This window comes from Bradyrhizobium sp. CCBAU 45394 (assembly GCF_028128655.1).
Lineage (GTDB): Bacteria > Pseudomonadota > Alphaproteobacteria > Rhizobiales > Xanthobacteraceae > Bradyrhizobium > Bradyrhizobium diazoefficiens.
Genome location: NZ_LBIX01000166.1, coordinates 1 through 111415, shown reverse-complemented (window position 1 = coordinate 111415; position 111415 = coordinate 1). Strand labels below are relative to the sequence as shown.

Sequence of the window (111415 nt, the reverse complement as noted above, 5' to 3'; positions counted from 1 at the left end):
TAGGGGATTTCGAGCTCCTCGCACAGCCAGACGATGCGCTCGGACTGCGACTTGCCGAGATGATGGACGGTGAGCATGGCGCCTCCTGCGGCCGTGGGATGGATCGTGATGCCGCGTTATAGCATCGCCGTCACCCTTCGAGGCTCCGCTTTGCGATGCGTGCGCATCGCAAGCCTCGCGCCTCCAGCGACAACCGCTTCGCGGTTGCGCGGGGATGACGGGATTGCGAGCAACGCGTTTGGGAAAGCCCTACCCCGCCTCGTCCGCCACCATCCGCGTCACGACACGGTCGCCGCGGATGAAGTGGTGCCAGAGAGCGGCGACGACGTGAACCGCGATCAGGGCGAGCAGCACATAGGCAAAGAGGATGTGGCGGTCCTCATAGGCGTTCGCCGCCGCACGGTCGGGAGAAGTGAATTGCGGCACGTGAAACAGGCCGAAGAAGTCCGAACAATCGGGCGCGTGCGCGCCGGAATGCGCCCAGCCGAGCATGATGACCGCGATCACGGCGAGATACAGCGCGCCATGGCTGATGCGGGCGGCCAGCCTCTGCCAGGGCTGGCTGTCGGCCGGCAACGCCGGCGTCGGGTTGACGACGCGCCAGACCAGGCGCAGCCCCGTGAGCAGCAGGATCACATAGCCGATATCGGCATGGATCGAGCGGTAGAAGAAACGGTCGGGCCGCGCCGGGATGTGGTTCATCCACCAGCCGAAGCCGATCATACCGATGATCGTCAGCGCCAAAATCCAGTGCAGCCAGCGGGAAACGCTGCCCCAGCCGTTACTGGTGTTTCTGATCATGTCGGCTCCCCGGAATTCTGCGGATATGTCCCCGTCCGCAGTGCAACACCCGTGCTGATAGCGGGAACATGCGGCAATCGCGAAATTGAATCGTTCAAAATTGGCCCCAGGTGCCACCGCCGCAAAACCGCCCCAAAAACCGAATGGTAACCAAGACGCTTTAAGGTAACGACGTGACCAATTCCCCGACGATCCTGGTGTTCGATTCCGGCCTTGGCGGGCTCACGGTGCTCCGTGAGGTCGTGGCCGCGCGCCCGGACGCGCATTACGTCTACGTCGCCGACGACGCCTTCTTCCCCTACGGCCACCACAGCGAGGACGAGATCATCGCCCGCGTCGTGCCGCTGATGGGGGAGCTGATCGGCACCCATGATCCGGACCTCGTCGTCATCGCCTGCAACACGGCGTCCACCCTGGTCCTATCGCACCTGCGCGCCGCTTATTCCCTGCCCTTCGTCGGCACGGTGCCGGCGATCAAGCCGGCCTGTGCGCAGTCGAAGAGCCGGCGGGTCTCGGTGCTCGGCACCAAGGGCACGGTGAAGCGCGAATACACCAAGGCGCTGATCCGCGACTTCGCGCAGGGATGCGAGGTGACGCTGGTCGGCTCGCCCGAACTCGCCTCGCTCGCCGAGCGCGCACTCGGCGGCCATCCGATCAGCGACGACGACATCCTCGCCGAGCTCACCCCCTGCTTCGTCGGCGATGCCGCCGACGCAGGCGCGCGTACCGACACGGTGGTGCTGGCCTGCACGCATTATCCGCTCCTGCTCGACCGGCTGACCAGGCTCGCGCCCTGGCCGGTGGACTGGATCGACCCGGCACCCGCCATCGCCCGCCGCGTATCGGATCTGCTCGGCCCGGCTATCGGCATCATGCAGTCCGGCGCCGAGATGATCTTCACCTCGAACCGTGTGCATGACCTTTCGGCCACGCTGACGCCGTTCTTCGGCGGCCGCGCGCTGGCCTGACTTTCCGCGCCAACGACGCGCTGCTAGGCTTCGCCGTCGTCATCTCCGCGCAGGTTTTCTCATGTCGGTCCAGACCACGCCGCTCAACCGTCTCCGCCAATTGTGGCGCGAGGGCCGCCCCGCCTTCGGCGCCATCGCGACCATCCCGAGCGTGCAGACCGTGCAGATCATGGCGCGCTCGCTCGACTGGATCATCGTCGATCTCGAGCACGGGCCGATCGGCCTCACCGAAGCGCATGCGATGATCGCCGCCACGACCGGCACGCCGTGCACGCCGCTGGTGCGGATCGCGGCGAACGAACCGTGGCTTGCGAAAGCGCCGATGGACATCGGCGCCTTCGGCATCAATTTTCCGATGATCACGAACCGCAGCGAGGCGGAGAAAGCGGTGCGCAGCGTGCGCTATCCGCCGCGCGGCGATCGTCTCTGGGGTCCCTTCCACGCGCCATTCCGCTGGGGACAGTCGATGCCGGACTACATGGCCGGCGCCGACGACGAGATGATCTGCATGATCACCATCGAGCATGTCGACGCCGTCGACCGCATCGACGAGATCATGGCCACGCCTGGCATCGACGTCGCGGTGATCGGCCCCGGCGATCTCGCCACCTCCATCAACAAGCGCGGCCAGATGGACGATCCGGAGCTCTTGGAGCTGGTCGCGCGCGCCGAGGCCGGCATCCTCAGAAGCGGCGTGCCGATCGGCGGCGTCGCCCGCACCGCCGACCAGGCCAACGCCCTGGTCGACCGTGGCTACCGCGCCATCGCGCTCGGCTTCGACTGGTCGCTGTTCCAGCGCGGCATCATGGCGGCGTTCGAGGGCATCAGGCGCTGAACAGGCCGATTGCCACCTTGCCGGGAACTGCCGCGCTGCTAGGGTCGGCCCTTCCAGGGAGGAAATAATGCTCAAAAAGACTTTGCTCGCTCTGTCCTTCGCAGGCCTTGCCTTTGCGGCCTTCGCCCAGCAGCCCGCCATCAAGCGCACCCCACTCCAGAAGACCGATTTCCCGGACGGCTACACGACCCTGACCGCCATCGCCGAAGTGCCGCCCGGCGGCGCCGCTGGCCGTCACACCCATCCCGGGATCGAGACCGGCTATGTGCTGGAAGGCGAGGCCGATCTCCTCGTCGAAGGCCAGCCTGACAAGCACCTGAAGGTCGGCGATTCCTATCTGATCCCGGCCGGCGTCGTCCACGACGCCAAGACCCACGGCGATAAATCATTGAAAATCATTGGTATTTACGTCTACGACAAGACCAAGCCGCTGGCGACGCCAGCCCCCTGATGCGGCGAACCGACCGACCCTAAGCGGGTTGGTTCGTGCTAGAGCACGCGGCGAGCGGGCGACCCGCTCGCTGCACATATTTTAGTCCGCAGGAACCGAAAGACCCATGCGCGGGACACCCAAGACCATTTCGCTGCCGCGCCGCCTGATCTGCGACCTGATGCGCGCGTCGATGGACGTGCCCTTCGTCTCGCTGTCCCGTTCGCTCAATATCCGCCCCCTGCTGGAGGCGCGCTCGGGCGCGATGGCGCCCGCCGGCTGGGCGGCGATGTTCGTCAAGGCCTTCGCCCTGGTCGCCAGGGACGAGCCGATTCTGCGCACGGTCTACGCCAAATGGCCTTGGCCGATGCTCTACGAGCTGCCGAAGAGCGTCGCGCTGGTCGCCATCGCGCGGGTCGAGGACGGCGAGGAATGCGTGCTGCCGCAGCGAATCGCAGCCCCGGAGGCTCTTTCCCTAGCCGCGGTCGATGCCGAGATCCGGCGCGGCAAGACGGCGCCGATCAACGACGTTCCCATGTTCCGCAAGATCATGCGGGCGACCCGCCTGCCGCTGCCGCTGCGGCGGCTGTCCTGGGCCATCGGGCTCAATTTCGGCCGGCAGCGGGGCAACTGGTTCGGCAGCTTCGCGGTGAGCTCGGTGGCCGCCTATGGCGGCGGCGAGCTGCATCCCGTCACGCCCGGCCCCTTCATCGTCAGCTATGGGGCGGTCGAGCCCGACCAGACCATCCATGTCGTGATCCGCTGGGACCACCGGGTCACCGACGCCGCCCCCATCGCCCGGGTCCTGACCCGGCTGGAACAGGTCCTTAACACTGAAATCGCTGCCGAATTGCGGGCGGCCGGCCCGAAGCCGATCCGGGTGGTCGGGACGTGACCGCGCAGCGGTCATCCCGGGGCGGTGCGATAGCACCGAGCCCGGGATCATGAGATTCCGGTTCGCTCTTTGAGCGCCCCGGAATGACGGCTAAAGAATTGACAGCGAACCCCAAACTCCCCTAAAAGCCGCCTGCTCGCGGGCCGATTTCGGCCCGCGAAGCGTTTCGCGACCCGTGGTCCTATCCCTTAAGCTTTGGGGATCGGACCTGTCGGTGCCGGGCTTTGGCCTGTCACACAGGAGGGCGCGTTTCCTCAAACCATGCAACCGAAGAGGACGCGATGACTAAGCGCAGTGAGGCGAAGTACAAGATCGATCGCCGTATGGGCCAGAACATCTGGGGCCGCCCGAAGAGCCCCGTGAACCGCCGCGAGTACGGCCCCGGCCAGCACGGCCAGCGCCGCAAGGGCAAGCTCTCCGACTTCGGCGTGCAGCTGCGCGCCAAGCAGAAGCTGAAGGGCTATTACGCCAACATTTCCGAGCGCCAGTTCCACGGCATCTATGTCGAGGCGAGCCGCCTCAAGGGTGACACCGGCGAGAACCTGATCGGCCTCCTGGAGCGTCGTCTCGACGCGGTCGTGTACCGCGCCAAGTTCGTCTCGACGATCTTCGCCGCGCGCCAGTTCATCAACCACGGCCACATCAAGGTGAACGGCCGCAAGGTCAACATCTCGAGCTACCAGCTCAAGGTCGGCGACGTGGTCGAGGTCAAGGAAGCCTCCAAGCAGCTCGCCCACGTGCTCGAAGCCAGCCAGCTCCCCGAGCGCGACACCCCCGACTATCTCGACGTCGACCACGGCAAGATGACCGCGAAGTACATTCGCATCCCCGGCCTCTCCGACGTGCCGTTCCCGGTGCAGATGGAGCCGCATCTGGTCGTCGAATTCTATTCGCGCTGATAACTCGGCACACCAACGTTCAAAGGCCCCGGTTTTCCGGGGCCTTTTTGTTTGGTAGCATGCCATCGATGTCTCGGATGGCCGGCCAGTTCGCCAACATTATGCCTTCGGCAATGCTGACTGAAGCGGCGATTCGAGCGTGGGCGGCCCTCTCCCGCGACCAGCAGGTCTGCCGATATCGGGGGCTGTTCGCTCATCCCGATTGCAATATGTTCACAGCGGACACGCCAGACGACATCCTTCTTGCCGCGCGACACCGCGTCGCTCAACGTTCCCGTGGCTGAGAAACGATGCACGCAGTACGTCGCAATTGTTCGACTAGATGAAATGACGAGACCAGCCATGCTCTACACCCCGCCCCCGATCGATCCCAAGGCGCCGCCGGTGCGCATCAATCTGCTGTCGGACACCCAGACCAAGCCGACGGCTGCGATGCGCGAGGCGATGGCGCGCGCCGAGGTCGGCGACGAGCAGGTCGGCGACGATCCGACCGTGAACGCGCTGTGCGAGCGCGTTGCGGATCTGCTCGGCAAGGAGGCCGCCGTGTACATGCCCTCGGGCACGATGTGCAACGTCACCGCGACGCTGGTGCATTGCCGGCCCGGCGACGAGATTCTCGCGCACGAGACCGCGCACATCATCGCCCGTGAGGGCGGCGCGCATGCCGCGATCGGCGGCTTCCAGGTTACGCAGCTCAAGGGCGCCGACGGCCAGTTCACGCCGGAGACGTTCCGGAAAGCTCTGCACCCGCGCACGCGCTACCAGCCGCCGCAGACCGTCGTCAGCGTCGAGCAGACCGCCAATATCGGCGGCGGCACGATCTGGAAGAAGGCCGCACTCGACGAGATCGTCGAGATCGCCAGGCAGCACGGCCTCGTCACCCACATGGACGGCGCGCGGCTGCTCAACGCCACGGTGGCGAGCGGCATTTCTCCGCGCGACATGACCGCTGGCTGGGATTCGGCCTGGATCGACTTCTCCAAGGGCCTAGGCGCGCCGATCGGCGGTGTGCTCGCGGGCTCGCGCGCCTTCATCGACGCGGTCTGGCAGTGGAAGCAGCGCCTCGGCGGCTCGATGCGGCAGGCCGGAATCTGCGCCGCCGCCTGCATCTACGCGCTAGACCACCACGTCGATCGCCTTGCCGACGATCATGCCAATGCGCGCGCACTCGCCCGCGGACTGTCGCAGATCGCAGGCATCGAGGTGCAGGAGCCCGAGACCAACCTCGTGTTCTTCAAGCCCGATGGCGCCGGCGTCCCCGGCGACAAGATGGTCGCCGCACTGCGCCAGCGCGGCGTGACGCTCGCGATGATGGACGGCCGCATCCGCGCCTGCACGCATCTCGACGTCAATGCGAGCCAGATCGAGGAAACGATCGGATACGTGCGCGAGATCGTGCGCGGGGCGTAAGTCCCGTAGCCCGCGATCAGCGCCCCATCGCCTGATAGATCAGCGTCTTCAGCGCCAGCTGGATCCGGCCGCGCTGCGACGGGGTCTGCACCATGAATATCCCGAACAGATCGTCTTCGGGATCGATGAAGAAGAAGGTGCCGCCGACGCCGTCCCAGCGATATTCGCCGAGTGGCCATGACGTACCCGCCGGCACGGACGTGCGCACCGCAAAGCCGAGGCCGTAGCCGGAGGACGCGCCCGGATAATAGTTCTGGTCGCGCGCGATTCTGGTCTCCGGTCCGATATGGTCCGACGCCATCAGCGCAATGGTCTCGGGCTTGAGATAGCGCCGGCCGTCATAGGTGCCGCCGTTCAGCAGCATCTGCGCGAAACGGGCGTAGTCGCCGACGGTGCCAACCATCCCGCCACCGCCCGACTCCCAGGTCGCCGGCCGCCTGATATCGCGGACCTGCGTCGTCGGATTGATGTTGCGGTCCTCCGGCATCGGCTCGGCAATGCGGGGAAACTTGGCGGGATCGGCGACGAAGAATGCCGTCTCGGTCATGCCGAGCGGACCCAGCAGCCGCTCCCTCTCGAACTGGAGCAGCGTCTTTCCCGAGATCACCTCGACGACGCGTCCGAGCACGTCGGTGGAAAAGCCGTAATCCCACACCGTGCCCGGCTGCTCGACCAGCGGCAGCGTGGCGATCTTCGCGGCGAAGTCGGCATTGCTGAGATTGCGGTTGAAGAGCTTCGCCTCGGCATAGAGCTCGCGCACCGCGCCGCCGCCGTAATAGCCATAAGGCAGTCCGGAGGTGTGACGCATCAGATCCTTGATCGTCACCGGACGATCGAGCGGCTCCAGCGCCAGCCCGACCTTGCCGTCCTCGGCTTTCTTTTCGACGCCGACCTTCATGCCGGCAAAGGCCGGAATGTATTTTGAAACGGGATCGTCGAGCGCGAGCTTGCCCTCCTCGACCAGCATCATCGCCATCACGGAGGTGATCGGCTTCGACATCGAATAGAGGCGGAAGATCGTGTCCGCGCTCATCGAGATCTCGGTCGCGACGTCGCGGACGCCAAAATTCTCGTAATAGACCGGCTTGCCATGCTGCTGGAGCAGCAGGATCGCGCCGGGTATCTTGCCGGTCGCGACCTCGTTGCGGATGTAGTCGGAGACTTTTGCCAAGCCTTCAGGCGAGAGGCTGTGCGCGGGGCGCCCCTCGTAGCCTGCTCTCGCGCCGACCACACCGACCAGAACGACGAGCGCCGCGATCAGCGCGCGGCGCCCGGTCATGTCACTTCTCCATGGCTTCATAAACCAACTGCTTCAGTGTCCGCTGCACGCGCTGGCGCTCGGTCGGGGTCTGCTCCAGCAGCACGAAGAACATGTCCTGCTTGGGGTCGACCACGAAATAGCAGCCCGAGGCGCCGTCCCACTTCAATTCCCCGAGATCGCCGGGCGGCGGCGGCTTGGCATTGCCGGGGTCGGTGCGGACCGCAAGGCCGAGGCCGAAGCCAAAACCGTCGCCGGGGAAGTAGAAATAGTCGCGGTCCACTCCGGAGCCCGGGCCGACCTGATCGGTCGTCATCAGCTTGAACGTCTCGGGCTTGAGAATGGTCTTGCCGTCGAGGCTGCCGCCATTGAGCAGCATCTGCGCAAAGCGCTCGTAATCGGCCATGGTCGTCACCATGCCGCCGCTGGCGAACTGGATCTTCATGACCACCGTCGGATCGTTGATGCGGCCGACCCGGAAATCGGCATCGTTCGGCACCGGCTGCGCCAGAAGCTTCTGCTTCTCGGGGGCCGTGACGAAGAAGCCGGTATCGACCATGCCGAGCGGATCGAGCAGTTTCTCCCGCTCGATCTCGATGAGCGGCTTGCCGGCCGCGATCTCCATCACGCGCGCCAGGATGTCGGTGGAGTGGCCGTATTGCCAGAGCGCGCCCGGCTGGTTGTGCAGCGGCAGTTTCGCGATGCGCTCGGCGAACTCGGCGAGGTCGAAATCGCCGGCATAGATGTTGGCGTCGCGATAGGCCTTGCGGACCAGGCTGTCGCCATAGAAGCCATAGGTGATGCCGGAGGTATGGCGCATCAAATCGAGCACCGTGATCGGCCGCGTGGGCGGCACCAGCTCAAGCGACTTGGTGCCGTCGTCGGCCTTCTTCTCGACGCCGACCTTCACATTGGCGAAGGACGGGATGTATTTCGAGACAGGATCGTCGAGCTTGATCTTGCCGTCCTCGATCAGTCGCACCGCGACGACGGACGTGATCGCCTTGCTCATCGAGAACAGGCGGAAAATCGTCTTGTCGGTGATCGGCGCCTTGCTGACCACGTCCTGCACGCCGAAGGCTTCGTGATAGACCGGCTTGCCGTGCTGCTGGATCAGCACGGTTGCGCCGGCGATCTTGCCGGTCGCGACCTCGTTCTTGAAGAACTCGCCGATCTTCGCGAGCTTGTCCTGGTTGAAATGCGCGCCGGCCGGAATCTCGTAGGTGCCTTCTGCCCGTGCGAACGACATCGCGCCAAGCGACATCAGCGCGCCGCAGGCGAGCGCACGCAGTCCAGACTGTGAAATCATATCCCCTCCCCGGAACATGGCTGGACGGAGTGTACTGACGGCGTCGTCAGGCACAAGGGCTGCTGTGTCGTGCTAGCGCCTCGGCATGGAGCCTGGCGCTCGGCTCGGCGAAGCAGCAGAACACCACGCGCGCAACGGATGGCGCGGCAGGGAGCGCCTCGATCGTCGTGCGCACGGCGATCTCCGCCGCCCGGTCGGCGGGAAAGCGGAAAATGCCGGTCGAAATCGCGGGAAATGCCACCGAGGTCAGCTTGTGCTTCCCGCACAGCTCCATCGAACGGCGATAGCAGGAGGCGAGCAGACCGTCTTCGTCCAGCGTGCCGCCATTCCAAACCGGACCAACGGTATGGATCACGTGCGCGGCCTTGAGCCGATAGCCCATGGTGATCTTGGCGTTGCCCGTCTTGCAGCCGTGGAGCATCCGGCATTCGGCGACCAGATCGGGCCCGGCGGCCCGATGGATCGCCCCATCGACGCCGCCCCCGCCAAGGAGCGACGTGTTGGCGGCGTTGACGATGGCGTCAACGCTCAGTGTGGTGATGTCAGCGACAATGACCTCGAACTCCGCGCCACCAATCCGGCGCGTCAGCTGGGTCACGTATTAGGCCGCAACCGCGACGCCCTTCTCGGAGAGGAGCTGCTGCAATTCGCCGGCCTGGAACATCTCGCGGACAATGTCGCAGCCGCCGACGAATTCGCCCTTCACATAGAGCTGTGGAATGGTCGGCCAGTTCGAGAAGGTCTTGATGCCGTTACGCAGTTCTGCGGATTCGAGGACGTTGAGGCCCTTATAGCCAACGCCGAGGTGGTCGAGGATCTGCACGACCTGGCCGGAGAAACCGCACTGCGGAAATTGCGGCGTGCCCTTCATGAACAGAACCACGTCGTTCGACTTCACTTCGTTGGCGATGAATTCCTCGATGCTCATATCCATGTCCTTCTGGGGCGGAGCCCTCAACAACCACTCCGGGCCGGCTCAGCCGATTTAACCCGATACCTTCCTATATATGTAGCCCAAACCGTTGTGCATCCAAAGTAAAATGGGGGGAAAAGGCCCTGGGCGAGCGGCCTGGGCAGGCCCGAAGCCATTGCATGATGACACGAATATCATCACCGGGGAGGACTTTCATACCGTAACGGAGCCCCTATCTAGGACGAACCTTGGTTTTGGAACCGGGCAACGCCAACAACGTTCTCTTGTCCTGTCTGGAGAAAAACGTGACGAAACAAGCTTCCGCTACGGCCCCCGCCCCGCTTTCGTCACCGTCCTCCGCCCCAGGCAAGCTCGCCCAGCGGCTTCAGGACGCCTTTCTCGCCGTCCGCAACGAGACCGAGCGCCGGGCCGCGCCGCTGTCGCCCGAGGACCAGCAGATCCAGTCCATGCCGGATGCGAGCCCCGCGAAATGGCACCGGGCCCACACCACCTGGTTCTGGGAGCAGTTTTTGCTCGGCGAGCATTGCCAGGGCTATCAGCCCTTCCACCCCGATTTCGCCTTCCTGTTCAATTCCTATTACGTCAGCGCCGGCCCCCGTCATGCCCGGAATCACCGCGGAGACATCACCCGGCCCGGTGCCAGCGAGGTCGGCGCCTATCGCAGATACGTTGATGCGGCGGTCGTCAAATTCTTCCGCGAGGCCGGTGAGGACAAGCTCCGTGCCATCGCGCCACTGGTCGAGGTCGGGCTCAATCACGAGCAGCAGCATCAGGAATTGATGTTCACCGACATCCTGCACGCCTTTGCGCAGAATCCGGTCTATCCGGCCTACGATCCGGACTGGCGCTTTCCATCCGCGACGCGCACCGGCGATGACTGGTTGATCCTCAACGAAGGCATCCACACCGTCGGCCATGTCGACGACAGTTTTCATTTCGACAATGAGAAGCCGGCGCATCGCGCCCTCGTCGGTCCGGTCAAGATCGCACGCAATCTCGTCACCAATGGCGAATGGCTCGCCTTCATGCGCGACGGTGGCTACGCGAACGCAACGCTCTGGCTGATGGACGGCTTTGCTGTGGTCAGCAAGGAAGACTGGCAGGCGCCGGGCCATTGGCGCGAGGTCGATGGCGCCTGGCAGGCGATGACGCTCGCCGGCCTCAAGCCGGTCGATCCCGACGCGCCGGTCTGCCACGTCAGCTACTACGAGGCCGACGCGTTCGCGCGCTGGGCCGGAAAACATCTGCCGACCGAGATGGAGTGGGAGGTCGCTGCGCGCGCCGGCCAACTCAACGATGCCTTCGGCATCGTCTGGCAGTGGACACGGTCGTCCTACTCGCCCTACCCCGGCTACCGCGCCATCGAAGGCGCGCTCGGCGAATACAACGGCAAGTTCATGGTCAACCAGCTGGTGCTGCGCGGGTCCTCGCTTGCAACCCCGGAGGGGCATAGCCGTATTACTTATCGCAACTTCTTCTATCCGCACCACCGCTGGCAATTCACGGGACTGCGGCTCGCCGATTACAACTAGTTCTCATCCGACGATCAATGCGCGCCGGACAGCGCGTTCAGGAGAGTATCATGAATGTGCACGCCAGCGCTTTGGCCGAAGCCCATCTTCCCGACGAGCAGACCACCGCTTTCGCCCGCGAGGCCATCCAGGACCTCTCGCAGCAGCCGAAAAAGCTGTCGCCGAAATACTTCTACGACGCGACCGGCTCGGAGCTGTTCGAGGCGATCACGCGTCTGCCGGAATATTATCCGACGCGCACCGAGCTATCGATCCTGAAGGAGCGCGGCAGCGAGATCGCGAAGATCATTCCGGAGCATGCGGCGCTGGTCGAGTTCGGCGCCGGCGCGACCACGAAGGTCCGCCTGCTGCTGAACCACTGCCAATTCGCCGCCTATGTCCCCGTCGATATCTCCGGCGACTTCTTGAACGCGCAGGCGAACGGCCTGAAGCGGGACTTCCCCTCGCTCGGCATCTATCCGGTGGCGGCCGACTTCACCACGCCGTTCGAGCTGCCAAAGGCGGTCGCATCGATGCCCAAGGTCGGCTTCTTCCCGGGCTCGACCATCGGCAATTTCGAGCCGCATGAGGCGCAGGCTTTTCTGAAGAGCGCGCGCCAGATCCTGGGCAAGGGCGCGCAGATGATCATCGGCGCCGACCTCGAGAAGGACGAGCGCGTGCTCCACGACGCCTACAACGATGCGGCCGGCGTCACCGCGCGCTTCAACCTCAATGTGCTGGTGCGGATCAACCGCGAGCTCGGCGGCAATTTCGACCTCTCCGCCTTCACCCATCGCGCCATCTACAATCGCGAGCGGCACCGCATCGAGATGCACCTGATCAGCAAGAAGAACCAGACCGTGCGCCTGCTCGGCACCAGCTTCTCGTTCCGCCCCGGTGAGAGCATCCACACCGAAAACAGCTACAAATACAGCCTCGAGCGCTTCGCTGCGCTGGCCCACGGCGCCGGCTGGCGGGTGCGCGAGAGCTGGACGGATGCGGCGAAGATGTTCTCGGTGCATGCGCTGCAGGTTGCGGATTAAACGCTCTCACCGCTTCCCCCGGACAGCCGGCCTGAGGGCCTATTCAATATAAGCGGTTTCCCTGCGGCGCATCCTTCGAGACGCCCGCCTTCGGGCGGGCTCCTCAGGATGAGGACCGAGTGCGCGGCAGCAGTTTCAAGGAGCACCGAGGCCGATTAGCCTCATCCTGAGGAGATCGCGGAGCGGTCGTCTCGAAGGACGAGGCGCGCGCTCGGACCGCTCCACGAGGCCACGTACGACGCCCTCCGGCCTGCCGTGCTTCAGTGCTCCTCGGCCTCTTCGGGCTTCGATCCCAGCGACACCGATTCCCACACCGCGACCACAATCATGATCACCGTGGTCGCGACCGACAGCCATAGCGGCGAGAGCTCCGCCGCGAACCACCACAGCGCCGCGAGCAGGATGATGCCGATGCCGTGCGAGAGCTGGAGGAAGCCGCGGATCGCGTGCTTGAACAGGATGGTACCGACCAGGAACACCAGCGGGCCGCCGATCGTGCTCACGATGGTGCGGACGTCGGAATGGCCGGTCGGATGCTTCAGCACCAGTTCGTCCGACACCGCGGTCAGGATTATGCCGGCGACGATCGGCATGTGCAGATAGGTGTAGGCGAGCCGCGCCAGCCGGCCGGATTCTGCGGATTTCGAGATGCGCTCGGAGCCGGCCTCCGCGCCCTTGTGGAAATAGATCCACCACATCGCGATGGCGCCGGTGAGCGCCGAGACGAAGGCCAGGATGTTGTCCGCGGTCCACTCCAACTCGGCAAAGGTCGCGCCGTTGACGACGACGGCCTCGCCGAGCGCGATGATGATGAAGCCGGCGCAGCGCTCGGCCATGTGGCCGCCCTCGACGGCCCAGGCTTCGACCGAGGAGAATCCCAGCTTCGGCACCCAGAATCGCACGGCGGGCGAGACGTATTCGATCGAGAGCGCCACGATCCAGAACCATAGCCTCTCCTCCCCGTGCGCGAGGCCGCCGAGAATCCAGAAGATCGCGGAGCCGGAGAGCCAGACCAGGATGCGGATCGCGTTGTGCCGCACTTCCGTGCGGTGGCGCGGGGTTGCGAACAGCCAGAACGCGGTGCGTCCGACCTGCATGGTTGCGTAGGCGATCGCGAACCAGAGACCGCGGCCATCGAAGGCGGTCGGGATCGTCGTCGACAGCACGAGGCCGCCCAGCATCATCAGGAAGATCAGGATTCGGACCGGCGTCAGATCGGGATTGAGCCAGTTGGTGACCCAGGCGGTGTAGACCCACACCCACCACACCGCCAGGAACAGCAGCGTGACCTCGACGGCGCCGAGCGGCGTGAAATGGTGCAGCAGCGTGTGCGACACCTGCGTGACGGCAAAGACGAAGACGAGATCGAAGAACAGCTCGGCATTGGTGACGCGGCTGGGCTGGTTCGGCAGGATGACGCGAAACATCGCGCCGCGCGGATTGTCCGCAGCCATCATCGGTTCCCGCTGCGATCAGGTCAGGTGCCGGGTACCCCGGTTTGCAGCGCCAGCGCATGCAGTACGCCGCCCATCTGGCCGCGCAGGGACTGATAGACGATCTGGTGCTGCTGGACGCGGGACTTGCCGCGGAAGGATTCCGAGATCACGGTCGCGGCATAGTGGTCGCCATCGCCGGCGAGGTCACGGATCGTCACCTCGGCATCGGGGATCGCTGCCTTGATCATCGCCTCGATATCGTGGGCGTCCATGGGCATTCGGGTCTTGCTCCTTATCTCGGCTGAGATCAGCCTCGTCGTCGAATCGCTGCCGGGGTCCCCGGACCGGCAGGGCCAAACTTAGCGTGAACGGCCTTCTACGTCACGCACTCAGGCACTATATCCCTGATCCCATCAGGATAAAGGCACGACAAAGTGCCGCGCGCGGCAGATTGATCGAAAAGGCGTGAAATCATGAAGCTTCCAGGGCCCGACCACCCCATCACCATCACCCCAAACCCGAAGCGCGTCCGCGTCACGGCGGGCGACATCGTGATCGCCGAGACCAGCAAGGCGCTGACGCTGAAGGAGGCCAAATATCCGGCGGTGCAATATGTACCGCGACAGGATGCCAACATGACGCTGCTGGAGCGCACCGACCGTGTCACCCATTGCCCCTACAAGGGCGACGCGAGCTATTACAGCATCAAGGCCGACGGCAAGACGCTCGACAACGCGATCTGGACCTATGAAACGCCCTTCCCCGCGATGACGGAGATTTCCGGCCACCTCGCCTTCTATCCGGACAAGGTGAAGATCGAGGAAGTGGGGTAGTCTGGAGGCGGCGTCATTCCGGGGCGCGTCGCAGACGCGAACCCGGAATCTCGAGATTCCGGGTTCGGTCCTGCGGACCGCCCCGGAATGACATATCTAGCTACGCCCTGAAGATCGTGAGCCCCAATATCAGCAGCACCAGGAAGATCACGACGAAGACGTAGAACAGAAAGCGGGCGATGTCGGCGGAGGCGGCCGAGATGCCGGTGAAGCCGAGCACGCCAGCCACGATCGAGACCAAGAGAAAGATCAGCGCCCATTTCAGGATCGTCATCGCCAACTCCGACTTGGGCGCCGCACCGCGGCCCTCCAATGCGCGGATGCTAACTTCGCTGCACGGAACTGGTTCCTAACGGCACAGCAGGGTCAAGGCGCAGCACAGACTGCCCTTGCTGAATCGGGTTCCCGGCGGCACAGTCTGGCCGGGACAGGAGCAAGACCGGGGCGGCCATGATGACGATGTCACATTCAGCGACGATCGGTGCGGAGGCTCACGCCGCGCCGAAGAGCAAGACGCGCAATGTGTCGCTCGATCGCGCCCGCACCTTCCTGACACTGGTGGTGCTGCTGCATCACGCGGTGATCCCCTATACTTATTTCGGTCATACCGATCCGAAGTACTTCTTCGGCTTCGACATGATCGTGCTCGCCACCGACAGTTTCTTCATGGCGATGTTCTTCTTCCTGTCGGGACTGTTCGCCTGGTCTGGTATCGCCCGGAAGGGAGCGCGGAGCTATTTGGCAGATCGCCTGCTTCGGCTGGGCTTACCCTTCGCGATCTGCGCCCTTACGGTCATTCCGCTCGCCTATTACGCGATCTCCCTGCGGCACCATCCCGAGATCGGCTTTTCGGAGTTCTGGTGGAATATGGTCACGAAGGGCCCGTGGCCGAGCGGGCCGATCTGGTTCCTTTGGGTCTTGTTCGCCTTCGACCTGGTTGCCTGCCTGTTGCACCGGCTGTCGCCCAATCTGCTCGATCCGATCAATCGCCTCTCGCTATATGGTCGCCGTCGGCCCGCCGTGTTCTTCGCGGTTATGCTTGCCGTCACCGCGGCGTTCTACATTCCCGGGCGGGTTCACTTCGGAGCAGGCAGTTGGTTCGAGTTCGGGCCGTTCTCGGTCCAGCACGGGCGCGTGATGCTCTACGCGACCTATTTCTTTTTCGGTGCCGGCATCGGCGTTGCGCAAATGGATCGCGGGCTGCTCGCTGCAGACGGCCGGATGGCGAGGGTCAGCTGGGACTGGATGGTACTGGCGATCGTTCCCTATTGCCTCTTGTGGGTGCTGATCTTCATCAAGCGCGAAATCCTGGGCAACCCGTCGCCGTTGCCGGACTGGTATGAAGCGCTCTATGCCATCTGCTTCACTGTCTTCAGCGTCGCCATCATGTTTCTGATCCTGGCCTTTTTCCAGAGGTTCAAGCAATCAGGCTCAGCCAAGCTGCTCGATCCAATGCAGAGCGACGCGTACGGCATGTTCCTGGTGCACTATCCGATCGCACTGTGGCTGCAATACTGGCTGTTCGACTATGACCTGCCGGCGGTCGTCAAGGCCACGCTCGGGTTTGTACTGACAGTCGCGGCGAGCTGGGCGCTGACGCGAGCATTGCGGCAGATCCCGGGCGCGACGAAGGTGCTTTGAGGAAACGGCACCGGCCTCCTATCGTCATTCCGAGCGCAGCGAAGCAATCCATCTCACCGCAGGCAGCAGTGTGGATTGCTTCGTCGCCTCGCTCCTCGCAATGACGGGGAGATGGCGTCGCTAGGCCGCCTTCCCGCCCATATACTCCGGCAGCCAGCGCTCGAACGAGGTGCGCAGCGTATCGATCGTTACCGGCGCTTCGCCGGCGATCGCGATCGCGTCGCCCCCGGTGGTGCCGATCCGCACGCAGGGCACCTCGCAGCCGCGCATCTTGGCGAGCACGCGGCCGGCCTCCGTTTCCGGTACGGTGACGAGATAGCGCGCCTGGTCCTCGCCGAACCAATAGGCCTGCGACACGAGCGCGGTCGGTGCCGCCAGCAGCTTTGCGCCGATGCCGCTCGCCATCGCCATCTCGGCGAGCGCGATCAGGAGGCCGCCGTCCGAGAGGTCGTGCACGGCGGTCGCGGTGCCCGCATGGATCATGCCGCGCACGCAGTCGCCGTTGCGCTTCTCGGCAGCGAGGTCGACCGGCGGCGGCGCGCCCTCCTCGCGACCGCAGATGTCGCGCAGGTACACCGACTGGCCGAGCCAGCCATGGGTCTCGCCGATCAAGAGGATCGCCTCGCCCTCGGCCTTGAAGGCGAGCGAAGCGGACTTGGTGAAATCGTCGAGCAGACCGACGCCGCCGATCGAGGGCGTCGGCAGGATCGCGCGGCCGTTGGTCTCGTTGTAGAGCGAGACGTTGCCGGAGACGACCGGGAAGTCCAGCGTGCGGCAGGCTTCCGAGATGCCCTTCAGGCAGCCGACGAACTGGCCCATGATCTCGGGCCGTTCAGGATTGCCGAAATTGAGATTGTCGGTGATCGCGAGCGGCTTGCCGCCGACCGCGGTGATGTTGCGCCAGGCTTCCGCCACCGCCTGCTTGCCGCCCTCGAACGGATCGGCCTCGCAATAGCGCGGCGTGACGTCGACGGTCAGCGCCAGGCCCTTCGGGCCGTCCTGCACGCGCACCACGGCAGCATCGCCGCCGGGGCGCTGCATGGTGTTGCCGAGGATGACGTGGTCGTACTGCTCCCAGACCCAGCGCTTAGAGCACATGTCGGGCGTGCCGATCAGCTTCTCCAGCGCGCTACCTACGCCCATCGGTGCCGTCACCTCGCGCGCGTGCACGACCGGCAGCGCGGCGGAGGGGGCATGCGGCCGGTCATAGAGCGGCGCCTCGTCGCCGAGCTCCTTGATCGGCAGGTCGGCCATGACGTCGCCGCCATGCTTGACCACGAAACGCTTGCTCGGCGTGGTGTAGCCGACCACGGCGAAGTCGAGCCCCCACTTCTTGAAGATGGCCTCGGCTTCCTGCTCCTTCTCGGGCTTGAGCACCATGAGCATGCGCTCCTGGCTCTCCGAGAGCATCATCTCGTAGGCGCTCATGCCGGTCTCGCGGGTCGGCACCGCGTCGAGATCGAGATCGACCCCGAGGTCGCCCTTGGCGCCCATCTCGACTGCAGAGCAGGTGAGCCCCGCCGCGCCCATGTCCTGGATCGCGATGACGCAGCCCTTCTCCATGATCTCGAGACAGGCTTCCAGCAGCAGCTTCTCGGCGAAGGGATCGCCGACCTGCACGGTGGGGCGCTTCTCCTCGGACTTGTCGTCAAACTCGGCCGAGGCCATCGAGGCGCCGTGGATGCCGTCGCGGCCGGTCTTGGAGCCCAGATAGACGATCGGCATGTTCACGCCGGAGGCGGCCGCATAGAAGATCTTGTCGGCATCGGCGAGGCCCACGGCCATCGCGTTGACGAGGATGTTGCCGTCATAACGGGTGTGGAAACGGACCTGGCCGCCGACCGTCGGCACGCCGAAGGAATTGCCGTAGCCGCCGACGCCGGCGACGACGCCGGAGACGAGGTGCCGGGTCTTGGCATGCTCGGGCGCGCCGAAGCTCAGCGCATTGAGGCAGGCGATCGGCCGTGCGCCCATCGTGAAGACGTCGCGCAAAATGCCGCCGACGCCGGTGGTCGCGCCCTGGTAGGGTTCGATGTAGCTCGGGTGGTTGTGGCTCTCCATCTTGAAGACCACGGCCTGGCCGTCGCCGATGTCGATCACGCCGGCATTCTCGCCGGGGCCCTGGATCACCCAGGGCGCCTTGGTCGGCAAGCCGCGCAGATGGATGCGCGAGGACTTGTACGAGCAATGCTCGTTCCACATCGCCGAGAAGATGCCGAGCTCGGTGAAGGTCGGCTCCCGCCCGATCAGCTTCAGGATGCGCTCGTACTCGTCGGGCTTGAGCCCGTGGGCGGCAACCAGTTCGGGGGTGATCTTGGGTTCGTTCTTCATGGATTCGGGGCTTTCGACGGCGTTTTGCCGTTCTTAGGAAGATCGGGGCCTCGCGAAAAGCCCTTTATGGCGCATTTTCCCACTGTCCCACGTTTTGCGGCCGAGGGGTGCGGGAACGGGAATTGCACGGCGCGGACGGATCGGATTTAAGGGCTGAAGACCCGCAATTGAAGGCCCATTTCCTTGCACGAATTGACCAAAACGGCTGCTCCGCCCCGCCCCGAGCTGCATGTCGCGACCGAGGGTGAGTTCAAGGGCTGGCAGACCTGGATCAGGGACAGCTTTGAGAACCATATCGGCCCCTTCTGGCACCGCCTGGAGGCGGACGGCAGCGTCCGCTGCGCCTTCCGGGTCGAAAAGAAGCACCTGAACGGCTCCGGCAACGTCCATGGCGGCTGCTTCATGGCCTTCGCCGACTACTGCCTGTTCGCGATCGGCCGGAACGCGCTGAACGGCCGCGGCGTGACGGTCAATTTCGCCTGCGAGTTCCTGGATGCCGGGCATGAGGGCGAGCTGATCGAGTGCACCGGCGAGGTCACCCGCGCCGGTGGTTCGCTGATCTTCCTGCGCGGGCAGATGGCCTCCGGCGAGCGCCTGCTGTTCACCTTTTCCGGGACGATCAAGCGGGCCAAGCGGAAGTCGCTCCCTCAGCCAAACGCATAGCTCGACGCCTTCCCTTTTGGCGCCCCCTCGCCCAGACTTGCGAGAAGCGCGGTCGCGCCGGGGAGCAAGAACAAGGTGCCGCAGAGCACATCGGGGGCGGGTCGCACGACGGCGTCCGCATCAACGCCGCTGTCGTCCATGGCCGCCACCGGCGCACGCAGCTGGCGCGACTATGCGCTGCTGTTCGCGCTCGCCTGCTGCTGGAGCTCCACTTATCCGCTGGCCAAGCTCGCGCTGGACACCATTCCGCCCATCACCTTCATCTCGGCGCGTTCGCTGATCGCGGCCGCCTTCCTGTTCGCGATCCTGTGGATACGCGGCGTCAGGATCCCGACCGATGCGAAGGCCTGGAAGCTGTTCGCAACCCAGCAGCTGATCAACTCGACCTTCCCGTTCCTGGTCATCACCTGGTCGCAGCAATATGTGCCGGCGTCCAACACGGTGGTGCTGGCCTCGACTACGCCGATCTTCGCCTTCCTGATCACCTCGCTGATCACGCGGCACGAGCCGGCCACGCTGTTGAAGCTCGCGGGCGCGATCCTCGGCCTCGCCGGCACCGTCGCCATCGTCGGCCTCGATGCGCTCGGCGGCTTCGGCCGCGAGATCGTCGCGGAGATCGCGATCCTGCTCGCCACCATCTCCTTTGCCTGCGCGACGATCTTCGGCCTCCGGCTATCCGACTACGACCCGATGGTGGTGGCGGCCGGCTCGCTGCTGTTCGGCGGCCTCATCCTGCTCCCGCCCTCGCTGATCATCGATCAGCCCTGGACGCTGCACCCGACGTTTCAGGCGATCGTCGCCACCATCGTCATGGGCATCGTCTCCAGCGCGTTGGGGTTGATGCTGTTCTACGTCTGCCTCGGCCGGCTCGGCACGCTGACCACGAACGCGCAAGGCTATTTGCGCATCCCGATCGGCGTCGGCCTTTCCGTGCTGCTGCTCGGCGAAAGCGTGCCCTCGAACCTGGCGCTGGGCCTGCTGCTGGTCATGGCCGGCGTCGCCGCGATGACGGTGCCGGCGGAGCGGCTGAAGCGGCGCTAGCGCGAGGCGCTATTGCTTGGCGTCGTCCGCCAGCATCTTCCGGTATTTCTCGACGTCGCGCGTCACCAGTTGCTGAAGCAGCTCCGGCGTATGCTCGTTGTCGTCGGGCGCGACGGTCGACAGGTCGGCAAAGCGCTTCTTGACCGCATCGGTCTCGACCGCGGTGCGCGCCGCCGCATTCAGCCTGGCGATGACGGCCGGCGGCGTGCCCTTGGGCGCGAACAGGCCGTTCCAGCCCTGCGCCTCGAACTCCGGCAGCCCGGCTTCAGACGACGTCGGCAGGTCCGGCAACGTCGCGAGCCGTACGGTCGAGCCGACCACGAGTCCCCTCACCAGCTTCTCGTTGATCGACTGCGAGACCGAGGCCGCCGCGTCGCAGACGCCGTCGATCTGGCTGCCGATCGCATCGGTCAGCGCAGGGGCTGCGCCGCGATAGCCGACCAGCGTCGCGTCGATCCCGGCGGCGGTGACGAAGCTCTTGCAGATCAGATAGTTCGAGGAGCCGACGCCGGCATGGCCGAGATTGATCTTGGCCGGATTGGCCTTGGCGTAGGCGATGAACTCCTTGAGATCCTTCGCCGGAAAATCCTTGCGCAGCGCGATGATGCCGAACGTCTTCGCCACCATCGCGATCGGCACGAAGGAGTCCGGCGTAAACGGCAGCTTCGGATAGATCGTGTAGGTCGCGGCATTGGTGCCGGCATTACCGATCGCAATCGTGTAGCCGTCGGGCTCGGCGCGTGAGGCGCGCGCCAGCGCGGTCGAACCGCCGGCACCCGCAACGTTCTCGATCACGATGGTCTGGCCGAGCGCGACGCTCATTTGCTCGGCGACGGTGCGCGCGATCACGTCCGAGGTGCCGCCGGCCGCGAACGGCACGATCATGGTGATCGGACGCTTGGGGAAATCCTGGGCGAACGCGGCCGTAGCGAACGCAGCGACGGCGGCAGCGACCGACAGCCGCTTCAACACGGGTGAAATCACGCGGCCTTTTCCAGATGCTGGGCGAGACCGGCGAACAGGCCGCGGCCGTCAGTGCAGCCCATGATGTCTTCGACGTGGTTTTCCGGATGCGGCATCATGCCGAGCACATTGCCCTTGTCGTTGACGATGCCGGCGATCGAATGCGCCGCGCCGTTGATGTTGGCGGCCTCGTCGACCACGCCCTCGGCCGAGCAATAGCGGTAGAGCACCCGCCCCTCGCCTTCGAGCCGCTTGATGGTCTCTTCGTCCGCCTCGTAATTGCCCTCGCCATGGGCGACGGGCACGCGGATCACCTGGCCGGCATTGTAGCCACGGGTGAACGGCGTGTCGGAACGCTCGACGCGCAGATGCACGTCGCGGCAGATGAATTTCAGCCGCGCATTGCGCATCAAGACGCCGGGCAGCAGGCCGGACTCGCAGAGGATCTGAAAGCCGTTGCAGACGCCGAGCACGAGGCCGCCCTTCGCCGCATAATCGCGCACCGCGTCCATCACCGGCGCACGCGCGGCGATTGCGCCACAGCGCAGGTAATCGCCATAGGAGAACCCACCCGGCACGACCACGAGATCGGTGCCCGCAGGCAGCGACGTCTCGGCGTGCCAGACCATCGCGGGCTCGCTGCCCGAGATCAGCCTCAGCGCGCGCGCCATGTCACGCTCGCGGTTGATTCCGGGAAAGACGAGGATGGCGGCTTTCATGGCAGGGGTTCCGACGGTGACGGGAATCGGGCTGGCCAAAGGGCCAATTCGTGCAGAGACATAGCCATTTGACGGGGATTTTACCAGTGCTAGCCTCGCCGGACGGCCTTGTACACAGGCCATAGCCACGGCGCTTTTGCCTGACGATTTTGCCCGGGATTGCAGCCATGAACGTCCCGTCGCTGCCTGCATCCTCCTCCCAGCCGGTGTCCACCGAGGGCGTCGTCGCCGCGGGTGCCTATGTCGACGGCCGGCGCGTCGCCAACATCGCCATCAGCGAGGCCTCGAGCTGGCGGGCCAAGCCCGGCCACGTGGTCTGGATCGGGCTGCACGAGCCGGACACGGCCCTGCTCGGCGCCGTGCAGAAGCAGTTCGACCTGCACGATCTCGCGATCGAGGACGCCGCCCACGCCCACCAGCGGCCCAAGATCGAGCAATACGGCGAGGCCCTGTTCATCGTGGCGCGGACGGCGCAGCTGATCGAGGGCCGGATCGCCTTCGGCGAGACGCACATTTTCGTCGGCGAAGGCTATCTGGTCTCGGTTCGCCATGGCGCCTCGACCTCCTACACGCCGGTACGCGAGCGCTGCGAAAGCTGCCCGCGGGCGCTCGCGCGCGGCGAGGACTACATCCTCTACGCCATCCTCGATTTCATCGTCGACAACTACTCGCCGGTGCTCGAGAGCATCCACGACGAGGTCGAGGGCATCGAGGACGACGTGCTCTCCAAGCCGATCAGCAAGGCGCAGATCGAGCGGCTCTACATGCTGCGCCGCGACCTGCTGCGGCTCAGGAATGCGATCGGCCCGCTGGTGGAGGTCTGCCGCCGTCTGGAGCATGACGAGCTGGCGATGGTGCGCGCGACAATGCAACCGCTGTTCCGCGACGTCACCGACCACGTCAGGAACATCCAGGAGCGCATCGATTCCATGCGCGAGGTGCTGGCCTTCGCCTTCGAAGCGAGCCTGCTGGTGGGCCAGGCGCAGGAGACGGCGGTCTCCAAGAAGCTCGCCTCGTGGCTCGCGATCCTGGCCGTCCCGACCGCAGTCGCCGGCATCTACGGGATGAACTTCAAGTACATCCCGGAGCTACAGCTGGAATACGGCTACTTCATCGTGTTGGGATTGATGGCGCTCGCCTGCCTCGGGTTGTACTGGCGCTTCCGCCGCGTCGGGTGGCTGTGAGCGCGAACGTACACGGCCAACTTAGCTCCTCATCCTGAGGAGCGCGCCCTCTGCGCGCGTCTCGAAGGATGGAGGCCAAGGTGCGAGAGCCGGGCCTGCATTGTTCGAGACGGCGCTTTTCGGGCCTCCTCACCATGAGGGGCAACAAGGCAGGGCTAAACGATCTCGACCCGGTAGTTCTCGATCACGGTGTTCGCCAGCAGCTTGTCGGCGGCTTCCTTCAGCGCCGCCTCTGCCTTTGCCTTGTCGGCGCCGGCGAGCTCGATGTCGAACACCTTGCCCTGGCGGACGCTGGCGACGCCGTCGACGCCGAGCGACTTCAGCGCGCCTTCGATCGCCTTGCCTTGCGGATCGAGGATGCCCGTTTTCAAGGTAACGGTGACACGTGCCTTCACGTCGAAAACCCCTTTAGCTCTTCACCAGCACCGGGCCGGAGCCCGCCGGACGCTCGTTCTCCATGAGGATGCCGAGGCGCTTTGCAACTTCGGTATAGGCCTCCAGCAGCCCGCCGAGATCCCGGCGGAAACGATCCTTGTCGAGCTTCTCGTTCGACTTGATGTCCCACAGGCGGCAGGAATCCGGCGAGATCTCGTCGGCGACGATGATCCGCATCATCTCGTTCTCGAACAGCCGCCCGCACTCCATCTTGAAGTCGACGAGGCGGATGCCGATGCCGAGGAAGAGGCCGGTGAGGAAGTCGTTGACGCGGATGGCGAGCGCCATGATGTCGTCGATCTCCTGGGGCGTCGCCCAGCCGAAGGCGGTGATGTGCTCTTCCGACACCATGGGGTCGTTGAGCTGGTCGTTCTTGTAGTAGAATTCGATGATCGAACGGGGCAGCTGCGTGCCCTCCTCGATGCCGAGGCGCTGCGACAGCGAGCCGGCGGCAACGTTCCGCACCACCACTTCCAGCGGCACGATCTCGACCTCGCGAATCAACTGCTCGCGCATGTTGAGGCGGCGGATGAAGTGGGTCGGCACCCCGATGTCGTTGAGGTGCTGAAACAGGTACTCCGAGATCCGGTTGTTGAGGACACCCTTGCCCTCGATCACCTGATGCTTTTTCGCATTGAACGCGGTGGCGTCATCCTTGAAGTGCTGGATCAGGGTACCGGGCTCCGGGCCTTCGTAAAGAACCTTTGCCTTGCCTTCATAAATGCGACGCCGACGGCTCATTGGGATGTACCGTGTTTTGTTGAAATCCATGAATTTGGTGTGCTCCGGTTGACTAGGATTACGACCCACAGCGGAGCTGCCGTGAACAGCCGGGAACCCGTAGAAACAGAACGGGAACCAAGCCTTTAGGCAACCTATCCGATTGGCTGTCCGAGCACAATCGATCCGGCCGTCCGGCACCAACTTATACCGTTTTGCCTGCGGCTTAACGGCTCGTTGTTTTGCCGATTCGTGCTCCTTATCTAGGCATGCGCCGGGGCTCTCGCAACGAGGGCCGCCGGGTCCAGTCAGCAGGGAATTGGAAAAGGCATGAGCGAGATCAACAAGCGCGAGGAAGGCTTTGAGAAGAAGTTTGCCCTCGACGAGGAGCAGAAGTTCAAGGCGGAGGCCCGCCGCAACCGGCTGCTCGGGCTGTGGGCCGCGGAAAAGCTCGGCATATCAGGGGAAGCCGCCACGGCCTACGCTAAGGAGGTGGTCGCGGCCGATTTCGAGGAAGCTGGCGACGCCGACGTCCTGCGCAAGCTCATGGCCGATTTCGCCACCAAGAGCGTCGTCGTCACCGAGCAGGCGATTCGCGCCAAGATGAGCGAGTTGCTCGCTGTGGCCGCGGCCGAGGTGAAAGCGGGGAAGTAGCGCCGCGCGCGTCCCACACTCGTAGTCATTCCGGGGCGGTCCGTGAGGACCGAACCCGGAATCTCGAGATTCCGGGTCCGATGGTTCGCATCGTCCCGGAATGACGGAGCGGGAGATCACCCCTCCTTGAAGCCGTACTCCGGCACGTTGCCGCTGGCGCCGTAATATTTGTACGGCAGGAACTTGCCGCTCATGGTGATCTTGACGCGGTCGCCCTTGGGGTTGGCGACGCGCTCGATCCCCATGTCGAAGTCGATCGCCGACATGATGCCGTCGCCGAATTCCTCCTCGATCAGCGCCTTCCAGGCCGGGCCGTTCACCATCACCATCTCGTAGAAGCGGTAGATCAAGGGATCGGTCGGCGGCATCGGCGTGCCAGTGCCGCGCATCGGCACCTCGTTGAGCATCGCGGTCTCGGCCTTCGACAGGCCGAACAGCTCGCCGGCGTTGGCGGCCTGGGGTTTCGTCAGTTTCATCTGGCCGAGGATCGCGCCGACGATCAGCACCTCCGCATAGCCGCCGATCTGCTCGCAAATGTATTTCCAGCTCCAGCCCTTCTCGCGCTTGATGTCGAGCAGCTTCTCGGTGAGGTCTTCGCGTTTCATGTCAGGATCTCCTTTTTAGGCAGTGAGTCCGGGACTGGTCCCGGGTGTCCAAGTCTGTCGTTGCTCTTCGCCGCCAGTTGCGACCGTCAGTCCGGGCTTGCCGATATGCACCACGGGCACGTTGCGCGGATCGTGATCGGGCTTCTCGGCCGCGAATGTCTTGCTGCGCGTCACCAGGAAATCGATGATGTGGTTACGCAGCGCATAGTACAGAGGATGGCGATGCAGATCGGTGCGGCCGCGATCCTTCGGCAGCGGATTTTCAACGACCTCGGCCAGCACCGCGCCGGGCCCGTTGGTCATCAGGAAGATCTTGTCGGCGAGATAGATCGCCTCGTCCACGTCGTGGGTGATCATGAACGCGGTCTGCCCGGTCTCCAGACAGATGCGCCGCACCTCGTCCTGAAGCGTGCCGCGCGTCAGCGCGTCCAGCGCCGAGAACGGCTCGTCCATCAGCATCATTTTCGGCGTGATCGAGAGCGCACGGGCAATACCGACGCGCTGCTTCATGCCGCCGGAGAGTTCCGAGGGACGCTTGTGCTCCGAACCCGTCAGGCCCACGAGATCGATGAAGGTTTGCGCATGCGCCTTGACCTTCGCCCGATCCCAGCTCCGCCATTTCGAGCTCACGGCATAGGCGACGTTGCCGAGCACGGTGCGCCAGGGCAGCAGCGCGTGGCTCTGGAAGATCACGGCGCGGTCGAGGCTGGTGCCCGAGATCGCCTGCCCGTCCACGATAACCGCACCCTCGCTCGGCGCATCGAGGCCGGCGAGAATGTTGAGCACGGTGGTCTTGCCGCAGCCGGAATGGCCGATCACGCAGCAGAACTCGCCCCGCGGCATCGACAGCCAGAGATTCTCGAACACTGTGGTCGTGGCACCGCCCGCACCCGGATAGCGTTTTGCGATGCCTTCGATGGAGATGAATTTGTCGGTCATCGGCCCCTACTCCGGAAACGTGACCATGCGCGTGAAGCGCGCGAGGATCTGGTCGAGCAGCATGCCGACGATCCCGATCAAGAGGATCGCTATGATGACGTTGGTGATCGAGAGGTTGTTCCATTCGTTCCAGACGAAGTAGCCGATGCCGGTGCCGCCGACGAGCATTTCGGCCGCGACGATCACGAGCCAGGCGATGCCGATGGAAATTCGCATGCCGGTCAGGATCGTCGGCGCCGCTGCGGGGAGGATCACCGTGAAGGCGCGCCTGATGGTGCCGACCTCGAGCGTGCGCGCGACGTTGATCCATTCCTTGCGCACGCTGGCAACGCCAAACACGGTATTGAGCAGCATCGGCCAGATCGAGCAGATGAAGATCACGAAGATTGCCGAGATCGAGGAATCCTTGATGGTGTAGAGCGCCAGCGGCATCCAGGCGAGCGGCGAGATCGGCTTCAAGACCTGGATGAAGGGGTCGAGCGCCTTGCTCAGCAACGGCGACATGCCGATCAAAAAGCCGAGTGGAATGGCGACGAGCACGGCGAGCAGATAACCGGTGCCGACCCGCGCGATCGAATAGGCAAGCTGGATGCCGAGCCCCTTGTCGTTGGGCCCGTTGTCGTAGAACGGCCTCCTCACGTGCTCCCAGAGCTTGGCGCCGACATCGAGCGGCCCGGGCATGGCGGATTTGCCCTGCGTCGCGGTCAGGCCCATCAGCTTGGCATATTCCGGACTCATCGTCGCGACCGGCGCCGTCGAGCGCGTGGCGAGATGCCAGATGCCGAGGAACGCGGCCAGCAGCACGATCGAGACGAGGCCAGCGCGGAGGCGGAGGTTGGTGCTCATCGCGCAAGACCTCTCCACGCGTCGTCCCGGCGAAGGCCGGGACCCATACCGCGGAATCTATCGATCGCGTCCGGTAGAAGTACCGAACGACTAGTCTTCGCCAAACTTCTCCCTGGGGTTATGGGTCCCGGCCTTCGCCGGGACGACGAGAGAGCGCCCCCCATCACGACGCCTTCCTGATCTTGAAGCTCGCGAGGTAATCCTCGGGCTTTGCCGGATCGAAAGTCTTGCCCATCACCGCGAACGACTTGTAGGCGGTTGCCGGCGGCGACAGGCCCATCTCGGTCATCAGCTTCTTGGTATCCGTCGCCAGATACACCTGCTCGGCCACCGCCTTGTAGTCGACGTCGCCCTTGATCTGGCCCCAGCGCTTCATCTGCGTCAGCATCCACACCGCAAACGACTGCCAGGGGAACGGATCGAAATCGACGCGCTTGGCGTCGGTCTTCACGCCGCCGAGGCCGTCGGCATAGGTGCCGGTCAGGACCTGCTCCAGCACCGTGACCGGCGCGTTGATGTAGTTGGCGGGCGCGATGGCCTCCGCGATCTGCTTGCGGTTCTCCGCCTTCGACGCGTAGGCGGTGGCATCGACGATGGCGCGCGTCAGCGCGGCAAAGCTGTTCGGCGCCGCGGCGATGAATTCGCGGCTGGCGGCAAAGCTGCAGCAGGGATGGCCGTCCCAGATCTCCTTCGAGAGCAGGTGCATGAAGCCGACGCCGTCATAGATCGCGCGCTGGCAAATGTTGTCGGGCGCGAGGAAGCCGTCGATGTTGTCGGCGCGGAGGTTCGCGACCATCTCCGGCGGCGGCACCGAGCGCAACTGCACGTCAGTATCGGGGTCGAGCCCGTGCTCGGCGAGATAGTAGCGCAGCAGATAATTGTGCATGGAGTAGTCGAAGGGGATCGCAAATTTCAGGCCCTTCCAGTCCTTCGGATCGCGCTTGTCCTTGTGCTTGGTCGCCAGAACGATGCCCTGCCCGTTGATGTTCTCGATCGCAGGCACTGCAAACGGAATCGCGTTGGCGCCAAGCCCCAGCGAGATCGCGATCGGCATCGGCGCCAGCATGTGAGCTGCGTCGTATTCCTTGTTGATGGTCTTGTCGCGGATCACGGCCCAGCCGGCGGTCTTCACCACTTCGACGTTGAGGCCGTGCTTGGCATAGAAGCCCATCGGCGCCGCCATGATGATCGGCGTCGCGCAGGTGATCGGGATGAAGCCGACCTTGAGGTCCTTCTTCTCCGGCGTGCCGGCCTGCGCGAAGACCTCGGTCGCGGTCTGAAGCGGGAAGAACTGCGACAGTGCGGCGAGTGCGGTCGATGCGCCGACCGATTTCAGGAAGGCGCGCCGGGCCACGTCCTGCGGAAACATCGCGCGCATCACGGCGGAGGCGACGACGCCCTCGTAGCGCTTCTCCTCACTCTCGATCTGCGCGCAGCGCAACGCCGTGGCCTGCTCGTGCTCCGCCGCGGACTGGTGCTGGCCGCAGGCACAGCCGGCTCGAAGGTTGCGATTGGGATCAAACGGATTGTCGAACGTGGACATCGGACCTCCTGCGCGTCATTGCAGAAGAAGTTACGCAAGGAGCATGCCATCGCCTTTCGGTCGGCCAGAGCCTTGATGACGCAGCACTTTTCATCACACTTGGTCGCTACGAAAAATCGTGATAAACGAGAATTCGTAGTTCAATTACGAGATTTCGTGATGGCCACGACGCCAATGCTCGTTTCCGATGATACCGCCGAGGCGATCGATCCGCGCGTCGCCGCGTTCGAGTCCTCGGTCGAGGCCACGCTGCTGGTCGATCCCTATGCCGACCAGATCATCGACGCCAATCCGGCCGCCTGCGCCCTGCTCGGCTACGACCGCGCGCTGCTGCGGCAGACCAGGGCGAGCACCCTGCACGCCGGCGAGCTTCCGGCCCTGACCGTGTTCACCCAGGCCGTGCTGCACAAGGGCGCCTACTGGACCACGGCGCTCACCCCTCGCCATGCCACCGGACAAAATCTCCGACTGGAATATGCCGGCTGCGTGCTGCCCCATGACGGCCGCACGCTGGTGCAGCTCACCCTGACCGATCTCGACGCGCGCCGGCGCCGCAATGTCGATGCCGCCGCCGAAGACCACATGCGCAGCGGCATCTCGACCTGGCAGCGGGTCGAGCGGGTGTTCCAGGACATCGAGCGCGAGAACCAGCTGATCCTGCGCGCCGCCGGCGAAGGCATCTATGGCGTGAACGCGGAAGGCAAGACCACCTTCGTCAATCCCGCGGCCGAACGCATGCTGGGCTGGACCGCCGAGGAGCTGGTCGGCAAGGAGATCCACCCCATCGTGCACCACACCCATCACGATGGCCGGCACTATCACAACCATGACTGTCCGATCTACGCGGCGTTCCGCGACGGCGCCGTGCATCAGGTCGACGGCGAGGTGTTTTGGCGCAAGGACGGCTCGCCGGCCTGGGTCGAATACACCTCCACCCCGATCCGCGACCGCGGCGTCGTGGTCGGCGCCGTCGTGGTGTTTCGCGACGTCAGCCAGCGCCGCGAGGCCGACGAGAAGCTGCACGCAGCCCTCACCGAGGTCGACCGCCTGCGTGAGCGGCTCGAGCTCGAGAACGCCTATCTCCAGGAAGAAATCCGCATCGAGACCAATCCGCGCGGCATCATCGGTCAAAGCGAGGCGATCCAGAAGACGCTGCGCCAGGTCAAGCTGGTGGCGCCGACCACCGCGGCGGTGATGATCACCGGCGAGTCCGGCACCGGCAAGGAGCTGATCGCCCGCGCCATCCACGAGGATTCCACCCGCAGCGACCGGCCGCTGATCCGCGTCAACTGCGCCGCGATCCCGCGCGAATTGTTCGAGAGCGAGTTCTTCGGCCATGTCCGCGGCGCCTTCACCGGCGCGACGCGCGACCGCATCGGCCGGTTCGAGCTCGCCGACGGCGGCACGCTGTTCCTCGACGAGGTCGGCGAGATCCCGCTCGAATTGCAAGGCAAGCTGCTGCGCGTGTTGCAGGAAGGCAATTTCGAGCGCGTCGGCCAGGAGCGCACCCGCGCGGTCGACGTCCGCGTCATCGCCGCGACCAACCGCGACCTCAAGCAGGAGGTCCAGCGCGGACGTTTTCGCGAGGACCTCTATTTCCGCCTCAACGTGTTTCCGATCGAGACGGTGCCCTTGCGCGAGCGGCGCGAGGACATTCCCCTGCTCGCCCAGCATTTTCTGACGCGCGAGGGCAAGGCGCTGAAATCGAATTTGCGCCTGTCGGAAGGCGATGCGCGGCGGCTCACGCGCTACGACTGGCCCGGCAATGTCCGCGAATTGCAGAACGTGATCGAGCGCGCCGCGATCCTGTCGCAGAACGGCCGCCTGCGCATCGACCTGCCTGATACCTCCGGCGCGCCAGCTCCGGCCGGCACCGCGCGCCAGAAGGCCGATGCGCGGCCCGCGGTCATGACGTCAGCGGAGATGCGCGATCACGAGCGCGCCAATATTCTCGCCGCGCTCGAGGCCTGCGCGGGAAAGGTGTTCGGCCCCGGCGGCGCGGCGGAGATGCTTGATATCAAGCCGACCACGCTGGCCTCGCGGATCAAGGCGCTGGGGATCGCGTCCCGTCCGCGGGCCTTCGGTTAGCGACAATCACGTAGCGACACTCACGCCGCCTTGGTCGTCACCTCGGATGCGATCGGCAGCCCCTGCTCGATCGGCAGCGAGGGATCGCGCGACCATTCGTTCCAGGAACCGAAATACATCCGCACGTCCTTCACGCCGGCGTTCTTCAGCGCCAGAAACGTGTTCGAGGCCCGCGCCCCCTTGAAGCAGTAGAGATAGACCGGTGTGGACTGCGAGATGCCGACGGTGGCGCATTCCGCCAAGATCTCGTCCTTGGACTTGAAGCGCGGGCCTTCGGCAGTCGGCTTCATCATGCGGTACCATTCCAGCCACACCGCGCCGGGGATACGGCCCTTGCGCGGGCAGAAATCCTTTCCATAAGGAGACGAGCTGTCGCCGATCCACTCGTCGACATCGCGCACGTCGAGGATGGCGATGCCGGGCTTGCCGACGGCGCCAAGCATGGTCTTCGCATCGATCAGGATCTCGCCCGCCTCAGGCACGATCGCGAACGAAGCCTTGGCCGGCGTCGGCACGTCCTTCGTCACCGGGAAGCCCGCGGCCGACCAGGCATCGAAGCCGCCATGCAGCACCTTGACCTTGGGATAGCCGAGCATGGTGAGCAGGTAATAGCCGCGGCAGGACTGGCCGAAGCCCGAGTTCATCGACTGCTCGTAGATCACGGCCGTCTCCTTGCCGGAGAGACCGGCGGCGCCGAACGCGTCGGCGAATTTCGTCTTCAGTTCAGTCATGCCCTCAGGCGTCGAGGTCGCGAGGAACGTGAAAATCTCGTGCACGTTGACGGCGCCCGGCAGGTGGCCTGCGGCATAGGCATCGGGGTTGCGGGTGTCGATGACGACACACGGCTCTAGCTTCAAGAGATCGGCGAGTTCGACGGCAGTAATCAGAACGTCAGTCATGGCAGCCTCTCCGTTGAGGTTGGGGGTCTTCGGGTGGACTCGCAAAGATCAGGAATCGGCGAGCATCTTGCGCAGCTGCTTGGTGGCAGGCGTGACGATCGCGACGAAATAGGCCTCGCGCAGGCGTCGCTGCGCGCGGTGGCTTTTGAGATAGCCGCGCGCGCCACAATGCAGCATCGCCGCATGCGCCGCCGCGACGCTGGCTTCGCCGGCGCGCAGGCGGAGCGCGATCACCTTGCGCCAATAGGTCTCCTCCGCGTTGTAGGGATCGCGCGCCAGCGCCATGGTCTCGGCCTCGAGCTCGGCGGCGAGGTCGCGGAAGTGCACCGGCTGCTGCGGCAAATAACGGTTGATGTGGCCGAGGGGACCGCCGACCTCGTCCATGATGTTGATGCAATCCCTGATAACGCCGAGCGCCATGCCGGCCTGGAGCAGGATGAAGCCGGCGCGGATCTTCTTGACGAAGGGACCTGCGGGATCGGCGAGGATCAGCTCGTCCGGCACGAAGACGTCGCGGAACTGCACGCCATAGGTGCCGGTGCCGTCCATGGCGAGGAACGGCTTGCAGGGCGTGAGCGTGATGGCGGGATCGGAGCAGTCGGCCAGGAACATCACAGTCCCGGGCTCGCCACTTGCGATGCCCTGATCGTCCTCGCACTGGAAGATGGTGCCGAAATAATGATCGGGGCCGAGATTGGAGACCCAGGGCAGCGCGCCGCGGACGATGTAGCCGCCCTCGACCTTCCGCCCTTTCAGCTTGAGCTTCTCGATGCCGAAGAAGCTCTTCATCGGATTGGAGAGCCCGGTGCCGCCGAGCACCCGGCCGGTCGAGAAGGCATCGCCGAAGCGCCTCGCGAGCTTCATATTGGTGGAGTTGGCGGCGTACCAGACCAGCGTGTTCTGGCACCAGGCCATGAACGCCGTGGCGCCGCAGACCTCGCCGATCGCCGCCATCGCCTGGATGGCGCAGCGCAAATCCGCGGGACCTTCGTGCGGCATGTGACTGCCCCACGCGCCGACCGCGCCGAATTCGCGCAGCACCTCGGCCGGATAGACCGAGCCGTCGTCGATACCGGCGGCGAGCGGCGCGAGCTGCTCGCGCGCGATCCGCGCTACCTCGCCTGCAATGGACGGTGCGGGCTGATCCAAAACGTCGACCCGCGATAAAGCCAGTGAACCCATGATCGCCTCCCGCACCTTGTCCTGTTGCCGTCAGCCTAGATGCCGACCTCGAGATTGACCGGACGGGTGAAGGTGTTGGCGACAGGCGACCATTTCTTCACATGGGCGACCAGCGCGTTGATCTCGTCCTGCGAGATGCCCTCGCACTCCATGTCGACCTTGACGCGCACGTCGGTGAAGCCAACGGGCTTGTCGGAGACATCGCCGGTGCCCCACACGGCCGTGATGTTGAGGTCGCCCTCGAGCTCGAGCTCGAGCTTGTTGACGATCCAGCCGCGATGCACGGCGTTGGCGTGCAGGCCGACCGCAAGGCAGGAGCCGAGCGCGGCGAGCGAGGCTTCCGACGGATTGGGCGCGGTATCGTCACCCAGAAGGCCCGGCGGCTCGTCGACGATGTAGGGCTGCAGATTGCGGATGTAGTTGGCGTGGCGGAATTTTCCTTCCGCGACCGTCTTGCATTTCAAGGTCTTGACGACCTTCGGATTGGCCTTGCCGCTCGCGATCAGTTGCTCGAGGCCATTCTTGTCGATGGGCGCGAGGCAACCCGTCAGCACGGTCTTTTGAACGACGGCAGTCATCAGTTTTCTCCCTGGCAGCCGAGGAAATCGGCAGGATACCGAACGGTCTGTTTCCTTGCATGGAGCGTGCCAGAGGCGGCCAAAAACAAAAGGCGAAGCATTGGAGCCGCTTAGCCGGCGCTGCCTGCGGATTGATCAGCCGCCCCATGCCCAAAGGCGATGCAGATGGGTTGCGCTTTGCGAATCTTTTCAGCGCGGAACAGATGCGGCTTGCTGATGCGGCGTCGCTGCGGGTAAGTTTGGACTCATGGCAAAGACGTCATCGAAGAAGATCTCGCCCCACGCCGGTGCCGGCGAAGACGAATCCGCGCGCGGGCGCCTCTTGAGCGCCGCGACGCATCTGTTCTGCAAGAACGGCATCAACGCCACCGGCATCGACGCGATCATCGAGGAAGCCGGCACGGCCAAGACCACGCTCTATAAATTGTTCGGCTCCAAGACCAACCTCGTCAACGCGGTGCTGGAGAGCGAAGGCAAGCAGTGGCGCGAATGGTTCATCGGCGCCATGGAGCAAGGCGGCGGCGACGCGCAGGCAAAACTCACGCGCATCTTCCCCGCGCTGAAGAGCTGGTTCGCCGAGGAACGCTTCTACGGCTGCCCGTTCATCAACGCCGTCGGCGAGCACGACAAGGACGCAAAACAATTCCGCAACATCGCGCTGAAGCACAAGAAGATCGTGCTCGGCCACATCGAGAAGCTCGCCGGCGAGCTCGGCTCGAGCGAGCCGGCAGTGCTCGCGCACCAGCTCGGCCTCATCATCGACGGCGCGATCGTCGCAGCGATGATCTCGCGCGACCCGGGCGTGGCGGATACGGCCGCGCTCACGGCCGGCCCCCTGCTCGGCCAGTCCAGAACGAAGAAGAAGCGCGCCGCGGATCAGTTAGAGGCGGTGTAAGCCTCGCCATGATCCCGTAGGGTGCGCAAAAGGCGCAAAGCGCCGTGCCCACCAGATCTTCGCGACCTTGTTGATCGAGATGGTGGGCACGCTTCGCTTTGCCCACCCTACAATGTCCGTTTCATAAATCCCCCGATCGCCGCCAGCACCGGCTGCTGATCGCCGGCAAAGAACCAGTGATCGTTACCGTCGAGCTCGACGAACTCCGCGCCGCTGATCCGGCTCGCGATGTCGCGGCCGGCCGCGATCCGCACCGCCCGGTCGCCCCGCCGGTGCAACACGAGCGTCGGCACGGCGATCTGCGCCAGGAGATGCCGCACGTCGGCGTCGCGAAACGCCTCCAGCACCGCGGAGATGCCGCCGGGACTGGAGGCCGCGCGCAGCAGCCCCGCCCACCAGGCGCGCGCCTGGGGATCACGAGCCAGGCTCGGCGCAAAAGTTTCGATCCCGACCGGGCCGCCCCATTGCGCGACGAGCTGCTGGCGCCAGGCGTCATACTGGCTGGCGCGCAGCGCATGCGGATAGTCCTGCGACCAGCAGCCCTTGGCCAGGGCGCCGAACAGGATGAGGCCGGCCACGAGGCGCGGCTCATCGACCGCAAATTTGATGCAGGCCGGCCCGCACTCGGATGCGCCGAACAGCACGACGCGGCGCGCATTCGCCGCGCGCAGGACAGTGCCGATATCCTCCGCGGTGACGTCGATGCCAGGGGCCGATCCGACCCGGTCGGACAGCCCGATGCCGCGACGATCGAACACGATCAGCCGCCCGAGCTTCATCAACGACGTCAGAAACGTCCGGCTCGCGGGATGCTCCCAGGCGCGCTCCACATGCGACACGAAGCCGGGCATGACCAGGATATCGAGCGGGCCGCTGCCATAGGTCTGATACGCCAGATGCACGCCGGCGCCCTTCACATAGCGTGTCGCCGGAACGGCGAGCGCTGTCGCCGCGGGACTCATCAGCGCTTCGGTCTCGGCTTCCGGCGCAACCCCGAGCTCGTCGCGCAGCCGCTGCGTCAGCGCCGCGTGGTGCCGCTCAGCCGCGCTTCGGTCACCGGCCAGCAGCAGGCTGCGGATCAGATGGCGGCCATAGACTTCGCTGAGCGGATCGAGCTCGACCAGACGTCCCGCATGCACCGTGGCGGCAAAATGCTCGCCCGCGGCGTTCTTGTCCTGCACCAGCCGCTCCAGCGCGTTCATGAGCCGCCCCCGCAGCGCCTCCCGGCGGAAGAACGCCCAATCGTCGAATTCGGGACAGTCGTCCAGCGCGAAGCCGGCCAGGAAGTCACTCCGGTAGATCCGGCAGGCCTGCTCAAAGTCGCCGCGGTCGCAGGCGCTCTCGAACAGATGCGTATCGACTTTCAGCGCGATCGCGGGTGACCATCGCACGCTGGCGCGATCAGTCTCGAACACCGGCTGGCCGAGCGTCTGCTCGATGCGGTGAAGCAGCCGCCGCAATCGCGCACGTCCGGTCTCGCCGGGGCTCTCGGGCCACAGCAGCGTGGCCACGACGTCCCGCGCCACAGCACCCTTGGCCTCCGCGACATAGACCAGCAGCGCAAGACCCTTGCGTAAGGCCAGCTTGATCGGGCGGTCGTCGGCATGAACCTCGGGGAAGCCAAATGTTCCCAGCGAGAAGGCCGTCATGGAAATCCTCCCTCCCCGGCCGGGGGACGCTCAGGGGACGGTCCAGCGATAACAGTCGAGTCAGATCGAGCCCGCTCGCCGGTGAGCGATTGAGGCTCCTGCATGCGGCACTGCCGCCGTCCGCACAATAGGAAAAAACATGTTCGCGCGCCTCGCAATCCTGCTCTACGCCATCGTGAGCTATGCCGTATTCACGGTCTCATTTCTCTACGCCCTCGGTTTCGTCGGCAATTATGTCGTGCCGAAGTCGATCGACGTCGGCAGCCCCACGAAGCTGGGCGAGGCCATCCTCGTCAACCTGCTGCTGATGAGCCTGTTTGCCATCCAGCACAGCGTCATGGCGCGCCCGGCCTTCAAACGATGGTGGGCCAAATTCCTTCCCCTGGCCTGCCAGCGCAGCACCTACGTGCTGCTCTCCAGCCTGATCCTCCTGCTGCTGTTCTGGCAGTGGCGTCCGATCCCGACGCCGGTCTGGCAAACGAGCGGAATAGCGGCCTGGTTGCTGATCGGCGTGCATTGGCTCGGCTGGCTGATCGCGTTTGCCTCGACCCACATGATCGACCATTTCGATCTGTTCGGTCTGCGTCAGGCTTTCGTCGCGTTCCGCGGGACCGAGATATCAGGTCAATCCTTCAGGACGCCGCTGCTCTACAAGATCGTGCGGCATCCGCTCATGCTCGGCTTCCTGCTCGCGTTCTGGGCGACGCCCGCGATGACCGCCGGCCACTTGCTGTTCACGCTCGCGAACACGGCCTACATCCTGGTGGCGTTGCAGTTCGAGGAGCGGGATCTGATCGCCGAGTTCGGCGCGACCTACCAGGACTATCGCCGCCGCGTTCCCATGCTGGTGCCGCGCCTTTTCGCCCGCCGCCGGACGGACGATCGGAAATCGCCTCGTCATGTTGGAGCACCCCGATGAAAGCGGTTCTGTGCAGCTCGTTCACCGGCCCTGCGGACTTGCGCCTCAGCGAGATCGACGAGCCGAGGCCTGCCGGCGACGAGATTCTCATCGACGTCCACGCGGCGTCCGTGAGCTTCATGGACCAGTTAATGGTCTCGGGCCTTTACCAGATGCGGCCGCCGACCCCCTTCGTGCCCGGCACGGAAGCATCCGGCATCGTCGTCGCGGTCGGCGACAAGGTCACGGCATTCGCCCCGGGCGATCGGGTGGCGTGCAGCAGCTGGACCGGCGGCTACGCCGAACGGATGACCGCGAAGGAATCGAAGAGCGTGCGTCTGCCCGATGGCGTCGCGTTCGAAGCGGCAGCGACGGTGCTGCACAATTACGGCACGGCCTATTATGCGCTGGTCGAGCGCGCACGGGCGCAAGCCGGCGAAACCGTGTTCATCACCGGCGCTGCCGGCGGCGTTGGACTAGCCGCCGTGGACCTCGGCCGCCATTTCGGCCTGCGCGTCGTCGCCGGTGTCGGCTCCGATGACAAGGCCGCCCTGGTGCGCGGTTACGGTGCCTGCGCAATCGTCAACTACCGCAGCGAAGACCTGCGCGACCGGATCAAGTCGATCACATCGGGACAAGGCATCGACGTCGGCTTTGACAGTGTCGGCGGCGCGGTCTTCGAGCAGATGGCGCGGCTGATGAAATGGGGCGGACGGCTGCTGCCGATCGGATTCACCAGCGGCGAGATTCCGCAGGTCCCGATGAACCTGCCGCTCCTGAAAAACTATTCCATCATCGGCGTCTTCGTCGGCGCGTGGGCGGAGAGGTTTTCCGCGGAGGCCGCGCAGATGAACGACACGCTGATGCAATTGCTGGCCGACGGACAGATCCGCCCGCATATCGACTGTGTCCTCCCTTTGGAGGAGGCCGGGGACGCCATGCGCGCCGTGGCCAATCGCACGGTTCAGGGACGAATTGTCCTCAAGATCAGGTAGAGTGTGCCGACGAGGAAGAGAGAACATAACCGATGACCCGGATCATCATCGACAAGCGCTATTGCGGTCCTCCGAACTCCGGCAACGGCGGTTATGTCTGCGGCCGGCTGGCACGGCACATTTCCGGCGCTGCGGAGGTGACGCTGCGCGCACCGCCGCCGCTGGACAGGCCGCTCGATGCGATCGCGACCGACGACGGCACATGGGAGCTCCGCGATGGCGCCAAGCTCGTCGCGACCGGGCGGCCGACAAATGTCGAACTGGCGCGGCTGGAGAAAGCCAGCTTCGAGGAGGCCCGCGCCGCCGAGCTGCGGACACCGGTCAAGCCGCACGAGCATCCGTTGCCGACCTGCTTCGTGTGCGGCCCCGCACGGGCGAAGGGAGACGGCCTTCGCATTTTCGCCGGACCGCTCGGGCGTGATGTGCGGAATGCCGTTCTCGCGGCGAGCTGGATACCGGATCCGAATCTGGCCGCCGAGGACGGCCTTGTCGCGAGCGAATTTCTCTGGTCGGCGCTCGATTGTCCCACCGGCTATGCCTGCAACTACAATCAGGAGAGCGACAGCTTCGACCAGGCGCCGCTCCTGCTGGGACGGATGTCGGCACGCATCGAGGCCCGGCCGCGCCCCGGCGACCGCTGCGTCATCACGGCCTGGCCGACCGGCCGCGACGGCCGCAAGCGCACGGCCGAGGCCGCAGTGCATGATGAGACCGGGAGGTTGCTGGCCGTGGCGCGGGCAACATGGATTGCGGTGGAGCGCGAGGTGCAGCTGGGGTGCGGGTGATGCTCGGCGGGCGACGGCAGAAGCCCCCGCCCGATACCTTTTCAAGTGCAAAAGCGCCGCGGCGATGAGCTGACTTCGGCCAACCAAACGCAATGCGACCAAACCACGCCGAACGGCCCGTGGCGGGTGTAAGCGGCTCTTCCAAGGCTATTCACACCTCAATCGGGCATTTTTAACTACCGCAACCTGTGTTACTCTGCCGGCCGTCCGGGCTTCGGACGGCGGCTTCCGCCGCGCGGTGCGATTGCTTCGAAAATCACTTTGGTGCGCTCGCGGCTGCAGTTTCGAAATGCGCCGCCTGCAAAAAATATAGTGCTTATGCGATAGGAGTGCCTGATGCGTCTTGCCCCAGCCTCTCTGCTGTTTTCGACCAGCCTGTTCGGATTTTTCCTACTGTGCGACAGTTCGGCGCCGGCGAACCCAACCTACGTCTGTCCCATGGCATCCGCCGCGCTTGAAGATGACACGCTGTACGCATTCGACGGTCGAACGATGACCCCGGTCATTTCCGCGAGTGAGTTCGAGGCCCCCCAGCGAAGGTGGACAACTCTCTATTTCGTCGTCAAGACGGCCGGCGATGACCGGGCCGGTGCGATCGTGATAAAGACGGCGAGGCTTGGACCGCAACTGACCTCCGACCGGCCGGACTATGGCCGCGTCTTGTTGCGACGATCCGGCGTCGGCTCGAATTGTGGAAGCCAGCGTTCATATTTGAACAGCGTTTCAACGCTCGCATACGAGGCCTATCACGACCTGGGTTACGATCGCGGCGAGATCCTGGAGCGCCCGGACGGGAGCGACACTGGCCTCACTACCTTGCAACACTTCCATACTGGCTACGACGCAACGGACTATGCTTCTCGTGACCAGAAATGCAGGCGAACGGATGACAAAAAGCGTTACGATGGAAGCTACGAAGCGCGAAGTAACCGCTCACAATTTTCGTTTGTGACAGATATCGTCGACCACGGCATCAGCGGCGCGGCTTCGCAAGCGGCCTCGGGGGGCTTTCGGTGGGTCGCGTCCCTGATTGTTCCTCCAGCTTCTGCCAACAGAGAAAATTTGCGGGAGCGTCGGGTTGAGATCAAGCCCTATCAGACAGTTGCCGGCATCGCTTGCGTACCCTTCCGGATCAGCCCACGAGGCACCGCGCAGGTGATCCGGGTTAACGATCTCGATCGCAGGAAACAGGTTGGGTTCGACTTCGGCAGAGTGAAGGAAATCCGGCTAGGTCCGACAACCGGAGGGGAGCCTTAGAAGCGCCGGCTGCGCGACTCATCACCCAGCGGGCGCGCTCGGAGCCGGAGCAGCAAAAGGCGGGGCCCCCGTCAACCGCCGAACGAAGTCGTCTGCTGTGGCAGCGGCATCCAACCCAAATGCACTTGCCATCATTTCGACGCTGGACCAGCCCAGGTCTCGATATGCCTCGAACTGGGCCGAGTCGAAAAACTGATCGACAGTGGATTGATTCGGGAAATCAGGATATTTGGCCTTGTACCCTTTGGTGGAAAAGCTGAGCTGCTTGATCATTCCCGATTTCAGATAAACGAATGTTCCGGTCTTCGCTTGGTCCGCAATCCCGGCACGGTGCTCGGCAGGATAATCGATCGAGGCCACGAAGTAGGATTTCTTCGCGAACTTCGCGCCGGCCGGATAGCCCATGTCCCCTGCAGGCGCGATGGTATCTGCCTCTGCCTCGATCTTGATGATGACACCAAAATCTTCGCGCACTCGCTGACATACCGAGGCGAGGGCCGACATTGCCGTTGACGGGTCCTCCTCCGAGTCGAGCACGATCACCACATCGCAGCGCCTCCGGATGAGCTCGTAGGCTCCCAGATTGTCGAAGTGCCCTCCGTCGCTCAGCTCGAGAAAATCGCTGTCGCGCTGATAGCCGGACCGAAACACCCCGTACTTGAGGCCCGGCGAGAAATAGTTCGGCGTGCCCCGAGATGCGCCGGGAGCGCCAATCCAAAGGCCGAGGCGGAGATTGAAGAGCATCATGACGGTCGAGATCAACCGATCACGCGTGATGCCGGTCCCGATAAAACCGGCATTCGCGTTGGCAGCGGCGCCCGAGGCTGCCATGGCAGAGGCGAGCGTCATTGGACCATGCCGCTTGCCATGGTCCGATGTCGAAAGCCATCCCGTTGTAAAACTCCCGACATAACACGGGCTCAACAGAAAACTGGCTCCGCCGCGAAGCGCAACCGTCTGATCGAGGTCGTTGACCAGAATGACGTTGGTGTTGATCAGTGGATAAGGAAGCGGACTGGTCTGTTTGGGTGGCCATATCGCCGCCAATGGCAACCGGTCCGCATCGCTATAATTTGGCGCATCCGCCGCCTTTTGCTCAATCGTCGGCATGAAGGCTTCCATCAGGCGGTCGCGATAGAAGCGATGCAGACCGAGGTAGTTGACGTTGCTCCACCATCCAAAGGCAACTGAAAACACCAGGAGCGCAGCGAAAAACTCGCGGCAATATTGTGCCTGGTCTGCGGTGAGATGTTGCGGCTGGATTAGAAATCTCGCTCCGGCATAGGCGATCACGAGTATGAGATAGAGAAAGGCACCGGCCGCCAAAGTGGCCGCGACGCGGGTGGCAAGAGAGGGCGCGAGCCGCTGCGCCTGCACAAAGTGACCATAAAGACCGGAAAGAAATCCGCTGGCGACGGTGAAGATTCCGATCAGCGCCTTTCCCCCGGTTGGATAGCTCTTGGTGGAATCCGCGATTGCCTCGAACACAAAGGGAAGAGATCCGAACGTGAGGCACGCGATCAGGGTGGGAAACCACACCGTCGCGGCCAACTCGTATTTGCGCCGCACCGCATAGTTGACGCCGAACTCCAGTATCCCTGAAAGCTGCAGAATGCCGACAATAATCGCGCACGCGCCGAACAGACCGAATCCGGCGGTCGCAATCAACAGCGCCGAAGTGACGGGATCGACAGTAGCCAGATCGAAACGTGCTCCGAAGTGACCGAACGTGAAGTAGGAGACCAGCAGCCCGGCGATGCCGACGGCGGCACAACGCCCGGCCCGGGCGATGCGATCACTGCGATTTTCCGTGGTCTCGGGAGGAATGAGGATCGAGATGATCGCAAGGAATATCGTCCCGATCAGCGCAATCGCCAGAAGCAACACAATGGCGAAAATGAAGACACCGGCAAACGCCGAAACGCAGATGCCGATCCATGGCAACGACAGGGTCATGGCTTCCAGTTTTGGGACGGTTAGCTCTCCCATGGTCCCGTACGATTCGTAGAAGGCGTGAAAGCCGGTGGCCACGAATACGACCAGCATGAACGCGATCGCCAGTGGGAGCCAGAAGAAAACGCCGATCAGAAACGTGCGAAGCAGAACCGCGATTCCCGACCAGATCGAGATGCCGCCGCCTGGCGCGAGAAAGCTGGCGTGCCAGCGCAAATACTTCAGGCTCTCATTTTCACTTGCAAGAGATTGCGTTTGCTCGCTGCCATAGGGAAAGTTTGCGCCCGCGTCGGTGTTGGGATCGTCATGCCATTTCCACTGCACCGCCGACGCTGCATATCCGCCGCCGGACACGCTCGATATGTAGTCGAAATGCTTGAGCAAGCCGCTGTTGGCAAATCTTTGCAATGCGCCGAGACAGAACGTCGCCGAGCGAATGCCTCCCCCTGACAGCGCGAGCCCAATCCAGGGGCCGGTTACAGCTCTCTTCCGGCCCACGGCCACAGCAGCGCGTTCATCCTGCAAAACGGCGGCTTCGTGCTGCCGCGCGATCGCTGTGGCCCCCGCCTGCGTCAAGCTCCTTTTTCGAAAAAGCACAAGCGCCCCCACAACCAGCGAATGAGGTGAACAAGCCCGACAATCTTAGCCGCTTGTCCGTGGACGGAAAGGCAAAAGCTGGATTTCGGAACAGTTCAGCCCGCTGAGGCATGGGCCGTGGTGGATAAGTCTTGGGTACTTCAGGTCTTGGACATCATGGACTGGAGAACCGTAAGGCCACTCTCCAGATCCCGCTCCACATCCGCCGCCCGGATCTCCAGCACGCGATAGTCGCGCGCCTCGAGCCATGTCCGCCGGCCCGCGCGATCCGCCGCGATCGTCTCGCCCTCGCCGGGGTTCACCAGCTCGATCGCGATACGGTGCGGGAACGAGACGAAGTCCGGAATGTGCCGGCCGACCGGGGTCTGGCGCTTGAACTGGCCTGCGAAGCGGCGGTCGCGGGTCAGCGACTGCCAGAGCAGGCGCTCGGCGTCGGTCGGGTTGCGGCGGAGCAGGCGGGCGAGCCCGCGCACGGTCGAGCCGCTGTCGGGGACACCGCCGCCCTGGCCGTGCTCGGCCAAGAGTGCGCGCAGGCGGGTTGCCTGCTCGCCGTCGAGCACGCCGCCCTTGGCCGGGCCCTTGCGCCCCTCCGCGATCGCCATGACGACGCCATGGAGGGTGTGCATGTCCTGCTTGGTCGGCTCCATCCGGCTGAAGATGTTGCGCAGGTTGACCAGCATGGTGTCGCGCTTCTCGGCCGGCCGCAGGAACTCGACCTTATCGAGCTCGCGCACGAGATTGTCGAAGAAGGCCTGCATCTGGTGCTGCGAGGCGCGCTCGGAGCGCTCCGGCATGGCGTGCGGCAGCTCGCCGGATGTCGCCAGCTTGAACCATTCATAGCCGATCAGGAGCACGGCCTGGGCGAGGTTGAGCGAGGCAAAGCCCGGATTGACCGGGAAGGTGATGATGCGGTTGGCGAGGCCGACCTCCTCGTTGGTCAGCCCCCAGCGCTCGCGGCCGAACAGGATACCGGCCTTGCCCCCGGTCGCGACGTGCCCGGAGATCTCGGCCGCTGCGGCTTCCGGACCCACCACGGGCTTGGCCTGGTCATGGGGGCGCGCGGTGGTGGCGAACAGCAGGTCGAGATCGGCGACGGCCTCACCGACCGTGTCGAACAATTCGACCTTTTCCAGAATGTAGTCGGCGCCGGCGGCAGCGCGCTGGGCGGCGATGTTGGGCCAGCCGTCGCGGGGGTTAACGATGCGCAAGCGGCTCAGGGCGAAGTTGCCCATGGCGCGCGCGGCCATGCCGATGTTTTCGCCAAGCTGCGGCTCGACCAGGATCACGATCGGACCGTCGAGGGAAAGACCCGCCTTGCTCTTGTCAGTCCCCGACATTTCGTTTCGCTTTCACTCTTCGTCTCAAGGCCTTGGCAAGGCGCTCTCAGGAATTGATTCAAGGCCCGCCGCCAGCCGGCGCGCCCTGCCCGCCCGTCGTTTGCCTGTCCTGACGAAATTCTCAAGGGAAATAACGACTTGGATTCGACTTTTGAATCTCTTCTGAAGCCTCAGGCCGGCCCTCGCCGGCGGGCCGCTCCCCGCCCCCCATCTGGGGAAGCTGGATGAGCTAAAAGTGCATAATCCCTTGGCTTTCGCCCGCCGCGCGGCGGTGCTAAGAGGCGGCGGATATTCCCGTGGCGCGCCAATAGCGCCGTTCCCAAGAGGCTTCCCCGATCATGGCAAAAATCAAGGTATCCAATCCCGTCGTCGAACTCGATGGCGACGAGATGACCCGGATCATCTGGCAGTACATCAAGGACAAGCTGATCACCCCGTTCCTGGATGTCGAGCTGATGTATTTCGACCTGGGGATGGAATACCGCGACCATACCAACGATCAGGTGACCATCGACGCCGCCGAGGCGATCAAGAAGGTCGGCGTCGGCGTCAAGTGCGCCACCATCACCCCTGATGAGGCCCGGGTGAAGGAGTTCAACCTCAAGCAGATGTGGAAGTCGCCGAACGGCACCATCCGCAACATCCTTGGCGGCGTGATCTTCCGCGAGCCGATCATCTGCAAGAACGTGCCGCGCCTGGTTCCCGGCTGGACCAAGCCGATCATCATCGGCCGCCATGCCTATGGCGACCAGTACCGCGCCACCGATTTCAAGTTCCCGGGCAAGGGCACCCTGTCGATGAAGTTCGTCGGCGAGGACGGCACCGTGATCGAGAAGGAAGTGTTCAAGGCCCCCGGCGCCGGCGTCGCCATGGAGATGTACAATCTCGACGACTCCATCATCGACTTCGCCCGCGCCTCGCTGAACTACGGCCTGCTGCGCAACTACCCGGTCTATCTGTCGACCAAGAACACCATCCTCAAGGTCTATGACGGTCGCTTCAAGGACATCTTCCAGGACATCTACGACCGCGAGTTCAAGAAGGAATTCGAGGCCAAGGGCCTGACCTACGAGCACCGCCTGATCGACGACATGGTGGCCTCGGCGCTGAAATGGTCCGGCGGCTATGTCTGGGCCTGCAAGAACTACGACGGCGACGTGCAGTCCGACACGGTCGCGCAGGGCTACGGCTCGCTCGGCCTGATGACCTCGGTGCTGCTCACCCCCGACGGCAAGACCGTGGAAGCGGAAGCCGCCCACGGCACGGTGACCCGCCACTACCGCGAGCACCAGAAGGGCAAGGAGACCTCGACCAACTCGATCGCGTCGATCTTCGCCTGGACCCGTGGCCTCGCCCACCGCGCCAAGCTCGACAACAACGCCGAGCTCGCCAAGTTCGCGAACACCCTCGAGAAGGTCTGCGTCGACACCGTCGAGGCCGGCTACATGACCAAGGACCTCGCGCTGCTGGTCGGCGCCGACCAGCGCTGGCTCTCGACCACCGGCTTCCTCGACAAAGTCGCGGAGAACCTCACCAAGGCGATGGCGGCGTAAGCCGACCGCAATTTCGCCCGACTGGGCCGGACATCATCACGGGCCGCGCCTTTGAGCGCGGCCCGTTTGTTTTTTGAAACCCTTTGCGGAGACCGCCATGTTCAGCAAGCTTGCCGCCCCCACCCTGATGCTCGCGGCCCTGATCGGACCGGCGGGAGCTGCGGAGCCGCTTCCCGAGGCCATCGCCGCACCGGGCGAGACCGTCGTGCTCAGCGTCCACGCCGAGGGCGCGCAGGTCTATGAGTGCAAGGCCGGCGCTGAGGGCAAGCTCGCCTGGTCCTTCCGCGAACCGGTCGCGACGCTGCTGTCCGAAGGCAAGACCGTCGGCCGCCACTATGCCGGGCCGAACTGGGAGCTTGCCGATAGCAGCGCCGTGGTCGGCAAGGCCATCGGCAACGCGCCGGGCGCCACCGCCGCCGATATCCCCTGGCTGAAGCTGGAGGTCGCCTCCCGCCGCGGCAGCGGCGTCCTGACGCCGGTCACCACCGTCCAGCGCATCAACACCCATGGCGGCAAGCTCGACGGTGCTTGCGACAAGGCCGGCGAGTTCAAGAGCGCGCCGTACTCGGCCGACTATGTTTTCCTGAAGAAGGGCTGACCGCTCAGCGGTCGGTGCCCTCGCGCTCGGCCTGGGCCAGTTCCGCCGCAGCGAGATCGCCGGTCTCTTCCAGCCGCGCCTTCGCGGTCTTGTGGACGTGGGCCGCGAGCGTCGGCATGCGCTCGATCAGGGCGTGGAAATCCTGGGCGTCGAGCACCAGCAGCCGGGTCTTGCGCGTCGCCGTTACCGTGCCGCTGCGCTTGGTCTTGTGCAGCAGCGCGATCTCGCCGAAGAAGGTGCCGTCGGTGAGCCGCACATTCTGGGTCGGCAGCGCGATCTCGACCTCGCCGGCGGTGATGAAATACATCGACGTGGCGGCATCGCCCCGCCGCACCAGGATCTCGCCCTGCTCGATGGTGCGCGCCCGCAAGAGCCGCATGATGTCGGCGATCTCCGAGGCCGACAAATGCGAGAACAGCGGCACCCGCGCCAGCATGCCCCAGGTGACGACGAAGTCGCGCCGCTTCACCTCTTCCGCGAAGGCGGTGGAGATGATCGCGACCGGCAGCGCGATCATGGCAAAGCCTGAGATGATCGCGAACACCGAGACGAACTTGCCGAGCGCCGTCACCGGCACGACGTCGCCATAGCCGACGGTGCCGAGCGTCACGATCGCCCACCACATCGCCTGCGGGATGGTGCCGAGCTTGTCCGGCTGCACGTCGCGCTCGATGGCGTAGAGCAGCGAGGCGAAGGTCAGGACCACGCCGATCAGGATGACGATGCAGCCGATCAGCGCCCGCCGCTCGGCGTGCACGGCGGCGAGCAGCGAGCGCATTGCCGGCGAATAGCGGATCAGCTTGAAGAACGGCAGCACGCCGAGCGCCGCCAGCGTCGCATGCCGGCCCGTGGCGAGCACGATTGCCGCGGGCAGGAACGCCATGAGGTCGATGATGCCGAGCGCGGAGAAGGCATAAGAGAGCCGGTCGGACAGCGCGGACGCCTTGCGCTGGGTGTGTCCGGCGACCGTCCACAGCCGCGCGGCATATTCCAGCGCGAACACGATCACGGCGAAGACCTTAATCGCCGAGAACAGCGTGCCGAACTGCGCGTCCAGATCCGGCACCGAGGCGAGGACCATCGCGACCACGTCGAGCACGATGACGCCGATGATCAGCTGGATGAAGCGCGACCCGACCGAATAGGCCAGCGGATCGTGCTCCAGCAATTCGTAGAGGCGATCCCTTAAATTGGGGTCGCGAAGCCCACGTCCTCGCGGAACGAGGCCCACGGCCTCACGCGCCCGCCATGGCTTTTTCGATCGCCGCAAGCGCCTCGGGCGCCTTGGCACCGTCGGGGCCACCGGCCTGCGCCATGTCGGGCCGGCCGCCGCCGCCCTTGCCGCCGAGCGCTTCGGAGGCGACGCGCACGAGGTTCACGGCGTTGAAGCGCGAAGTCAGGTCCGCGGTGACGCCGACCACGATTCCGGCCTTGCCGTCCCCGGTGACGCCGACGATGGCGACCACGCCGGAGCCGATCTGCTTCTTGCCGTCGTCGGCAAGGCTCTTGAGATCCTTCATCTCGATGCCCTCGACCGCACGCGCCATCAGCTTGACGTCGCCGACCTCGCGCACGCCGGAGGCTGCGCCATTGCTGGCGGCAGCACCGCCGCCCATCGCCAGCTTCTTGCGGGCGTCGGAGAGCTCGCGCTCGAGCTTCTTGCGCTCCTCCATCAGGGCGGTGATGCGCGCCGGCACGTCGTCGATCGAGGTGCGCAGCTCGTTCGCCGCGGTCTTCGCCAGCGCCATGGTGTCGTTGGCGTGCTTGCGCGCGTAATTGCCGGTCAGCGCCTCGATGCGGCGCACGCCCGAGGCGACCGCGCTCTCGCCGGTCAGCGTGATCAGGCCGATGTCGCCGGTGCGCCGCACATGGGTGCCGCCGCAGAGCTCGACCGACCAGCCGAGCGCGTTGGCACCGCGCTCGCGCGCGGTCCTGCCCATCGAGACGACGCGGACCTCGTCGCCGTATTTCTCGCCGAACAGCGCGCGCGCCCCGGCCTCACGAGCTTCATCGACGCCCATGACGCGGGTCGTGACCTCGTCGTTCTCCAGCACCACGTCGTTGGCGATGTCCTCGACGCGGGCAAGCTCCTCCGCCGTGATCGGCTTGGGATGCACGAAGTCGAAGCGCAGCCGGTCCGGCGCGACCATCGAACCGCGCTGGGCGATGTGGTCGCCGAGCACCTGGCGCAGCGCCTCGTGGATGAGATGCGTCGCCGAGTGATGGGCGCGGATCGAGGAGCGGCGCGAATGATCGACCTCGAGCTGGAGCGCGGTGCCGAGCTTCAGCTCGCCGCTCTCGACCGTGCCGACGTGGACGAAAAGATCGCCGAGCTTCTTCTGCGTGTCGGTGACGCGGAACTTGATGCCGCCCTCGCCGGTCAAAACACCGGTGTCGCCGACCTGGCCGCCGGACTCCGCGTAGAACGGTGTCTGGTTGAGCACCAGCGCGCCGGTCTCACCGGCCTTGAGGCTCGTGGCTTCCTGGCCGTCCTTCACCAGCGCGGAGACCACGCCTTCGGCGCTCTCGGTCTCGTAGCCGAGGAATTCGGTGGCGCCGAGCTTCTCGCGCAGCGGGAACCAGATCGCTTCGGAAGCCGCCTCGCCGGAGCCCTTCCAGGACTCGCGCGCCTTGGCTTTCTGGCGCTCCATCGCATCGGTGAAGGCGGACTGGTCCACGCCGATGCCGCGCGACTTCAGCGCGTCCTGCGTCAGGTCGAGCGGGAAGCCGTAGGTGTCGTAGAGCGTGAAGGCGACGTCGCCGTCGAACATGTCGCCCTTCTTCAACGAAGCGCTCTTCTCGTCGAGGATGGCGAGGCCGCGCGTCAGCGTCTTGCGGAAACGCGTCTCTTCCAGCCGCAGCGTTTCCTCGATCAGCTTCTCCGCGCGCATCAGCTCGGGATAGGCCTGGCCCATCTCGCGGACCAGCGCCCAGACCAGCCGATGCATCAGCGGCTCTTTCGCACCCAGCAGCTGAGCATGGCGCATCGCGCGGCGCATGATCCGGCGCAGCACGTAGCCGCGGCCTTCATTGGAGGGCAGCACGCCGTCGGAGACGAGGAAGGCCGAGGAGCGTAAGTGGTCGGCGATGACGCGGAACGAGGCCACGGTCTGCTCGTTCGGCCCGCTGCCGAGCGCGGAGGCCGTCGCGTCGATCAAGTGACGGAACAGGTCGGTCTCGAACACGCTGTCGACGCCCTGCATGATGCAGGCCATGCGCTCGAGGCCCATGCCGGTGTCGATCGAGGGACGCGGCAGATCCACGCGCTCCTCCTTCGTCACCTGCTCGTACTGCATGAACACGAGATTCCAGAATTCGAGGAAGCGGTCGCCGTCCTCTTCCGGCGAGCCCGGAGGTCCGCCCCAGATGTGCTCGCCGCGATCGATGAAGATCTCCGAGCACGGGCCGCACGGCCCGGTGTCGCCCATCGCCCAGAAATTGTCCGAGGTCGGGATGCGGATGATGCGGTCGTCGGAGAAGCCGGCGATCTTCTTCCACAGCCCGGCCGCCTCGTCGTCGGTGTGGTAGACGGTGACGAGCAGCTTGTCCTTCTTCAGCCCGAACTCGCGGGTAATCAGCGTCCAGGCCAGCTCGATCGCGCGCTCCTTGAAATAGTCGCCGAACGAGAAGTTGCCGAGCATCTCGAAGAAGGTGAGATGGCGCGCGGTGTAGCCGACATTGTCGAGGTCGTTGTGCTTGCCGCCGGCGCGCACGCATTTCTGCGAGGTGGTGGCGCGCTGATAGGGCCGCTTCTCGACGCCGGTGAAGACGTTCTTGAACTGCACCATGCCGGCGTTGGTGAACATCAACGTGGGGTCGTTGCGCGGCACCAGGGGCGAGGACGGCACGATCTCGTGGCCGTTCTCGGCAAAGAAGTTCAGAAAGGTCGACCTGATCTCGTTGACGCCGCTCATGTTCATCCAATCGGGTGTGTTCGGACCCGCGACCGCCGTCCAAACCGGAAATTAAGGCTGATATCTGCGGGTCAAAGCGCTTTTAGACAAGGCCAGCTTCGCTGTCCAGAAACTGTGCAGAGAGATCAGAGGGTTGCCGCAGGCGCTCAATCCCGTTGCAATCCCGTTGAAAGACGCAAAGGCCGCGTTGACAGGCTTGGCTGGCCTGTGGTCTGTACCCATCTGTATCGTACGGCCACGTCGGGAGAGACCGGCTTTAGGCAGCCGGCGCCGAAGGAGCAACCGCCCCGGAAACTCTCAGGCAAAAGGACCGCGTGGCTTTGACAGCATCTGGAAAGAGGCGCCGACGAGCTTGAGGCTCGGACAGCGTCCGCCGACGGGATAATACTCTCAGGCACAGCGACAGATGGGGCTTCGACTGGTTGGCTCGGGGAATCGTCCCCGGGGAACCGCCGAGGGCCCCTGTGATGCTAGCTCACGACCAAGACTCCCTGAAACGTACGCCCCTCTACGACCTTCATGTGTCCCTCGGGGGCAAGATGGTGCCGTTCGCGGGCTATGACATGCCCGTGCAGTACCCCGCTGGCGTGCTGAAGGAACACCTCCATACCCGCAGCCAGGCCGGCCTGTTCGACGTCTCCCACATGGGCCAGCTCCGCTTGCTGCCGAAATCCGGCAAGGTCGAGGACGCCGCCCGCGCGCTGGAACGGCTGGTGCCGCAGGATATCGTCGCGATTGCACCGGGCCGGCAGCGCTACGCCCAGTTCACCAATGCCGATGGCGGCATTCTCGACGACCTGATGGTCGCCAATTTCGGCGACCACCTGTTCCTGGTCGTCAACGCCGCCTGCAAGGCAGAGGACGAGGCGCATCTGCGCGCGCATCTCTCGGACGACTGCGTCATCGATTCGCTGGCCGACCGCGCGCTGATCGCGCTGCAGGGTCCGAAGGCGGAAGCGGTGCTGGCGAAATTCTGTGCAAAGGCGCCGTCCATGAAGTTCATGGACGCCGGTCCGCATGAGGTCGCCGGCATCAAGTGCTTCGTCTCGCGCTCCGGCTACACCGGCGAGGACGGGTTCGAGATTTCGGTTCCCGCCGCGGACGCCGAGCGTCTGGCGAAAACGCTGCTGGAAAACCCCGACGTACTGCCGATCGGGCTCGGCGCCCGCGACAGCCTGCGGCTGGAAGCCGGGCTCTGCCTCTACGGCCACGACATCGACACCGCCACCACGCCGGTCGAGGCCGCGCTGGAATGGTCGGTGCAGAAGAGCCGCCGCAGCGGCGGCGCGCGCGCGGGTGGTTTCCCCGGCGCCGAGAAGATTCTCGCTCATTTCGACCAGGGTGCGGCCCGCCGCCGCGTCGGCCTGCGCGCGCAAGGCCGCGCGCCGGTGCGCGAGGGAGCGCTGCTGTTTGCTGATAGCGCATCCGCCGAGCCGATCGGACAAGTCACATCGGGCGGCTTCGGCCCGAGCCTGAACGCGCCGGTTGCGATGGGTTACGTGCCCACCGCATCGAGCGCGCTCGGCACAAGCCTGTTCGCCGAGGTGCGCGGCCAGCGGCTGCCGCTCACGGTCGCCGCCATGCCCTTCGTGAAAAACACCTACAAACGCTGAGGACTTCAGAAATGACCACGACGCTGTACACCTCCGACCATGAATGGCTCGCCATCGAGGGCGATGTCGCCACCGTCGGGATCACCGACTACGCGCAGTCGCAGCTCGGCGACGTCGTGTTCATCGAGCTGCCCAAGCTCGGCCGCGCGCTGAAGAAGGCGGAAGCCGCCGCCGTGGTGGAGTCCGTGAAGGCCGCCTCCGACGTCTACGCGCCTGTGACGGGCGAGGTGATCGAGACCAACGATGCGCTCGCCGCCGAGCCGGCGCTGGTGAACTCGGATGCGCAAGGCAAGGCCTGGTTCTTCAAGATCAAGATTGCCGACAAGAGCGAACTCGGCGGCCTCATGGATGAAGCCGCCTACAAGGCACACACGGCGTGAGATGAAGCGAACTCTGACCTCACATTCGGTGTCATCGTCCGCGACGGCGGACGATCCAGTACGCCGCGGCTTCTCGGTTCTAGCCGTGATGGCTGCGTTTACTGGATGCCCCGCCTTCGCGGGGCATGACGGCGACAGCGAAATCTAAAGCGAGGACCCATGATGACCGCGCACCGCAAATCCAACGGCGACACCACCAATTTCGCTCGCCGCCACATCGGCCCGTCGGCGCGCGACGTCGCCGCGATGCTAGAGACCGTCGGCGCCAAAAGCGTCGACGCGCTGATGGCGGAGACGCTGCCGGCCTCGATCCGGCAGGCCGCCCCGCTCGATCTCGGCAAGCCGCTCAGCGAGACCGAGGCGATCGCGCATATGGGCGAGCTCGCTGCCCAAAACCAGGTCTTCACCTCGCTGATCGGCCAAGGCTATTCGGGCACGATCCTGCCCGCGGTGATCCAGCGCAACATCCTGGAGAATCCGGCCTGGTACACGGCCTACACCCCCTACCAGCCCGAGATCAGCCAGGGCCGGCTGGAGGCGCTGTTCAACTTCCAGACCATGATCTGCGACCTCACCGGGCTCGACGTCGCCAACGCCTCGCTGCTCGACGAGGCCACCGCGGCCGCCGAGGCGATGGCGCTGGCGGAGCGGCACTCGCGGGTCGAAGCAAAGGCCTTCTTCGTCGACAAGGACGTGCATCCGCAGACGCTGGCGGTGATGCGCACCCGCGCCGAGCCACTGGGTTGGAATTTGATCGTCGGCGATCCCCTCACCGATCTCGACAAGGCCGACGTGCTCGGCGCGCTGCTGCAATATCCGGGCTCATCGGGCGCGTTGCGCGACCTCAGGCCCGCGATCGCGGCGTTGAAGGCCAAGGGCGCACTTGCGATCGTTGCCGCCGACCTGCTGGCCCTGACACTGCTCGCCTCGCCCGGCGAGCTCGGCGCCGACATCGCCATCGGTTCGGCGCAGCGCTTCGGCGTGCCGATGGGCTATGGCGGACCGCACGCGGCCTACATGGCGGTGCGCGATGCGCTGAAGCGCTCGCTGCCCGGCCGCATCGTCGGCCTCTCCGTGGATTCGCGCGGGATGCCGGCCTACCGCCTCGCGCTGCAGACCCGCGAGCAGCACATCCGCCGCGAGAAGGCGACCTCCAACATCTGCACCGCGCAGGTGCTGCTCGCCGTGATCGCCGCGATGTATGCGGTCTATCACGGCCCCGAGGGGCTTTCGCAGATCGCACGCCAGGTGCATCGCCGCGCCGCCGTGCTCGCCGCGGGCCTGCGCAAGCTCGGCTTTGCGCCGCAATCGGAAACCTTCTTCGACACACTCAGCGTCGATGCCGGCGCCAAACGCGCCGAGATCGTCGCGCGCGCGGCGGCCGAGAAGATCAATCTCGGCGTCGGTGAAACCGCGCTGCGCATCGCGCTCGACGAGACCACCACGCCGGCGACCGTCGAGGCGGTCTGGCGCGCCTTCGGCGGCCAGCTCGCTTACGCCGAGTTGGACGCGACCACGCGCGAGGCGCTGCCGGAGGCGCTGAAGCGCACGACCGCGTTCCTCACCCACCCGGTGTTCCACGCGCATCGCTCGGAGACCGAGATGCTGCGCTACATGCGCAAGCTCAGCGACCGCGACCTCGCGCTCGACCGCGCCATGATCCCGCTCGGCTCCTGCACGATGAAGCTGAACGCGACCACCGAGATGATGCCGCTGACCTGGCCGGAATTCGGCAGCCTGCACCCGTTCGCCCCGCGCGAGCAGGCCAAGGGCTATCACGCGCTGTTCGCGCGGCTGGAGAAGTGGCTGTGCGACATCACCGGCTATGACGCGATCTCGCTGCAGCCGAATTCCGGCGCGCAAGGCGAGTACGCCGGCCTTCTGGCCATCCGCGGCTATCACGCCGCGCGCGGCGAGAGCCACCGCAAGATCTGCCTGATCCCCTCCTCCGCCCACGGCACCAACCCGGCCTCGGCCGCGATGGTCGGCATGGACGTGGTGGTGGTTGCCTGCGAGAAGAACGGCGACGTCGACGTCAACGATCTCCGCGCCAAGGCCGACAAGCACGCGAATGACCTCGCCGCGGTCATGATCACCTATCCCTCGACCCACGGCGTGTTCGAGGAGCATATCCGCGAGATCTGCGACATCGTCCACGGCCATGGCGGCCAGGTCTATCTGGACGGCGCCAACCTCAACGCGCAGGTCGGCCTGTCCCGGCCCGGCGATTACGGCGCCGACGTCAGCCACCTCAATCTGCACAAGACCTTCTGCATCCCGCATGGCGGCGGCGGCCCGGGCATGGGCCCGATCGGCGTGAAGGCGCATCTCGCGCCGTTCCTGCCGGGCCATCCGGCGACGCGAGGCGACGCACCGGTCGGGCCGGTCTCGGCCGCGCCGTTCGGCTCGGCCTCGATCCTGACCATCTCCTACATCTACATCCTGATGATGGGCGGCGAAGGCCTGAAGCGCGCCACCGAGATCGCAATCCTCAACGCCAACTACATCGCCGCACGGCTCGATGCGCATTTCCCGGTGCTCTACAAGAACGCGAAGGGCCGCGTCGCGCATGAGTGCATCGTCGATCCGCGTGCGCTGAAGACGACCAGCGGCGTCACCGTGGACGACATCGCCAAACGGCTGATCGATTACGGCTTCCACGCGCCGACCATGAGCTTCCCGGTGCCGGGCACGCTGATGATCGAGCCGACCGAATCGGAATCGAAGGCGGAGCTGGACCGCTTCTGCGACGCCATGATCGCGATCCGGAAGGAGATCGCCGAGGTCGAGGCCGGCCGCTTCAAGATCGAGGCCTCGCCCTTGCGCCACGCCCCGCACACCGTGCACGACATCGCCGACGATGCGTGGGCCCGCGCCTATAGCCGTGCCGAGGGCTGCTTCCCCGACGGCGTCTCGCGCACCGACAAATACTGGAGCCCGGTCGGACGCGTCGACAACGTCTATGGCGACCGCAATTTGGTGTGCTCGTGCCCGCCGGTGAGCGACTACGCGGAAGCGGCGGAGTAAGACGCGACGGAAGTTTCGTAGGGTGGGCAAAGCAGAGCGTGCCCACCACATTTGTGCACGTTGAGATATGGTGGGCACGGCTCTCGCGCGCCTTTGCCCACCTTACGGCTCTGCCCTCTACCCATCCTACAACCTAGCTCAAGGCGCCACCAGCGAACGACTTTGCGCGTCCCAGCGCCAGAGCCGTTCGTTGGTCAGAAGCGTGCCGCCCCACCAGCGCCGGATCGGATTGTGGCTGCGGAAATCGTCCCGGCCCGCAAGCACCGCTTTGCCGAACTCCGTCAGCAACAGCCGGCTCCGCCGATAAGCGGCGTTGCGACCTCGCGCATCGTGCGGGGCGAGGGTTAGTTTCGAATCGAGACCCGCGACCGCCGGCATCGGACCGGACGCAAGCCCTTCGAGCAAAGGGCCGAGCTCCCACTGGTCGTACACACGTGTTTCGAGCAGGCCGCCCGGCTGAAACAGCTCCCTGGTACGGTTGTGTCCCCTCGCAATCAATTCGAGAAGCCGCGCTTCCGTCGCACCCAGTCCGGTGATTGGTGACGGCAGTTCTGCCAGCAATTCTTCCATCGCCGGCTTCAGGAAAGGTAGCCTGGGGAAATCCCTGCTCAGGAGCCCGAGACAGAGCTCAGGCGTTGGCGCGCGGTAGACCTCCCAGGCCATGCGGGCAACCTCGAAGTCGCGCTCCGTCACATCGAGCGCCCGCACGGTACGCTCGCGGAGCCCCGCGACGTCTGCTCCGAGCAAATCGAAATCGACCAGCCGCAATCGCAGACGCTCGACCATGTAGGGTTCGGCGCGGAGATAGTCGAGGATCCAGACCAACTGCAATTGATTGTTCGGGCTGGGATCAAACCACAGCTCGATGAGCTCGACACCGCAGGTCTCGCAGAACCAGACCAGTCCGAGTTCTCGGTGCGCACGACCGGTCTGGGGCGATTGGACAACAAGATCGGACCAACGCACCTCCGGATCGCCTCTGAAAGAGCCTCCCGTGAGATAGGTCTGGAGGTGATGCGACGTCGGCAGCGGCCCCGACACGAACCGAAAGATGAGCGGGACAACCATGTCGGCGCGGTCCGCGTAGGTGAGACCGACGCCGGACGAACTGGTCAGGATCATACGCTTCATCGTCGATGCGCCCGCCCCCACGCAAAACGAAACGGGCCCCGAAGACGTCGGCAACTCAACGTCCTCAGTGCCCGCTCCTCGCGAAAAACTCTCCGCGTTAAGACTTACTCGTCCGCCGGCTCCTCGCCGTCGGCGTCGCGCTCGGGGGTGCCGGCCAGAATCTGCTCGGCGATCAGGCCGGAGTTCTGGCGGATCGCGGTCTCGATCTTGGCGGTGATGTCGGGGTTGGCCTTCAGGAACGCTTTCGAGTTCTCGCGGCCCTGGCCGAGGCGCTGGCTGTCATAGGAGAACCAGGCGCCGGACTTTTCGACGATGCCGGCCTTGACGCCGAGATCGAGGATCTCGCCCATCTTGGAAACGCCCTCGCCGTACATGATGTCGAACTCGACCTGCTTGAAGGGCGGCGCCAGCTTGTTCTTCACCACCTTGACGCGCGTGGTGTTGCCGACCACTTCGTCGCGCTCCTTGATCGCGCCGATGCGGCGGATGTCGAGGCGGACGGAGGCGTAGAACTTCAGCGCGTTGCCGCCGGTGGTGGTCTCCGGTGAGCCATACATCACACCGATCTTCATGCGGATCTGGTTGATGAAGATCACCATGGTGTGGGACTTGTTGATGGACGCCGTCAGCTTGCGCAGCGCCTGGCTCATCAACCGCGCTTGAAGTCCCGGCAGCGCATCGCCCATCTCGCCCTCGAGCTCGGCCTTCGGCACCAGCGCCGCGACCGAATCGACCACCAGAACGTCCACCGCACCCGAGCGCACCAGCGTGTCGCAGATTTCCAGCGCCTGCTCGCCGGTGTCCGGCTGCGAAATCAGCAGCTCGTCGATGTTGACGCCCAGCTTGCGCGCATAGACCGGGTCGAGCGCGTGCTCGGCGTCGATGAAGGCACAGATGCCGCCCTTCTTCTGCGCTTCCGCCACCGTGTGCAGCGCCAGCGTGGTCTTGCCCGAGGATTCCGGCCCGTAGATTTCCACGACGCGCCCCTTGGGCAGACCGCCGATCCCCAGTGCAATGTCGAGCCCGAGAGAACCGGAGGACACCGCCTCGACGTCCATCGACCGGTCGTTCTTGCCGAGCTTCATCACCGAGCCCTTGCCGAACTGGCGCTCGATCTGGGAGAGCGCGGCGGCCAGAGCTTTACTCTTGTCCATGGAAGATCCTTCGACGATACGCAGGGCAGTTGCGGACATTGGGTCGTGCTCCTTATGGCGAGGATTCGCTAGGGGGACAAACGATTGGCGAGGCGGGCCGGCGATAAAAGCAATGTACCCTATTTGTTCCTAGTTCGCAATATGTTCTTTTGCGGACTTCGGTACTGTCCGTATTTAACCCCCAGTGTCCTAAGCTGAATTCGGAAATGTCCTAATTTGTTCTTGATCGGACACAACCTGTTCATGCGCGTTTAGGATTAACTCGTTATGGGTGTAGCGTATAAGGGCCGGGGCGTTCCGCCAGAAGAACACCCTGGCCACCAGAAGAACACCCTGAAACGTTCACTTTGGAACAGAAGGCAGGCTGACTGCATATTAAGCTCGCAAGAACTCAAACCCTGCGGTTAGGACCCGTAAAGACCAAGACGAGGTTGTGTCATGAGGCAGCGCCGTCGTTTCACGCAAACCGTCCCTCTTGAGGAGCGACTTTCCGAAGAAGCGAAACGTCTCCGCGAACGGGCCAAAGCCCTCCCCCATGGTCCTCAACGAGAGGACCTCCTGCGCAAAGCCCGCCAAGCCGAGATCGGCTCGCACATGAGCGAGTGGCTCACATCGCCGGGGCTTCAACCGCCAAAGCCAGCGTAGGCGCAAAGCACGCCTCAGGTATCGAGTTGCCCGGCATAGATCCGGATTCGTCCCGGCGTGGTCATTCGCAGCCTGCCCTGAAGAAAGACCATGTAGCCTAGCGCGATCAATCGGGCGCGATGTTTGGCAGGGATCGCAGGCGCAGCGCTATTTGCAGCCGCATGACCGACCGCGAGCAAAGAGGCGAACTCTTCATGGGTGAGCTTTTTCGCTTTTGCGGTCATGACCTCAGCATGAACCGCTTCGGCGATCCTGCATGTTCGGTTTTGCTCAGATCCCTGGAAATAAATAAATAAAGGCCGCCTCAGTTGGCGGCCAGTAGTCCTGTTTGTCGGCGGCTCCTTCGCTGATCCCCAGTGTCCCAGGCTGAATGACGTTGGGGTCCTTCTGGAGTTCGATCGGCATTAAACCGAATTGGGTCCTGATTCCCCCTCCGCGGGTGTCCTGCTCCGGCACAATGAACCTTGGCATGGCGTGTGCAGACGAAGGATTACCGGGGTTTTGCATCATCCCCCCTGGGGCTGGAAAGCCGCCGCCCGCGCCATATTTGAGCGGGCGGCGTTTTTATTTGCGGACAGCAAAAGGCCCCAACTCAAGGGGAACGGGGAGCTGGGGCCAAGGTACTGGGCCAGCCAAGGCTACCGCCGGCCCAGGCGCATCAACATGCACCAGGGCGCCATCCCCGGGCGATGGGGCAATCGGCTTAGTCAGGATTTGCAAGCGAGTGCCCCACATGCAGCGGCCCCGCCTCGCTGGATGCGCGGTGGGGCCGCCTGCTCTCCGGACTGGGGCTGGATCCGTCCGGTGGGCCAATTCAGCCTATGCCCGTTAGCGGGAAGTCGTGACTGCTCAAAAGGGGCATCCCTCGGGTGTCCCAATTCGGTATTGCGGGTGTCCTAATTGGACAGCACCCGGATTTTGGTGCTGGCAGGAGCGGCAAGGAACCGTCCAAGCCTCTCGCCTCGAATTAAGGCCGTGGCAGTGGCCGGCCTCAGCGGCCGGTTTGAAGATCGCGGAGGCTGATTTGCTTTCGTTGACTTTTCCCGAGGTGGTCAAGATTGACCATGTGTCCGGCAGCGGACATGTCAGACTGTGCCGTCACCGCGCGCCCCCTGGCTTTGATCGGTGATGAGAACGCCACCAGCGCTCCCGCCTCCTCCGGAAAGGAGCAGCGCCATGCAGCGCCCCCATGTCAAGCACACCACGTCCCTTGAAGAGCGCCTTGCCGAACAAGCGCAGCGACTCCATGCGGAAGCCAGATCGCTTCCACCAGGCATCGAGCGTGAGCGTACAATCCGCAAAGCCCGGCAAGCCGAGATCGGCGCTCACATCAGCGAGTGGCTGAGATCGCCCGGACTGCAACCGCCGGATTGAAGGCTGCAACCAACTGGCCGCCAACTCATTGTCCCCCATCACCGGCCGGGGCTCTGCCGTAGGCGCCGGTGACTGAGAGAGATGCGCGCTCCCGCCTGCATTCTGGAGAGCGCCTGCGATGGCCATCTATTACTTCGACCTGCGCGACGGGGACGAGATTGTTCCCGACGAAGAAGGTGTAGAATTGCGAGACCTGCTCGCGGTGCAGGAAGAAGCCGCCCGCGCGCTCGCCGGCCTCTCGTGGGACTCCGTGCAAAACTTCAAAGGCGCGCAAAGTCACAGGATGTCGATTGAAGTCAGGGACACCTATGGCCCTGTGATGCAGGTCAGGTTCGTCTTCGATATCAGCAGGCGGCAATGAGACCGCTGCGGTTGGAGGCATCTCGGTGAGGCTCTCAGAACTTGCGCGTCAACGCCTCTGATTCCGATCTCGCAGCAACCTCCTTCGACTCAAGCTGACGTGCATCAAAGACGCATGAGCAGGGCGCCGTCATGCTTCCGCAATCCTACGGCATCGAACCTTTTCGCGGTCTGCGGCTTCTCTGGATTGGACCGCAACAGTGGGGATCTCGGTCATGACGGAAAACACGCACCAGGATGCAACCAGGCGCAATCGCCTGCTGGAGGCGGCGCATGAGGAGATGGTCAAGTTCGAGCGGAAGGAAAACGAGTTCCGCAAGAGGGATCGCCAGGAGCGTGCCGCCGAGCTCCATTTGCCCCTGGACGTGATCAAGGTTCATTAGCGACCGGCTGCGGAGCCGACCAGGCGCGCCGGCGAAGTGACAGGCAGCGCCCGCCTCCTCCCGCCGGGCACGCGTCACGGAAAGCAGCGGCCGCCTGTTCGTGACATAGGCCCGGCACCGCGTCGGCGATGCCCGCCTCAGGGACGATCGCATGCTATAGGTACCTAAATACTACCACCAAATCATTGATCGAACAGCGAAATCCCCAGCCCAGCTACTGTGCATGGGGTTGTTCTCCAATTTCTTGAAAGACAGTGCCAGCCGCCGGCGCATGCCGGCCTGGCCCCGCTGCCATCTCCCCACCCGCGCATGCCGGCCGGACCTACATCAGCGCCAGCAGCCCGATGCCGATCACCAGCACGACGAAGCCAATCGCCGTCGCGGCGGCGAACGACCGCTCTACGTTATCCATGATGCCACCCCGTTGCCGGCGTGCCACGTTTCCCCCATGGCAGCACCGGACCTTGCGGAATCTCGCTTGCGGCTGTGGCTCGAGTGTTGCGATCGGGTGACCAAATTGGGACCGGTGCGGGGCCAGTCTGCGGCTCTCTCCCGCGCGGGCCTCGATGCCGCCGTCAGGCATCCGTAAGCCTGATCGCCTAATGTCGTCCCGCCCGGTGGACCAACACCGGGCCTCCATACCCAACCGACGACCCCGCTCACCACCGAGCGGGGTTTTCTGCTTGCGGGCATGGGTGGGCGCCGGCCAGGATTCGATTCGCGGACTTGTCAGGCTGTCGTAAGCTCAGCCCGCTAGGGTCGTCCGGCTTATGGTGTTGCAGCCCAGCACCTCAGCCTCCAATAACCTCTGACCCGCCTGGCTCTCCCCGGGCGGGTTTTTTTCACGCCGGCCGGTTCACGAGCCCCTCTCCTCCCGCGTCAGCCGCAGCGAGAAGGCGCGGATCGCGGGCGCCGCCAGCAGCACCACGGGCAGCATCGCGGCCCATGCGATCAGCCATGACACCATCCAGTGCCGGGCGAACAGCATCGCGCCGTCAGCGGGCAGGCTGGCGATCCCCGCCGCGATCAGCGAGGTCAGTCCGGACTGGAGGACACCGAAGACGAAATGACTATAACGGCGGGGAATGCCGAGCATGACGCGCCCATGTTGCTTGCCGTCACGAGGCCAAGCAAGGCACATGCCGGGGCCCGCATCGCGGCGGGCCTGGACTCTTCCCGTTCGATCGGGATCGTCAGTCAGTGCCGCGCGTTGGACAGCGGCGCGCCCCGCATCGGCTCGGTGCGATCGGAGCAGCACGACAATCCTTCGAAGCGCCAGAAGGTGACGAGGCTGGCCTCGCCGCACTCTTCGCAGACGAGCGTCTCGTCACCGAGCATGAAGCGGCCGCGCCTGAATATCGGGGACGACGCCGGATGCCGGCAATGCGGACAGACCAGCGAGAACTTCCGTACACCCCAACGTAACGCAAGACGTCTCAGCCAGTTCACGCGGTCCTCTTCGCTGACGGCGTGCTCGTGCCGTGCTTCGATGTCAGCACAGCATGGATGCCCGGCACGCAAAAGTGGAAATGCTTCAAGCGCACATGCTCGCTTCGAATAGCCGCGCCCGCACAGTTGCGGTTCCTCACATCTGCGATGGAGCGCAGGATGTCTCGCCACTCCCGCGTTCAACCTGGCATGTCGCCTGCGGCCATCGACGCGAAGATTCCCGGCGCTGAGTCCTGGAGCAACCGATCGTTAACCGATGGCCATCGAATGGCCCCGTGGTTCTCCGACCATGAACAGAGTTCCTGAGCCGCGCACAGCTGAATCAGCGCAGCGGGCGATGGACTTGCACCGCTTGGCGGGCTGGCATCTTTCGGAATGCGATTTCGTTTGCTTCGGAGCGCGCGCGCTTTCGAATTTCCGTGAACTGTCCAAGGCTTAACAGCTGATTTTGCTTGTCCCGGGAATATAATCACGCTCACCATGTTAGAGTGATCGAAGGTGAATCGTGGGGAGGTAACCATGAATCACAGGGGCATCGAGTTCACCGTCGCCAAGACGGCCATTCCTGGAATCTGGCAATGGCAGTTCCGAATCGGCGAGCAGGTCAAGACCGGTAAGACCGAGACCAAGATCGATCAGCTGGCGATCCGGCGGGTGCAGCTGCGGATCGATCGGGAACTGAAGGCCATCGGGCGCAAGACGGCCTGAACAACACGGCCTGAGCCGGACGCACCAGATCGGCGGCGCCCCGGCGCATCCCGTAGCCGCCCGGAATTGATCTGCCTGTGGTTTGGGATTGCAGTGCGCGCCACGGCCTTGGGGGCGGGGCCGTCACGCGATCGGGCCAGCCATGCCGCTCTATTTCTTTCGAATCCGAAACGGCCGCTATTCCGGCTGTGCGGACCAGGCGTCGGAATTTGCCGATCGCGATTTGGCCTGGAAGGAGATGACCAGCGCCTGCGCCGACATGGCCGCTGGCATCGCCCGCAAGCTCCAGGAAAACTCCGAATGGCACATGGAGCTCCTGGACGAGGCCAAGGAGCCGGTGTTCCGCATCCGCATCGTCGCCGAGACGCTCGACTAGACGCGGACCTCAATCTGCGCTGGGCAGCCGCCGCATGGTGAATTCGATGTCGCCGCCGGGCAGCTCGCGCCAGGTCTCGACCGCGCTCATATAGCCGGCCTTGGGGTAGCGGGCGAAGAAGGCCTGCGCCCTCGCCCGCGCCGCCGCGCGCGGCAGCGTAAAGGTCTCGCGCAGATAGCCGTCGCCGGTGCACTCGCCCGGCTTGCCGCCGATCCTGCGCCGGCGCGCCATCCGCTCGGCGAGATCTCGCGGACGATCGGCCATGACCTGTCCTCCTCTACGCAACACCTGCCAATAATGTAGGGAGCGGGCCGGACGATGAGGAGTCCCGGCCGAAAGGCGCATGCCGCCTCCGGCCGCCAGCTTCAGTTGGCGGCCGTGCCGGTCTTGGTCTTCTTCGGCGCGCCGGTGGTTGCGGCGGACGCCTTCGGCGCAGCCTGCTTCGGCGGATCGGAGCGCATGCCGCCCCAGGGGTCGTTGGACGCCTTGGCGTCCGGAATCTTCTTCAGCGTTTCCTTGTAGGCCTTGTCACGCTCGGCTTCCGCGGCCTTCTCCTCCGGGGTCTTGCCCGGGCCCTCCTGCAACAAATTGAGATTGGGCATTTGCGCGTAGGCCGGTCCCGCCAGCACGGCCAGCAGCACCGCCGCCATACGGAAAAGCTTCATCTTTGACTCCTTAGACCATTCATGGAGGCGCGGATCGCCCGTGCCTTGTCATCCCAGTGCGGCCGCTGAGGGGCCGCAGGAACCGCTACGATCGGCACGACTTCGGCGCGTGCAGCCAGTCGTCCCAGATCGGGCCGCACCTGGTGCACCCGCTCAGCGCCAGACCAAGCGCAATCAGACAAAAGACGAGGACATACCGACGCAACATAACCCACCCGTACCCAACCAAGGCATCATATCGGGCGAAGTCGGGCATTTTCAAGCCGACCGGACCGGCATCAGACCGGGTGACTTTGCCGCGCCGATCCGCGCAGAATGGCCGAAACATCCGGCAACAATGGAGGACACGACAGCAATGCCATCGCAGCCAGAAGCCGAGTTCGGCATCACCGAGGCCAGACGCATCCTCGGCGCGGTCTTTGCACCCTGGGTCCAGGATCTCAACCTCTCGGTCGAGCGTATCGAGCACGCGCAGCCCGCGGATGTGACGGACTGGCAGCCGGGCGCGCTGCTCCGGATGGCGTTTTCGGAGCGGCTGTGCCGGAACGGCGGCGTGGTCTGTGGCCAGGCGCTGATGGCCCTCGCCGACACCGCGATGGTGATCGCAATCCTCGCCGCCAATCGCGGCTACCGTCCGATGACGACGGTCGACCAGACCACGCATTTCATGCGCGCCGCCACCTCGTCGGACGTGCTCGCAGACGCCCGCGTGGTGCGGCTCGGGCGCACCATGAGCTTTGGCCGCGTCACGCTGCTCTCGGCCGCCGACAACAAGCCGGTGGCGATGGTGTCGAGCGCGTTCGCGATGTTGCCGGGATGAGCCCCACGAAAAATGAAGGGAGCCGCGTGAACGCAAGGCGCATCGCGGCTCTCCATCACGTTCGCATCGAAGCGAGAGGCCGAAGCGCGATTGCGTCCGCACTTCAGTCCGCTTCAAGAGTTACTTGCCGAGGATCTCGTCGGCCGCGGTGACGACGCTGACGGTCGGATTCTTTCCGCAATAGGCACCGAACTTCTTGGCGTTCTCGATGAACACCTCGGTGTCGATGATCGCGTTGTCCTCGTCGCCCTTGTACCAGCCGTCCATCCAGGTCAGCACGACCGCGATGTTGTCTTCGCCGCTCTCGAGGAACTGCTTGCAGGTCATGGTCGAGAGGTCCCACTTGACGGCGTGGGCGGGCATCGACGACAGCGAGAGCGCTGCGGCGAACAGGATCGAAAGCATGGTCTTCATCGGAATCTCCATCGGCGCGTAAGGCCACAAAGGAAAGGCTTGTGAGGAAAGTCGTCGGGACGTGACTGACCGCTTCAACGTCGTAAACGAAGTCTGAAGCGCTGTGCAAATAGCGCCAGTATTGAGTTTAGTTCAACGTAATTTCTATGCACTACTTCACAATCATCATTGTGGATTAACGCAGATGACCGAGAAGCGTGCAGCCCAACGTTACCGTGTTTTCAAGGGTGGAACGATCACCTTTGAAAACAACGGCATCGCGTGCACCGTGCGAAACATGTCCGCGGGCGGCGTGGCGATCGACCTCGAGACCCCCGTCACATTGCCGCAATCGTTCACACTCTCGATCGCGCGCGACAATTTCGTGCGGACTTGCCGCCCCGTATGGCGCAGCGACAGGCGCGTCGGTCTCGCTTTCGTGCAATAGCGCGCACGATGTGAACGACTGTTCGTATCGCATCCACAATGCGGTTATGAGTGCCTGCTACGATGGCAGCGGCGCAAGGCGCAGGCCCGCCATCGCGCGTGCGATCGCCGACGATGCCGCAAACTCTTGCACTGGGACGTTCGAGATCATCGGCGGCGCCGAGCGCCGGAGAATCCTGCCGGCCGTCAGATCGACTGCGACCATCTCGCTCTCGACCGGCCACATCGGCTCGCCGGTGTCCGGGTCGAGCACGACGACAAGACCCTGCCTGGTCGGCCGGATCACGGCGTCGCGCCGACTGTCGCCAGTATCGAGGCGTGCCCGCTATCGTTCGGGCGCTTGTCGCCCCATCGCCACCCCGACGCTTCTCACGCGTTGCCCGGCCGCGACGACGACAAGAACAGCGCGATGCGAGCGGTCAAACGGCACAGGCGTGTCGCCAGTGCCCATCGCGCTCATTTGGGCTTCTTGGCAGGTTCAGGCGGACGGGCTCCGCTCCACGGATCGTACTTCTCCTTGGGCTCCGGAATGCGCTCAAGCGCGGCCTTGTAGGCCTTCTCGTCGACCTTGGGCTTGTTGTCCGTCTTCTGGGCGCCCTCGTTCGGCTGGCGTCTGCCGCCACCCATCTGCGCCTGCGCCGAGGCAACCGTCAGCGCCAGCACCGCCGCCGCTATGACCAAAATCCTCATTGGTGCAATCCCCCTCGTCTGGGATACAAACTAGCCCGCAATCCCGTAATAGCAACTGCCGGGGGTTCCAGGCCTTCAGCAAATCTTGATCGGTCGGGATTTTGCCAGATCGCATTCGTGCCTATCTGTTGGCCCGCGGGGGGACCTTCACGGATGTTGCGGATCATTGCTCATGCGGCGCTGCTGGCCGGCGCGCTCGCGCTCGGTGCCTGCGGCTTTGCCGACAGCCGCGCGCCGGTGCCCGAGTTCATGCGCATGAAGGAAACCGAGCAGCCACCGCCCGAGCCGCCCCCCGACGTCAAGCGCGTGGTGCGCGAGCAGATCGATGTCGTCTTCGTCAACACGTCCTATCCGCGCGAGGTGCACGTCGCCCCGCCGCATCGTGAGGTGCGAGGACCCGGCTGGACGGCCTGCGTCCGCGCGCAGCTCACCTCCGCAACCGGCTCCGCGCTCGGTGCCCAGACCTACATCGTGACCATCAGCGGCGGAAAGGTCGTCGATCGCCGGCGCGCGGAAGCCGACGACATCTGCGGGACCGAGACCTACGAGCCGATCTAGGAACAAGCGGCGCCGTCAGCTCTGTGTAAGGTGAAATATCTTGAGGGCATCCGAGACCAGATCGGCGTTTCCGCTCGCTCAAACTGCATCATGAAAAGCAATCGCGATACCGGCAGTTGAGGGTGATCGTCATTTGGACGTGCGCCGATAAGGCAGGCTTGGACGATCATGGCGGCCGTCGGCATCCAGTAGCGCTTCAGCCTCCCCCAGAAAGGAAATCGGCAAACGGCTCCAAGCAATCATGATGATTCGCCGGATTGATGGGTTTCGCCCCCGGGAACATTGCCGACGCTCCAAATCCAGTTCCGGGAAAATCCTGCATTTGGCCCGGAACGATCGCCGCCTCCCATTCTTGTTACCGCAGTGGGCAGTTTCGGAGGAGGATATGATGCGGACATTTTCGATTGCACTGCTGGCGGGCGTCGCGGCCCTCGCTGCGGCGAGCGGCGCGAAGGCTGCCGACATCTACACGACCAGCGAATACGCCAACCCCGATCTCATCCAGGAAGTCCGGCTCGTCTGCGATGACGCCGGCAATTGCTATCGTACCCGCGGCGGGGCGCGCGTGATCGTGCGCGACTCCTACAACACCATGCCGCGCGAGCGCTATTATGAGCGCCGCACCTATCGCGACTGGGACGACGGCCCGCGAGGCGGCGTCGGCATTCGCGCGCCCGGTGTCAGCGTGGGCGTCGGTGTCGGCGGCGACCGCTGGTAATCATTAGAACCAAGACGGATGGGACCGGACGAGGCAACTCGCCCGGTCCCATCACATATGATTGCATCCGGTCACAGGCGTCAGGCGGCAACCGATTGCTGCTGAAATTGCTCGTAGGCTGCGATCGCATCGGCGGCGTACATCAGCGACGGCCCGCCGCCCATATAGACCGCCATGCCGAGCGTCTCCTCGATCTCCTCGCGCGTTGCACCGAGCTTGACAAGGGCCTCTGTATGAAAGCCGATGCAGCCGTCGCAATGCGCCGCGACGCCGAGCGCCAGCGCCATCAGCTCCTTGGTCTTCTTGTCCAGCGCGCCGTCACGCGTCGCGGCCTGGGCGAGCGCGGCAAATCCCTTCATGGTGTCGGGAATGTCACTCCGCAGCTTGCGCAGATTGGCGGAGATATTCCGGGTGATATCAACGTAGTTCTTGTCCATCAAATCCTCGCTAGCTGAATTTAGTCGTCGTGGAAGCCGCCTTGTGCGGCGTGCGCAGGGCGACGTAGATCGCAGGGATGACGAGCACGGTGAGCAGCGTCGAGGACGCGAGCCCGAAGAGAAGCGAGATCGCCAATCCCTGGAAGATCGGATCGAGCAGGATGGTCGCGGCGCCGATCATGGCGGCAAGTGCGGTCAGCAAGATCGGCTTGAAACGAACGGCGCCGGCTTCAAGCACGACCTCACGAAGCGACTTGCCTTCCCCGCCACTGTGCCGGATGAAATCGACAAGCAGAATCGAGTTCCGCACGATGATGCCGGCAAGCGCGATGAAGCCGATCATCGAGGTGGCCGTGAACGGCGCGCCCAGCAGCCAATGTCCCACCAGGATGCCGATCAGCGTCAGCGGGATCGGCGTCAGGATCACGAGCGGCAGGCGGAAGCTCTTGAACTGAGCGACGACCAGCACGTAAATGCCGAGAATGGCTGCACCGAAGGCGGCACCCATATCGCGGAACGTCACCCATGTGATCTCCCATTCGCCGTCCCACAGCAAAGTGGGACGGGATTCATCGGTCGGCTGACCGTGCAGGCTGATCGCAGGCTTCGGCAGATTGCCCCAATCATGCGCATCCACGCGATCCGCAACAGCCAGCATGCCGTAGAGTGGCGCTTCAAAACGCCCGGCAAGCTCAGCCATCACCATGTCGGCGAAGCGCCCGTCGCGGCGGAAGATCGTCGGCGAGCCCTCCTCCATGGTCGCCTTCACGACCTGGCCAAGCTCGACGACCGTCTTGCTGCCGGGCAGCGTGTTGGCGGGCACCGGTGTCGAGGCCAGTGCCTCGTCCCAGACCAGGTGGCGCTTGCCGAGATGCACCGCGATCTCGATCGGGTTGCGATCCTCGCCACGATGCGAGTAGCCGATCGAGATGCCGCCGAACAATGCCTGGATCGTGTCATAGACATCGCGCTGCTCGACGCCGAAAAACTCGAGCCGGTCCTGGTCGATCGACAGCCGCAGCCGCGGCCGCTTCTCGCCGATGGAATCGTCCACATCGACGATGAAGGGGACCTCGGCAAAGACCTTCTTCAGCTCGGCCGTCACAGCGCGGCGCGTCGCGGCGTCGGGACCGTAGATTTCGGCCAACAGCGTCGCCAGCACCGGCGGCCCGGGCGGCACTTCGACCACCTTGATGCTGGTGCCCTTCGGGATGTCAAGCGCCTTCAGCCTTTGCCGCAGCTCCAGAGCGATGTCATGGCTTGCCCGATGGCGCTCGCCGCGGGCAGCCAGGTTGACCTGCAGCTCGCCCATCTCTGGCTTTTCGCGCAGATAATAGTGCCGCACCAGGCCGTTGAAATTGAACGGCGCCGACGTGCCGGCATAGGATTGTAGCGAGGTTGCCTCCAGCAATTGCCGCGCGATCTCCGCCGCGCCGAACAGTGTGCGCTCGGTCGCCTCCAGGCTCGCCCCTTCCGGAAGGTCGACCACAACGGCGATTTCCGACTTGTTGTCGAACGGCAGCAGCTTCACCGTGACCGACTTGGTCGCGAACAGCATCATTGACAGCAGAGTCGCGATGCCGACGCCGAGCAGGAAGATCCACGCGGCGCGCTTACTCCGAACGATGGGAGTGGCAAAGCGCCGATAGAGCCGCCCCAGCCGCCCTTCCTGGTGGCCGGCCTCGATCCCTGCAGCCTCAGTTTTCGGCGCCAGCTTGAGCATGAGCCAGGGTGCTACGACCATCGCTACAAAGAAGGAGAACAGCATCGCCGCCGAGGCATTCGCCGGGATCGGCGCCATGTAGGGGCCCATCAATCCAGAGACGAACAGCATCGGCAACAGCGCAGCGACCACCGTGAGCGTGGCAACGATAGTCGGGTTGCCGACCTCCGCCACCGCCTCGATCGTCGCCTGCAATCTCGGCCGGCCGTCGCGCATGCCCCAATGCCTCGCGATATTCTCAACCACGACGATGGCGTCATCGACCAGGATGCCGATCGAGAAGATCAGCGCGAACAGACTGACCCGGTTGATGGTGTAACCCATCAGATTGGCCGCGAACATTGTGAGCAGGATGGTCGTAGGAATGACGACGAAGGTCACAACCGCCTCGCGCCATCCGATCGCGATCGCAATCAGCACTACGATCGAGACCGTGGCGAGCCCAAGGTGGAATAGGAGTTCGTTGGCCTTCTCGTTGGCAGTCTCGCCATAGTCGCGCGTCACCGTTACCTGAACGTCGTCGGGAATGAGGCGCCCCTTCAATCCCTCGAGGCGCCGGCCGATGTCGGCCGAGACCACGACTGCATTGGCGCCGGCGCGCTTGGCGAGCGCCAGGCTGACCGCGGGTACACGCGTCCACTGCCCCTTCTCGTCGCGCGCGTCGTTCCAGACCCGATGCTCGGCCGTATTTGGTCCGATGATGACGGAAGCGACGTCCTTGACATAGACCGGCCGACCGTCGCGCGTCGAGATCAAGAGCAATCCAATGTCGGGAATGCCCGCGAGCGTCTGGCCGGCCGCGACATTGCGCACGACGCCGGCATCGCGGACCTGGCCAGCCAGGAACGAGCGATTGGCGTCCTTCACCTTGGCCACGAGCTGCTGCAGCGTGACGCCGAACAGCGACAATTTTTCCGGATCTGGCTCGACCCTGATCTGCTGCGCCGCGCCGCCAGAGATGTAGGTCAGTCCGATGCTGTCGATCTTTATGAGCTCCGAGCGCAGCTTGTCGGCGAGCTCGAACAGGTCCTTGTCCGTCCAGCGCCCGGCCGCCTCTGGCTTCGGCGCCAGTGTCAATACCGTCACCGCGACATCATTGATGCCACGACCGACGATCAGCGGTTCGGGGATGCCGACTGGGATGCGATCGATATTGGCGCGGATCTTCTCATGGACGCGGAGGATCGCATCCTCCGACTTCGTTCCGACCAGGAACCGCGCGGTGACCATCACGCGGTCGTCCTCGGTCTGGCTGTAGACATGCTCGACGCCGTCGATGCCCTTGACGATCGCTTCCAGCGGCTTCGTGACGAGTTCAACTGCGTCGGGACCGCGCAAGCCATCGGCATTGACGCGGATATCGACCATTGGCACGCTGATTTGCGGCTCTTCCTCACGCGGGATCACCACTACGGCGATGAGGCCGACCACGAGCGCCGCGAGCAGGAACAACGGTGTCAACGGCGAGGCGATCGTCGCCTTGGTAAGCCGGCCCGAGAGTCCGAGATTCACGGCCGCACCAATTGGTCGCCGGCACGGATGCCGGACAGGATCTCGAGCCCATCGGGAAGCGCGGGCGTCGGCAGCTCGCGACCGCGCTGCACCGGCACGTCGACAACCCCGCCCGCCTTCTGAAGCCGCACGTAGTCGATCCCGAACCGGGTCGTCACGTAGCCTGCCGGAATGACGAATGCCTGCCGCAGGCCGCCGGAGATCCACACCCGCAGCCGATCCCCGACGAAGTATTCGCCGAGACCCTGGACGCTGGCGTCTGCAATGACACGACCTTCCTCGATCTGCGGATAGACGAGATCGATGACGCCCCATTTGGACGCATCCTCGCCAAGCTCGGCGCCGTCGACCCGAATCCTGTCGCCGGCCTTGAGCAGACGCGCGTGCCGCTCCGGCACCCGCAATCGCAGCTTGAAGTGCTGCTGCGCGACGGTGACGATCGCGTCGCCGGACATCACCACAGAGCCGACAGTCACGAGCTTTCTCAACACCCGGCCACCGGAAGGCGCCAGCACCTGACCCTCGCTGAGCTGCTGCGCGATCACGGCGCGCTCGGCGGTCTTCGCGCGCAGCCCGTTCTCGGCGACGTTCAGCGCGGTCCTCGCCTCGTCAAGCTTGACGCGCGGGAGGGTGCCGCGTTCGACAAGGCCTTCGATCCGCGAGAAATCGATCTGCGCCTGATTGGCTTGAGCCTGGAGCGCCTCGATCTGCGCATCGAGGGCCTTCATCTGAAGGGCCAGCTTCTCGTCACCAATGATCGCGATCGCCTGGCCGGCAGTAACAGGATCCCCTTCCCTGACATTGAGCTGGACCACAATTCCGCCGATACGTCCGCGCGCGGGCACCACGCTGACACTCTCCACCGTTGCAAACACGGCCTTTTCGTCTGCGACGGGGTGCTGTGTCACGGTGAACGCTTCCGCAGCGGCGAGACCGGTCTGCAGGGCGGTGGCCGCAAGAACCGCCAACAATCCTAGGAGTCGCATGGGGCGTGTCCGGGCGATCATGGAACCATTACACCGCGGCGCGGTGTCCTTGTGTGTGATTTCGTTCAGCTTTATCGGGGTCGCGCGTTGATCTTGCTCAACGCGCCGCAACTTGAGCGCTCGTAGATTTCACTTCGACCTTGCGGACTTGGGTGCACAAAACACCTGATAGAGCGTCTTCAGGATCTCGCGGGCCGGCTCGCTCGCGATCGAATAGAAAATCGTCTGCGCGTCGCGACGTGAGGACACAAGGCCATCCTTGCGGAGGAGCGCAAGATGCTGAGAGACCGTGGAATCTCGCAGGCTCAGGAACTCGGCGAGTTCGCCGACCGAGCGCTCACCCTCGATGAGCTGGCAGATGATGAGAAGCCGGTGGCGGTTGGAAAGCGCCTTCAACAGGTCGCTCGCCTGGTCGGCCGCCCGCTCCATGGTTTCGCTATCTATTTTCATACTTGCGTATATACGAATTTATGAATATCTTGTCAAGCGTCGCGGCAGAACAGCCAGGCCCAACTGGCGGAGCCGCTTATCCAGCGGAGGTAACCCATGGCGGAAGTTGTCGTAATTGGAGCCGGTCTTAGCGGGACGCTGATGGCCTATGAATTGCTGCCCCAGCTCGGAAAGGACGATCGTCTGAGCGTGATCTCGCAGGGCGCTATCTATCATTTCGTCCCATCGAACCCCTGGGTCGCGGTCGGCTGGCGAAAGCGCGATGAGATCGAGATCGATCTCGTTGACATCATGAAGCGCAAGGGCGTGCGGCTACTGACGCAGGGCGCCAAGCGCCTGCACCCGACCGAGAACCGCGTCGAACTCAGCGATGGCACGTCGATCAACTACGACTATCTGGTCGTCGCGACGGGGCCCGAGCTTGCCTTCGACGAGATTCCCGGCCTGGGCCCGCAAGGCCACACGCAATCAATCTGCCACGTCGATCACGCCTCGCACGCCAAGGACGCATTCGAAAAGCTCGCAGCCCGTCCCGGCCCGGTCGTGATCGGCGCGGTCCAAGGGGCCTCCTGCTTCGGCCCGGCGTACGAATTCCTGTTCATCCTGGAAACCGAGTTGCGCCGGCGCAAGCTACGCGATCAAGTCCCCATGACGTTCGTCACCTCGGAGCCCTATGTCGGCCACCTCGGCCTGGACGGCGTCGGCGACACCAAGGGCCTTCTCGAAGGCGAGATGCGCGAGAAGCACGTCAAGTGGATTACCAACGCACGCGTCAAGGGCGTCGAGGCGGGCAAGATGGTCGTCGAAGAGCTCGGCGAGGGCGGCGCGGTGTACAAGACACACGAGCTGCCCTTTGCATATTCCATGATGCTGCCCGCGTTCCGCGGCGTCGAGGCGGTTCGCGGCATCGACAAGCTGACCAACCCGCGCGGCTTCGTGATAGTCGACAAGCACCAGCGCAACCCCGCCTTCCCAAATGTCTTTGCCGTCGGCGTCTGCGTGGCAATCGCGCCGGTCGGTGCAACGCCGGTGTCGGTAGGCGTGCCGAAAACCGGCTTCATGATCGAATCCATGGTGACCGCGACCGCGCTGAATATCGGCGCCCTGCTCCGGGGCAAGGAGCCGAGCGCCCAGCCGACCTGGAATGCGATCTGCCTTGCCGATTTCGGCGATTCCGGCGTCGCCTTCCTGGCGCAACCGCAGATTCCGCCGCGTAATGTCAACTGGTCGTCCAAGGGCGAGTGGGTGCACTACGCCAAGGTCGCCTTCGAGAAGTATTTCCTCCGCAAGATGCGACGCGGCGAGAGCGAACCGTTCTATGAACGCTTCCTGCTCGACAAGCTGAACATCGCCAAGATCAAGGAGGTCCGGACGGGCACATGAGCGAGACACGCCAGATCGTCTGTGGGCATTGCGGGCGGACCAACCGCCTGCCAGCCGAGCGTACGCCGGAAGGCGCGCGCTGCGGCGCCTGCCACCAGCCGATGTTTACCGGCCATCCCATCGAGGTGGACGAGGAAGCCTTTGGACGTCATGTCGTCAACAGCGACATTCCCGTTCTGGTCGACGTCTGGGCGCCCTGGTGCGGGCCATGCCGCGCCATGGCGCCGATGTTCGAACGCGCCGCGCAGCAACTGGAGCCGCAGATCCGGCTGTTGAAGCTCAATTCGGACAACGCTCCTGCGTTGTCGTCGCGCCTCAACATCACCGGCATCCCGACCTTGCTGCTGATGCGCGGCGGCCGCGAGATCGCCCGCCACGCCGGCGCGATGGATGCACGCAGCATTGTGGCTTGGACCCAAGCCAGCCTGACCCGTTCGTAACGCCAACATAGTCAAAGAGGAGCATGCCATGAATGTCGACAAAGCCGTTCTCGCCTTCGCAGGTTTCGTCGTCCTGCTTGGGCTCGCACTGGGCACCTACGTGAATGCGTACTGGTATCTGCTGACGGCGTTCGCCGGGCTGAACATGCTGCAGGCCTCGTTCACGGGCTTCTGCCCCGCTGCGATCGTGTTCAAGAAGCTCGGCCTGAGCAGCGGCTGCGCGTTCTCCTGAGCGCGACGCGGCGAAGACAGCCCAATTCCACGGAGACAGTCCATGACCTATCACTTCTCGAAAACGGTCGACCTGCCGTTCGACGCGGCGGTTGCGGCCACGACCGCAGCGCTGAAGCACCATGGCTTCGGCGTGCTCACCCAGATCGACGTCAAGGATACCCTGAACAAGAAACTCGGGGCCGAGTTTCGACCCTACCTCATCCTCGGAGCATGCAATCCCAAGCTCGCCTATGAGGCGCTGACCCTCGAGGACAAGATCGGTACGATGCTTCCCTGCAACGTCGTAGTTCAGCAGCGGGAGGGCGGCAAGGTCGAGATTTCGGCAGTGGATCCCGTCGCCTCGATGGCGGCGATCGAGAATCCGAAGCTCGGCGCTGTCGCCGGACAGGTTCGCGAGTTGCTGAAGCAAGTCGTCGCCGAGATTGCGTGAGACCATTCGCAGATTGCAGAGGCCGACCATGAGCGACGACACCTTCATCGAGGGACCTCTCTACGAGAAGCGGAAGAAGGTCTATCCGCAATCCGTCCAGGGCCCTTTCCGCCGCATCAAATGGGCGATCCTCTGCGTCACGCTCGGGACCTACTATCTCCTGCCCTTCGTGCGCTGGAATCGCGGACCCGGCCTGCCGGACCAGGCGGTGCTGATCGATCTTCCGCATCGGCGCTTCTACTTCTTCTTCATCGAGCTGTGGCCGCAGGAGGTCTACTATTTCACCGGGCTCTTGATCATCGCGGCGATGACGCTGTTTTTGATGAACGCGGTCGCCGGCCGGCTGTGGTGCGGCTACATGTGCCCGCAGACGGTGTGGACCGACCTGTTCTACGCGGTCGAGCGCTGGGTCGAGGGCGACCGGCGCGAGCGCATGCAGGGCGACAAGCGCTACTGGACGTTCGATCACATCCGGAAGGTCGCGCTGAAGCACTTTCTCTGGATCATGATCGCCTGGTGGACCGGCGGCGCCTGGGTGCTGTATTTTTCCGACGCGCCGACGCTGGTGAAGGAGCTCGCCACCTTCCAGGCCCCGTTCATCGCCTATCTCTGGATCGGCATCCTCACCGCCACGACCTATGTCTTTGCCGGTCACGCCCGCGAGCAGATGTGCATCTACATGTGTCCGTGGCCGCGCATCCAGGCGGCGCTGACCGACGAATGGGCGCTCAACGTCACCTATCGCCGCGACCGCGGCGAGCCGCGCATGTCGGTGAAGAAGGCGGACGCGGCCCGCGCGCACGGCGATCGCGCCGGTGACTGCGTCGATTGCCATCAGTGCATAAATGTCTGCCCGACCGGCGTCGACATCCGCAACGGAATCCAGCTCGGCTGCATCCAGTGCGGCCTGTGCATCGACGCCTGCGACAACGTGATGCGCGAGATCGGCCGGCCCGCCGGCCTGATCGGCTACGATACCGACATCAACATGCAGCGCCGGCGCGAGGGCAAGGCGCCGCTCTACCGCATCATCCGTCCGCGCACGCTGACCTATGCCGCGGCTATCGCCATCGTCGGCGGCATCATGCTCTATGCCCTCGCGACGCGTACGACGATGGACGTCAACGTGCTGCATGAGCGCAATCCCCTCTTCGTCCAGCTCTCGGATGGCGGGGTGCGCAACGACTACACCGTCCGTATCCTCAACAAGGGCGCGCAGCGATCGTTTGCGCTCGAGGTCTCCGGCCTGCCCGGCGCCACCGTTCGCGTCGCCGGCATCGAAGCCGGCTCCGACGGCAAGCCCGTCATCGAGGTCGGGCAGGATCAGACCCGCGAGGTCAGGCTGTCGGTGCAGGTCGGTCCCGGCGACCTGCCGAAGACCTCCCGCGACGTCGGCATCGCCATCACCGACACCGCCGGTGGCGGACGCGCAAGCGCCCGCGATCATTTCGTGCCGGGCGAGCAGTAGCTCCCACATGCCATGGCGCATCCGGCGGCTGCCGCCGGATGCTGAACGAGACGTTAACACTACCGCTCGAATTGAAGCGGTATCCCAACGGGATTTTCCAATCTTTGCGCTAAGGATGACCGCGTAACCCGGGCTCAGCCCGCGTGAACGGGGACGACGGGACGTGGTCGACATCGCGCACCAGGCAGCGATCAATCCGGCATCGGCAAAGCATGCCACGACGACGCGCGCGCTCGTCCCGCTTGATGCAATTGAAGCCGGCCAATGGCGCGCGCTCGCGCAGCGGGCGGTCGAGCCGAACGGATATTACCTGCCCGCATGGGAGCTCGCCGTCAGCGCGACCGCGCGCGGCCGCACGGGGGCCTCGGCACTGCCCGCATTGGACGGATCTTCGACGCGACTGATCGGGCTGATGCCGGTGATCTCGCTGTGGCGGGCATGGAAGATTCCCCTGCCCGCGTTGGTGAGCGCGCATCCCTATGGCACGCTGTGCAGCCCGCTGATCGACCGCGACGCTCCGATCGAGGCGGCGACGCGTCTGCTGCAGCAGGCGCGAGAGACCGGCGCGCATGCGCTCGTGCTGAACGACGTCGCGCTCGACGGCGCGGCCATGGCGTCGCTCAAACAGGCTCTCAATCGCGACGGCCTGAAGCCGCGTGTTCTCAGCTCCTACATCCGCGCCAGCCTCGATGCGACGCAGGACGGCGAGACGCTGCTGCGCGAAGCGCTCGGCGCCAGGAAGCTCAAGGAGCTGCGTCGCCAGCGCCATCGTCTCGAAGAGCACGGCCCCGTCGTGTTCGAGGTCGCGCGCCGGCCTGACGAGATCGGGCCCGCACTCGAAACATTCTTGCAGCTCGAAGCCAGCGGCTGGAAGGGCAAGCGCGGCACCGCGCTGATCCAGCATGCGGGCGATGCGACCTTCATCCGCCGCGCGGTGCCGGCGCTGGCAGAGTCCGCGCAGTGCGAGATCGTCACGCTGCGCGCCGGCACGATTCCGGTCGCCGCCGGCATCGTGCTGCGCCATCAGGACCGCGCCTTCTTCTTCAAGCTCGGCATCGACGAACGCTTTGCAAGATATTCGCCGGGCGTGCAGCTCACGCTCGACCTCACCCGTCGCCTCTGCGCCGACCCCGCCATCGCCAGCGCGGATTCCACCGCGAGCGCCGACCACCCCATGATCAACCCGATCTGGCGCGGGCGCTTTGCGATCGGTGACGTGCTGATTCCGCTGCGGCGGAACGATCCGGTCGTGCCGCTCGTTCACGCAGCACTGGTCGGCCTCAACGCCGCGCACGAGGCCACGCGACGCGTGGTCCGCCGCCTCCGCAAATAAGCGAAACCTACTCCGCCGCCTGCGCGTTGATCTCCGCCGAGACCTGGCGGATGGCGCGGGCGAGCAGGTTCGGGTCCTGCGCGCCGGAGACGGCGTATTTCTGCGCGAAGACATAGGTCGGCACGCCGGAGATGCCCTTCTCGGAGGCTTCCTGCGCGTCGGCCGAGACGCGCGCGACGTCCTCGTCGGTGGCAAGGCGCTTGCGCACGTCGTCGGCATCGAGGCCGACATCGGCGGCCGCCTGCACCAGCACGTTGACGTCGGTGAGGTCGCCGCCATCGCGGAAGTAGAGCTCCATCAGGCGCTGCTTCATCTCGGGCGCCTTGCCGATCGCTTCCGCCCAGAGGATCAGGCGGTGACAGTCGGTCGTGTTGGGCTGACGTGCGACCAGCTCCGGCTTGTAGACGAGGCCCTCTTCGCTCGCGGCCGCGACGACGCGCCCCGCAATGCCCTTATAGGCCTCGACCGAGCCGAACTTCTGGGTGAGATAGGCCTCGCGGCTGATGCCCTCGCGCGGCACCCACGGATTGAGGAAAAAGGGGCGGAAATTCAGCTTGACCGGAACGTCGGGCACGAGCGCCAGCGCGCTTTCGATGCGATGCTTGCCGATATAGCACCACGGGCACACCACGTCGGAGACGACGTCGATCTGGAGCGGTTTCAGCGTGCTCATGTCAGGCGCCTCCTTCGGGCACTTTAAGGGTTCGCCCAAAGATAGGCCGAACCCGGCCCGAGGCAAGAGCGCTATGTCATAGCTGCTGCCATCTGCTTCAGCCGCTCCGCGGTACGCTCGTCGGCCGGAAAGAACGTCTCCAGCGCAAGCTCCGACAGGGTGATGTCCACGGGCGTGCCGAACACCATGGTGGTGGAGAAGAAACTTAGTATCTCGCCGTTGTGGCGCAGCTTGAAGGGGATGGCGACATTGTCGCTCGACAGCGGCGCCGAGCGTGCCGGGATCGGGTAGCTCTTCAGGTCGTTGTAGAGCTTGATCAGCTCCGGATCGGCCATTGCCTCGCATTGCCGGTGCAGCCGCTCCAGCAGATGCCCGCACCACTCCGCGAGATTGACCGTGCGCGGCGCCAGCGCCTCGGGATGAAACGCGAGCCGCAGCACGTTGAACGGTTGGCCGAGCAGCCGCTGCGGAATGCCGTCGAGCAACGGCGCCACCATGCGGTTTGCGGAGACCAGGTTCCAGTGCCGGTCCACCGCGAGCGCCGGATTGGGCTCGTGTGCCTTGAGGACGAGGTCGATCGCCTGGCGGGCTGATTTCAAGGCGGGATCCTCCAGCGGGCGCTGCGGAAACGCCGGCGCAAAGCCGGCGGCGACCAGCAGCACGTTGCGTTCGCGCAAGGGCACGTCGAGACGTTCGGCGAGCCTCAGCACCATGTCGCGCGAGGGCGCGGCGCGGCCGGTCTCGACGAAGCTCAGATGCCGTGCGGAAATCTCCGCCTCGCCCGCCAGATCGAGCTGGCTCATCCGGCGGCGCTGACGCCATTCGCGCAAATGGTCACCGATATGGATCGGCTGGCTTCGTTCGGCGTGCGCCGTGGATGCATGTGCGTTCATGGTCGAAAACCTAGCACGCGGATTTCAGCCCTTCCATTACCCGCGAGGTAATCGAATTGGCGCTTGAGTTCCAGAAATCGCTGGATTGCCGACGAGCGTCGATGTCCGCGCAATGGTCATGCAAGACCATTGCCGGGCATTTCCTGGGCCGTCTTGCAGCGCGACCACAGTGGCCTCGAACGCGCAGCCTGCACCGTCCGAGCGCCACTGGCCGATAAGTCCCGCGACAGATGCAGAATGGCTACTGCGACCGATCCGACGTCCACCCCTTGTACTCGGCGACATTGTCCCGGGTCACAAGCTTCGACGGCAGAAGCTCGACGGTCGATGCCGGCTTCTGGCCATTGAGAATACCGACACCGACCTGCACGGCGCGCCGCGCCATGAAGAACGGATCCTGTGACGCGGAAGCCTGGATCTGTAGCGATGCGGGATCCTTCAGCGCGGCCTCGATATCGGGCGCGCCGTCGACCGCGGTGATGACGATGCCGGTGCGGTTTTGCTGGCGCGCTGCGAGGTCGGTGCCGATCGCCTGCGGATCGTTGATGGCGAAGATGGCGTCGATCTTGGGGAAGCGGGTCAGGTAACCCTGCGCAACGGTGAGGCCGCCCTCGCGCGAGCCCTTGCCGTCCTGGTCGTTGGACAGCACCTTGATGCCGGGATTCTTCGAGAAGACGTTCTTGCAGCCGACGACGCGGTCGATCACGGCGGAAACCTGCGGCCCGTTCTCGATGATGACGTCGCCCTTGCCTCCCAGCTTGTCGACGATGTACTGGCAGGAAATTTCGCCGGCCTGGACGTTGTTCGTGGTCACGGTGGCATCGGCGCCTTCGGCCGCGGTGTCGACCGCGACGACGACGATACCCGCCGCCTGTGCCTTCTTGATCGCCGGTCCGATCGCCTTGGGGTCGCCGGGGTTCAACAGGATCAGGTCGACGCCGGCGGCGATGAAATTGTCGATCTGGGTGACCTGCTTGCCGAGGTCGTATTCGAAGCCGACCGTGGTGACCTTCACATTGGGATTGGCCTTCTTGGCCTCGAACTCGGCGCCCTTCGACAGCGCGACGAAGAACGGGTTGCCCAGCGAGCCGAGCGAAACGCCGATCGACTTGAGCTCCTTGGCGAAGGACGGCGCGGTGCTTAGGGCAAGCACCGTCGCGGCGCCGGCAAGCGTGATCGTCTTCAACATTGGCTTCCTCCCTGGTCTGTCTTCATCTCCGGCACGGCTGACCAGTTGCCGTACCGGAATCTCGCATCGAACCACCCGCGCTCAGCTGCGCGCCGCACCTTTCAAGTTCTGGCCGAGCCTTGCAACCGGTAGCGGTCCAGCGCCACGGCGCCGATGATCACCAGGCCCTTGATCACATATTGCCAGATGTCCGAGACGCCGGTGAGGATCAGGCCGTTCGACAGCACCGCGATGATCAGCGCGCCGACCAGCGTGCCCCAGATCGAGCCGATACCGCCGACGAAAGAGGTGCCGCCGAGGATCACGGCGGTGATGGCGTCGAGCTCATAGGACTGGCCGAGTTGAAGACCGTTGGCCGCATAGAGCCGCGCCGCCTGCATGGCGCCGCCAAGTCCGGCCAGCAGCCCCGATGCGCCGTAGACGAAGATCAGCACGGCCCAGACCTTGATGCCGGCAAGCCGCGCCGCGCTCTCGTTGCCGCCCACCGCGTAGATGTGCACGCCGAGCACGGTCCGGCGCAGCACCAGCCACGAGACGAGGATGACGAGCAAAGCGATCACCGAGAGCCACGGGATCGAAGCAACGCCCGGAACGAGCGTCAGCGAGCCGTTGCCGATGAAAGCGTAGGGAATGGAAGGATTGAACACCGTGGTGTCGGCGCCGAGCAGCCGCGCCAGACCGCGCACGGCGGTGAGCGAGCCCAGCGTCACGATGAACGGCGGCAGGCGCAACAGCGCGATCAGCGCGCCATTGACGACACCGAAGCCGAGGCCGGTGAGAACGGCGGCCGGCAGCCACAGCGCCCCGAGCTCCGGCAGTTTCGAGATCGTCAGGCCGGCCATCGCGGACGCCGCCAGGATCGAGCCGACCGAGAGATCGATGCCGCCGGTCAGGATGACGAAGGTCATGCCCGCGGCAAGCACGGTGTTGACGGCGGCCTGCTGCAAGACGATGCCGAGATTCTGTCCGGTGAAGAAACGGCCATCCGACAGGTAGTGAAAGCCGGCGCATAGCAGCAGCAACACCGGCAGCATGCCGGCCGCGCGGATCAGAAGCCTGATGCGCTGACGCCTGGTCTCCTGGGCGGCGGCCAGGCCGTTTGCCGTGGCGGCCTTCGCCTGCGTCGATCCGTTATCAGGCATCGAGATGCTCCATCCCCGTAGCAAGTGCCATGATATCCTCCTGATTGAGCGGCGCCGTCTCGGTTCGGCTGACCTCGCCTGCGATGTGTCCCGACCGCATCACGATGACGCGATCGCAGATGCCGATGATCTCCGGCAGGTCGGACGAGATGACGAGGATCGCTGTGCCGGCCTTGGCGAGATTGTCGATGATCGAATAGATCTCCGACTTCGCGCCGACATCGACGCCGCGCGTCGGCTCGTCGAGGATCAGGATCTTTGGCGCGATGGCGAGAAGCCGCGACAAGAGCACCTTCTGCTGGTTGCCGCCGGACAGGCCCCCGGCCGGGACGCTGACATTGGCCGCGCGGATGCTGAGCCCCGCGAAGGCCCTGTCGGCGCGCTCGCGCGCCTTGTCACCATCCAGGAACCAGCCAAGCTTCGCATCGCGCCCGAGCACCGCGAGATTGATGTTGTCCAAGCATGACATGTCGAGAAACAGGCCGAGCGCCTTCCTGTCCTCCGTCAGATAGGCGATGCCGGCCTCGAGCGCCTCGCCGGGCGTGCGGATGTCGATCGGGCGGCCTTCGAGTTCGAGACGGCCCGACGTTTTTGCCGCCGCGCCGATGATGAGATGCGCAAGCTCCGTGCGTCCGGCACCGATCAGGCCGGCAAGCCCCACTACCTCGCCGGCATGCACGGTGAGCGAGCAGCCCTTGACGCGCCGGCCGTCAGACATGTCGATCGCACTGAGCACAGGGTGTCCCCGCCCCGCCTCCGGGTCATGGTCCTTCTTGTAGAAAGAGGAGACGTCGCGCCCCACCATCAGCCGCACGATGGTATCGGCCCGGATTTCCGGCTTGTCGAGCGAGCCCACGAGACGGCCATCGCGCAAGACGGTGACGCGGTCGCCGAGCGCGTAGACCTCGTCCATGCGATGCGAGATGTAGATGATGGCGAGCCCCTCGGCGCGGAGCTGACGGATCAGCGCGAACAGCCGTTCGCTCTCGCCGGCCGACAGCGCAGTGGTCGGCTCGTCCATGATCAGGATTTTCGACCTCGCGTGCAGCGCACGCGCGATCTCGACGAGCTGGCGCTGGCCCATCGACAGATGCGCCACCAATGTCGATGGCTGGAAGTCCGCGCCCAGCCGTTCCAGGATGGGGCCGACGCCCTGGCGCATGGCGCCGCGCGCCAGCAAGCCCGAGCGCGAGATCTCGCGGCCGAGATAAATATTCTCCGCGACACTGAGATTGGGAGCCAAAGACAGCTCCTGATAGATGATGGAGATGCCCGCGGCGCGGCCGCCGAGCGGGCCTTCGATCCGCACCGGCCTGCCTTCGATGCGGATCTCTCCGCCCGAATCGGGCCGGTAGGCGCCGGACAATATCTTCATCAGAGTCGATTTGCCGGCGCCATTCTCGCCCATCAGGGCATGGATTTCGCCGGGATAGACGGTGAGATCGACGGCACGCAGCGCCTTGATGCCGAAGAAGCTTTTCGAGACCCCGCGCATCTCGAGGATCGGATCGTTCATCGTGCCTCCCGACGCACAATGCGTTTCCCACCCGCGTCTCGTTTTCTCAGCGCGGTTCGCGCATTAAACAAAACGCCGCGGCACAGGGCAATACCGAACAGACGGGAAAGCGAAATCGAAACGGCGCTAGCGGCGTGGCCGATACAGTTCGCGCCAGGCGGGAAGCCGATCGGCATAGGCATCGACGAGCACGCGATCAGGCTCGAACGTCTCGACGCGTCGCGGCGGCGTGCAGACGGCGTCGATTGCCTCACCCGTGACAGCAAGACGCCCCAATCTTGCCGCACCGAACGCCGCGCCGGTTTCACCTTCGGCAAAGCGATGGATCGGAACATTCAGAACGCTTGCCAGCACCGACAACCAGAACCGGGACCGTGAACCGCCTCCGATGGCATCGGCTTCCGCGACCGCAATGCCGGCATCCGCGAGCACGTCGCGGCAATCCGCGAGCGCGAAGGCAACGCCCTCGAGCACGGCCTGCACGATCGCCTCGCGATCGGTGCCGTGGCTCAAGCCATCGAGCATGCCGCGCACGGCAGGATCGTCGTGCGGTGTCCGCTCACCCGCCAGGTAAGGCAGGAAGCTCACCGGCGAGGGCATCTGCGGGCGCGACCCAAGCGGTGCCAGCAATTCCGCCTCGGCAATGCCGAACAAGCGCGAAATCCAGGCAAGACAGGAGGCCGCGGAGAGAATCGCGCCAGCCTGAATCCACATTGCGGGAATGGCGTGGCAGAACGTATGCACCCCGCGATCCGGGTTGGCGGCGATCCTGCTCGTCGGCACCAGCAAGGCGCCCGAGGTTCCCAGCGAGATGAACGCGGTTCCCGCCCTGATCGCGCCAATGCCGACGGCACCCGCCGGATTGTCACCCGCACCGCCCGCGAAGGTCGGCCGTCTGACCATGCCCCAGCGTTGCGCGAGCTCGCTGCGCAATGTTGCCGCGGGCGCGCAGCCCTCGACCAGTCGCGGCATGTGATCGCGCGACAGGCCGGTCGCGGCCAGTGCTGCATCCGACCAGTCCCTGCGCGCGGCGTCGAGCCACAGCGAGCCCGATGCGTCCGAGACATCCTCGACGGCTTCGCCCGTCAGGACCAGGCGCAAATAGGCCTTCGGAAGCAGGACGCGTTTCGTCGCGGCAAAAACCTCGGGCTCGTGCGTCGCAATCCAGAGCAGCTTTGGCGCGGTGAATCCGGGCATCGCCTTGTTGCCCGTCGTCGCGCGCAAGGCGGGCCAGCGTTGCTCCAGGATGCGGCACTCGGCGACGGACCGCCCGTCGTTCCAGAGGATACAAGGCCGCAGCGGTCTTGCGCTCGCGTCGAGCAGCGTGGCGCCATGCATCTGGCCCGACAGTCCGATGCCTTCGACCACGGCCAACGCGCCGGCATGCGTCGCCTTCAAGGCATCCAGCGTGGCGAAGGTCGCCTCGACCCACTGCGCGGGATCCTGCTCGGAGTAGCCGGGCCGCGGCGAAGCGGTCGCGAGCGGCCGGCTTTCGCTGGCAATCACGCGCTGCGCGGAGTCGACGAGAACGGTCTTGACCGCCGAGGTGCCGAGATCGATGCCGAGATACATGGATGCGTACAATTGCCGACGCCGGATGGACGACGGCGGTCGGATGGCCCAATCAATCCAAGAAGCCTGATCGCGTCAAGGCAGGCTCTGCCATTCGTCGATCTCCAGGCCGAAAGAGCCGCAGAGCCGCCCCGCTTACCTGCGAGGTAATCGAATTCGGCGTCGCTGCGGCGCATCTTCCCTAGCACAGGAGATGATCATGATCGCGCTGCTGCTCTACCGGACCGTTGCAGACCACCTTGTTCCCTGGGCCATGGCGCTCGCCACCCGCATGCTGGCGCGCAGCCTCAACATGCCCGAGCCGCTGGTGCATTCGACCGGCGACTATGTGGTCGCACAGGTGCTCGCCTTCGAGCACGGCGTCGGCAGGAGCCTCTGCCCGTTCCGCATCGCCCGCCTGCTCAGCGCCTGGTGGCGCGGACTGCGCTGAATTCCACCCCAAGATTCCACCCCCAAGCCCAACCCAAGCAAGGAGACCTACGATGATTGACGCATCCACCTTCCTGCGTCGCGCCCTGCTCGCCGACGCGATCTTCAGCGGCGCGGCCGCCCTCGGCTTCACTTTCGGCGCAGGCGCCTTCGCAACGTTGTTCAACCTGCCCGAAGCGCTGCTGCGCGAGACCGGCCTGTTCCTGATCGCCTACACCGCGCTGGTCGGCTGGTTTGCCGCGCGCGCCGCGGTGCCGAAGCCGCTCGTCCTGCTCGTTGTGGTCGGCAACGCGGCCTGGACGGTCGGCAGCATCGCGCTGCTGCTCTCGGGCGCGGTCTCGCCGAACATCGCGGGCGAGCTCATGGTCGTGGCCCAGGCGATCGCCACCGGCGTCTTCGCCGAGCTGCAATATGTGGGATTGCGGAAGAGCGGGCGCGTCGTGGCGGCGTGAGGCCGCATCCGCTGCTGTCGTCGCCCGGTTTAGCCGGGCGACCCAGTATTCCAGAGACGCCTGAGGGATACGGAGAAGCCGCGGCGTACTGGATGCCCCGCTTTCGCGGGGCATGACACCGCGATGAACGGCTACGCCCGCGCGCTGCCGTTGGCCTTGCCGACGGCGTGGCCGTTGAGCTTCTTCTTTTTGACGGCCTTGGCGCCTGCCTTCTTGGCCTTGGCTTCCGTGCGCGCCTTCACCTTGGCGCGTTCGGCCCGCTCCTCGGCGCGCAGCTTCTTGCGCTTGGTCTCGCAGGAGGCGCATTTGCAGCCGATCGGCTTCAGATAGGCTTTGAAGTAGTCGGTGCCGTAATCGTAGTTGATCTCGTCGCCCGGCTCGATGTTCTTGATGGCGCGGATGAAGACCTTGCGCTCGCGCGGGCGAACGTCGGACTCGGCGTTGGGCCGGCAGGAATGGTTGATGTAGCGGGCGAGGTTCTTGCGCACCGAGCCGTCGATGGTCCAGCGGCCGTTGAGCTCGAACAGATATTTGTTCTCGATCTCGTCGTGCGCAGGGATCCGCGAGTCCAGGATCGGTCCGAAATAACGGATGATCCGGGTCCCCTTCTTGATCGGTTTGGTGGCGAAGAGGCCGAGCCCGGTCTTGGAGCGGCCGACGCGATAAGGTTTGTTCGACGAAATGGCTGGCATGATCTGGAGAACGAGGACGCGAACAAGGCCGGACGGGCCCAAGCGAAGCCGCTCTTCTAGAACGATTCCGCGCCGCTGTCAGGTCTCAGGTAGGCCTGTTTGAACCTTGCCCACAATCAAGACGTCTGATGGTACGGAGTTCCCGATGCATCAAAGCCTCATGATGACCCGCATCACCACAACGTGCCTGGCCGTGTTGCTGATGTGCACCGTCCTTGGTGGCGCAAACGCCCAATCCGTGGGCAGCACGTACACTTCGACGGCGCCCAAGGACTGCCGCCAGCTCGGAAAGCCCAGCGAGCTCGACGGCAGCACGACGCGTATGTGTCCCGGCAAAGATGGCCTGATGGTGCTGATCGCCGAGGACGATCTTCGCGAGATCGTCTCGGTCGGGCGCAATCGCAAGGAAGCGGCCGAGGAACCGGCGGCCAAGATCTGGTTCGCCCCGTTCAATTCATCCGAGACCACCGTCGAGTGGCGCGCCGCCGGCCAAAAGCCGTTTGCGATCATCCAGCGCTGGCACATCGCCGACGGCACCGATCCCGACAAGCAGGGGCGGCCGAACACCAAGGCCATGCTGGTCGTCACGCGGCTGCCGCCGGGCCCGGTCTGCCACGTCGCCTATGTCGATGCGATCGCCAACCCGAACGCCAATGAGCTCGCACGCAAGGCCGCGGACGATTTTGCCCGCGGCTTCACCTGCTGCAAGGACGAGGTGAAGGTCATCGGCACGCGCGGCCGCGCCGTCGAGCTCGCGACGATGCGGTAGGGGCTGCGCCCGATCGAAGGCGCTATGTCGGCAACTTCGCTGTAATCGGCGCCGTCAGCATCACCTCAAGCAGCCGTTCGGCCGTCGTCCCCTCGGGCAGCCGCTCCAAAATATCCTTGAGCCGTCCGTCGAGCAGCAGGGTGGTGAAGCCGTGCACCATCGACCAAGCGCGCGCGATCGCGGCGCCCTGGTCGAGCGTCAGCGCGTCGCCGCTGATCTGCTCCTGCCGCATCGCGCCGATGGCGTTGGCAAGTCCGGCGAAGGAGGCTTCGGCAGCCTCGTGCAGCGAGGGCCTGGAATAGTCGAGCCGCTCGGTGCGGAACATGATGCCGTACATGCCGGGATGGGCCTGCGCATAGGCGACATAGGCTTTCGGCCGCGCCAGCGCGCGCGCGAGCGGCGTGGTCGCGGTGTCGCAGGCTGACGCCATCGCCGCGTTGAACTGGCGGAAGCCGACGGCCGCGAGCTCGCTGAGAAGGCCGGTGAGATCGCCGAAATGATGGGTCGGCGCAGCATGCGATACACCCGCCTCGCGCGCCACCGCGCGCAACGTCAGGCCCGCAAGCCCGTCGCGCTCCAGCACCCGTTCGGCGGCCTGGAGCAGCGCCTCGCGCAGCGCGCCGTGATGATACGGCGCCTCCGTCTTCGCACTCGCCGCACGGCGCACCGGGCGCGATGCCGCGGTCGACGTCATTCTTCTGGGGGCACGCGAGCTTCGCGCCATTTCGCCTTTGGTGTCGGTCTTGGCCATTTGCAAGCTATATGACGCAATATTGACAGTGTAAAGATTTCACTTGACCAGAACTGCCGACACGGCTAATTGATCTTTACGATGTAAAGATAAGGGGGCACGCCGTGCAGCACGACGCCATCGCCGAGCGCCGCAACAATATCGCGCCGATTCCATTCGAGGCCGACGCGCCCTTCCTCAAGATCATCGGCGAATTGCCGCGCGAGCTGAACGGCACGCTCTTTCGCAACGGCCCCAATCCGCAATTCGACGCGCCCGGCGCGCACTGGTTCGTCGGCGACGGCATGCTGCACGCCTTCCACCTCGAGAATGGCCGCGCCAGCTACCGCAACCGCTGGGTCCGCACGCCGAAATGGCTCGCCGAGCACGACGCGGGCCGCGCTTTGTTCGGCGGCTTCGGCCGCAAGCTGCCGGATGCCCCGGCTGATCTCACCGACGGCGGCGTCGCCAACACCAACATCATCTTCCACGCCGGCAAGCTGCTGGCGCTGGAAGAAGCGCATCTGCCGACCGAGATCGAGCCGGGCACGCTGGCCACGCGCGGCTATCACAATTATCGGGGCCGCATCGCCGGCAGCTTCACGGCGCATCCGAAGGTCGATCCCGTCACCGGCGAGATGCTGTTCTTCGGTTACAACGCCGCGGGACCGCTGACGCCTGCCCTCTCCTACGGATCGATCGATGCCGCCGGCAAGGCGACGCGGTTCGAACGTTTCGAGGCGCCCTATGCCAGCATGGTGCACGACTTCATCGTCACCGCGAACCATGTGCTGTTTCCGATCCTTCCCATCGCCGGCAGCATGGAGCGCGCGATGAGCGGACGGCCGCCCTATGCCTGGGAGCCGGACAAGGGCGCCTATGTCGGCGTGATGAAGCGCAACGGCACGGCCAAGGACATCGTCTGGTTCCGCGGTGAAGCCTGCTACGTCTTCCACATCATGAATGCCTGGGAGGAAGGCAACCGCATCGTCGCCGACGTCATGCAGTTCGAGGAAGCGCCGCTGTTTCCGCATCCCGACGGCCGGCCGACGGATCCGGAAAAATCGCGCGCCCGCCATTGCCGCTGGACCTTCGATCTCTCGGGGAATACCGATCGCTTCCAGCAGACGTATCTGGACGACCTCACCGGCGAATTCCCGCGCATCGACGATCGCCGCGCCGGGCTGAAGAGCCGTCACGGCTGGTACGCCTGCGCCAATCCGAAACTGCCGATGTTCGGCGCGCTGTCCGGCATCGTCCATGTCGACGGCAACGGCAAACGGCTCGGCCATTATCTGCTGCCGGCCGGCGACACCATCTCCGAGCCGGTCTTCGTCGAGCGATCGAGCGATGCAGCCGAAGGCGACGGCTGGCTGCTCGCCGTGGTGTGGCGCGCGCGGGAGAACCGCAGCGACCTCGCCGTGTTCAATGCCACCGACATCGAGGCCGGCCCCGCCGCATTGGTGCAACTCGGCCACCGCGTGCCCGACGGCTTTCACGGCAATTGGGTGGGAGCGGCATAGCCGTCATTCCGGGGTGCGACGAAGTCGCGAACCCGGAATCCATTTCACCGCGTGCTCTGCGGCTCGACGGATCCTCAAACACGCAATTGCGCACCGCAGCTCGACGCTTCGCGTGCCCCGGAATGACGGAAAGAGGAATTTCCCATGCACATGCCCTCGATCACCGCCGACTGTCTCGCCGTCCTCGCCCTGGCCTGCGCCGCGCTCGCACTCTGGATGACCTGGCTGTGGCGGGGAAGCCATGGCACCTTCAACGGCGGCATCTTGCTCTCCGCCGGCTTCATGACCGGCTGCGCGCTGCCGCTCCTGCCCTGGGCGGAATTGGCCACGGAGGCATCGGACCAAGTCGTTGCAGGCCTTCATCTTTTGGAGGTCGCCTACGTGATTTTGACACTGTAAAGATATTGCTTGACCCACGCGCGCCCCTGAAGTAGGAATCTTTCCATTGTAAAGATCGGCTCGACCGAGGCGGCCCATGACAATTTTCCTGATCCTCGCGCCCTACGGCGCCTACACTTTCCTGATGCTGGTGACGTCGGCCACGGTCAGCGTCTTCGCGGCCTCCGCGATCTGCCTCGCCACCGTGGCCATCGACGTGGCGCAGGGCCGCTCGGTGAAGATCCTGGCTGCGGGCTCCGCGATCGAGTTCGCCGCGATCGGCCTCTACCTCGCGCTGATCGACCCCGCACTCGGCACGCTCGGCATCAAGCTGTCGGTCGATGTCGGGATCTTCGTCATCTCGCTCGGCTCGATGCTGGTCCGCCGTCCCTTCACCCTGCAATATGCGATCGAATCGGTCCCGGCCGAGACCGCGGCGATGCCCGGCTTTCTCTATGCCAATTACGTCATCACCGGCGCTTGGACCGCGGCGGCGCTGCTGATGGCAGCCGCCAATCTCGTGCTGCTCTATGTCCCGGGCCTGCCGCTCTGGTCGAGCCTTGCGGTCGCCTTCGCCGCCCGCAACAGCGCGATCTACTTCACAAAATGGTATCCCGAGTATCGCCAGATCAAGTACGGTACGCCGGCCGCCGCGCTGCCCAACGCCCGCTGAACAGGATCGACGATGAAGGACGTATTCGCCCGCCTCGCCTCCGACTTCCTCTCCGCCATCGTCTTCCTTATCGTCTACCTCATCACCGACAACGTCGTCCTGGCAACGTCGGTGGCGATTGCCGGTGCGATCGCGCAGATGATCTACGCCCGCGTCAAGGGGCAGCAGCTCAACTACATGACCTATGCAAGCCTCGCGCTCGTCGTCGTGCTGGGCACGGTCACGCTACTGACCAATGATCCCCGCTTCATGCTGGCAAAGCCCTCGATCGCGCATTTCGCGATCGGCGCCATCATGCTCAAGCGCGGCTGGATGCTGCGCTACATGCCGCCGATCGTCGCTGAGACCGTTCCGGAATATGTCACCGCTGCGGGCTATGCCTGGGCGGCGCTGATGTTCGTGATCGGCGCCGGCATGATCGCGGTCGCCGCTACGGGCGATCTGAAGCTGTGGGCGTTCTACATCACGGTGGTCGCGGGCGGCGCCAAGATCCTCGCCTTTGCCGTGCAGTATGTCGTGCTCCGGCTCATCGTCACCAGCCGCCGGCGCGCCGCGGCCCGCGCCTAAATGCCTCCAATGCAGCGTTAGGCAGGCGCGCCGAGTTGGGTTATAGGCTCGCTCAGGACTGGCCGCGGATCGTCGCGGCCCGCCGGGATTTGTTCGGGAGACGGGAATGGCCGTAGACGGCAACTGGAATCTGACCATGACGACGCCGATGGGCGAGCGCAACTCGACGCTCAGCCTGAAGGCCGCGGGCGGCACGCTCACGGGCGCGCAGATTGCGGAAGGTAACTCCGCCGAGATCTTCGACGGCACCGTCTCTGGCGACAACGTCTCCTGGAAAGTCTCGATCGACAAACCGATGCCGCTCACGCTCGAATTCAACGGCACCGTCTCCGGCGACAGCATCAGCGGCGAGATGGGCATCGGCCCGATGGGCAGCTTCCCGTTCACGGGCGCGCGGGCGTAAGGCCACGCAGCCATGCGCGTGCTCCGTTTCATCGCGGCGGCGATTCTGTGCGTCGTCACACAAGCAGCGCGCGCGGATGACACCGAACCGGCGTGGCGCGCAAGCGCGCTCGCCATGGTGCCGGCGGGCTTTGTGGCCGGCACCGCCTATCGGACCGACGGCTCGACCGGTTACCTCGCCGTTTATCCCGCGACATCGAATGATCCGAAGACGCCCGCAAGCGTGTTCGCCGCACGCCAGGCGCTCGTGGTCAAGCTGATGCCGGATGCGACGCGCGCCGTCTCAGCCGAGCTGAAGCCGCGCACCGGGCCGGATCCTGACAACGACGACACCGATTTCGCAAAGCTGCACGCCGATCTCGCCGCCAAGCGCGCGACGCTGCCCGATGGCACCGAGCCCTGCGACCTCGGCGCCTGGTCGATCGACAAGGACCCTGATGGCCTCAACGTGCGCGCCGAGCCGTCAGTGAAGGCGCGTGTGCTCGGCACGCTGCCGCCACCCTATCGGCTAAGACTGGGCGGCGCCGAGAACACGCCCGACGGCGGCTGGCTGACCGAATTCCGCATCATCGGATTCAAGGACGGCTGGTTTCTGATCGAAGGCGCCAAGCCGCCGGGCAAGGACTACGAGGACGACAAGAGATATCCGCGCAGCGCGCCAAAGCCCTATGCCGGGCGCGGCTGGGTCGCCTCCAACAAGGTCGGCGCCGCCTACGCCAACGGCGCCACGCGCATGGGCGGGCTGTTCCAGGCGCCGTTCGTCGATGCCACATGGATGCCCGCCCAGCGCGAGCTCGGCGGCGCGATCGATACCGACGGCGGCCCCAAGCGCCTGCTCGCTTGCAGCGGTCTCTGGGGCCTCGTCGAGAGCCACGACGGCGTCCGCGGCTGGTGGCGCGCGCTGTGCTCCAACCAGGTCACGAATTGCAGTTGAACTCTTCCCCCTCGCTCCGCTTGCGGGGACGCGACGAGCTTCGCTCGCCCTGAGAGGGTTGGAGTGAGGGGGAGTCTCCGCGAGGACGGTGACAGTTGGACTCGTGGAGAGTCCCCCTCACCCGGACTTTGCGCGACGCGCAAAGTCCGACCTCTCCCCGCAAGCGGGGAGAGGTGAAGAGCTAGCCCAGATTCAACTCCTTGAAGAAGTCGTTCCCCTTGTCATCGATGATGATGAACGCCGGGAAATCCACGACTTCGATGCGCCAGATCGCTTCCATGCCGAGCTCGGGATATTCGAGCACCTCGACCTTCTTGATGCAGTGCTCGGCGAGGTTCGCCGCGGCGCCGCCGATCGAGCCGAGATAGAAGCCGCCATATTTCTTGCAGGCCTCGCGCACGGCCGGCGCGCGGTTGCCCTTGGCCACCATCACCATGGAGCCGCCCGCGGCCTGGAACTGGTCCACGAAGGAATCCATGCGGCCCGCGGTGGTCGGACCGAACGCTCCGGAGGCGTAGCCCTCGGGCGTCTTGGCGGGACCAGCATAGTAGACCGGATGGTTCTTGAAGTAGTCCGGCAGCGGCTCGCCCTTCTCCAGCCGCTCGCGCAGCTTGGCATGGGCGGAATCGCGCGCGACGATCATGGTGCCGGTCATCGAGACCCGGGTCTTGATCGGGTGCTTCGAGAACGTCGCCAAAATGTCCTTCATCGGCTGGTTGAGGTCGATCTTGACGACCTCGCCGCCCAGCGCCTCTTCGACCTGCGGCAGATATTGCGCCGGGTTGTGCTCGAGCTCCTCGAGATAGACGCCGTCCCTGGTGATCTTGCCGAGCACCTGGCGATCGGCCGAGCAGGACACGCCAAGCCCGATCGGGAGCGAGGCGCCATGGCGCGGCATGCGGATCACGCGCACGTCGTGGCAGAAATATTTGCCGCCGAACTGCGCGCCGACGCCGAGCGACTGCGTCATCTTGTGGATTTCCTTCTCCATCTCGACGTCGCGGAAGGCGTTGCCGTCGGGCGAGCCGTGGGCCGGCAGCGCGTCGAGATAGCGGGCGGAAGCGAGCTTCACCGTCTTCATGCAGAGCTCGGCCGAGGTGCCGCCGATCACGATGGCGAGGTGATAGGGCGGGCACGCCGCGGTGCCGAGCGTGAGGATCTTTTCCTTCAGGAAGGCGAGCAGGCGGTCCTTGGTCAGCACCGAGGGCGTCGCCTGGAACAGGAAGCTCTTGTTGGCGCTGCCGCCGCCCTTCGCCATGAACATGAACTTGTAGGCGTCGTCGCCCTCGGCGTAGATCTCGCACTGCGCCGGCATGTTGTTGGCGGTGTTCTTCTCCTCGTACATCGAGAGCGGCGCGACCTGCGAGTAGCGCAGGTTGCGGCGCAGGTACGCATCGCGCGCGCCTTCCGACAGCGCCGCCTCGTCGTCACCGTCGGTGATGACGTTGCAGCCCTTCTTGCCCATGATGATCGCGGTGCCGGTGTCCTGGCACATCGGCAGCACGCCGCCGGCCGCGATGTTGGCGTTCTTCAAGAAGTCGAGCGCGACGAACTTGTCGTTCGGGCTCGCCTCGCCGTCCTCCAGGATCGCGCGGAGCTGCTTCAAATGGCCGGGGCGCAGGTAATGGTTGATGTCGCCGAAAGCCGCCTCCGACAGCGCCCGCAGCGCCTCGCGCGACACCACCAGCATGTCCTTGCCCAGGACCTTCTCGACCCGGATACCCTCGGACGAAATCTTCTTGTAGGGCGTCTCGTCCTTGCCCAACGGGAACAGCGGGGTGTGCTTGTAGGGCGGAACGGGCTTTGCGGGGTCGGGGAAGGCGGTGGGAGCGTTCATGGAGCGAATCTCGGGGTTTTGGAGCCCTGGCGCGGGCCCCTGGCATAGAAGCGTTCTAAGCTTTTTTGCCGTAAAGGGAAGGCGTTCCGGCGCGGTCGGGGCATCCCGATTCGACGTCATGACGGCCCTTTTTCGGTCACCGTCGGCCGCCCGCAGGCGGTGATGATCGTGCCCGGCAGGCCTTGCGTCCACCCCTTGCGCTCGGCGCGCGACGAAGGTTGAATGCGCGCCCTAAGGGGCTTTTCATCATGATTTTCGAACCGAACTTCCGCGGCGCGATCCTGGTCGCCGCCGCCATCACCGGCCTTGTGACCCTCGCCTCGCCTGCCCGCGCGGACCAGTGCGATGACATCGCAAAGCAGCTTGCGAGCGGCATCGACAGGCTGAAGGTCAACTTCAAGGCCGCCAACATCATCTACCTCACCCACCCGGCGGCGAAGGAGCTCTCGCTCGGCTGCCGCGCGCAGGGGCAAAACTATTCCAACGAGCTCTATGCCAAGGGCGATCGCAAGCCGACGCCGCAGTTCTATGACCTCGTCGCGTCCGCGGCCGCGATCATCTTCACGGTGCCGAAGGACGACACCGCGAAAGGCGCAACGCGCTGCCTGAAGCGCATGGGCCTGCTCCGCGGCGACAAGGTGTCGATGCGCTTCAAGCGCCTCAACATGGATTGCTCGCGCACCAAGACGGAAGCCTCGATCGCGATCACGCGTCCGAAGGACGAGTAGGCCGGCGCGTCTGCCGCAGGCCTCGCGCTTTCCGCAGGCGCGACTCGCGTGTGTCGTAACGTCGCCCGCTGCATACTCCGTCATTGCGAGTCCCTCCGCGGAGACAGACTGGATTGCTTCGCTGCGCTCGCAATGACGGATGAGAGAGCTGGCGCCCGTTGAAATTGCACAATGACAGGCGCGAAGACGCCTCCCACCGCACCAGATCCCTCGCATTTTAACGATTGGCTTGAGGGAAATTTCGCTCCTCGCAGGACAGACTCAATTGTTTCCATGTGTGAGGATTTGTGGATGAGCGTTTCTACCGTTGCGCCGCCGCCGATCGCGATCGTGGTCCCGAGCTACGACACGACCAAGCAGCAGGACGATCAGGCCAAGACCAAGGACACCGACCCGACCTACAAGCCGCAGCCGCCCGTGCCGCTGCCGCCGGGTCAGGGCACGCGGATCGATCAGCTCGCCTGATCCGGCCTGCTGAAGTTGAAGCGCCCGATCCGGTCGATCGGGCTTTTCGCGTGTCCGGCCGCATCTTTGCCGGATAGCCGGGTCAATATGGCGCGGGATTGCCCCGGGACCTGCGCATGATCGCACGGCTCTTGTTGCAGAACACGGTCTTCGTCGTCGCGACGGGCGCGCTGCTGTTCGCGTCCGCCGGCACGCTGCAGTGGCCCGGCGCCTGGGTGATGCTGATCGCCTCCGCGCTACTCGGCCCGCTCTGCGGCTGGTGGCTCTACCGGCTTGATCCGGCGCTGCTCGCCGAGCGTCTCCGTCCGGTCATCCAGAAAGACCAGCCGCCCGCCGACAAGGCGTTCATCGCCGTGTTCGTGCTCGCGATACTGGCCTGGCTGGTCGCGATGGGCCTCGACCGGCGCCAGCTTGCCTCCGGCATGCCGCTCGCTTTGCAGGTCCTCGGCCTCGTGCTGTTCCTCGCCTCGACGCTGTTCACGATGTGGGTGTTCCGCGAAAACTCGTTCGCCGCGCCGGTGGTGAAGCTGCAAGCCGAACGCGCGCAGCACGTGATCTCGACGGGGCCCTACGCGCATGTGCGCCATCCCATGTACAGCGGCATGATCCTGTTCTTCGCCGGCGTCCCGCTGCTGCTGGGCTCGTGGTGGGGTCTTGCGATGGAGCCGCTCTTCCTCGCGCTGCTAGCAGTCCGAATCCGCATCGAGGAGCGCACGCTGCGCGAGGGCCTGCCGGGCTATGCCGACTATGCGATGCGGGTGCGCTACCGTCTGCTGCCCGGCGTGTGGTGAGCGCGCATCATTGTCCCGTGCAAGAGTCGAAACTCCTAGGAAAGCGCCTGCCCTCCTCCGATCGACTGACGTCGCCGCAACCGAAGCCCGCTAGAGGGAGCCCGCACCCACGTGAACGGGAGACGCGACGATGTTCTGCAAGCCCCCCTGCCCTGACGAGCATGACCTCGCTCCCGCCCCTCATGATTCAAACGATCGATCTGGTCCGGAGCGTTCACGGATGCTCGGGAGCCACGACGCGTTCGGGCGATTGATCGCGCCCGAACCGGCCGGTCCGGAACGGGGGCTGCCGCCAGCCTCCCTCCGGACCGGCTAACTATCGAGCTCCTTGTAGCGCCGGAAGATGCCCTGCTCGTTGAAGGCAATGCGACGCTCGCCCGCAAGGTAGGCCTTGATGTTCGGTCGCGCGGCGACGCGGTCGTGCAGGCCGACGAGGCCCGGTATGTCTGCCTCGAACGCCTTCATGCGCCTGGGGAAGGCATAGCGCAGCCCGGCGACGATCTGGAACAGCGAGAGGTCGACATAGGTCAGCCGGCGGCCGGTGACGTAAGTGCCGCCATTGCCGGCGAGCAGCTGTTCGAAATAGCCGAGATATTTCGGCACGCGCTCGCTCCAGAACTCGGCCGTGCGCTTCTTCGCCGCGGGCCGCGCGTCCTCGTAATAGAGCGAGGGCCCAAGTGGATGATGGGTGTCGTGAACCTCCAGCACGAGGTCGGTGATGGTGAGCTGGAGCTGGTGCACCCAGAGTTTGCCTGCTTCCGTCTTCGGCGCGAGGGCATGGCGGGCGCCGAGATAGAGCAGGATGTTGGCGGTCTGGCCGATGACGAGCTTGCCGGCTTTGAGGAATGGCGGCGCGAAGGGCGGCGTGCCCTCATGCGCGTCCATCATCTTCATCATCGCGGCCGTTCCGCGCGCGCCGCGCGCAACGTCGACGTAGGCCGCACCCGCCTCCTCCAGCGCCAGCCGCACATATTCGCCGCGGCCCTGGATCTCGGGCCAGTAGTAGAGCTCGTATTTCATGGAAACAGTCCGTGATTGCGTTGCGGCAAGTGTAGCACGCAACCACGAACTCGATGACGGTGGACGGTGTTCCGCGCCTCAATTCGCCGCGAAGCAATACAGCAGCCCGTCGCCACCCGTGCTCTTCAAATCGGCCTGCGAGCAGCCGCCATCGGGACCGCGCGAGGGGTGCGAGCTGTTCCACGATTTCGACGGCTCGTCGTCACGCAGGCCCCGCCGGTCGGCATGGCCGACGACCGCAGTACCTTGCGTGCTGGACGACCAGTTCTTGCAGGTCTTGTCGTCGCCGGCGGCAAATGCAGTGCCGTCGGGTTGCGTCCCCGTGAGAATGTCGTGGCGGTTCGGCGTATCGCCGACTCCGTTGGAGACCTCCCCCTTCTCGCTGAGCGCCGTCTGCTTGGTCAGGTTGTTGGCGGGGCCATGAAGCTCGGCAACATCCTTGGCGATGACCGCGCCCTTCGCATTCTGCCACGGCCCCTTGCCGATGCGGTCGCGCGCGTTGACGGCCGGCTTGCCGTCGGCGGCCTGGGTCGAGAGATAGGCGCGCCAGGTTTTGGCGCCGGCGCCGACGGCCTGAGCGAGCTTCTGGCAGTGCGCATCGGCCCCTTCCAGGCCGCCGAGATCGGCACCCTTGCCCGGCCCGCTCGAGGTCACGAAGAAGGTCATATCGGCTGACTGCGCCAGCACCGATGGACTTGCGAAGACCGCGAGCGCAGCGCCTGCTGGTACGATGACCCTGGCAATAAAGTTCATCCTATCCTCCCGTTTGGTCCTGCGATTGCTCTTGGCTGGCCCGTCTTTGACCCTCTGACACGAACCCGTCACGACGGACATTATTCCGGCCGCCCACCGCGCGTCACCTCGAGCGGAGGCGCGGGACCGGCCGCCCCCGAAGGCCGTGTCGATTAATTGCTTCCCGGGACCGTAGCGCCGGGTGAGCATGCCAGCACGGGCCGATCCTCAAGCGATCGCCCAGGGGAGGACGCGGGAGTCCGTTGCGGAGCCGTTCAGGGCGGCATCCGCGATCATATCGGGGCTGCCGCCGGGCGCGGCGCGAGGGGAGATCGTCATGCACTGGAACACCGTCCGCCCAATTGCGGCAATTGCCGGCTATGCCGCGCTTTGCTGCGTTGCCATCGGTCCGGGCTGCGCCTCGGCCGCGGAATTGCTCAAAGCCCGGCTGGCGCAGAACCTCGGACCGATCTCCGGCCTTGCGATCGTCGCCAAATCGAAGGGGATTTTCGAAAAGAACGGACTGGACATCACGGTCTCGAACTTCACGTCCGGCAAGCAGTGCCTGGACACCGTGATCGGGGGCGGCGCCGACATCGCGACGACGGCGGAGGCGCCGGTCACCGCTTCGGCGATGGCAAACCAACCCATCGCCTTCGTCGCCGGCATGGAATATTCCGACCTCAAGACGGTCGTCGCGGCCAAGGCCGGCGTCAAGACCAAGGCAGAGCTTCGCGGCAAGCGAATCGGATTCACGGCCGGCACAGGCAGCGAGGTCTACACGGCGACGTTGCTGAAGTCGGCGGGATTGACGCCCAAGGATGTCACCCTCGTCAACCTGCGGCCGCAGGAAATGCTGCCGGCACTGGCAGCCGGAAGCATCGACGCGATCGACACTTGGGAACCCCACATCGCCAACGCGAAGAAGGCCCTGGGCGAAGCCGTCGCTGAGCTCGATACAACGGGCACCTACTCCGAGACGTTCAACATCGTCGTCATGAGGACCTATCTGGATGCCAACCCTGCGGTGGTCGAGAAGTTCATCGCCGCACTGATCGATGCCGAGGTCTGGATGAAGGCACATCAGGACGAAGCGATCACGGTGGTGGCGGACGCGGTCGGCATGAAGCGGGACGACCTCGCTCCCATCTGGGCCGACTATGTCTACCGGGTGCGTCTCGACGATCGGCTGATCGAGATTCTCAAGACTCACTCCGCATGGCGCCTCGAGAGCGGCAACCATCCTCCGGGAGCGGCGATGCCCGACTTCAGCAAGGTCGTCGTCGCCGAGCCACTGAAGAAGGTCGACCCCGCACGCGTCACCCTCTCGTGGAAATAGGCACCCGCACAGCCATGCAGGACGGCACTTCAGCACGACAGGAGATTGCTCTCCGGACCGACGGTCGCGGTCGGCGGCCGGATTCAGCCCGTCTTCGCCGCCTCAACATTCTGATCGGGGCGCTTTCGCTTCCCTTGTTCGTCGGCCTTTGGGAACTGGTCTCTCGTTCCGGGGCCGTCAACATGGTGCTGTTTCCGCCGCCGACGGTGGTTGCTGCGGCGGTCCTCGAGTGGATACGAAGCGGACAGTTCCTTGGCGATCTGCTGGCCAGCCTCTTTCGCGTCACCACGGGGTTCATCGTGGGCGGCGCGCTCGGCATCCTGCTCGGCATCCTCACCGGCCAATTCCCTGTCATCTCGAGCTTGCTGTCCCCGCTATTCCATATCCTCCGGCCAATTCCGCCGATTGCCTTCGTGCCGATCGTCATCCTCTGGTTCGGCCTGTCGGAGGCGGGAAAACTGTTCCTCGTCGTATGGGGCGTGTTCTTCACGGTTTGGCTTTCGACCCACATCGGCGTGCAGAAGGTCGATCGCGGCCTGATTCGGGCGGCGTTGATGCTCGGCACGCCACGGCGGCAGATGCTCCAGGAGATCGTGCTGCTGGGCGCGCTTCCCTACATCGTGGTCGGATTGCGCACCGCCGTCAGCATCTCCTTCTACACGCTTGTCGCGGCCGAACTTGCCGGCGCTTTCGCCGGCATTGTCTACAGGATCGAGATTGCGCAGCAGAATTTGCAAACGGGCCAGGTCATGGGCGGGCTCGCAGCGCTCGGGTTGATTTCGTTCATGGCCGACCGGCTGTTTTCGGCGCTTGCAGAACGTACCGTCTGGTGGCGCTGATGTCGGGACCTCGATCGATCATGAAACTGGCTCTGGCAAGCTCGCCCGCCTCCGTCGAATCGGCACGGAAACAACCGGCCATTCAAGTCTCAAACCTGAGCATCGTTTTTGACACCAATCGCGGTCAGACCATCGCGGTGGATCGCGTTTCCTTTGACGTGGCGCCTGGCGAGTTCGTTTGCATCGTCGGGCCCTCCGGCTGCGGCAAGTCGACGGTGCTCAATACGATCGCCGGACTGGAAGTGCCGTTTGAAGGCGACATCCTGGTCGAGGGCTCGCGTGTCTACAGCCCGCGCCCCGATGTCGGCATGGTGTTCCAGCAGCCGCATCTTTTCCCCTGGAAGTCTGTCCGCAGGAACATCGCCCACGGCCCCAGGATGCTTGGGAAGTCCAGGACGGAAGCGAATGCCATCGCCGACGATCTGATCGCGATGATCGGTCTCAAGCGTTTCGCCGACGCCTATCCGAACACGCTGTCCGGCGGCATGCAACAGCGCGTGGCGATCGCGCGAGCGTTGGCCAATCAGCCCCGCGTGTTGCTGATGGACGAGCCCTTCGGAGCCCTCGACGCCCAGACCCGGGCGGTGATGCAAGACAATCTGCTGGAGCTGCGCGACCGGATCAAGGCGACGATCGTGTTCGTCACCCATGACATCGATGAAGCCATCGTGCTGGCCGACCGCGTTCTCATCATGAGCGCGGGACCCGGCCGCATCCTGCGCGAAGTCGCGGTCAAGCTGCCGCGCCCGCGGTCGAGTGCCGTCATGGTCGAGCCAACCTATCTTTCCCTCAAGAAGGATTGTCTCGACGTCATCCGCGCAGAAGGGCTGCGGGCGTTCAATCAGTCGGACGCGAGCTGATCGCCCAGAACTCGGAAATCGAGCAGCAGCCGGCAGCGCGCTGGCATGGTTCTTGAATAATCGATGCCGGGTCTCACAGTGGAGCCGGCGATGCACAGGGCGAATAGCGCGATAGCGGCAGGCGTGATGCTGGCCGAGTCGGACAATCTCGTCAGGCCGCTGCCCGGCTTGCTGGACGGTCTCAGCCGGGCCGATTGCAATCGGCTGCGCGCGATCGGACGCGAGAAGGCCCTGGAAGCCGGCCAACTCGTTTGGTCTCAGGGCGACACACAGGCCGGGATCTACCTGATCAGCGAGGGACGCATCCGCAGCTACTATGCGGCGCCGTCGGGGCGCGAGGTCACGCTCGCCTACTGGTTTCCCGGCAACTTCGTCGGCGGCCCCGATATATTCGGAACGGGCCCGCACATGTGGACATCGGTTGCGGCCGAACGCAGCCGGTTGACGTTCATGCCCGGACCGGCGCTGCGGCGGCTTGCGCTCGAATCGCCGACGATCGCCGTCGCCTTGCTGGATGCCCTGGCATTCAAGGCGCGATGCTATTCGGCGATGGCCCAGATGCTCGGGACGCGCTCGGTGACCGAGCGGCTGCACAGCCTGTTGATCTTCCTGTCGCACGTCTACGGCGTGAAGCGCGGCGGCGAGATCGTCGTCGGGATGCCGTTTACCCACGGCGATCTCGCCAATCTCATCGGCTCCACCCGCCAATGGGTAACAGTACAACTCGCGCGGCTCCAGGAGGAAGGCGTGATCAGGTACGACAGATCCGTGATTTCGATCCTGGCTCTTTCGACGCTCGGGCAAGGGATGGAATAATATCCGCCCTTCAGCCGCCAGACTTCAATTCGAAAGCCGCTCGGCCTGCACTGGCCTCGAACCGCCGCGCCAGTCCGATCAGCGCGCGATCATGCCAGGCCGGCGCCAGCAGGGTCACGCCCATGGGCATGCCGTTCGGCAATGTCGCGTTCGGAACCGCCACGCCGCAGAGATCGAGCAGATTGGCGAAGTACGAGTAGTAGCCGAGGCGATTGTTGAGCGTGATCGGATCGCGATCCATCTCCTCCAGCGTGAACGGCCGCGGTGCGGTCGGGACCACCAGCGCATCGATACCCGCAAAGATCGCCTCGGCGTCGCGGCGAAGTCGGTGCAACCGGTGAATGGCACCAAACGTGTCGATCGCTGAATAGCCGGCGGCTGAGCCCAGCACGGTCCTCGTGACGTCAAGCAGGGAGCCGGAATCGATGTCCATCAGCGAAGCGATGGCCGAGTGCCGCTCCGCGACCCAGGGCCCGCTGAACATCAACTCCCCGGCCTGGCGGAACGGGGCGAAGTCCACCTCGATCGCCGTTCCTCCGATCTGCGTGAAACGCTCGCAGGCGCGCTCATAGAGCTCGCCGCATTCCGGCATGCCGAAGCATTCGAGATCGGCGGACGCGATGCGGCCGAACCGGAACGATGGCACCGTCCCTGTGGCGAAGGAAAAGGCCCTGGGCACGCGGCTGTAGGGATCTTCGAAATCGAACCCCTCGATAATTTCGATGATCGCCTCGCCGTCGCTGACGGTATTGCAGAACACCGAGACGCAATCGATCGTCGGGCAATTCGGCACCAGCCCGCGTGATGACACCAGCCCAACGGTCGGCTTGATTCCGACGATGTTGTTGAAGCCGGCAGGTATGCGGCCGGATCCGCCGGTATCGGTGCCGAGCGCGAACGCGACGTGCCCGGCCGCCACGGCGACCGCGGACCCGGAACTGGAGCCGCCCGAAACATAGCGCGCGTCGGCAACCGACGCGCAGGGGCCATAGGGCGAACGCGCGCCGGACAGGCCTGTGGCGAACTGGTCGAGATTGGTCTTTCCGAGACAAATTGCGCCGGCCGCGGTGAGGCGTTCGACGCTGTGCGCGGAATGCCAGGGCGTGTAGCTGAACGCCGGGCATGCGGCGGTGGTCGGCATTCCCTCGACGTCGATATTGTCCTTCACACCGAAGGGAATGCCGAGCAGCGGAAGATTTTCGCCCGTCCGCGCGCGCGCCACCAGCTTGCGGCATTCTTCCAGCGCCTCCTCCCGCGGGCGGAGATAGATCCAGCAATTGCGCTCGCGCTCGGCCTCGATCCGGTCGTACGCCGTTTCGATCGCCTCCAGCGCCGATGACGAATTCCTGGCGATGGTTTCGTGATTTGTCCTGGAGCGCGCGACAGACTGACTCACCGAATATCTCCTTCGCTGACCGGCGGGCGCGAAATTGCGGGAGCAGCGCGCGGGCAACAAGCAATTAAGTGCTTCGCCCAAATGGTCGGCCGGATCGAGGATAAATGCGGCTCAAAGAAAAAGGCGCCGTGCCGAAGCACGACGCCCTGATTGTTCAATTCGCTCGCGATCAGTTGGTCTGCTGGATCGCCGACAATTCCCAGGTGCCGCCCGGGCGTCGGGCGAAGGTCCAGACTTCGGTGACCTCACCCGGCTGCTCGCTGCCGGCAACCACAGCGCCGGTGTTGCGGTCAAGCGTCTTGTCGGTGAGCGCGAAGCGCAGCGCCACCGTGGCGTAGTCGGTCTCGCCCTCGCGCCAGGCTTCCGCGAGGTCGCCCTGCAACAGCTTCACGTTCGTGACCTTGTTGACGACGTTGCGCGCGCGGTTCTGGCCGAGGTCCTGCTCGAAATAGGAGACCATTTCCGGCGTCGCGAGCGTGTGCAGCTTGGCCACGTCCTCGTTCGACCATGCGGTCTGGACATCGCCGAGCAGGCGCTCGAACGCCTCATAGTCGACCGGCTTGATCTCGAGCGGCGCGTTGTTGGCGCCGAAACCGAAGCCGCCGAGACCGCCACCGAGGCCGCTGCGATAGCTCGTCTGCGGTCCCGGACCGCTACCTGCATCAGCGTTGGCATAGGCCGCCTGCGGCGTGTGGCGGCGCTGCCACCACGACATCGCCAGCCGCACCACCAACACCACGAGCACGATCTGGATGATCAGGCCCAGGATCGACGACAGGCCGCCGAGGCCGCCGAACAGGCCGCCGCCGAACAGCATGCCCAAGAGGCCTGCGCCGAGGAAGCCGGCCGCAAGGCCGCCCAGGAAACCGCCGCCGCGGCCGAACAGGCCGCCGCGCGCGGGCGCGGTCGCGGCCGAATTCATGCCTGCGCCCGGCTGGGTGTAGGTGCGGTTGAACTGCGAGGTCGAGCCCGGCGCGGTCGTGGTTGACGGCGGCGCCGAATAGGTCCGCGAGCCGCGCGAACCCGACGACATGCCGCCACCGACGCGCGCGTCGGCGGACGAGATCGCCAGCGCTGTCGGCAGCGCAAGCGCCAGCACGACGGCGATCGTCTTGAAGAGACTGCGGGAGCGTTGCGAGAAATTCATGTTCGTTTCCCAAATCCCCGGCATGGGGACGTGCCCCTAAGATGGGCAGCCGGAGCGAAAAGTGAAGCCGGTTTCGGAACTTGTAGCTGCGGCCCTCAGTCGCGGGGATGTGGCAAAAGCCCATATTTGGCGGGGGTTTGGCCGGGCCGCGCGCGAAGGGCCATGGTCGCCCGTTACCGGCGGCCTTTAGGGCTAAAATTCCGCTTTTTCCTCGTCATTGAGCCCTTGCGACAAGGCAATCCAGTCTGGTTCCGCGGAGACAGTCTGGATTGCTTCGCCACGTTCGCAATGACGGTGTTGGGACAATTGCGCGCGGTCTCCTCGATGTCGTCCTGGCGAACGCCAGGACCCATTATCCCAAGAAGCGGTTTGGCGAAGACTGGTCGTTCCGGATTGGCCCCGCGCGCAATCGATGGATCACGCGGTATGGGTCCTGACGTTCGCCAGGACGACGGCGGAGATTGCCGCGCGGTGTGTGCATCCCACGCGCAACGCTCACCCCTGCTTCGTCATCGTCTCCTTCACCGCCGCCACGAGCTGGCTGAGCGTGAACGGCTTTGGCAGGAAGTCGAACTGCTGGCCCTCGGGCAAGCTCTTCTCGAACGCGTCCTCGGCGTAGCCGGAGACGAAGATGAACTTGATATCAGGGTTCTTCTCGCGCATCGCCTTCAGCAGCGTCGGGCCGTCCATCTCCGGCATCACCACGTCGGAGACGACGAGATCGATCGCACCGCTCTGCTCCTCCAGCATCTCCATGGCCTCGACGCCGTTCTCGGCCTCGACCACGGTGTAGCCGCGCGAGCGCAGGCCGCGTGCGTTGAGGGCGCGCAGGCCTTCTTCATCCTCGACGAGAAGGATCGTGCCTTGTCCGGTCAGATCGGTGCGCGGCTTCGCTTCGGCCGTGGCGGGAACGGCTTCCTTCGCGGCGCCATTGGCCGTGCTGACCACTGCCGCGGGCTGCTCGACCTGCACTTCCGGCTCGGCATGGTGGCGCGGCAGGAAGATGTGGAACGAGGTACCCTGCCCCGGCTCGGAGTCGACATAGATGAAGCCGCCGGTCTGCTTGACGATGCCGTAGACGGTGGAGAGGCCGAGGCCGGTGCCCTTGCCGACTTCCTTGGTCGAGAAGAACGGCTCGAAGATCTTGTCGCGGATGTCGGCGGGGATGCCGGTGCCGGTGTCGGCGACCTCGATCCGCACATAGTCCGCCGCCGGCATGCCCTTGTAGGCGAGCTTGCCCGCATCCTCGGTGGCGACGTTGGCGGTGCGGATGATCAGCTTGCCGCCGTCGGGCATGGCGTCGCGGGCGTTCACCGCGAGATTGACGATCACCTGCTCGAACTGGGAGACGTCGACCTTCACCGGCCAGAGGTCGCGGCCGTGGATCAGATCGAGCTTGACCTTCTCGCCGATCAGCCGGCGCAGCAGCATGGTGAGGTCGGAAAGCGCATCGCCGAGATCCAGCACCTGCGGGCGCAGCGTCTGCCGCCGCGAGAACGCGAGCAACTGCCGCACCAGTGTCGCGGCGCGCGTCGCGTTCTGCTTGATCTGCATGATGTCCTGGAACGACGGATCGGTCGGCTTGTGCGCGTTCAGCAGGAAGTCGTTCGCCATCATGATGGCGGACAGCACGTTGTTGAAGTCGTGGGCGATGCCGCCGGCGAGCTGGCCGACCGTCTCCATCTTCTGCGACTGGTTGATCTGGTTCTCCAGCGCGCGCCGCTCGGTGGTCTCGAGCATGTGCACGATGGCGGCTTCAGCGTCGTTCTCGGCAGCGTCGACCGGCGTGACGAAGAACTGGCCCCAGCGCTCCTTGGTTCCTTCCAGCGCCACCTCGACCGGCGCGATGTCGGCCTTGCCTTCGGCGGCCTGGTTGATGGCCGTGATCACCAGGTGGCGGTCACGTGAATTGATGGCGCGGAAGATCGACTTGCTGGCGCTGTCGAGGCCGAGGCCCTGCGCGAGCTTGGCGTAGCGCGCGTTCGCGCGCACGACGTTGCCGCCGCGGTCGACGGTGGCGATCGCCATCGGCGTGTGGTCGAAGAAGCGCATGAAACGCACTTCGGCGGCGCGGTCCGGATCGCTGCGCTCGTCGCGGGCGCGGCTGATCACGAGCGTGCGCGACGGCCCCGGCGCGCCGTCGGCCCCGAAGGCGAGCTTGTGATAGAGCCGCACCGGCATGGTCTTGCCGGTGCGCATGCGCAGGTCGATATCGAAGACCTCGGTCTTCACCTCGCCCGGCACCGCCACGATCGAGCTGAGCAGCGAAGCGCCATCGCCGGAGACGATGTCGGAGAGCTTCAGCCCGCCCGAGCCGATCTCGGCGAGGTCGTAATCGAGCCAGTTCGCCAGCGTCGCGTTGACGTAAGCGAGCTCGCCGGCCGGATTGACCGAGAAGAAGCCGCAAGGCGCGTGATCGAGATATTCGATCGCATGCTGGAGCTCCTGGAACACGTCCTCCTGGCGCTCGCGGTCGCGGGTGATGTCGGCGATCGACCACACCGCGTATTTCGCCTCGCGCTTTCCGGTGCCGAGCGGGCGCACCCGCATGCGCAGCCAGCGGCCCTGGCTGCCGTCATGGCCGGAGATGCGCACCTCTTCCTGCTGCCGCTTGCCTTCCCGGGCGGCCTTCAGCAGACGGAACACGGCTTCGGAGACGTCGGGATTGCCGATGAAGACGCGCTCGACGGGGCGCACGTCCTGCGGGCCCGTGGCACCGGTCAGCGTCAGATAGGCCGCGTTGGAATAGACCACATGGCCGCGCGGATCGGTCACGGCCAGCCCGTCGAAGCCATGATCGGCGATACGACCCACGACTGGATCGTCGAGACTGCGGTCGGCGAAGCGGATGATGCCGGCAGCGAAGGCGAACAGGTTGAACAGGCCGACCATCGCCAGCACGGCGAGGATACCGAGGATATAGGGCTGCGCCTGCGCACGGCCGAGCGTCATCAGCCCGACGGCGACCGCGACCAGGCCGGCGGCCACCAGCAGCACCAGCGCAATGCTGCCCGAGCGCGGCGAAGGCTCGTGCGCCGCAACGGGCTCGCGTGTGAGGTCGTGGTCGGTCTCAGCAGTCATCTCGAGCTGGCGCAGCCTGTCGGCAGAGAATCAACGCGCTGCGGCGCGCGTGGGGTCCTCCCTGCCTGAATCGGACCCGCAGGCGCAAGGGCAGCAAGGGCGAAAGGTACGCTGATTCCCAGATTACGGCCATTTCCGGTACTTTTCGGGTATTTTATCCCCGCCCGGCGCCGAATCCGCGCTTCAGCCGCATGACGTAGCCGATGACCTCGGCGACCGCATGGTAGTGCTCGGTCGGGATTTCCTGGTCGATCTCGACGGTGGCGTAGAGCGCACGGGCCAGCGGCACGTTCTCGACGATGGGGATGTCGTGCTCGCGCGCGATCTCCCTGATCTTGAAGGCGAGATTGTCGACGCCCTTGGCGACGCAGATCGGTGCCTGCATGCCGCGCTCGTAGGACAGCGCCACCGAATAGTGGGTCGGGTTGGTGATGATCACGGAGGCCTTGGGAACCGCCGCCATCATGCGCTTCTTGGCGCGCTGCTGCCGCAGCTGCCTGATCTTGCCCTTGATGTGCGGGTCGCCTTCGGACTGCTTGAACTCTTCCTTGATCTCCTGGAGCGACATCTTCTGCCGCTGGAACCAGCTTCGGTACTGGAAGAAGTAGTCGCCTATGGCGATGATCGCGAGCGCCGCGACCACCGCGCCGAGCAGGTGAATGGTCAAGCTGGTGGTGGCGCCGAGCATGGCGGCCGGATCGAGCCTGACCATCGCCTCCATGCGATGCCGCTCCGGCCACAGGATCGTGCCCATGACCACGCCGAGCACGATCAGCTTGCCGAGGCCTTTCAGGAAGTTCGCGGCCGCCTGCTTGCCGAAGATGCGCTTGAAACCGGCCGCGGGCGAGAGCTTGCTGAATTTGGGCTTGAGGGATTCGGCCGACCAGACCAAGCGGTGCTGGAGCATGTTGCCGGCGACGGCCGCCAGCACCAGCATCAGCAGGGGCACGCCGATCGCCGCAAGCACCGCGAATTCGATCTGCTGCAGCAGCGCAAGCAGGGCCCGGCCGTCGGTCTTGATCATCCAGGAATTGGCGAGCAGGTTGCGCATCGGCGTCACCAGCCCGCTGCCCACCGAGCCCGAGAAGGTCGAGACCACGAGCGTGCCGCCAGCGATCATGAACCAGGTGTTGATCTCCTGGCTCTTGGCGACGTCGCCGCGTTCGAGCGCCTCGTCGAGGCGTTTTTGCGTCGGGTCTTCTGTTTGGCTCTCTGGATCGTTGTCTTCCGCCATCGATCACCTACTTGAGCGGCATCATCTGGTGCATGACACCGATGAAATAGTCCAGAAAGGTGCCCATCATCGCGGTGAGCACCACGGCCAGCACCAGGAAGCCGGCGAAGATCGACAGCGGCACGCCGACGAAATAGACCTGCATCTGCGGCATCAGCCGCGCCAACACCCCGAGCCCAATGTTGAAGACGAGGCCGAACACCAGGAACGGTCCGGAGAGCTGCAGGCCGAGGCGGAACGCGGCGGCGAAGGCGCGCGTTGCAAGCGAGGCGACATCGCCGCTAGACACGGTCTCGCCCGGCGAGAAGATCGCATAGCTGTCGTTCAGCGCCGCGATCACCAGGTGATGGCTGTCGGTGGCGAACAGCAGCGTCACCCCGAGCATGGTCAGGAAGTTGCCGACCAGCACGCCCTGCTGTCCCTGCGTCGGATCGACCGAGGTGACGAAGCCGAGCCCCATCTGCTGCGCGATCACGGAACCCGCAACCTGGAGCGCCGACAGCGTCACGCGCGCGGTTGCCCCCAGCACGATGCCGATCGCGATCTCATGCAACATCAGCACCAGAAGCGGCGCCAGCGAGCCCATGTCGACGTGATAGGCGCTGCGATGCAGCGGCAGGATGATCAGCGTGAGCAGGAGCGCGATCGACAGCTTCACCCGCGTCGGGATGTTGGTCTCGCCCAGGCCCGGCAACAGCATCACCATCGCGCCGACCCGGGCGAAGACGAGCATGAAGGCCGCCGCAAGCGCCGGCAGCAGCGAGACGTCGATGCGCATAATCTACGCATCTTGCCTCAGCCGCCGATGATTCGCGACGATATCCGCAGCATGTGGGCGTGGAGCGAGTCGGCCATGAACGGCAGCGCCAACAGCATTGTGGCGAAGATGGCCAGAATCTTCGGCACGTAGATCAGCGTCTGCTCCTGGATCTGCGTCAGCGCCTGGAACAGCGACACGATCACGCCGACCACGAGGCCGACCACCATCAGGGGCGACGACACGATCACGATTGTCCAGATCGCATCGCGCGCGACGTCGAGGGTCTCGGGTCCGGTCATTTTCGATTTCTCACTTTGAATTGTTTGTCGTCATTCCGGGGCTCGCGAAGCGAGAACCCGGAATCTCGGGATTCCGGGTTCGGTGCTTCGCACCGCCCCGGAGTGACGCGCCAAAAATCAGATCGGCATCTTCATGATGTCTTCATACGCCGAGATCACGCGGTCGCGGACCGAGACCAGCGTGGAGACGGCAACGTCGGTGTCAGCGACCGCCGTCACCACGTCCATCACGTTGGCCTTGCCGGCGGCCATCGCCACGGTCTGCGCGTCGGATTTGCGCCCGGACTCCATGACGCTGCCGACGGCGTCCTTCAGGAGCGAGGCGAAGGACTGCCCGCTTGCTTCGCTGCCCTTGCCGGCGCCGCTGTTCTCCAGCACGCGGGCAAGGTTGGCATAGGCGTTGGCGGCGATTGTCGGTGATGCCATGGCTCAAATGTCCTGTTCAGCTCTTGAGGATGTCGAGCGTGCGCTGGATCATCCGGCGCGTCGCACTGATGATGTTGAGATTGGCCTCATAGGACCGCTGCGCGTCGCGCATGTCGGTCATCTCGACCACCGAGTTCACGTTGGGATATTTGACGTTGCCGGTCGCATCGGCGGCCGGATTGTTCGGTTCGTATTTAGTGCGGAAGTTCGACTGGTCCGGCTTGATCCTGCCGAGGGTGACGACCTGCGCGTCGAGCGTGCGGTCGAGCGCGGAGGAGAAGGTCGGCACCTTGCGCCGGTAGGGATCGCCGCCGGCCGTCTGCGACGTCGAATCCGCGTTCGCGATGTTCTCCGAGATCACCCGCATGCGCCCGGCCTGCGCGCGCAGGCCGGAGGTCGCGATCGCCATCGAGCGGGCAAAGTCGCTGCTGTCATTGGCCATGATGCGCCTCCTCTAGCTCTTCTGTTCCGGGATCATGCTCTAGCCCTTGCCGATCGCGGTCTTGAGCAGACGCAGGCTTTTCGAATAGAGCGAGGTCGCCGCCGCGTAGTCCATCTGGTTGCTGGCGGCCTTCATCATCTCCTCTTCGAGATTGACGGCGTTGCCCGCAGGGCGGGTCTCGAAGCCGGCATTCCTGTTCTGGTCGAAACCCGAGGCCGCGCCCGATGGCGTCATGTGAGACGCGCTGGTGACGGTCATTGCCAGCGGGCCCATCGCCCCCGTGACCGCGCCAGCCTTGTCGAGCTTCGGCTCGACCAGGTCGCGCGGCCGGAATTTGGGCGTGTCGGAATTGGAGACGTTCTCGGACAGGACGCGCTGGCGTTCCTGATGCCACTGCATCTTGGTGCGAAGCGCCGACAGCACCGGGAGGTCGTTGATGGACATCGTCGCGGCTCCTTCCGCCTCTTCCGGACCCAGGGTCCGAAGCTAGGCAGAATTTGCCGCCTGTATGGTTAACAGGTGGTTAAGGATGTCACAGATGCATGTCCCGGGCCGGGACACGGATTCGTTCCCCCGTGATTCTACGCCTCCAAAAGTGGCATTAACCCAACCGCTTGGCGGCGCATGCACAGGCCAAGAAGTCGTTTTGGATCGGGCGATTCATAGGTTATTAAGAGTTGGGGACGGCAAAACTTGCCGTGGGACGTTAAGAGATCGCAGTTTGGGGCATCGTAGGCCGGTGGTTGGCGCGTCTGACCATTGGCACGAGAAGAGCGCCATTTCTCGGGGACAAGTATGCAAGGCAGCCCTATCACCTTCATCGTCGCGTTCATCGTCGTTCTGGCGTTGATCGGCGTCGCTGCATGGCTGGTTCGCCGATTCGCCAGCAGCCGGCTCGGCGCCAACACCCAGCGCGGCCGGATGCCCCGGCTCGCCGTGATCGATGCTGCCGCCGTCGACGGCCGGCGCCGCCTGGTGCTGGTCCGGCGCGACAATGTCGAACACCTCCTGATGATCGGCGGCCCGACCGACATCGTCGTCGAGCCCAACATCGTGCGCGCCGCGCCCGGCCGCGACCAGCTTCCGCAGCGTCCCAACGCCGCCGAACCGCCGCGCCTTGCCCCGATGCCCGATGCCGGCAGCTGGGCCGACGAAGTGCCGCGGCCCGAGATGCTCGATCATCCCGAGCCGCAAATGCCCGAGCCGCCGCCGCGGCCCGCGCGCCCGTCCTTCGCCGACGAAGTCCGCCGGCCCGCGCCCGCACTGGCCGAACGCCGCAGCGAGCCGCCGCTGGCGGGCTTTCCGCCCGAGCCGATCGCGCCGCGTCCCGAGCGCGAGCCGCGGCCTGAGCCGCTGCC

General features: G+C 64.8%; 115 protein-coding genes, 1 pseudogene and 1 riboswitch (1 of these 117 cut by a window edge). Of the genes and pseudogenes, 56 read left to right on the top strand and 60 right to left on the bottom strand.

Translation table 11 applies throughout. The features are described from left to right. On the bottom strand, positions 1 to 77 hold the 5' portion of the coding sequence (locus tag WN73_RS23590) for a glutathione S-transferase family protein (RefSeq protein WP_110116521.1). Its footprint begins 565 nt before the window's first position; only the first 77 of its 642 coding nucleotides appear in the window; it begins with the start codon at positions 75 to 77; its stop codon lies beyond the left edge, outside the window. A 172-nt stretch (positions 78 to 249) separates the two neighbouring features. Next, on the bottom strand, positions 250 to 801 hold the full coding sequence (locus WN73_RS23585) for a cytochrome b (protein ID WP_271555085.1): 552 nt from the start codon (positions 799 to 801) through the stop codon (positions 250 to 252). A 173-nt stretch (positions 802 to 974) separates the two neighbouring features. Between WN73_RS23585 and murI the strand changes: the two genes are divergently transcribed. From murI to WN73_RS23555, 6 genes are all read left to right on the top strand, one after another. Further along, complete coding sequence (gene murI, locus WN73_RS23580; RefSeq protein WP_271555083.1) at positions 975 to 1769, top strand: glutamate racemase; 795 nt, start codon at positions 975 to 977, stop codon at positions 1767 to 1769. Between the two features lie 61 nt (positions 1770 to 1830). After that, on the top strand, positions 1831 to 2604 hold the full coding sequence (locus tag WN73_RS23575) for an HpcH/HpaI aldolase family protein (protein WP_161534371.1): 774 nt from the start codon (positions 1831 to 1833) through the stop codon (positions 2602 to 2604). Positions 2605 to 2671: 67 nt separating this feature from the next. Beyond that, positions 2672 to 3055: a cupin domain-containing protein gene (locus WN73_RS23570; RefSeq protein WP_060908139.1), complete on the top strand. Its 384-nt coding sequence runs from the start codon at positions 2672 to 2674 to the stop codon at positions 3053 to 3055. A gap of 106 nt (positions 3056 to 3161) precedes the next feature. Next, positions 3162 to 3929 carry an acyltransferase gene (locus tag WN73_RS23565; RefSeq protein WP_211434180.1) on the top strand — a complete coding sequence of 256 codons (768 nt, stop codon included), beginning with the start codon at positions 3162 to 3164 and terminating at the stop codon, positions 3927 to 3929. A gap of 281 nt (positions 3930 to 4210) precedes the next feature. Then, entirely contained in the window at positions 4211 to 4828 is a 618-nt protein-coding gene (gene rpsD / locus WN73_RS23560; RefSeq protein WP_011088452.1) for a 30S ribosomal protein S4, read from the top strand. 342 nt (positions 4829 to 5170) lie between these two features. Next, positions 5171 to 6238: a threonine aldolase family protein gene (locus WN73_RS23555; protein WP_028173379.1), complete on the top strand. Its 1068-nt coding sequence runs from the start codon at positions 5171 to 5173 to the stop codon at positions 6236 to 6238. A 16-nt stretch (positions 6239 to 6254) separates the two neighbouring features. Here the strand turns inward: WN73_RS23555 and WN73_RS23550 are convergent, their stop codons facing one another. The 4 genes from WN73_RS23550 to grxD are packed head-to-tail and all read right to left on the bottom strand — an operon-like array spanning position 6255 to position 9733. After that, positions 6255 to 7517 (bottom strand): serine hydrolase domain-containing protein, encoded by a 1263-nt coding sequence (locus WN73_RS23550; protein ID WP_271555079.1) that lies wholly within the window; start codon positions 7515 to 7517, stop codon positions 6255 to 6257. Between the two features lies 1 nt (position 7518). Next, the gene (locus WN73_RS23545) at positions 7519 to 8805 is read right to left on the bottom strand and encodes a serine hydrolase domain-containing protein (RefSeq protein WP_271555077.1); all 1287 of its coding nucleotides are present in this window, start codon (positions 8803 to 8805) and stop codon (positions 7519 to 7521) included. 46 nt (positions 8806 to 8851) lie between these two features. Continuing rightward, a complete protein-coding gene (locus tag WN73_RS23540) occupies positions 8852 to 9403 on the bottom strand; it encodes an O-acetyl-ADP-ribose deacetylase (RefSeq protein ID WP_060908142.1) in 552 nt (183 codons plus the stop codon). Positions 9404 to 9406: 3 nt separating this feature from the next. Further along, positions 9407 to 9733: a Grx4 family monothiol glutaredoxin gene (gene grxD, locus WN73_RS23535; protein ID WP_027548651.1), complete on the bottom strand. Its 327-nt coding sequence runs from the start codon at positions 9731 to 9733 to the stop codon at positions 9407 to 9409. A gap of 239 nt (positions 9734 to 9972) precedes the next feature. Between grxD and egtB the strand changes: the two genes are divergently transcribed. Together egtB and egtD are read left to right on the top strand one after the other, a co-directional pair. Next, positions 9973 to 11271 carry an ergothioneine biosynthesis protein EgtB gene (egtB, locus tag WN73_RS23530; protein ID WP_271555123.1) on the top strand — a complete coding sequence of 433 codons (1299 nt, stop codon included), beginning with the start codon at positions 9973 to 9975 and terminating at the stop codon, positions 11269 to 11271. Between the two features lie 50 nt (positions 11272 to 11321). Then, positions 11322 to 12293, top strand: a complete 972-nt coding sequence (egtD, locus tag WN73_RS23525; protein WP_271555071.1) for an L-histidine N(alpha)-methyltransferase — start codon at positions 11322 to 11324, stop codon at positions 12291 to 12293. 260 nt (positions 12294 to 12553) lie between these two features. On the opposite strand, the gene WN73_RS23520 is transcribed toward egtD, so the two are convergent. After that, complete coding sequence (locus WN73_RS23520) at positions 12554 to 13747, bottom strand: low temperature requirement protein A (protein ID WP_028173373.1); 1194 nt, start codon at positions 13745 to 13747, stop codon at positions 12554 to 12556. A gap of 23 nt (positions 13748 to 13770) precedes the next feature. After that, complete coding sequence (locus WN73_RS23515; RefSeq protein WP_011088461.1) at positions 13771 to 14007, bottom strand: BolA family protein; 237 nt, start codon at positions 14005 to 14007, stop codon at positions 13771 to 13773. Positions 14008 to 14202: 195 nt separating this feature from the next. On the opposite strand from WN73_RS23515, the gene WN73_RS23510 reads away from it, so the two are divergent. Further along, positions 14203 to 14562 (top strand): DUF427 domain-containing protein, encoded by a 360-nt coding sequence (locus WN73_RS23510; RefSeq protein WP_028173372.1) that lies wholly within the window; start codon positions 14203 to 14205, stop codon positions 14560 to 14562. 100 nt (positions 14563 to 14662) lie between these two features. Here the strand turns inward: WN73_RS23510 and WN73_RS23505 are convergent, their stop codons facing one another. Beyond that, positions 14663 to 14836 (bottom strand): DUF1328 domain-containing protein, encoded by a 174-nt coding sequence (locus tag WN73_RS23505; protein ID WP_007612121.1) that lies wholly within the window; start codon positions 14834 to 14836, stop codon positions 14663 to 14665. A 176-nt stretch (positions 14837 to 15012) separates the two neighbouring features. Here WN73_RS23505 and WN73_RS23500 point away from each other — a divergent pair, with 176 nt between their 5' ends. Then, positions 15013 to 16203 (top strand): acyltransferase family protein, encoded by a 1191-nt coding sequence (locus WN73_RS23500; protein ID WP_271555070.1) that lies wholly within the window; start codon positions 15013 to 15015, stop codon positions 16201 to 16203. A gap of 120 nt (positions 16204 to 16323) precedes the next feature. Here WN73_RS23500 and purL read toward each other — a convergent pair whose 3' ends face one another. After that, positions 16324 to 18534, bottom strand: coding sequence for a phosphoribosylformylglycinamidine synthase subunit PurL (purL, locus tag WN73_RS23495; protein ID WP_271555069.1), 2211 nt, complete (start codon positions 18532 to 18534; stop codon positions 16324 to 16326). Between the two features lie 183 nt (positions 18535 to 18717). Here purL and WN73_RS23490 point away from each other — a divergent pair, with 183 nt between their 5' ends. Then, positions 18718 to 19197 (top strand): PaaI family thioesterase, encoded by a 480-nt coding sequence (locus tag WN73_RS23490; protein ID WP_028173369.1) that lies wholly within the window; start codon positions 18718 to 18720, stop codon positions 19195 to 19197. A gap of 75 nt (positions 19198 to 19272) precedes the next feature. Beyond that, positions 19273 to 20238: a DMT family transporter gene (locus WN73_RS23485; RefSeq protein ID WP_060908147.1), complete on the top strand. Its 966-nt coding sequence runs from the start codon at positions 19273 to 19275 to the stop codon at positions 20236 to 20238. Positions 20239 to 20247: 9 nt separating this feature from the next. Here WN73_RS23485 and WN73_RS23480 read toward each other — a convergent pair whose 3' ends face one another. Together WN73_RS23480 and purQ are read right to left on the bottom strand one after the other, a co-directional pair. Beyond that, a complete protein-coding gene (locus WN73_RS23480; protein WP_060908148.1) occupies positions 20248 to 21222 on the bottom strand; it encodes a tripartite tricarboxylate transporter substrate binding protein BugD in 975 nt (324 codons plus the stop codon). Further along, positions 21219 to 21920: a phosphoribosylformylglycinamidine synthase subunit PurQ gene (gene purQ / locus WN73_RS23475; protein WP_097532155.1), complete on the bottom strand. Its 702-nt coding sequence runs from the start codon at positions 21918 to 21920 to the stop codon at positions 21219 to 21221. The genes WN73_RS23480 and purQ overlap by 4 nt, the downstream gene beginning before the upstream one ends. Before the next feature lie 167 nt (positions 21921 to 22087). On the opposite strand from purQ, the gene WN73_RS23470 reads away from it, so the two are divergent. Next, the gene (locus WN73_RS23470) at positions 22088 to 23104 is read left to right on the top strand and encodes a magnesium and cobalt transport protein CorA (protein WP_028173365.1); all 1017 of its coding nucleotides are present in this window, start codon (positions 22088 to 22090) and stop codon (positions 23102 to 23104) included. Between the two features lie 155 nt (positions 23105 to 23259). On the opposite strand, the gene purS is transcribed toward WN73_RS23470, so the two are convergent. Beyond that, positions 23260 to 23499: a phosphoribosylformylglycinamidine synthase subunit PurS gene (gene purS, locus WN73_RS23465; RefSeq protein ID WP_014494125.1), complete on the bottom strand. Its 240-nt coding sequence runs from the start codon at positions 23497 to 23499 to the stop codon at positions 23260 to 23262. Positions 23500 to 23512: 13 nt separating this feature from the next. Continuing rightward, on the bottom strand, positions 23513 to 24280 hold the full coding sequence (gene purC, locus WN73_RS23460; protein ID WP_008974302.1) for a phosphoribosylaminoimidazolesuccinocarboxamide synthase: 768 nt from the start codon (positions 24278 to 24280) through the stop codon (positions 23513 to 23515). 309 nt (positions 24281 to 24589) lie between these two features. Here purC and WN73_RS23455 point away from each other — a divergent pair, with 309 nt between their 5' ends. Continuing rightward, positions 24590 to 24913 carry a DUF1476 domain-containing protein gene (locus tag WN73_RS23455; protein WP_060908152.1) on the top strand — a complete coding sequence of 108 codons (324 nt, stop codon included), beginning with the start codon at positions 24590 to 24592 and terminating at the stop codon, positions 24911 to 24913. A 116-nt stretch (positions 24914 to 25029) separates the two neighbouring features. On the opposite strand, the gene cynS is transcribed toward WN73_RS23455, so the two are convergent. The 4 genes from cynS to WN73_RS23435 form a co-directional block, all read right to left on the bottom strand. Beyond that, positions 25030 to 25518, bottom strand: coding sequence for a cyanase (cynS, locus tag WN73_RS23450; RefSeq protein ID WP_011088475.1), 489 nt, complete (start codon positions 25516 to 25518; stop codon positions 25030 to 25032). Positions 25519 to 25533: 15 nt separating this feature from the next. Next, positions 25534 to 26457: an ABC transporter ATP-binding protein gene (locus tag WN73_RS23445; RefSeq protein WP_011088476.1), complete on the bottom strand. Its 924-nt coding sequence runs from the start codon at positions 26455 to 26457 to the stop codon at positions 25534 to 25536. A 6-nt stretch (positions 26458 to 26463) separates the two neighbouring features. Then, positions 26464 to 27303: a nitrate ABC transporter permease gene (gene ntrB / locus WN73_RS23440; RefSeq protein WP_097532156.1), complete on the bottom strand. Its 840-nt coding sequence runs from the start codon at positions 27301 to 27303 to the stop codon at positions 26464 to 26466. Positions 27304 to 27466: 163 nt separating this feature from the next. Then, positions 27467 to 28846 carry a CmpA/NrtA family ABC transporter substrate-binding protein gene (locus WN73_RS23435; RefSeq protein ID WP_271555056.1) on the bottom strand — a complete coding sequence of 460 codons (1380 nt, stop codon included), beginning with the start codon at positions 28844 to 28846 and terminating at the stop codon, positions 27467 to 27469. Positions 28847 to 29005: 159 nt separating this feature from the next. On the opposite strand from WN73_RS23435, the gene WN73_RS23430 reads away from it, so the two are divergent. After that, positions 29006 to 30934 carry a sigma 54-interacting transcriptional regulator gene (locus WN73_RS23430; RefSeq protein ID WP_271555055.1) on the top strand — a complete coding sequence of 643 codons (1929 nt, stop codon included), beginning with the start codon at positions 29006 to 29008 and terminating at the stop codon, positions 30932 to 30934. A gap of 20 nt (positions 30935 to 30954) precedes the next feature. Here WN73_RS23430 and WN73_RS23425 read toward each other — a convergent pair whose 3' ends face one another. The 3 genes from WN73_RS23425 to WN73_RS23415 are packed head-to-tail and all read right to left on the bottom strand — an operon-like array spanning position 30955 to position 33593. Beyond that, the gene (locus WN73_RS23425; RefSeq protein WP_060908156.1) at positions 30955 to 31833 is read right to left on the bottom strand and encodes a sulfurtransferase; all 879 of its coding nucleotides are present in this window, start codon (positions 31831 to 31833) and stop codon (positions 30955 to 30957) included. A 48-nt stretch (positions 31834 to 31881) separates the two neighbouring features. Then, positions 31882 to 33015: an acyl-CoA dehydrogenase family protein gene (locus WN73_RS23420; RefSeq protein ID WP_271555052.1), complete on the bottom strand. Its 1134-nt coding sequence runs from the start codon at positions 33013 to 33015 to the stop codon at positions 31882 to 31884. A 35-nt stretch (positions 33016 to 33050) separates the two neighbouring features. Then, a complete protein-coding gene (locus WN73_RS23415; RefSeq protein ID WP_011088482.1) occupies positions 33051 to 33593 on the bottom strand; it encodes an OsmC family protein in 543 nt (180 codons plus the stop codon). A gap of 247 nt (positions 33594 to 33840) precedes the next feature. On the opposite strand from WN73_RS23415, the gene WN73_RS23410 reads away from it, so the two are divergent. Further along, the gene (locus tag WN73_RS23410; RefSeq protein WP_011088483.1) at positions 33841 to 34488 is read left to right on the top strand and encodes a TetR/AcrR family transcriptional regulator; all 648 of its coding nucleotides are present in this window, start codon (positions 33841 to 33843) and stop codon (positions 34486 to 34488) included. Positions 34489 to 34595: 107 nt separating this feature from the next. On the opposite strand, the gene WN73_RS23405 is transcribed toward WN73_RS23410, so the two are convergent. Next, complete coding sequence (locus tag WN73_RS23405; protein WP_271555050.1) at positions 34596 to 36137, bottom strand: alpha/beta fold hydrolase; 1542 nt, start codon at positions 36135 to 36137, stop codon at positions 34596 to 34598. Positions 36138 to 36276: 139 nt separating this feature from the next. On the opposite strand from WN73_RS23405, the gene mddA reads away from it, so the two are divergent. The 4 genes from mddA (at position 36277) to WN73_RS23385 (ending at position 40072) form a co-directional block, all read left to right on the top strand. Next, the gene (gene mddA, locus WN73_RS23400; RefSeq protein WP_271555048.1) at positions 36277 to 37056 is read left to right on the top strand and encodes a methanethiol S-methyltransferase; all 780 of its coding nucleotides are present in this window, start codon (positions 36277 to 36279) and stop codon (positions 37054 to 37056) included. Next, a complete protein-coding gene (locus tag WN73_RS23395) occupies positions 37053 to 38030 on the top strand; it encodes an NADPH:quinone oxidoreductase family protein (RefSeq protein ID WP_271555046.1) in 978 nt (325 codons plus the stop codon). The genes mddA and WN73_RS23395 overlap by 4 nt, the downstream gene beginning before the upstream one ends. A gap of 32 nt (positions 38031 to 38062) precedes the next feature. Further along, positions 38063 to 38815, top strand: coding sequence for a PaaI family thioesterase (locus WN73_RS23390; RefSeq protein WP_271555045.1), 753 nt, complete (start codon positions 38063 to 38065; stop codon positions 38813 to 38815). A 336-nt stretch (positions 38816 to 39151) separates the two neighbouring features. After that, a complete protein-coding gene (locus WN73_RS23385; protein ID WP_271555043.1) occupies positions 39152 to 40072 on the top strand; it encodes a hypothetical protein in 921 nt (306 codons plus the stop codon). A gap of 21 nt (positions 40073 to 40093) precedes the next feature. Here the strand turns inward: WN73_RS23385 and WN73_RS23380 are convergent, their stop codons facing one another. Then, entirely contained in the window at positions 40094 to 42601 is a 2508-nt protein-coding gene (locus WN73_RS23380; protein WP_271555041.1) for a patatin-like phospholipase family protein, read from the bottom strand. 161 nt (positions 42602 to 42762) lie between these two features. Next, positions 42763 to 43959 (bottom strand): TrmJ/YjtD family RNA methyltransferase, encoded by a 1197-nt coding sequence (locus WN73_RS23375; protein ID WP_028173351.1) that lies wholly within the window; start codon positions 43957 to 43959, stop codon positions 42763 to 42765. A 338-nt stretch (positions 43960 to 44297) separates the two neighbouring features. On the opposite strand from WN73_RS23375, the gene WN73_RS23370 reads away from it, so the two are divergent. Together WN73_RS23370 and WN73_RS23365 are read left to right on the top strand one after the other, a co-directional pair. Further along, the gene (locus tag WN73_RS23370) at positions 44298 to 45512 is read left to right on the top strand and encodes an NADP-dependent isocitrate dehydrogenase (RefSeq protein WP_011088491.1); all 1215 of its coding nucleotides are present in this window, start codon (positions 44298 to 44300) and stop codon (positions 45510 to 45512) included. A gap of 97 nt (positions 45513 to 45609) precedes the next feature. Beyond that, positions 45610 to 46110 carry a DUF3455 domain-containing protein gene (locus WN73_RS23365; protein ID WP_271555036.1) on the top strand — a complete coding sequence of 167 codons (501 nt, stop codon included), beginning with the start codon at positions 45610 to 45612 and terminating at the stop codon, positions 46108 to 46110. Between the two features lie 4 nt (positions 46111 to 46114). Here the strand turns inward: WN73_RS23365 and WN73_RS23360 are convergent, their stop codons facing one another. Then, on the bottom strand, positions 46115 to 47341 hold the full coding sequence (locus WN73_RS23360; protein WP_028173348.1) for a cyclic nucleotide-gated ion channel: 1227 nt from the start codon (positions 47339 to 47341) through the stop codon (positions 46115 to 46117). A 4-nt stretch (positions 47342 to 47345) separates the two neighbouring features. Beyond that, positions 47346 to 50024, bottom strand: a complete 2679-nt coding sequence (gene alaS, locus WN73_RS23355; RefSeq protein WP_271555034.1) for an alanine--tRNA ligase — start codon at positions 50022 to 50024, stop codon at positions 47346 to 47348. 231 nt (positions 50025 to 50255) lie between these two features. Beyond that, positions 50256 to 50346, top strand: a riboswitch (glycine riboswitch). A gap of 145 nt (positions 50347 to 50491) precedes the next feature. Between alaS and gcvT the strand changes: the two genes are divergently transcribed. The 3 genes from gcvT (at position 50492) to gcvP (ending at position 55044) form a co-directional block, all read left to right on the top strand. Next, positions 50492 to 51637, top strand: a complete 1146-nt coding sequence (gene gcvT / locus WN73_RS23350) for a glycine cleavage system aminomethyltransferase GcvT (RefSeq protein ID WP_271555033.1) — start codon at positions 50492 to 50494, stop codon at positions 51635 to 51637. Between the two features lie 11 nt (positions 51638 to 51648). Then, positions 51649 to 52017, top strand: a complete 369-nt coding sequence (gene gcvH, locus WN73_RS23345; RefSeq protein WP_271555032.1) for a glycine cleavage system protein GcvH — start codon at positions 51649 to 51651, stop codon at positions 52015 to 52017. A gap of 162 nt (positions 52018 to 52179) precedes the next feature. After that, a complete protein-coding gene (gene gcvP / locus WN73_RS23340) occupies positions 52180 to 55044 on the top strand; it encodes an aminomethyl-transferring glycine dehydrogenase (RefSeq protein ID WP_028173344.1) in 2865 nt (954 codons plus the stop codon). A gap of 138 nt (positions 55045 to 55182) precedes the next feature. On the opposite strand, the gene WN73_RS23335 is transcribed toward gcvP, so the two are convergent. The 3 genes from WN73_RS23335 to WN73_RS23320 form a co-directional block, all read right to left on the bottom strand. After that, positions 55183 to 56229, bottom strand: coding sequence for a hypothetical protein (locus WN73_RS23335; protein ID WP_333937985.1), 1047 nt, complete (start codon positions 56227 to 56229; stop codon positions 55183 to 55185). Between the two features lie 50 nt (positions 56230 to 56279). Continuing rightward, entirely contained in the window at positions 56280 to 57368 is a 1089-nt protein-coding gene (recA, locus tag WN73_RS23330) for a recombinase RecA (protein ID WP_011088499.1), read from the bottom strand. Between the two features lie 620 nt (positions 57369 to 57988). After that, positions 57989 to 58198, bottom strand: a complete 210-nt coding sequence (locus WN73_RS23320; protein ID WP_011088501.1) for a hypothetical protein — start codon at positions 58196 to 58198, stop codon at positions 57989 to 57991. A gap of 1268 nt (positions 58199 to 59466) precedes the next feature. Between WN73_RS23320 and WN73_RS23310 the strand changes: the two genes are divergently transcribed. Continuing rightward, positions 59467 to 59709, top strand: a complete 243-nt coding sequence (locus WN73_RS23310; protein ID WP_011088503.1) for a DUF6894 family protein — start codon at positions 59467 to 59469, stop codon at positions 59707 to 59709. A 214-nt stretch (positions 59710 to 59923) separates the two neighbouring features. Then, complete coding sequence (locus WN73_RS23305; protein WP_182872081.1) at positions 59924 to 60091, top strand: hypothetical protein; 168 nt, start codon at positions 59924 to 59926, stop codon at positions 60089 to 60091. 856 nt (positions 60092 to 60947) lie between these two features. Here the strand turns inward: WN73_RS23305 and WN73_RS23300 are convergent. Together WN73_RS23300 and WN73_RS23295 are read right to left on the bottom strand one after the other, a co-directional pair. Then, a complete protein-coding gene (locus WN73_RS23300; protein ID WP_028173338.1) occupies positions 60948 to 61187 on the bottom strand; it encodes a DUF2798 domain-containing protein in 240 nt (79 codons plus the stop codon). Positions 61188 to 61288: 101 nt separating this feature from the next. Further along, complete coding sequence (locus WN73_RS23295) at positions 61289 to 61540, bottom strand: hypothetical protein (RefSeq protein ID WP_249162900.1); 252 nt, start codon at positions 61538 to 61540, stop codon at positions 61289 to 61291. A gap of 519 nt (positions 61541 to 62059) precedes the next feature. On the opposite strand from WN73_RS23295, the gene WN73_RS23290 reads away from it, so the two are divergent. Continuing rightward, the gene (locus tag WN73_RS23290; protein ID WP_060908170.1) at positions 62060 to 62248 is read left to right on the top strand and encodes a hypothetical protein; all 189 of its coding nucleotides are present in this window, start codon (positions 62060 to 62062) and stop codon (positions 62246 to 62248) included. Between the two features lie 142 nt (positions 62249 to 62390). Then, complete coding sequence (locus tag WN73_RS23285) at positions 62391 to 62624, top strand: DUF6894 family protein (protein ID WP_011088507.1); 234 nt, start codon at positions 62391 to 62393, stop codon at positions 62622 to 62624. 9 nt (positions 62625 to 62633) lie between these two features. On the opposite strand, the gene WN73_RS23280 is transcribed toward WN73_RS23285, so the two are convergent. Beyond that, positions 62634 to 62888, bottom strand: coding sequence for a hypothetical protein (locus WN73_RS23280; protein ID WP_271555025.1), 255 nt, complete (start codon positions 62886 to 62888; stop codon positions 62634 to 62636). Positions 62889 to 62989: 101 nt separating this feature from the next. Further along, entirely contained in the window at positions 62990 to 63289 is a 300-nt protein-coding gene (locus tag WN73_RS23275; protein WP_028173335.1) for a hypothetical protein, read from the bottom strand. A 355-nt stretch (positions 63290 to 63644) separates the two neighbouring features. Between WN73_RS23275 and WN73_RS23270 the strand changes: the two genes are divergently transcribed. Further along, the gene (locus tag WN73_RS23270) at positions 63645 to 64109 is read left to right on the top strand and encodes a PaaI family thioesterase (RefSeq protein ID WP_271555024.1); all 465 of its coding nucleotides are present in this window, start codon (positions 63645 to 63647) and stop codon (positions 64107 to 64109) included. A 120-nt stretch (positions 64110 to 64229) separates the two neighbouring features. Here the strand turns inward: WN73_RS23270 and WN73_RS23265 are convergent, their stop codons facing one another. After that, positions 64230 to 64523 (bottom strand): HdeA family protein, encoded by a 294-nt coding sequence (locus WN73_RS23265; protein ID WP_028173333.1) that lies wholly within the window; start codon positions 64521 to 64523, stop codon positions 64230 to 64232. 184 nt (positions 64524 to 64707) lie between these two features. Here WN73_RS23265 and WN73_RS23260 point away from each other — a divergent pair, with 184 nt between their 5' ends. After that, the gene (locus WN73_RS23260; protein WP_027548601.1) at positions 64708 to 64950 is read left to right on the top strand and encodes a PilZ domain-containing protein; all 243 of its coding nucleotides are present in this window, start codon (positions 64708 to 64710) and stop codon (positions 64948 to 64950) included. 57 nt (positions 64951 to 65007) lie between these two features. Here WN73_RS23260 and WN73_RS23255 read toward each other — a convergent pair. Both WN73_RS23255 and WN73_RS23250 read right to left on the bottom strand, forming a co-directional pair. Further along, positions 65008 to 65250, bottom strand: a pseudogene (locus WN73_RS23255) (hypothetical protein); the annotation flags it as partial. Positions 65251 to 65405: 155 nt separating this feature from the next. Then, positions 65406 to 65639 (bottom strand): hypothetical protein, encoded by a 234-nt coding sequence (locus WN73_RS23250; RefSeq protein ID WP_028173331.1) that lies wholly within the window; start codon positions 65637 to 65639, stop codon positions 65406 to 65408. A 153-nt stretch (positions 65640 to 65792) separates the two neighbouring features. Here WN73_RS23250 and WN73_RS23245 point away from each other — a divergent pair, with 153 nt between their 5' ends. Beyond that, positions 65793 to 66197: a hypothetical protein gene (locus WN73_RS23245; RefSeq protein WP_038967179.1), complete on the top strand. Its 405-nt coding sequence runs from the start codon at positions 65793 to 65795 to the stop codon at positions 66195 to 66197. Between the two features lie 385 nt (positions 66198 to 66582). Continuing rightward, a complete protein-coding gene (locus WN73_RS23240; protein ID WP_038967178.1) occupies positions 66583 to 66915 on the top strand; it encodes a hypothetical protein in 333 nt (110 codons plus the stop codon). 80 nt (positions 66916 to 66995) lie between these two features. Here WN73_RS23240 and WN73_RS23235 read toward each other — a convergent pair whose 3' ends face one another. From WN73_RS23235 to WN73_RS23220, 4 genes are all read right to left on the bottom strand, one after another. Then, positions 66996 to 67352, bottom strand: a complete 357-nt coding sequence (locus WN73_RS23235; protein ID WP_011088514.1) for a carboxymuconolactone decarboxylase family protein — start codon at positions 67350 to 67352, stop codon at positions 66996 to 66998. A gap of 10 nt (positions 67353 to 67362) precedes the next feature. After that, on the bottom strand, positions 67363 to 70587 hold the full coding sequence (locus WN73_RS23230; protein ID WP_271555018.1) for an efflux RND transporter permease subunit: 3225 nt from the start codon (positions 70585 to 70587) through the stop codon (positions 67363 to 67365). Next, complete coding sequence (locus WN73_RS23225; RefSeq protein ID WP_038967177.1) at positions 70584 to 71573, bottom strand: efflux RND transporter periplasmic adaptor subunit; 990 nt, start codon at positions 71571 to 71573, stop codon at positions 70584 to 70586. The genes WN73_RS23230 and WN73_RS23225 overlap by 4 nt, the downstream gene beginning before the upstream one ends. Before the next feature lie 129 nt (positions 71574 to 71702). After that, entirely contained in the window at positions 71703 to 72002 is a 300-nt protein-coding gene (locus WN73_RS23220; protein ID WP_231166536.1) for an ArsR/SmtB family transcription factor, read from the bottom strand. 117 nt (positions 72003 to 72119) lie between these two features. On the opposite strand from WN73_RS23220, the gene WN73_RS23215 reads away from it, so the two are divergent. The 6 genes from WN73_RS23215 to WN73_RS23190 all read left to right on the top strand — a co-directional run bounded on the left by WN73_RS23215 (position 72120) and on the right by WN73_RS23190 (position 77311). Then, the gene (locus WN73_RS23215) at positions 72120 to 73406 is read left to right on the top strand and encodes an NAD(P)/FAD-dependent oxidoreductase (RefSeq protein ID WP_028173325.1); all 1287 of its coding nucleotides are present in this window, start codon (positions 72120 to 72122) and stop codon (positions 73404 to 73406) included. Continuing rightward, positions 73403 to 73846, top strand: a complete 444-nt coding sequence (gene trxC, locus WN73_RS23210) for a thioredoxin TrxC (RefSeq protein WP_011088519.1) — start codon at positions 73403 to 73405, stop codon at positions 73844 to 73846. Before WN73_RS23215 ends, trxC begins: the two co-directional genes overlap by 4 nt. 28 nt (positions 73847 to 73874) lie before the next feature. After that, on the top strand, positions 73875 to 74078 hold the full coding sequence (locus WN73_RS23205) for a YgaP family membrane protein (RefSeq protein WP_011088520.1): 204 nt from the start codon (positions 73875 to 73877) through the stop codon (positions 74076 to 74078). A gap of 42 nt (positions 74079 to 74120) precedes the next feature. Beyond that, entirely contained in the window at positions 74121 to 74510 is a 390-nt protein-coding gene (locus WN73_RS23200) for a DUF302 domain-containing protein (protein ID WP_011088521.1), read from the top strand. 28 nt (positions 74511 to 74538) lie between these two features. After that, positions 74539 to 75978, top strand: coding sequence for a cytochrome c oxidase accessory protein CcoG (gene ccoG / locus WN73_RS23195; protein WP_097532176.1), 1440 nt, complete (start codon positions 74539 to 74541; stop codon positions 75976 to 75978). A gap of 163 nt (positions 75979 to 76141) precedes the next feature. After that, complete coding sequence (locus WN73_RS23190) at positions 76142 to 77311, top strand: GNAT family N-acetyltransferase (protein ID WP_271555016.1); 1170 nt, start codon at positions 76142 to 76144, stop codon at positions 77309 to 77311. 7 nt (positions 77312 to 77318) lie between these two features. On the opposite strand, the gene WN73_RS23185 is transcribed toward WN73_RS23190, so the two are convergent. The 6 genes from WN73_RS23185 to xylB all read right to left on the bottom strand — a co-directional run bounded on the left by WN73_RS23185 (position 77319) and on the right by xylB (position 84296). Further along, positions 77319 to 77984 (bottom strand): DsbA family oxidoreductase, encoded by a 666-nt coding sequence (locus WN73_RS23185; protein ID WP_110116557.1) that lies wholly within the window; start codon positions 77982 to 77984, stop codon positions 77319 to 77321. 71 nt (positions 77985 to 78055) lie between these two features. Next, a complete protein-coding gene (locus WN73_RS23180; RefSeq protein WP_271555014.1) occupies positions 78056 to 78877 on the bottom strand; it encodes a helix-turn-helix domain-containing protein in 822 nt (273 codons plus the stop codon). Positions 78878 to 79118: 241 nt separating this feature from the next. After that, the gene (locus WN73_RS23175) at positions 79119 to 80066 is read right to left on the bottom strand and encodes an ABC transporter substrate-binding protein (RefSeq protein WP_028173320.1); all 948 of its coding nucleotides are present in this window, start codon (positions 80064 to 80066) and stop codon (positions 79119 to 79121) included. Positions 80067 to 80167: 101 nt separating this feature from the next. Then, positions 80168 to 81208: an ABC transporter permease gene (locus WN73_RS23170; RefSeq protein ID WP_011088527.1), complete on the bottom strand. Its 1041-nt coding sequence runs from the start codon at positions 81206 to 81208 to the stop codon at positions 80168 to 80170. Further along, positions 81201 to 82724, bottom strand: a complete 1524-nt coding sequence (locus WN73_RS23165) for a sugar ABC transporter ATP-binding protein (protein ID WP_271555012.1) — start codon at positions 82722 to 82724, stop codon at positions 81201 to 81203. The genes WN73_RS23170 and WN73_RS23165 overlap by 8 nt, the downstream gene beginning before the upstream one ends. 126 nt (positions 82725 to 82850) lie before the next feature. Beyond that, positions 82851 to 84296: a xylulokinase gene (gene xylB / locus WN73_RS23160; protein ID WP_028173318.1), complete on the bottom strand. Its 1446-nt coding sequence runs from the start codon at positions 84294 to 84296 to the stop codon at positions 82851 to 82853. Between the two features lie 199 nt (positions 84297 to 84495). On the opposite strand from xylB, the gene WN73_RS23155 reads away from it, so the two are divergent. Next, on the top strand, positions 84496 to 84726 hold the full coding sequence (locus WN73_RS23155) for a hypothetical protein (protein ID WP_082757092.1): 231 nt from the start codon (positions 84496 to 84498) through the stop codon (positions 84724 to 84726). 52 nt (positions 84727 to 84778) lie between these two features. Further along, positions 84779 to 85177: a hypothetical protein gene (locus tag WN73_RS23150; protein WP_011088530.1), complete on the top strand. Its 399-nt coding sequence runs from the start codon at positions 84779 to 84781 to the stop codon at positions 85175 to 85177. A gap of 131 nt (positions 85178 to 85308) precedes the next feature. Here WN73_RS23150 and WN73_RS23145 read toward each other — a convergent pair whose 3' ends face one another. Continuing rightward, on the bottom strand, positions 85309 to 85869 hold the full coding sequence (locus tag WN73_RS23145; protein WP_011088531.1) for an SET domain-containing protein: 561 nt from the start codon (positions 85867 to 85869) through the stop codon (positions 85309 to 85311). Positions 85870 to 86032: 163 nt separating this feature from the next. Between WN73_RS23145 and WN73_RS23140 the strand changes: the two genes are divergently transcribed. Next, positions 86033 to 86638 (top strand): hypothetical protein, encoded by a 606-nt coding sequence (locus tag WN73_RS23140; RefSeq protein ID WP_028173315.1) that lies wholly within the window; start codon positions 86033 to 86035, stop codon positions 86636 to 86638. Positions 86639 to 86660: 22 nt separating this feature from the next. Here WN73_RS23140 and WN73_RS23135 read toward each other — a convergent pair whose 3' ends face one another. After that, positions 86661 to 87389 (bottom strand): TetR/AcrR family transcriptional regulator, encoded by a 729-nt coding sequence (locus WN73_RS23135; RefSeq protein ID WP_271555009.1) that lies wholly within the window; start codon positions 87387 to 87389, stop codon positions 86661 to 86663. A gap of 104 nt (positions 87390 to 87493) precedes the next feature. Here WN73_RS23135 and WN73_RS23130 point away from each other — a divergent pair, with 104 nt between their 5' ends. The 6 genes from WN73_RS23130 (at position 87494) to WN73_RS23105 (ending at position 91845) form a co-directional block, all read left to right on the top strand. Beyond that, positions 87494 to 88891, top strand: coding sequence for a carotenoid oxygenase family protein (locus WN73_RS23130; RefSeq protein WP_110116564.1), 1398 nt, complete (start codon positions 87494 to 87496; stop codon positions 88889 to 88891). Positions 88892 to 89035: 144 nt separating this feature from the next. Further along, a complete protein-coding gene (locus WN73_RS23125; RefSeq protein WP_271555008.1) occupies positions 89036 to 89290 on the top strand; it encodes a hypothetical protein in 255 nt (84 codons plus the stop codon). Positions 89291 to 89366: 76 nt separating this feature from the next. After that, complete coding sequence (locus tag WN73_RS23120; RefSeq protein ID WP_028173311.1) at positions 89367 to 89942, top strand: hypothetical protein; 576 nt, start codon at positions 89367 to 89369, stop codon at positions 89940 to 89942. Positions 89943 to 89954: 12 nt separating this feature from the next. After that, a complete protein-coding gene (locus WN73_RS23115; RefSeq protein WP_271555005.1) occupies positions 89955 to 90509 on the top strand; it encodes an inner membrane-spanning protein YciB in 555 nt (184 codons plus the stop codon). Positions 90510 to 90615: 106 nt separating this feature from the next. Then, entirely contained in the window at positions 90616 to 90912 is a 297-nt protein-coding gene (locus tag WN73_RS23110; RefSeq protein ID WP_161534341.1) for a hypothetical protein, read from the top strand. A gap of 12 nt (positions 90913 to 90924) precedes the next feature. Continuing rightward, entirely contained in the window at positions 90925 to 91845 is a 921-nt protein-coding gene (locus WN73_RS23105; protein WP_271555003.1) for an SH3 domain-containing protein, read from the top strand. A 181-nt stretch (positions 91846 to 92026) separates the two neighbouring features. On the opposite strand, the gene WN73_RS23100 is transcribed toward WN73_RS23105, so the two are convergent. Then, positions 92027 to 93682, bottom strand: a complete 1656-nt coding sequence (locus WN73_RS23100) for a fumarate hydratase (RefSeq protein WP_271555001.1) — start codon at positions 93680 to 93682, stop codon at positions 92027 to 92029. 248 nt (positions 93683 to 93930) lie between these two features. On the opposite strand from WN73_RS23100, the gene WN73_RS23095 reads away from it, so the two are divergent. The 3 genes from WN73_RS23095 to WN73_RS23085 all read left to right on the top strand — a co-directional run bounded on the left by WN73_RS23095 (position 93931) and on the right by WN73_RS23085 (position 95666). Beyond that, the gene (locus tag WN73_RS23095) at positions 93931 to 94410 is read left to right on the top strand and encodes a hypothetical protein (RefSeq protein ID WP_182872088.1); all 480 of its coding nucleotides are present in this window, start codon (positions 93931 to 93933) and stop codon (positions 94408 to 94410) included. 291 nt (positions 94411 to 94701) lie between these two features. Further along, a complete protein-coding gene (locus WN73_RS23090; RefSeq protein ID WP_165448166.1) occupies positions 94702 to 94875 on the top strand; it encodes a hypothetical protein in 174 nt (57 codons plus the stop codon). Between the two features lie 116 nt (positions 94876 to 94991). Then, on the top strand, positions 94992 to 95666 hold the full coding sequence (locus tag WN73_RS23085; protein ID WP_011088543.1) for a methyltransferase family protein: 675 nt from the start codon (positions 94992 to 94994) through the stop codon (positions 95664 to 95666). 312 nt (positions 95667 to 95978) lie between these two features. Here the strand turns inward: WN73_RS23085 and WN73_RS23080 are convergent, their stop codons facing one another. Then, entirely contained in the window at positions 95979 to 96686 is a 708-nt protein-coding gene (locus WN73_RS23080) for a glutathione S-transferase (protein ID WP_271554998.1), read from the bottom strand. Between the two features lie 78 nt (positions 96687 to 96764). Then, complete coding sequence (locus WN73_RS23075) at positions 96765 to 97439, bottom strand: hypothetical protein (RefSeq protein WP_028173306.1); 675 nt, start codon at positions 97437 to 97439, stop codon at positions 96765 to 96767. Between the two features lie 316 nt (positions 97440 to 97755). On the opposite strand from WN73_RS23075, the gene WN73_RS23070 reads away from it, so the two are divergent. From WN73_RS23070 to WN73_RS23055, 4 genes are all read left to right on the top strand, one after another. Then, on the top strand, positions 97756 to 98757 hold the full coding sequence (locus tag WN73_RS23070) for an NrtA/SsuA/CpmA family ABC transporter substrate-binding protein (RefSeq protein WP_162603634.1): 1002 nt from the start codon (positions 97756 to 97758) through the stop codon (positions 98755 to 98757). Between the two features lie 182 nt (positions 98758 to 98939). Further along, positions 98940 to 99596: an ABC transporter permease gene (locus tag WN73_RS23065; RefSeq protein WP_271554995.1), complete on the top strand. Its 657-nt coding sequence runs from the start codon at positions 98940 to 98942 to the stop codon at positions 99594 to 99596. A gap of 20 nt (positions 99597 to 99616) precedes the next feature. Then, complete coding sequence (locus WN73_RS23060) at positions 99617 to 100456, top strand: ABC transporter ATP-binding protein (protein WP_060912610.1); 840 nt, start codon at positions 99617 to 99619, stop codon at positions 100454 to 100456. A gap of 90 nt (positions 100457 to 100546) precedes the next feature. Beyond that, positions 100547 to 101272 carry a Crp/Fnr family transcriptional regulator gene (locus WN73_RS23055; RefSeq protein WP_060908196.1) on the top strand — a complete coding sequence of 242 codons (726 nt, stop codon included), beginning with the start codon at positions 100547 to 100549 and terminating at the stop codon, positions 101270 to 101272. A gap of 10 nt (positions 101273 to 101282) precedes the next feature. On the opposite strand, the gene atzF is transcribed toward WN73_RS23055, so the two are convergent. The 9 genes from atzF to flgB form a co-directional block, all read right to left on the bottom strand. Further along, positions 101283 to 102668 (bottom strand): allophanate hydrolase, encoded by a 1386-nt coding sequence (atzF, locus tag WN73_RS23050; protein ID WP_110116571.1) that lies wholly within the window; start codon positions 102666 to 102668, stop codon positions 101283 to 101285. A gap of 169 nt (positions 102669 to 102837) precedes the next feature. Next, a complete protein-coding gene (locus WN73_RS23045; protein ID WP_060908198.1) occupies positions 102838 to 103839 on the bottom strand; it encodes a Tim44 domain-containing protein in 1002 nt (333 codons plus the stop codon). A 471-nt stretch (positions 103840 to 104310) separates the two neighbouring features. Further along, complete coding sequence (gene cckA / locus WN73_RS23040) at positions 104311 to 106896, bottom strand: cell cycle histidine kinase CckA (protein ID WP_161534335.1); 2586 nt, start codon at positions 106894 to 106896, stop codon at positions 104311 to 104313. A gap of 154 nt (positions 106897 to 107050) precedes the next feature. Beyond that, positions 107051 to 108130 (bottom strand): flagellar biosynthesis protein FlhB, encoded by a 1080-nt coding sequence (flhB, locus tag WN73_RS23035; protein WP_028173299.1) that lies wholly within the window; start codon positions 108128 to 108130, stop codon positions 107051 to 107053. A 7-nt stretch (positions 108131 to 108137) separates the two neighbouring features. After that, positions 108138 to 108908, bottom strand: coding sequence for a flagellar biosynthetic protein FliR (gene fliR / locus WN73_RS23030; protein ID WP_011088554.1), 771 nt, complete (start codon positions 108906 to 108908; stop codon positions 108138 to 108140). A 17-nt stretch (positions 108909 to 108925) separates the two neighbouring features. Then, positions 108926 to 109189 (bottom strand): flagellar biosynthesis protein FliQ, encoded by a 264-nt coding sequence (gene fliQ / locus WN73_RS23025; protein ID WP_011088555.1) that lies wholly within the window; start codon positions 109187 to 109189, stop codon positions 108926 to 108928. Between the two features lie 117 nt (positions 109190 to 109306). Further along, on the bottom strand, positions 109307 to 109615 hold the full coding sequence (gene fliE, locus WN73_RS23020; protein ID WP_011088556.1) for a flagellar hook-basal body complex protein FliE: 309 nt from the start codon (positions 109613 to 109615) through the stop codon (positions 109307 to 109309). Positions 109616 to 109631: 16 nt separating this feature from the next. Beyond that, the gene (gene flgC, locus WN73_RS23015) at positions 109632 to 110057 is read right to left on the bottom strand and encodes a flagellar basal body rod protein FlgC (protein ID WP_007602149.1); all 426 of its coding nucleotides are present in this window, start codon (positions 110055 to 110057) and stop codon (positions 109632 to 109634) included. 39 nt (positions 110058 to 110096) lie between these two features. Then, positions 110097 to 110501, bottom strand: a complete 405-nt coding sequence (flgB, locus tag WN73_RS23010) for a flagellar basal body rod protein FlgB (protein ID WP_271554984.1) — start codon at positions 110499 to 110501, stop codon at positions 110097 to 110099. Positions 110502 to 110852: 351 nt separating this feature from the next. Here flgB and WN73_RS23005 point away from each other — a divergent pair. Further along, a partial coding sequence (locus WN73_RS23005; protein WP_271554983.1) for a flagellar biosynthetic protein FliO occupies positions 110853 to 111415 on the top strand: 563 nt, incomplete at its 3' end.

Coding starts and splice junctions, on each gene's coding strand:
- WN73_RS23585 (WP_271555085.1), bottom strand. CDS start 801: ATGATCAGAAACACCAGTAACGGCTGGGGCAGCGTTTCCCGCTGGCTG.
- WN73_RS23575 (WP_161534371.1), top strand. CDS start 1,831: ATGTCGGTCCAGACCACGCCGCTCAACCGTCTCCGCCAATTGTGGCGC.
- WN73_RS23570 (WP_060908139.1), top strand. CDS start 2,672: ATGCTCAAAAAGACTTTGCTCGCTCTGTCCTTCGCAGGCCTTGCCTTT.
- WN73_RS23565 (WP_211434180.1), top strand. CDS start 3,162: ATGCGCGGGACACCCAAGACCATTTCGCTGCCGCGCCGCCTGATCTGC.
- rpsD (WP_011088452.1), top strand. CDS start 4,211: ATGACTAAGCGCAGTGAGGCGAAGTACAAGATCGATCGCCGTATGGGC.
- WN73_RS23555 (WP_028173379.1), top strand. CDS start 5,171: ATGCTCTACACCCCGCCCCCGATCGATCCCAAGGCGCCGCCGGTGCGC.
- WN73_RS23550 (WP_271555079.1), bottom strand. CDS start 7,517: ATGACCGGGCGCCGCGCGCTGATCGCGGCGCTCGTCGTTCTGGTCGGT.
- WN73_RS23545 (WP_271555077.1), bottom strand. CDS start 8,805: ATGATTTCACAGTCTGGACTGCGTGCGCTCGCCTGCGGCGCGCTGATG.
- grxD (WP_027548651.1), bottom strand. CDS start 9,733: ATGAGCATCGAGGAATTCATCGCCAACGAAGTGAAGTCGAACGACGTG.
- egtD (WP_271555071.1), top strand. CDS start 11,322: ATGAATGTGCACGCCAGCGCTTTGGCCGAAGCCCATCTTCCCGACGAG.
- WN73_RS23520 (WP_028173373.1), bottom strand. CDS start 13,747: ATGGCTGCGGACAATCCGCGCGGCGCGATGTTTCGCGTCATCCTGCCG.
- WN73_RS23515 (WP_011088461.1), bottom strand. CDS start 14,007: ATGCCCATGGACGCCCACGATATCGAGGCGATGATCAAGGCAGCGATC.
- WN73_RS23510 (WP_028173372.1), top strand. CDS start 14,203: ATGAAGCTTCCAGGGCCCGACCACCCCATCACCATCACCCCAAACCCG.
- WN73_RS23505 (WP_007612121.1), bottom strand. CDS start 14,836: ATGACGATCCTGAAATGGGCGCTGATCTTTCTCTTGGTCTCGATCGTG.
- WN73_RS23500 (WP_271555070.1), top strand. CDS start 15,013: ATGATGACGATGTCACATTCAGCGACGATCGGTGCGGAGGCTCACGCC.
- purL (WP_271555069.1), bottom strand. CDS start 18,534: ATGAAGAACGAACCCAAGATCACCCCCGAACTGGTTGCCGCCCACGGG.
- purQ (WP_097532155.1), bottom strand. CDS start 21,920: ATGAAAGCCGCCATCCTCGTCTTTCCCGGAATCAACCGCGAGCGTGAC.
- WN73_RS23470 (WP_028173365.1), top strand. CDS start 22,088: ATGAACGTCCCGTCGCTGCCTGCATCCTCCTCCCAGCCGGTGTCCACC.
- purC (WP_008974302.1), bottom strand. CDS start 24,280: ATGAGCCGTCGGCGTCGCATTTATGAAGGCAAGGCAAAGGTTCTTTAC.
- WN73_RS23455 (WP_060908152.1), top strand. CDS start 24,590: ATGAGCGAGATCAACAAGCGCGAGGAAGGCTTTGAGAAGAAGTTTGCC.
- cynS (WP_011088475.1), bottom strand. CDS start 25,518: ATGAAACGCGAAGACCTCACCGAGAAGCTGCTCGACATCAAGCGCGAG.
- WN73_RS23445 (WP_011088476.1), bottom strand. CDS start 26,457: ATGACCGACAAATTCATCTCCATCGAAGGCATCGCAAAACGCTATCCG.
- ntrB (WP_097532156.1), bottom strand. CDS start 27,303: ATGAGCACCAACCTCCGCCTCCGCGCTGGCCTCGTCTCGATCGTGCTG.
- WN73_RS23435 (WP_271555056.1), bottom strand. CDS start 28,846: ATGTCCACGTTCGACAATCCGTTTGATCCCAATCGCAACCTTCGAGCC.
- WN73_RS23430 (WP_271555055.1), top strand. CDS start 29,006: ATGGCCACGACGCCAATGCTCGTTTCCGATGATACCGCCGAGGCGATC.
- WN73_RS23425 (WP_060908156.1), bottom strand. CDS start 31,833: ATGACTGACGTTCTGATTACTGCCGTCGAACTCGCCGATCTCTTGAAG.
- WN73_RS23420 (WP_271555052.1), bottom strand. CDS start 33,015: ATGGGTTCACTGGCTTTATCGCGGGTCGACGTTTTGGATCAGCCCGCA.
- WN73_RS23415 (WP_011088482.1), bottom strand. CDS start 33,593: ATGACTGCCGTCGTTCAAAAGACCGTGCTGACGGGTTGCCTCGCGCCC.
- WN73_RS23410 (WP_011088483.1), top strand. CDS start 33,841: ATGGCAAAGACGTCATCGAAGAAGATCTCGCCCCACGCCGGTGCCGGC.
- WN73_RS23405 (WP_271555050.1), bottom strand. CDS start 36,137: ATGACGGCCTTCTCGCTGGGAACATTTGGCTTCCCCGAGGTTCATGCC.
- mddA (WP_271555048.1), top strand. CDS start 36,277: ATGTTCGCGCGCCTCGCAATCCTGCTCTACGCCATCGTGAGCTATGCC.
- WN73_RS23395 (WP_271555046.1), top strand. CDS start 37,053: ATGAAAGCGGTTCTGTGCAGCTCGTTCACCGGCCCTGCGGACTTGCGC.
- WN73_RS23390 (WP_271555045.1), top strand. CDS start 38,063: ATGACCCGGATCATCATCGACAAGCGCTATTGCGGTCCTCCGAACTCC.
- WN73_RS23385 (WP_271555043.1), top strand. CDS start 39,152: ATGCGTCTTGCCCCAGCCTCTCTGCTGTTTTCGACCAGCCTGTTCGGA.
- WN73_RS23375 (WP_028173351.1), bottom strand. CDS start 43,959: ATGTCGGGGACTGACAAGAGCAAGGCGGGTCTTTCCCTCGACGGTCCG.
- WN73_RS23370 (WP_011088491.1), top strand. CDS start 44,298: ATGGCAAAAATCAAGGTATCCAATCCCGTCGTCGAACTCGATGGCGAC.
- WN73_RS23365 (WP_271555036.1), top strand. CDS start 45,610: ATGTTCAGCAAGCTTGCCGCCCCCACCCTGATGCTCGCGGCCCTGATC.
- alaS (WP_271555034.1), bottom strand. CDS start 50,024: ATGAGCGGCGTCAACGAGATCAGGTCGACCTTTCTGAACTTCTTTGCC.
- gcvT (WP_271555033.1), top strand. CDS start 50,492: ATGCTAGCTCACGACCAAGACTCCCTGAAACGTACGCCCCTCTACGAC.
- gcvH (WP_271555032.1), top strand. CDS start 51,649: ATGACCACGACGCTGTACACCTCCGACCATGAATGGCTCGCCATCGAG.
- gcvP (WP_028173344.1), top strand. CDS start 52,180: ATGACCGCGCACCGCAAATCCAACGGCGACACCACCAATTTCGCTCGC.
- recA (WP_011088499.1), bottom strand. CDS start 57,368: ATGTCCGCAACTGCCCTGCGTATCGTCGAAGGATCTTCCATGGACAAG.
- WN73_RS23320 (WP_011088501.1), bottom strand. CDS start 58,198: ATGACCGCAAAAGCGAAAAAGCTCACCCATGAAGAGTTCGCCTCTTTG.
- WN73_RS23310 (WP_011088503.1), top strand. CDS start 59,467: ATGGCCATCTATTACTTCGACCTGCGCGACGGGGACGAGATTGTTCCC.
- WN73_RS23305 (WP_182872081.1), top strand. CDS start 59,924: ATGACGGAAAACACGCACCAGGATGCAACCAGGCGCAATCGCCTGCTG.
- WN73_RS23300 (WP_028173338.1), bottom strand. CDS start 61,187: ATGCTCGGCATTCCCCGCCGTTATAGTCATTTCGTCTTCGGTGTCCTC.
- WN73_RS23290 (WP_060908170.1), top strand. CDS start 62,060: ATGAATCACAGGGGCATCGAGTTCACCGTCGCCAAGACGGCCATTCCT.
- WN73_RS23285 (WP_011088507.1), top strand. CDS start 62,391: ATGCCGCTCTATTTCTTTCGAATCCGAAACGGCCGCTATTCCGGCTGT.
- WN73_RS23280 (WP_271555025.1), bottom strand. CDS start 62,888: ATGGCCGATCGTCCGCGAGATCTCGCCGAGCGGATGGCGCGCCGGCGC.
- WN73_RS23275 (WP_028173335.1), bottom strand. CDS start 63,289: ATGAAGCTTTTCCGTATGGCGGCGGTGCTGCTGGCCGTGCTGGCGGGA.
- WN73_RS23270 (WP_271555024.1), top strand. CDS start 63,645: ATGCCATCGCAGCCAGAAGCCGAGTTCGGCATCACCGAGGCCAGACGC.
- WN73_RS23265 (WP_028173333.1), bottom strand. CDS start 64,523: ATGAAGACCATGCTTTCGATCCTGTTCGCCGCAGCGCTCTCGCTGTCG.
- WN73_RS23260 (WP_027548601.1), top strand. CDS start 64,708: ATGACCGAGAAGCGTGCAGCCCAACGTTACCGTGTTTTCAAGGGTGGA.
- WN73_RS23250 (WP_028173331.1), bottom strand. CDS start 65,639: ATGAGGATTTTGGTCATAGCGGCGGCGGTGCTGGCGCTGACGGTTGCC.
- WN73_RS23245 (WP_038967179.1), top strand. CDS start 65,793: ATGTTGCGGATCATTGCTCATGCGGCGCTGCTGGCCGGCGCGCTCGCG.
- WN73_RS23240 (WP_038967178.1), top strand. CDS start 66,583: ATGATGCGGACATTTTCGATTGCACTGCTGGCGGGCGTCGCGGCCCTC.
- WN73_RS23235 (WP_011088514.1), bottom strand. CDS start 67,352: ATGGACAAGAACTACGTTGATATCACCCGGAATATCTCCGCCAATCTG.
- WN73_RS23225 (WP_038967177.1), bottom strand. CDS start 71,573: ATGCGACTCCTAGGATTGTTGGCGGTTCTTGCGGCCACCGCCCTGCAG.
- WN73_RS23220 (WP_231166536.1), bottom strand. CDS start 72,002: ATGGAGCGGGCGGCCGACCAGGCGAGCGACCTGTTGAAGGCGCTTTCC.
- WN73_RS23215 (WP_028173325.1), top strand. CDS start 72,120: ATGGCGGAAGTTGTCGTAATTGGAGCCGGTCTTAGCGGGACGCTGATG.
- trxC (WP_011088519.1), top strand. CDS start 73,403: ATGAGCGAGACACGCCAGATCGTCTGTGGGCATTGCGGGCGGACCAAC.
- WN73_RS23205 (WP_011088520.1), top strand. CDS start 73,875: ATGAATGTCGACAAAGCCGTTCTCGCCTTCGCAGGTTTCGTCGTCCTG.
- WN73_RS23200 (WP_011088521.1), top strand. CDS start 74,121: ATGACCTATCACTTCTCGAAAACGGTCGACCTGCCGTTCGACGCGGCG.
- ccoG (WP_097532176.1), top strand. CDS start 74,539: ATGAGCGACGACACCTTCATCGAGGGACCTCTCTACGAGAAGCGGAAG.
- WN73_RS23185 (WP_110116557.1), bottom strand. CDS start 77,984: ATGAGCACGCTGAAACCGCTCCAGATCGACGTCGTCTCCGACGTGGTG.
- WN73_RS23180 (WP_271555014.1), bottom strand. CDS start 78,877: ATGAACGCACATGCATCCACGGCGCACGCCGAACGAAGCCAGCCGATC.
- WN73_RS23175 (WP_028173320.1), bottom strand. CDS start 80,066: ATGTTGAAGACGATCACGCTTGCCGGCGCCGCGACGGTGCTTGCCCTA.
- WN73_RS23170 (WP_011088527.1), bottom strand. CDS start 81,208: ATGCCTGATAACGGATCGACGCAGGCGAAGGCCGCCACGGCAAACGGC.
- WN73_RS23165 (WP_271555012.1), bottom strand. CDS start 82,724: ATGAACGATCCGATCCTCGAGATGCGCGGGGTCTCGAAAAGCTTCTTC.
- xylB (WP_028173318.1), bottom strand. CDS start 84,296: ATGTATCTCGGCATCGATCTCGGCACCTCGGCGGTCAAGACCGTTCTC.
- WN73_RS23155 (WP_082757092.1), top strand. CDS start 84,496: ATGATCGCGCTGCTGCTCTACCGGACCGTTGCAGACCACCTTGTTCCC.
- WN73_RS23150 (WP_011088530.1), top strand. CDS start 84,779: ATGATTGACGCATCCACCTTCCTGCGTCGCGCCCTGCTCGCCGACGCG.
- WN73_RS23145 (WP_011088531.1), bottom strand. CDS start 85,869: ATGCCAGCCATTTCGTCGAACAAACCTTATCGCGTCGGCCGCTCCAAG.
- WN73_RS23140 (WP_028173315.1), top strand. CDS start 86,033: ATGACCCGCATCACCACAACGTGCCTGGCCGTGTTGCTGATGTGCACC.
- WN73_RS23135 (WP_271555009.1), bottom strand. CDS start 87,389: ATGGCCAAGACCGACACCAAAGGCGAAATGGCGCGAAGCTCGCGTGCC.
- WN73_RS23125 (WP_271555008.1), top strand. CDS start 89,036: ATGCACATGCCCTCGATCACCGCCGACTGTCTCGCCGTCCTCGCCCTG.
- WN73_RS23120 (WP_028173311.1), top strand. CDS start 89,367: ATGACAATTTTCCTGATCCTCGCGCCCTACGGCGCCTACACTTTCCTG.
- WN73_RS23115 (WP_271555005.1), top strand. CDS start 89,955: ATGAAGGACGTATTCGCCCGCCTCGCCTCCGACTTCCTCTCCGCCATC.
- WN73_RS23110 (WP_161534341.1), top strand. CDS start 90,616: ATGGCCGTAGACGGCAACTGGAATCTGACCATGACGACGCCGATGGGC.
- WN73_RS23105 (WP_271555003.1), top strand. CDS start 90,925: ATGCGCGTGCTCCGTTTCATCGCGGCGGCGATTCTGTGCGTCGTCACA.
- WN73_RS23100 (WP_271555001.1), bottom strand. CDS start 93,682: ATGAACGCTCCCACCGCCTTCCCCGACCCCGCAAAGCCCGTTCCGCCC.
- WN73_RS23095 (WP_182872088.1), top strand. CDS start 93,931: ATGATTTTCGAACCGAACTTCCGCGGCGCGATCCTGGTCGCCGCCGCC.
- WN73_RS23090 (WP_165448166.1), top strand. CDS start 94,702: ATGAGCGTTTCTACCGTTGCGCCGCCGCCGATCGCGATCGTGGTCCCG.
- WN73_RS23085 (WP_011088543.1), top strand. CDS start 94,992: ATGATCGCACGGCTCTTGTTGCAGAACACGGTCTTCGTCGTCGCGACG.
- WN73_RS23080 (WP_271554998.1), bottom strand. CDS start 96,686: ATGAAATACGAGCTCTACTACTGGCCCGAGATCCAGGGCCGCGGCGAA.
- WN73_RS23075 (WP_028173306.1), bottom strand. CDS start 97,439: ATGAACTTTATTGCCAGGGTCATCGTACCAGCAGGCGCTGCGCTCGCG.
- WN73_RS23070 (WP_162603634.1), top strand. CDS start 97,756: ATGCACTGGAACACCGTCCGCCCAATTGCGGCAATTGCCGGCTATGCC.
- WN73_RS23065 (WP_271554995.1), top strand. CDS start 98,940: ATGGTGCTGTTTCCGCCGCCGACGGTGGTTGCTGCGGCGGTCCTCGAG.
- WN73_RS23060 (WP_060912610.1), top strand. CDS start 99,617: ATGAAACTGGCTCTGGCAAGCTCGCCCGCCTCCGTCGAATCGGCACGG.
- WN73_RS23055 (WP_060908196.1), top strand. CDS start 100,547: ATGCACAGGGCGAATAGCGCGATAGCGGCAGGCGTGATGCTGGCCGAG.
- WN73_RS23045 (WP_060908198.1), bottom strand. CDS start 103,839: ATGCCGGGGATTTGGGAAACGAACATGAATTTCTCGCAACGCTCCCGC.
- cckA (WP_161534335.1), bottom strand. CDS start 106,896: ATGACTGCTGAGACCGACCACGACCTCACACGCGAGCCCGTTGCGGCG.
- flhB (WP_028173299.1), bottom strand. CDS start 108,130: ATGGCGGAAGACAACGATCCAGAGAGCCAAACAGAAGACCCGACGCAA.
- fliR (WP_011088554.1), bottom strand. CDS start 108,908: ATGCGCATCGACGTCTCGCTGCTGCCGGCGCTTGCGGCGGCCTTCATG.
- fliQ (WP_011088555.1), bottom strand. CDS start 109,189: ATGACCGGACCCGAGACCCTCGACGTCGCGCGCGATGCGATCTGGACA.
- fliE (WP_011088556.1), bottom strand. CDS start 109,615: ATGGCATCACCGACAATCGCCGCCAACGCCTATGCCAACCTTGCCCGC.
- flgC (WP_007602149.1), bottom strand. CDS start 110,057: ATGGCCAATGACAGCAGCGACTTTGCCCGCTCGATGGCGATCGCGACC.
- flgB (WP_271554984.1), bottom strand. CDS start 110,501: ATGTCCATCAACGACCTCCCGGTGCTGTCGGCGCTTCGCACCAAGATG.